This is a genomic window from Acinetobacter sp. LF10 (assembly GCF_048585715.1).
Lineage (GTDB): Bacteria > Pseudomonadota > Gammaproteobacteria > Pseudomonadales > Moraxellaceae > Acinetobacter.
Genome location: NZ_CP184160.1, coordinates 632,382 through 747,724 on the forward strand (window position 1 = coordinate 632,382; position 115,343 = coordinate 747,724).

Genomic DNA, 115,343 nt, shown 5'->3' on the forward strand with positions numbered 1-115,343 from the left:
GATGGATCATCGTTCACATGCTCAAATGGGCATGTCGCAAATGGATCACAATGGACATGGTCAGATGAATATGAGCAAGATGGATCACAGTGCTCATACGCAGATGACGATGGGGGAGATGGATCATAGCCAGCATCAAGCGGCTGCATCTTCTACAAAAGGAAGTATTGATCATGTACAGGGTTGGGCGAATGCAGCAACGCCAGTACACCAAAAAGCCTTAAATTATGCTGATTTGAAGTCACTGCAACCACAACCAGAAAGTTATCGCCGTCCAGCCGAGCGTGAATTGGTGATTCGTCTGGGTGGCACGATGGAGCGTTACATCTGGACGATTGATGGTAAAAAGTTTAGTGATCCTGATTTTAAGCCTTTAACAGTCCGCTATGGCGAGCGTATTCGACTGAAATTTGTCAATGAAAGTATGATGGCGCATCCAATGCATTTACATGGCATGTTTATGCAATTAGAAAATGGTCAGGCATTACAAGATATGCCCAATAAGCATACGGTGATCGTGCCACCGGGCAAAACCGTTACAGCGCTACTTACTGCGGATGAGCTAGGTAAATGGGCGATTCATTGTCACCTGTTGTACCACATGAGTGCGGGCATGATGAGTAAATTGATTGTCGCAAATGTCGATGACAGCAAGGTTTCACAAACTACGCCTGTTCAACCTACCCAAGGAGCGAGTCATGCACATCACTAAGCAAGCTTCTACGATGAAACGCTATACACAATTATTGGCAATGGGAGGCATGATTTCTTCTTTGAGTGTATTTGCATCTGCGCATGAGGGTCATGATCAAATGATGAAAATGGATCAGTCGGTACAACAGAATATATTGATGGAGACATCATCTCCTGTTGATCATTCAGGACATCAACCTGAATTAAAGCAAGTACCATCTGATATTCAACATGATGCACACGATCATCACCGTGAACACGGTGGACAAATTTATCAAGCCACAACGATTAAAAATGCGTGGGTCGTTGATGATGGTCGAGGCAGTGCCAGTACTGAGCTAAAAACATGGGTGGGAGGTGATAAAAATAAAATATTCATTCAAGTACATGTTGAAAAAGCAGAATCGGAAAAAACTCAAACCGAAACAAAGCTGTTATACAGCCGCAATGTTGCTGACTTTTGGGATGTACAAACCGGTGTTCGTTATCAATATCAGCCTGAACAAAAGTATGCTCAAAATCAATGGGACGCGGTATTAGGTTTACATGGTCTAGCGCCGTATTTCTTTGAAACCGAAGCCTATCTTTATGCAGGTCAAGATCAACGTTGGCAACTGAGTTTGGAGACAACACGCGATGTATTATTTACGCAAAAGTTGATTGCTCAACCTTATTTGAATGCAGATGTAATATTCAATGATGAGTCGAATTATGCAGCTAAATCTGGATTATCTAAACTTCAGATAGGCCTGCAAACGCGTTATGAAATCAGTAAAAAAATAATGCCATTTATTGATATTGCGTACACATATAATAAAGGTTTGAAACAAACCGAATTGCAATCGGCTACAGACAGTAAAAAAGGTTGGCTATATGGTTTGGGACTTACGTTAAAGTTCTGATCCTTTGTCTAAAAGGTCACTATCCTGAGATACTGTTGGTTTATACTAGCAGTATCTTTTTTGAGTCATTCATGGTGCATAAATGGCTTTAGAACAACAAGACAATTTAATAACTGATAATGCAAATGAATCTCTAAGTCGGAGAGAAAAAACACAAAATTTGATTACTCAATTTGACGTTGTTCCACGTGATGGCAGTATGAAAGTCAGTTTTTATTATATTCCACACATGAGTAGTTTGGTGGAAGTACAACGTATTCGAAAAGCATTATTGCCATTTGCTGAAATCTTAGTTGAACATAGTATTGATTTAGACACACGTCATCTAACTTTATATCATCATTGTGCAATTGATGACGTGACAATTGCTCTAATCCGCTTGAGCTTAGGAGCGGAGTTACAACAAACTTTGTCACATTATGAACCTTTAGAAATGAATACTTTGAATACAGATACTGCAACTTTACAGGAGCATAAAGTTGAGTCACAGGATAATTATTTAAGTGTTTTAGGTCATTTTTTAATTTCATGCTTAAATCATTTAAAGCAATGGATAAAATGCTTACAGAGAAAGAAGGATAATTAAGCATGCCAAGATGGATGTATGGCGTACTAGGATTGGCTATCGCATGGGTGGTTTGGACACAGGTATTAAAACCAGCGCCAAATATTAGTCAAATGACCACTCAACAAGGCGTACAGATTAATGCATTGGAGCGTTATGAAGGTGCATTTCGTGTGCTTTCTAGAGAAGACTACAATTTAGGGCGTGAAGCTGAATTTTCGCCAATGGATATTGCTGTTGGCTGGGGAGATATGGCAAATCCGCAGATCTATAAACAAATTGATGTATCACAAAGTAATCGTTGGTATCACTGGCGTATAGATCATCAACCGCCTATTTCTTTGAGAGAAATCGAAACGCATAGTGCCAATATGCACCTGGTTCCCGCCAATGCTTATGTCGCATCTCAAATGAAAAAAATTAAAAAAGATGATTTAGTCTATTTAAAGGGTTCTTTAATCGAAATACAGGCGAAAGATGGCTGGCATTGGAAAAGCTCTTTATCCCGTGAAGATACAGGAAACGGGGCATGTGAGCTAATGCAGGTCGATCAGATTTCATGGCAGTAGATCTTAACCTTAGATAAAGCGTTTAATTTTTAAAATACTATATTGGAATCCATACATAACCTTTCACATAATCTCGAAATTTTACAGTACACTGCTTTTCCTAAGAGGACGACCTCACTTCAAAAGCATCACGTTGGGACGACCCAACTCTTGTTAAGGTTGAGTGTAAAAAATGGCATGGGCAATTTTAATTTTGGCGGGTATTTTTGAAATTATTTGGGCATATTCCATGAAGATGTCTGAGGGTTTTACCAAGCTAACGCCAAGTATCGTGACCATCATTTTTATGATTTTAAGTGTCGTATTATTGTCAATTGCAATGCGATCGTTGCCTTTGGGTACAGCCTATACGGTTTGGACTGGGATAGGTGCGATAGGATCGTTTATTGTTGGCATCATGGTTTTAAATGAACCAATGACCGCAATGCGAATGATTGCTGCAATATTAATTGTATCGGGCCTAATGTTGATGAAATTGTCATCAAATTAATGGTTTAAGGAGAGCGTCATGCAACTGGTGTATATGTACATGGATTCTCCTGTGGGTGCATTAAAACTGGTTGCTCATGATCATGCATTGGTCGCCGTGATGTGGGACAATGAAGACCATAAACGAGTACGACTCGCCGAACTGATAGAGGATCGTCAACATCCGATGTTACTTCGAGTTAAAAAACAATTAGAAGAATATTTCGCAGGTCAGCGTCAGCAATTTGATTTACCTTTGGACTTTCAAGGCACAGATTTTCAACAACAAGTTTGGCAGGCTTTGTTGACCATTCCTTATGGTGAGAAGCGTAGTTATAAAGACATTGCAGTTCAGATTGGTAATGAAAAAGCGGTACGTGCTGTTGGGGCTGCCAATGGTAAGAATCCGATTTCGATTATTGCGCCGTGTCATCGGGTGATTGGTTCGAGTGGTGCTTTGGTTGGTTTTGCGGGTGGTTTGGATAAGAAGCAGATTTTACTGAGTTTAGAACAACAAATTTAGTTTTCAAAATGTAGATCGTTTGAGTGTTCACTTATCAAGAGTTAGCACAGCCATTTAGTTGAAGCATAACTTTATATGCATTGTGTATAGGCATTCTTTTACTTTTCAAAGATGAAAAGTAACAAAAATCTTTTGTTGGACAGAGGGCACATCCATGTAGCCCCTGTCCAACGGGCGGCATCCATGCCGCCTCACAATAGTGACTGCTGCATGAATATCTTATTAAAATCAGACAATGAAAGTACTTTTATTTTATAAATGATCCATGTCGTTAATACTCGATTTTAATCGCCTTTTGGAATAAGCTTAAGCCTTTCATAACAAGTTGAATGGAAGTTTAAAATGGCTGTTGGTGACGTAACAATGCCACTTATGCATGTGGTGCAGGGTGTAAAAATTGGCTCAACTGAAGCGTATGTACGTTATCCAAATCGACGAGATCTAGTCATTTTTGAATTTGCTGAAGGCTCAAACGTTGCTGGGGTGTTTACCCAAAGTGCCTTTGCTGCTGCGCCTGTTCAATTGAGTAAAAAGCATTTAGCAGAAAATACACCACGTTACTTGATTATCAACACAGGCAATGCCAATGCGGCAACAGGCACAGTCGGTTATAAAAATGCAGAAGCTACTTGTGCCAAGTTGGCTGAGTTAACTGGTGTTCATGCCAATCAGATTTTACCGTTTTCAACGGGTGTTATCGGTGAGCAATTACCAATTGAACGTTTAGTACAAGGTATTCAACCTGCACTCAATGATTTAAATGCTGATCGTTGGGCGGATGCTGCATCAGGCATTATGACCACAGATACTACGCCTAAAGGTGCTTCTGAGCAGTTTGAACTTGATGGCGTGATTTATACCATGACAGGTATCAGTAAAGGCGCAGGTATGATTCGCCCGAACATGGCGACCATGCTCAGCTTTGTTGCAACAGATGCGCCGATTTCAAAAGCATCTGTACAGCAGCTTTTGCAGACTACAGTTGAGCATTCATTTAACCGTATTACCATTGATGGTGATACCTCAACCAATGATTCTTGTATTTTTGTCGCAACTGGATTAGCAGGTGGTGTTGAGATTCAGAGTCAAGATGATGCACGTTATCAACAGGTACTTGATGTGTTGGCACGGATTATGAATCGTCTAGCGCAATTGATTGTGCGTGATGGTGAAGGTGCGACCAAGTTCATTACTGTACAGGTTGATGGTGGAGCAAACACGCAAGAGTGTTGTGATGTTGCTTATAGTGTTGCCGAGTCGCCGTTAATTAAAACTGCTTTATTCGCTTCAGATCCAAACTGGGGGCGCATTGTGATGGCGATTGGTAAGGCAGGTGTACCCAACCTCGATAGTAGTAAAGTACAAGTTTGGTTAGGTGATGTACAGATTTGCTTAGATGGTGGTGCAAACCCAGATTATACTGAAGAAGCAGGTGCAGCCGTCATGGCTGAAAAGGAAATTAGCATTCGTATTGACCTCGGTCGTGGTACAGCTAAAGACACGGTTTATACCTGTGACTTTTCTTATGACTATGTCAAAATTAATGCCGATTATCGTTCATAAATTTGCGTTATAATAAAGCCTCCACAGTGAGGCTTTTTTTATAAGCTGGTATGTGGATAGTGTGATATTAATTAAATGCTCACCAAGATACCCACGTTATAAGTTTGCAGCGATGCAAGCACGCAGGATAGAGAAGACGCTTTATGAATGATGCGAATTTAATTGCGAACGAAGCCAAAAATATTGTGCAGGCGCATTTAGATCGTTTGGGCGAGCCAAAGGACAATAGCCTTAGCCCAGAAGTGAAACAAGAAAAGTTTGCCCAAATTGCAGCTGAGTTGAAAAAGCGAAATGCAGTGCTTGTGGCTCACTATTACTGTGATCCTGAAGTGCAAGAGCTTGCCGAACTGACAGGGGGATGTGTTTCTGATTCGTTGGAAATGGCGCGCTTTGGTCGTGATCATCCTGCAACAACCCTTGTGGTGGCAGGAGTAAAGTTTATGGGCGAAACCTCTAAAATTTTATCACCTGAAAAAACAGTGTTGATGCCAACTTTAGAAGCAACCTGTTCACTTGATTTGGGTTGTCCTGTAGATGAGTTTTCAGCATTCTGTGATCAGCATCCTGATCATACCGTGGTGGTGTATGCGAATACCTCGGCGGCTGTAAAAGCACGTGCCGATTGGGTGGTGACTTCAAGTTGCGCAGTTGAGATCATTGAACATTTAGATAGTTTGGGCGAAAAAATTATTTGGGCACCTGATCAACATTTAGGTCGCTATATTCAAAAGAAAACGGGCGCTGAAATGTTGTTGTGGGATGGTGCATGTATCGTGCATGAAGAATTCCGTGCCCGTGGTATTGCGCAAATGAAAGCGCTTTATCCAGATGCAGCGGTTTTAGTTCATCCAGAGTCACCTGAATCTGTGGTGGATATTGCTGATGCGGTGGGAAGCACCTCGCAACTGATTAAAGCAGCTCAGACCTTGCCGCATAAACAAATGATTGTAGCAACGGATCGTGGTATTTTCTACAAAATGCAGCAAGCAGCGCCAGATAAAGAATTATTTGAAGCACCAACCGCAGGTGAGGGGGCAACTTGTCGTTCATGTGCACATTGCCCGTGGATGGCGATGAATGAACTGGATGGTATTTTGCATGTATTACAACATTCTGATCAAGAAATACACGTTGATCCAGCTCTTGCTGAACGCGCGAAATTACCCTTAGATCGAATGTTGAACTTTAGTGCCTCGTTAAAGCGTTAAAATGCTTGTTAAATATACATTTGATAAGGATTTATTCTTTTTTTGAAAAATAGGTGTTGACGTTCTAGGGCGTCGCGCCTAGAATGCACACCGTACCGCACGATGTGCGATACGCTAAAAGCTGAAAAGAAATCGGAGCATAGCACAGCCTGGTAGTGCACCTGGTTTGGGACCAGGGGGTCGTAGGTTCGAATCCTACTGCTCCGACCATTTAAAATATGTTGAAAAACATAGTTTTAAATATCGGCGAAGTATCGTGATAGTATTATCATCGTTATGCGCCTGTAGCTCAGTTGGATAGAGCATCCGCCTTCTAAGCGGATGGTCACAGGTTCGAATCCTGTCAGGCGCGCCATTTGGCAGCTTGGTATATAGAATCAAAGTTTTGATGGTGGATGTAGCTCAGTTGGTAGAGCCCTGGATTGTGATTCCAGTTGTCGCGGGTTCGAATCCCGTCATTCACCCCACTCTTTTATAGAGTAATCGGAGCATAGCACAGCCTGGTAGTGCACCTGGTTTGGGACCAGGGGGTCGTAGGTTCGAATCCTACTGCTCCGACCATCATCTTAAAGATGAGATAAAATACCGCTAAACAGCGGTTTTTTTACGTCTGGATTTTTATATCTTATTTTATTAAATAACTAAAAATTATTTATTCTTCTGAAATTATTTCTATCTCCAAGCTTTGATTATTTAATCAAAAGCATTTGAGTCACAATTGAACTATAGAATGCTTGATGCAGTATTTGTTTTTATAAGATAGTTTGAAGTAAGAGTTACTCAATCATTATGTTGAATATCTAAAAGTATGATTATAAGTTTCTCAATCAAATTAGTTCATGAAAATTAGAAACCTAAAAATGAGAGTTGATGAATGCAAAATATTCATTATGTTTTGATTAGTATATTAGGTGGGCTAGTTGTTCCACTACAACTGGCAGTGATTAATGCCTTTCGTCATAGTAGTGGTGCAAGCCAAATACAATCTACCTTCTTTCTTTATATCGGTGGTGCAATTGACTCGTTTGTTATTGCATTATGGATGGATGGAACGGTGAAACCACCATTTTATCAAAATACATCTTGGTGGATGTGGTTATCAGGTTTCTTGGGTTCACTTTATATTCTGTGTATGTTTGTCGCAGCACCACATATCGGTGCAACCAATACACTATTATGGATATTTTTAGGGCAAATGATTTTTGCTACCTTAATTGATCATAGTGGTTTATTAGGGATGCAAATAAAGAAAATAGATACTTTCAAATTATTTGGATTACTTTTTATTTTTATTGGTGGGTTGATTATGCTATTTGGCGAATATAGAGGTACGATCAAATAAAACATTACGGATTAGTTATTAACTCAGTTTTTATAATAATGTTTTATAAATATATTGTATATTTGATGCTGTTAATTTTTAATTTCTGAAAAATAAAATATTCATGGGGAAGTATGTTCTTTTATATTATTTTAATTCTTCTTATGCTTGCTGTAGTTACATATCTCAAATCACCGAATTTCAAGGGGAAAGTTGGTGAGTTTATGGTTTCTGAGCATGTTGCTAAGTATTTAAGTGCTGAATACGTATTACTCAATAATTGTACTCTACCTGATCAGAAAGACGGGACGACTCAAATTGATCATATTTTAATAAGCCCTTATGGTGTTTTCATCGTTGAAACTAAAAACTACACGGGATGGATTTTTGGAAATGCTCGCCAGAAGCAGTGGACACAAAAAATTTATAAGAAAAGTTATAAATTTCAAAACCCACTACATCAAAACTACAAGCATATTAAAGTATTGGAAATGGTTTTAAGTGATGTTGTTGATCCGCAGTATTTGCATTCTATTGTTGTATTTACAGCTCGAAGCGAATTTAAAACAGATATGCCTGAAAATGTCTTTCGTAGTAAAGCTTGGATTGAATACGTAAAACGTTTTGATCAACAGGTGATTAGTCCGATGAAGTTAAAAAGAATAAAATCTCGAATTGAAAAAGAAGTATTAGAGCCTTCTTGGAAGACAAATCGTTTACATGTTGAGCATTTAAAGCAAAAGCAAATAGAAAAGAAATCCACTGTATAAGTGACTGTAGAAATTGATGATTTAACTCAATCGTATTGCCAGATTTGGCTATTGTACTTTGCCCCATATCCAGTTACTTTTTATGAGGAATAATCAAGTCTGTTAGACAAGTAAACGAATATTTAGATGTGAATTTGAGCATAATCTTTTCGCATTTTGAAAGAATGAAAATAACAGGGATAGAAATGACACAAGCAGCTTTTGATTTTGTAATTATTGGTGGTGGCTCAGCAGGTTGTGTACTTGCAGGTCGGCTTTCAGAAAATCCAAATATATCAGTTTGTTTACTTGAGGCTGGTGGTGATGGCAATAGCTGGTTGGTGAATACACCATCAGCAGCAGTGATCAGTATTCCAACCAAGATTAATAACTGGGCTTTAGAAACCATTCCACAAAAAGGGCTGAATGGACGTAGAGGCTATCAACCTCGTGGAAAATGCTTAGGTGGCAGTTCTGCGATCAATGCAATGGTCTATATTCGTGGTCATCATAGTGATTATGATCATTGGGCTGCTTTAGGCAATACAGGATGGTCTTATCAGGATGTGTTGCCATACTTTATAAAATCAGAACATAACGAGCGCATTCGTAATGAATATCATGGCCAACATGGTCCACTCAATGTTAGTGAATTACGTTCGGACAATCCGTATCAGAAAACCTTTGTTGAAGCTGCGAAGCAGGTCAATTATCCACTTAATGATGACTTTAATGGCGCAGAACAAGAAGGGCTCGGTGTTTATCAGGTCACACAAAAAAATGGTGAACGTTGGAGCGCAGCACGTGGTTATCTGTTTCCTTATTTAGGTAAGCGACCAAATTTACATGTAGTTACCCAAGCTAAAGTTTCACGTATTGTGATTGAAAATGGTCATGCTGTTGGGGTGGAGTATAGCCATAAAGGACAGACAATTGTTGTTAGCGCCAATAAAGAAGTTTTACTGTCTGCGGGTGCTTTCCAATCACCACAAGTCTTGATGTTGTCGGGGATTGGCCCACGTCAAGAACTGGAAAAACATGATATCCCTGTAATTAAAGATTTGGCGGGTGTGGGTGAAAACCTGCACGATCATCCTGACTTTATTTTTGCTTATAAAACCAAGCAAATTGATGGAACTTTCGGGGTTTCGGTTGGGGGGAGTTTAGATTTAGTTAAGCAGATTGGTCGTTATCGTAAAGAACGCCGTGGTTTGATCACGACCAATTATGCTGAATGTGGTGGTTTTCTAAAAAGCCGTCCTGAGTTAGATAAGCCGAATTTACAATTGCACTTTGTGATTGCAGTAGTAGATAACCATGCTCGCACGATGCATGCAGGTCATGGTATTTCATGTCATGTGTGTTTATTGAATCCGCGTGCGCGTGGTTCAGTCAAACTCAGTGGTAAAAATGTGGATGATCCATTATTGATTGATTTTAAATTCTTAGAGGATGAACAAGATCTTCAGGATATGGTCGATGGCTATAAGGTCACACAGAAGTTAATGAATGCACCTGCTTTAAGTGAAAAAATTAAAGAAGATATGTTTACAGCGAATGTGCAGTCTGATGATGAAATTCGTGAGATTTTGCGCCAACGTGTTGACACGGTCTATCACCCTGTTGGTAGTTGTAAAATGGGTGTAGATGAGATGGCTGTGGTTGATCCAGAGCTGAAAGTATATGGTATTCAGGGTTTACGTGTGATTGATGCGTCGATTATGCCAACAGTGGTGAATGGTAATACCAATGCTCCAGCGATCATGATTGCTGAAAAAGCAGTGGATATGATCCGCGAAACTTGGAAGTGAGTATATGGAGCTAAGGTTTTGCCTTAGCTCTTTTTATTTTCAGTCGGATGACGTGGTGTTTCTAACATACGTGGAAAAGTGAAATGATAATTGTCGAGTGCATAACGAAACAGTTGGGCATGGCGTTTGCCGACAATCTTTTGCTGTCCTGTTTCCTCAACTGCTCCCGCTTCTTGCATACGACGTCTAAATGATTTCTTTTCTAATGTATGACCTAAAATAATTTCATAAATTGTTTGTAATTCGGTCAGGGTAAATAATTCAGGCATGAGACTAGCAGGTAAGGCTGTATAGCGGGTTTTGTTACAAAGACGATCAAATGCTAACTGTAGTAAGTCTTTATGATCGAAAGCTAAATCAAGTTTCAAGGCTTCATTTATAGAAAGCCACTCACTCTTTTCTGTTGTTATACTTTGTTGGATTTGAAATTTATTGAAATCAATTAGGGCAAAATATAGCGAAGTGATTGACCAACCACGTGCATCACGATGCTGATTGCCGATGGTCTCAACTTGTTCAAGATAAGGGGAGTGAATCCCTGTTTTTTCAAGCAGTTTACGGTGAGCTGTTGCCATTAAGTTGGGATCGGTTTTTAAATCAACAAAGCCGCCAGGCAGTGCCCATTTCCCTTTTTCGGGGAAGTTGGAGCGTTGAATCATTAAAACCTGTAATTGACCTTTTGCCACAGAAAAAATTGCCATATCGACCGTAAACAGGGGGGTGTCGTAATCTGTTTTTTTATAGTGGGCAAGGTATTCCTTTTCGGAGGTATAGATCATTTGGCGTTGTCTCATGGATGAGTGAATCAAGTATAAAGGTTTTTTATAGATTTGAATGAGCTGATGGTACATCCTGAGTGAAGTTCAATGTATCACTTCGAACTTCGTGCAAGATCGTTAATTGGGCGGCATCCTTGCCGCCTGTCATGATGTAGCGTAGTAAATTTAAAATTAGCAGTCTCGATATCTTTTTAGACCAATCTCTCCCGGATTTGATCAAGCGAGCATTCGCTTAACAATTGACCATTTTCAAATACCGTTTGCAGTGCGCCCATATTTTCCTGTTCAAAACTTTGTTGATCAAATAACTCAAAGCCATTCTCAGCTTGTTCTACTCGTAATAAACCCTTAGCCGATTTTTTAACGCCTGAATCCGTTACAGGGTCTTTAAACAGTTCACGACCTACGCCATTCACTTGTCCCCAAGTGGCTTTAACTGCAAAACCAAAAGTATCACGAGTCAAATAGTTATAAGTATAGCTGCCGATGCCAAAGACTAGATTATTAGAGGCAAAGCCTTTGGCCTCCAAACCTTTTAAAATATTTTGCGCACGTTCTAGGGTAATCGAGTCACCATAAATCAAGCCAACCCGTTCATTCAATACCTTATAGCCTTGAGCGGTTTCTGTGCCGCCGAAAATTTCCCATAAACATTGCACTGCACCTTTATAAGCAGGACTATTTAGCTCTGCATCAGGATCGCCACAGATAATTTTCACGGGATCACCTGAATCGGGACGGAACACTACTTTAGCAAGACCGAGGGCATTCGGTTGACGTTTTAAAATCTCCGCTTTTAATTCGACACTAAACTCGGTAATCACACGCCAGAAATCCCAAGTATCTGAAACGATACTGACGATACCTGTAGGATAAAGCTCACAGATCAAACGTCTAAAGGTCTCGATTTCACTTTCTTCACTACCCATACACATCACACTGTGTTCTGTTGCCGGTACTGAAACACCCACTACACCTGTTGCATTGTAATATTCTTCGGCATAGTCAATCGAAGCGACTGAATCTGTCCCAATAAAGCTGGTCAAGTGCCCCACGCCTGATTGGGCCGCATCATAGATGCCGCTCATGCCACGGCTACTGAAATCATGTCCTTGAACTGGGATGAAATCTAAAGGCGCGCCCGTTTTTTCTGCATATTGTGTTAATAAACGCTTATATTCATAAGCGATGGTTGCAGTGGTACAACTTTTCCAAAGCTCGGCACTGAGCACGGTTTCAATATAGTTGGTTAACCAAAAGAAGTTTGAATCAGTGTTGATAATGGTCAATACAGGCACTTTGATATTGACTCGGCTACCTTCTGGCAATGCTTTAATTTTTAAGGGTAAATAACCTAAATCATGTAAGGCTTCAATGTGTTCAACAGGCACAGCTCCGTCACCTAGAGAATTGTCCATACGACGTTTATAGGCTGCGACGACTTTGGCTTTGGGTTGATTAAAAAAGCCCTCGTTCCATGTTTCAATCAAAAAATGTTTAACGAAACCTTGCAGACCAAAGAACACAATCTTGTCATCAAAATCAGGCAGCATTTTGGCTAAACGTGATGAACGAGGCGTAAAGTTGGCATAGACGTATTCAGTTCCCACTGGATACTGACGACGGTGGTCTGCTTTATAGAAATCAATTGCATTGAGTGGGTTTATTTTAATACTCATTTTTATACTCCTCGTGCTTTTAATCTTAGTTTTGAAAATTAATGATATTGAGTTTGGTGGGTTCTACTTGAACCAAGCTGCTACTCGTAAACACTTGATCAATCAGTCCATCGAATACGGTTAAACCTTTGCTAAAAATGCCATGGGTGACATACAAAATAATGTTTTGGCAGTTTAGGCTGCGTAGTTGTTTGGCAATACCAATAAAGGTGGCACCGCCATCACAAATATCATCGGTGATCACGGCTGTTTTTCCTGTCAGATCAAGGCTATTCACTGTCGTTGTACTAATTTTTCCAGTGCTAGGATCACGTTGTTTTTCACAGTGAATCATCTCGATCGCATTATGACGTTGTAAGTTGATGCCATTCGCAATCGCTTGGGTACGTTGTGTTGCGCCTGCATCGGGGCAGACCAAAATCGTATTGTCGGCGGTTAAGATCTGCATCAATGCTTCACTTTGTTGAATAATCTGAATTGGTTCGATATTGATCACCTGTTGGAAGCGGGTATTTTGGCGTAATAGTTCAAGGGTCACTTGACTATGACAATCCCACACCACAATTTTTTGACGCTGTCCTGCAAATTTTTCTGTATTGCTATTCAATAATTTAGTCATTAAGTCTAGTGAAAAGGCTTGACCTTGTGTACAGATGCGGTCTTGACGTGCATAAGGAAAATAAGGGATTTCTATCGAAAGGCGCGAGCCTTGTTCAAGTATTACATTTTCCAATAACAGATAATCCATCACATCTGTACTGTTATTCAGTGAGGCTTTGACCTGAGTGTCGGCTGTTAATTGGTTTAATAATTCAGGTTGCAGTTGAATATGACGTTCACCACCTGAAAACTGCAAAAACTCGATGGGAACATTCGCTTGAGCTGTCATAAGTTGAATCGTCATTTTTTAACTTCTCATTTATAGTGGCTTAAAGCCAGTAAATATATATTGGCATAATGACACTATTAAATACAAGTGCTAAATTTGATCATTTTAATGAAAATAGGAAAGTAATTTAGAAAAATAGACTCATCTATTTGAACTTAAAAGAGAATGATTTTTAACCTTTTTCATTGGGTGATTTATAAAGCTGACCTTATTCTTCTTTGATATTGATCTTTAGGTCATAGATTCTGACAATACACTTTGTCAAAATTAAAAATGAAATGCGTTAGCCAAACTGTTTTAATCAATAAAAAGTCAGAAAAGCTAACAAATGCAATAAAACAATAAGGAAAGCATCCTATGAAATCTCTGATTTGTCATAACGCTGAGTTAAAGCTAGAAGACAGTCTTCAATTAGTGCCTGCAAAAGGGCAAGTCTTACTTCAAGTGGTACGTTGTGGAATTTGTGGCTCGGATTTACATATGCAGCATCACTGTGACCATATGCATGATTTGGCAGCACGTGTAGGTTTTAATGGAGTTGCAAAATCTTCTGATAAATTAGTCTTAGGTCATGAGTTTTGCGGCAAGGTCTTAGACTATGGCCCAAAAACACGTCGTAAACTGAAAGCGGATAGTTTGGTTTGTGCGATGCCATTGTTAAATGTTGACCCGCAAGGTTATGTTCCGACGGGACTGTCGCCAAGTGCTTCGGGAGGTTATGCAGAACAAGTCTTGGTGCAATCCAGTCTGATGTTTGAAGTGCCCAATGGTTTAGACGCAGACAGTGCAGCGTTGACTGAGCCAATGGCAGTTGCTTTACATGCAGTACGTCGTAGTCGCATCAAGAAAAATGAACCAGCAATCGTGATTGGTTGTGGTCCAGTCGGTTTGGGTGTGATTATTATGCTCAAAGCGGCAGGCGTCAAAACCGTGGTTGCTAGTGATTTTTCACCTAATCGTCGTCGCTTGGCTGAGCAGTGTGGTGCAGATATCTTGATTGATCCTAAACAGCAATCTCCATTTAGTAGTTGGAAAGAGCTTGGCTTATTGGGCAATGTATCTGAAGCAATTAATATGGGGATGGGCATTTTTGATAAGGTGCAGACATTCTCATTGCCGTGGGTGAATGCTATGCGTGTTGGGGATAAGCTTGGCCTATTGCCTAAACGTCCCGTGATTTTTGAATGCGTGGGTGTGGCTGGCATCATGCAGCAAATTTTGGAGGGTGCGCCATTGTTCTCACGTATTGTGGGTGTTGGTGTCTGTATGCAAAGCGATAAAATTGAGCCTGCATTGGCAATTAATAAAGAATTGGAAATCCAGTATGTACTGGGCTATACACCGCTTGAGTTCCGTGACACCTTACATATGATTGCGGAAGGCAAAGTGGATTGTTCACCACTCATCACTGGTGTGGTGGGCTTGGAAGGTGTAGGGAATGCCTTTGATGCCTTACGCGATCCAGAGCAACATGCCAAGATTCTGATTGATCCAAAACGAGCTGGTTCAGAGATTCAGCTATTGGGTTGATGATGTGAATTGATACATCTATTTCGTTGTTATTATGGAGATAGATGATTAGGTCATGGATAAAATTAGGCAAGCATTACGATTGCCTAATTTTATAATCACGTTTATATCTATGTATATTATGTCTTGTTGTTTTAGATACGAGACAGAATCATGGAAATGATGATGAGAAAAATAATAATTTTAGCTGCATTGTTTTTAGTCTTGTTATTGAGTGTATGTTTATTTAGTCCAAAGCTAACTTTATGGTTGTTGCAACATAGTTTATTTGGCATTCCTCAAGACGATCGTCCTAAGCAATATCTCGATAAAAATGTACAAGTCTTTAAAGATTTACGCTATCCATCACGATATCAGAAGAATCAGTTTGATTTTTATGCGCCAAATCATCCTTTACAGTATAAACCTTTGATTATTTGGTTTCATGGTGGTGGTTTTATTGGTGGGGATAAGTTTGAAGTTAAGGAATATGCAACTCGTTTAGCATACAAGGGTTATTATGTGATGGTACTGAATTATGATTTAGTTCCTTCTGCTAAATATCCAGAGCCTGTGATTCAAGTCTCGGAGGCAATCAGATATATCAATACAAGCTTTGCAAATACACATCGCTTGAATAGCTCTAATCTATTTATTGCAGGTGATTCGGCTGGGGCTCAGATTGCATTACAGTTTTTACTTGTACAGCATAACTCTCACTATGCTGCATTACTCAAAATACCTGCTGTTTTAGAACCACAACAGATTCGTGGATCACTGTTGTATTGTGGACCTTATGATTTAAAAGATATGGTGCAGCAAGCAAATTCATCGATTACACGATTTGTATTCAAGCGTGTAGGGTGGGCTTATTTACAGGATAAAAATTGGTTGGTTAATCCAAATGATATTGGGCTAACGGCTTCTGATCATTTGACTGTAAACTTACCCGCAATCTATTTGACCGATGGAAATACTGATCCTAGCCAAAATAATGGACAGCATGTCCCTCTAAAGATAACGTAACTTCAATCTTTGGAGATCCAAGAAATGGCTAAACGTTTTAGTCCGGAATTTAAACAGCAAGCAATTGATCATGCACTTTCAAACTCCCACGAGCCTATAGCTGCAATCGCCCATAAATTAGGTGTGGGTTATTCAACCTTAGATAAATGGATTCGTGAAGCCAATCCAGTAGGTTCAAGCAAACGTCAACTTTCTCCTGAACAACAGCGGATATTGGAATTAGAAAAAGAAGTCAAACAGCTCAAGGAAGCCAATGACATCTTAAAAAAAGCGCATGTGTACTTTCTGACAGATCATGCCAAGAAAAGTACACGGTAATTCAAGATATGGATGTGAATGAAGTCACTGTGTCTTCTGTCTGTAAATGCCTAGATGTCAGCACTTCAGGCTATTATGCCTGGCGAAAACGCCAGACCAATACAGCGCAGAAATACAATGATTTAAAAGTTGTATATTGGCAGCATCATGCGCGCTTGGGTGCACCGTCATTGGTACATGACATGCGTGATTTAGGTTATCGCATGAGCGAACGTACCGTTGGAAGGATGCTAAAAAAGCTTGGTTTACGTAGTAGGATTGCACGTAAATACAAGCATACGACTGATTCAAACCATCGTTTGTCTACAGCATCAAATTTGTTGGATCGCCAATTTACAGTTACTCAGCCTAATAAAGTTTGGACAACGGATATTACCTATATCCGAACTAAAGAAGGCTGGCTGTATTTATGTGTGATGCTAGATCTATTCAGCCGTCGTATTGTGGGTTGGCAAACCAGCCATCGAATAGACCGCCAATTGGTGTGTGATGCGTTTAATTATGCAATGGCTCGTCAGGGTTATCCAACGGGTGTCATGGTGCATTCGGATCAAGGTAGTCAGTACTGTAGTCGTGATTTTAGGGCGCTATTATTGACGAATAACTGTATTCAAAGCATGTCTAGACGAGGAAACTGTTGGGACAATGCAGTGACCGAAAGCTTCTTCCATACCCTGAAGGGGCATGTAGTACATGGCAGTGTATTTTCTACGAGAAAAGAGGCAAATGCTATCTTGTTTGAGTATATTGAAGTTTACTACAATCGAATCAGAAGGCATTCTGCAAATGGCTGGTTAAGTCCAGAAGCCTTTGAACAGAAATATTTCAAGAATTTAGAGGGATCGGTTGTCCACGATACTGTCTAGGATCAAATGATGCTTATGTTTTTTCAAGGTCTGAAAACCATCCATCCAATAAAAATTTAATAAATAAATTTGGAGATAAGTATCTTCAGGCAATTTATAAAGATAAAGTTCTAATGGGTTGGACTCAACCAATTACAGAGATAGAAAAGAAATTTGGTAATGAAAATAAATTATTACCATTTGGGATGCAATGTTTTAAGGAAACACCAGACAATAGAGTGGTTGCAGCAAGTAAAATTGGTTCTGTTTTTTCTTTTTCCTTCATTGATGACATCAAAGATAGAAAAGAAAAAGCCAAAATACTTCATAGTCAAGAAGGCCTAGCTTTTGATTGTGTAACAATAAAAGAAAATAGTAGTTTTGATTTTTTAGCTTATGGTGAGATGAATAATTTCTATAAGCATCAAAAAGGGAGTGATGTGCTGAGTCCCGTTGATACGGGTAATTTGCCTATAGGAATCATTGCTTATGTTGTTGGTAACGATCAACAAGGTTGGTATTTAGCACATATTGTGGGAACTGATCTGACCATTTATCGTAGTGAACGTTTGGAAAAGGGTGATTGGAAACCTGTTTTAACAAAAAAAATATTTAATGCTTGGTTAGGGTTAAATGGTTTTTGGATGTGGGAGGATGAACGTGGTTTTGATTATGCTGATATGTATGGAAATATTAATCGGTATGACTATGCAACCAAAGCATGGAGTCAAAATAAGGTACCCGATAATGCTAATATCACACAGTTGTTTGTTAACCCAGACCAATCATTTAGCTTGATTACTTCGAAAGGTGGTTTTGCAGGTATTTTTGCGAAGCAATTTAATTCAAAAGATCATGGTGCTACATGGCAAAAAATTGATAGCCCATTTAAGGTAAATATTTGGCCTGCACAATTTTCAAAGCAAGGGGATATTTACATTGCTTCTGGACCATTTAGTTGGGGAGAATTGGCCGTTAAAGAACATGGAACACAAGCATGGCAAAAACGTGAAATAATACCGCAGAGTTATGTCACGGTGCTTGATTCAGGTGCTCTTTTGAATACATATTTCTTATCAAGCTATGCTGTAGTCAAATTTTCTGAAGATAAAGGTAAGACATGGAAGGGAATTTATAGTACTTATAATAAGAAATTAAAAGAACTTGAAGAGCAGCAGAAAGCTTTAAACAAAAAGTAAGCTAATGATTTAATTTAAATTAGTAATAAAAAAACCGCCATAAAAGGCGGTTTTTTTATTACTTAGCTAATAAGTCTGTTTACCAGCTTAACGCTCCGCCCGTTTGGTAATCCGTAACGCGCGTTTCAAAAAAGTTCTTCTCTTTACGCAAGTCCATCATCTCAGACATCCACGCAAAAGGATTGGTTACTCCAGCAAATTGCTCAGGTAAACCAAGTTGAGATAAACGACGGTTACAGATGAACTTCAAATACTCTTCCATCATTGCCGCATTCATACCCAATACACCACGTGGCATTGTGTCACGTGCATATTCGATTTCAAGCATTGTGCCTTCAAGAATCATCTGAATCACTTCTTGTTGGAACTCAGCCGTCCATAAGTGTGGGTTTTCAATCTTGATTTGGTTGATCATGTCGATACCAAAGTTCAAGTGCATTGATTCATCACGCAAGATGTATTGGAATTGCTCAGCAACACCGTTCATCTTATTACGGCGACCCATACTCAAGATTTGAGTGAAGCCACAATAAAAGAATATCCCTTCAAGTACACAGTAGAATGCGATCAAGTTGCGAAGTAAGCGTTGGTCGTTTTCAGGTGTACCTGTATGGAAATTAGGATCAGTTAATGATTGTGTATATTTCAGACCCCATGACGCTTTACGCGCAACACTAGGAATCTCACGATACATATTGAAGACTTCGCCTTCATCCATACCTAAAGATTCAATACAGTACTGATACGCATGTGTATGAATCGCTTCTTCAAATGCTTGACGCAAAATATATTGGCGGCATTCAGGGTTTGTAATATGGCGGTAGATTGCTAATACCAAGTTGTTTGCAACCAACGAATCTGCAGTTGAGAAGAAACCTAAAGAACGCATTACAATTGTACGCTCATCTTCTGTTAAGCCATTTTCAGACTTCCAAAGCGCGATGTCATGGTTCATGTTGACTTCTTGCGGCATCCAGTGGTTTGCACACCCGTCAAGATACTTTTGCCAAGCCCACTCGTATTTAAATGGAACAAGCTGGTTTAAGTCTGCACGACAGTTGATCATAGCTTTATCATCAACTTGTACGCGCTGTGCACCCATTTCAAGCTCTTCTAAGCCTGGTGCAACATCAAGGTTTTCTAAGGCTTGAGATGCTCGAGCCAACGAATCGGTTGGATTTGTTGATCTGATGGTACTGGTTCCAGTGGGTTGTGCAACTGCCACGCGCGGCGATGGTTGCTCTGAATCAGATACCACTTGCGTATTAACCGTTTTTTGCGAGTCGAGGGGCGCAGACTTGTGTTCAGGTGTAGTCGGTTTTTGCGAATCATCTTCAAAATCGTCCCAACTTAAGATGGACATGGGATTCTCCTAGTTGTAAGGAATGAACCCCCTGAAACAGTAGAATGATTATAATCTTTCTACTGTTTCAAAATCATTTATTACTGCTAATAAATGATAAGGGGTCTTTTACTCCTTCAAAATATTTAACAAATTTTGGTCGATTGGAAATACCGCAAGACGATCTTTTTGGTCGACGCAATGCCTAAAATCTTTCATGATTTCATCTGGCGATTTAGGAGTTTTTAATAACCAAATCGACTTCTGTAATCTTTCATGCTCATATTGTTCAAGAGTTTGATAAATCTTAGAATAACTAGAGCGAGGTTTGTTATATAGGTCGTAGCTTAAACACATGAAATTCATGCAAATTTTCCTTCAAATTGAGATTGTGAGTGCAAATTTTTGGTTGCATTTTTAATGCTCCTAAAAACAAAGCGTTAGTTAATTGAGGAGAATTAACAGTTGACTCAAGACTCAAAGTGAACGAATATTCGCTTACTTTCTTTGCGGAAAGTCTTCAGGCAACCGTATTCTTGGTTTTCTGAGTTTAATGGAGGGGATACGCCAATATCCCCAACATTTTCTCAAATTTTTCTAAATATCAAATTATTACTTCGCTTTTAGCTTTCATAATCATCAATTTAGATTTGATCTTGTATTTCTACATAATCAAAAGAAGTAATTCATCTGCTAAAAGCTATAGAATAAAACTACTTATTTTGATTACGCTGCTGTTTCCGAATGGCTAAAAATGCATAGACCATTGGTACATAAAAGAAAATAAAGGCAAAGATTAAAACACCTAGTCCTAACATGTAGTTATGGCTAATATTCAACATAATCTTTGCCTCTTTCCTTTAAATCTTAAATAAACCCTACTTTATTTAAGAAGGGTTTCTCCAAGATCTAATTACTGACAAGCTTCACAATCTGGATTGTCGATTGAACAAGCCATTGGTACAGGAGCTGCTGTTGTGAAACCATCTTCTTCAACTTGAGCTTCAGGTTTTTTCTCTTCAACTGCTTGAGCCGCAACGATAGGTGCTTCAATTGTCGCTGGTTTTACTGCATTCAGTGCACCCGTGTTAATTGTTGATTTCTCAGCAGATGTTGCACCTAAAGCTCGGAGGTAATACGTGGTTTTAAGACCGCGTAACCATGCCATCTTATACGTGATGTCAAGTTTCTTACCATTCGCGCCAGCGATGTAAAGGTTCAATGACTGTGCTTGATCGATCCACTTTTGACGACGAGATGCAGCATCTACGATCCAACGTGTATCCACTTCAAACGCAGTTGCGAAGATTGCTTTTAATTCTTCAGGAATACGCGCAATCTTTTGTACTGAGCCTTCGAAGTGTTTCAGGTCATTCACCATCACAGTATCCCACAGACCACGTTCTTTTAATGCACGAACAAGGTAAGGGTTGATCACAGTAAATTCACCAGAAAGGTTAGATTTCACATATAAGTTTTGGAATGTTGGCTCAATGGACTGAGACACGCCACAAATATTTGAAATGGTTGCAGTTGGTGCAATTGCCATCACATTCGAGTTACGCATACCGTCTTTTTGAACTTTAGTACGTAAGCTATCCCAATCTAAACGTTGAGTACGATCAACTTCAAACATACGCTCTGGACGAGATTTCGCAACGATTTCTAAAGAATCGATTGGTAGGATACCTTGATCCCACAATGAACCTTTGAATGTTGAATAAGCACCACGTTCGATTGCTAAGTTACTCGATGTTTCGATTGCATAATAGCTGATCACTTCCATTGATTCATCAGCAAAATCGACTGCTGCATCTGAACCATAAGCGATGCCCATTTCATAAAGTGCATCTTGGAAGCCCATGATACCCATACCCACAGGGCGGTGCTTCATGTTCGAGTTTTTCGCTTGTGGTACAGCGTAGTAGTTAATGTCGATGACGTTATCAAGCATACGTACTGCAGTTTTAATGGTACGAGCAAGCTTTTCACGATCTAACACACCACCTTGAACGTGTTGTACAAGGTTAATCGAACCTAAGTTACAGACCGCGATTTCATCTTGGTTTGTATTTAAAGTGATTTCTGTACACAAGTTAGATGAGTGAACTACACCTACATGTTGTTGTGGTGAACGTAAGTTACATACGTCTTTGAATGTAATCCACGGGTGACCTGTTTCGAACAACATTGAAAGCATTTTGCGCCATAAGTCTTTCGCACGTACTTTCTTGTGGAGCATGTTTTCTTGTTTTGCTACAGCTTCGTAGTGTGCATAACGCTCAGCAAATTCAGCACCTGTTAAGTCATGCAAGTCTGGTGTTTCAGAAGGAGTGAACAGTGTCCATTCAGCATCTTCAAACACACGTTGCATAAATAAATCAGGAACCCAGTTTGCTGTGTTCATGTCATGTGTACGGCGACGGTCATCACCTGTGTTTTTACGTAGCTCTAGGAATTCTTCAACGTCCAAGTGCCAAGTTTCTAAGTAAGCACAGACTGCGCCTTTACGCTTACCACCTTGGTTCACCGCAACAGCCGTGTCGTTGGCAACTTTTAGGAAAGGTACAACACCTTGTGATTTACCGTTTGTGCCTTTGATATATGAGTTCAAAGCACGCACAGGTGTCCAGTCATTACCTAAACCACCCGCCCATTTTGAGAGCATAGCGTTGTCACGCATTGCACCATAAATGTCATATAGGTCATCACCAATTGTTGTTAAATAACAGCTTGATAATTGTGGACGTAATGTACCAGAGTTAAACAGGGTTGGCGTAGAAGCCATGTAGTCGAAGCTAGACAATAAGTTATAGAACTCAATTGCACGTTCTTCTTTATTTTCTTCATTGAGCGATAGACCCATCGATACGCGCATAAAGAATAATTGCGGTAATTCGAAACGTACGCCATTTGAATGAATGAAGTAACGGTCAAATAAAGTTTGTAGACCTAAATAAGTAAACTGGTTTGAACGTTCTGGTTGGATCGCTGCTGCCAATTTTGCAAGGTCAAAATCAAGAAGATCAGCAGAAAGAAGATCAAGCTCGATCCCTTTCTTCAAGAAAGTTTCTAAAGCATCATTTTCTAATGTGTCTGTAGATAGACCTAAGAACTCTAAACCTGTGCTCACTAGCTCATTACGTAATAAGCGTGCAGTCACATACGTGTAGTTTGGCTCTTGCTCGATACGCGTACGTGTTGCCATCATCATGGTGGTTGCGATGTCGCTTTCTTTTACGCCGTTGTATAAGTTTTTAACGGTTTCATCGACGATCGCTTGTACATCAATCCCTTCCAAACCTTCACTTGCTGTTTCGATTGTCGCTGTGAGTGCATCGAGGTCTAATGGTTGGAGCTGTCCATGAGCATCAGTGATTTGAAGGGTAGGATGATGGTTCGCGCCTGCTTGCTGACGAGCAGTGGCACGTTGTTCACGATAAATAACGTAGGCACGTGCAACTTTTTGCTCGCCTGTGCGCATAAGTGCTAATTCAACTTGGTCTTGAATTTCTTCGATATGAATCGTACCGCCAGAAGGTAAACGACGATTAAACGTATTGAGTACCATCTCTGTTAATTGAGTGATACGGTCATGGATGCGACTAGAGTCAGCACCTTGTTGACCTTCAACAGCTAAAAAGGCTTTCCCGATCGCAACAGAAATTTTCTCGGCATTAAAAGACGCGATTTCACCAGTGCGCTTAATTACCTGAATTTGACCAGGAGTAGAAGTGATGATGCTCATGTCAGCATAGCTCCATTATCATCTATTTTTATGTTCATAGACCGTTTGAATCGAGCAAAATGTATGCCACGATGTTTGAGGGATAAACACAATACTTAGTGGTTAAAGTTTATTTTCAACACAAGATACGGGATTTTTTACAGCAGATCAATCCTTGACATTTTGGTAATTTTTTTTTCATGTCTTAACTGCTGAATTCACAGGCACATAGCATAACAAAGCCATTAAAAAAGGCTTATAGATAACTCTGTGGATAAGTCAAAAAACAAACACTTAAATTATTTTGGGTGAAGAAAGAAACAAATTGTTTAACATTGGCACAAAATCTATACTAAAAATTCATCCTGTCGGAAAAAGCAGATGAAATTAAAAAATATATTAAAATTCATAATTTAAATAAAAATATAACAAAAATGCTTAGCCGTGTATCAGTTTGGTGAACGCCTACTTGTTTACAATGTAAACGTGTGTATATTGCAAAACATAAACCAATGTATCTGTCAGATTTTTATAGATAGATTCACTCTAATTGTAGGGGCATACAAATGAGCCAAGAAGAAAAGTTACCAAAAATTTTGATCGTTGAAGATGACGAACGTTTAGCTCGCTTAACACAAGAGTATTTGATTCGTAACGGTTTAGAAGTTGGGGTCGAAACAGATGGTAATCGTGCGATTCGCCGTATTATCAGTGAGCAACCAGATTTAGTTGTCTTGGATGTGATGTTACCGGGTGCAGATGGTTTAACCGTTTGTCGAGAAGTTCGTCCACATTATCATCATCCTATTTTGATGTTAACTGCACGTACTGAAGATATGGATCAAGTACTTGGTTTAGAAATGGGCGCAGATGACTATGTTGCTAAACCAGTTCAACCACGTGTTTTATTAGCTCGTATTCGTGCTTTATTACGTCGTACTGATAAAACAGTTGAAGACGAAGTTGCTCAACGTATCGAGTTTGATGATCTCGTGATTGATAACGGTGGCCGTTCAGTGACTTTAAACGGTGAGCTGGTTGATTTTACGAGCGCTGAATATGACTTATTGTGGTTGCTAGCTTCAAACGCAGGGCGCATCTTATCTCGTGAAGATATTTTTGAGCGTCTCCGTGGTATTGAATACGATGGTCAAGACCGTTCGATCGATGTGCGTATTTCACGTATTCGTCCAAAAATTGGTGATGATCCAGAAAATCCAAAACGTATCAAAACTGTGCGTAGCAAAGGTTATTTATTCGTTAAAGAAACTAACGGGATGTAATGTCTATCTTGCTTAAAATTAGCTTGGAATTATCTCCCTTATGCTAAGTCGAGTACTTAAAAACAGTATTTTCTTGCGAATTTATGCTGGATTAGTGGTTTTAGTTGTTGTTGTTGCCGCATTTTGTTATTTGCTGGTACAGGTCATCAACTATCAACGCGCGCAAGAATATCGTGAATATCTGACGGATGGTATTTCATATGTCATCAGTGAGGGGGTATCTCGACAGCCTCAAAAACAACAAAAGCTAGATTGGATTTCTGATGCCTCCGATTTACTAGAACTTCCAATCTACTATGTTGATGCAGCACGTGTAGAGCTTTCTCGTACTGAGAAAAAGCGGATTGCTGAGCAGAAATCAGTGGTTCGTTATGATGCCAATAACGGTGTGGGTTATATCATTATTGGCCTCAAAGATGATGCGAAACATTATCTTTATATCAAAGTGGATAAGCTCGGCGAGCGCCAAATGAAGGCATTGCCAATTTTTGTACTGGATTATTTGATTTTTTATCCGGGACAAGAGCGTGAATATTTAGAAAGAATTAAAAAGCATTTTTACTATCCGATTACGATTGCCAATATTAAAGATATTAATCTAGATTCAGAGCAAATCGGTCGTTTACGTCAAGACCAAAGTATTTTGTTATATAAGGATAGTGCAACTGTACGGGGTACAACCATTTCGATTGTTTCTCCAATGCCAAATCATCCTGCACAAGTCCTGATTTTAGGTCCAGTTCCAATGTTTAATTGGATGCCTTTTCAGCTTTCAGCAGGTATTACCTTATTTAGCTTATTCTTATTAAGTCTAGGTGTTTACGGTTTAATTTTACCGCTTGAGCGGAAAATTCGTCAGGTTCGTTTAGCTTTAAATAAAATGAAGTCTGGTGATTTGTCATTACGTGTTCCGATTGAAGGCACTGATGAAATGGCAAATTTGGCATCTAGTTATAACAATATGTCAGATCACATTCAGCGGTTGATTGAAGCACAACGTGAATTAATGCGCGCAGTATCGCATGAACTCAGAACCCCTGTGGCACGAATTCGTTTTGGCATGGAAATGTTAGCTGAAGAAGATGACTATAATTATCGAATTCAGCAAGTCGATATGATTGATAAAGATATTGAAGCACTCAATACTTTAATTGATGAAATTATGACTTACGCCAAACTAGAGCAGGGTACGCCATCTTTAGATATCGAAGATATTGTGTTGGTCGAAGTGCTTGATCAAGTTGCAATGGAAACTGAGGCATTAAAAACTCAGAAAGAAATTGAGTTAATTGCACCGCCATTGTCATTATCTGTAGATGCTGAACGTCGCTATTTGCATCGTGTGGTGCAAAACTTGGTTGGAAATGCGGTTCGTTATTGCGATCATAAAGTTCGAATTAGTGGTGGTGTTCGTGCTGATGGTAAGGCATATGTCTGTGTAGAGGACGATGGGCCGGGCATTCCAGAGCAAGAGCGCGCACGTATTTTTGAAGCCTTTGCTCGTTTGGATGATAGTCGTACACGCGCATCTGGTGGGTATGGGTTGGGTTTATCAATCGTGAGTCGTATCGCGTATTGGTTCGGTGGAGATATTATGGTAGACCAAAGCCCTAACTTAGGTGGCGCACGTTTTACCATGACATGGCCGGCGAAGCGCTATAAACAAAACATAAAAAAATAGTTTTAATTCATTTAAGTTTGTGTGAAGAACATAAGAAAGCCAAAGCATCAAGCTTTGGCTTTCTTATGAAGCATAAATATTGTTTATTCGTGAACAGATGAATCCGGTTCGATTAATGGATGACCAGATCTTAAGCCACTCAGTGCATCTATATTAAAATCCAGAAGTAATGAATTATTTTTTACGTCTATTTTATAACTTTTAATCAATGGTTGATCGCCATTTAATGTTTCAACTTTATAGCTATCAGCAATGTTTAGAATACTTTCAAGATTGGTTGTCGTTGCCGCAAAGTCTTCTCTAAAGACTTCATAGATATCTCTTAGGTCGAAAATTGCATTATCAGTATCAGGGTGTTTCCGAATATAACTTTCAATGTGCCGCATCAGCAGCTGTGAAAAAAAGAAATAATCTGAGTCATGTGTATATTCTAAATGCATATTTTTCTCCTTGTTTGCTACTTTTAGAATACCGATCTCTCAGCTGAATAGTGTATAAAGTTAATTAAAGCATGTAGCTGAATTGCAACATATTATGTCGAAATGACAACCTGATTTCGACCTTGGCGTTTGGCTTGATATAAGGCGTCATCAGCTTGCTTGAAATGATGTTCGATAGATTGTAGGTTTTCTGCCTCGCAGATATAAATTCCTAGACTCACTTGGATATAAAAGTCATTTTGTTGTTCTAATTTGATAGGTGTTTGGCTAATTCTTTTTCTGATGTTCTCAGCAGCTTGATAGGCTGTGTTTGCATCTATATCAGTCATGAAAATGGCAAATTCTTCACCACCTAAACGACCAAGTAAATCATGCGGTCTCAGCATGGTTTGAATGGTCTGGACGCAACTTTGTAACGCACGATCTCCAATTTGATGACCATAGTTATCATTCACTTGTTTAAAATGATCGATATCTAACATGAAAAAAGCGGTCGTTTGGGCGGAGTTTTTTGCTTGCTGTTGTAAAAGTTGAACTGACTGTAAAAATTGACGTCGAGTCAGGCTTGAGGTGAGTTCATCATGAGCAATAATATGTTGTAACTCTTGGATTAGCTTCGTTCTCACCATATTAATGCTGGAAACTGTGAGCGGTCCAATTGTCATCATGATTAAACCCAAACGTATAGAAATGGTGTTATTTAAATATCGCTCTGGATAGAGCAGTAAATAGTTTTGTGAGACGTGATAAATAATAAAAGCACAACTCACAGACGTAATAATTGTGACTGAAAAATGGCGATAGCGTAAAGCACACCAAATTAATGCGGCAATTGGATAAAGTACTGAACCGGGACCAGTGTCATAGTAAGCGATTACAATTGAAAAAATAACACTAAATAAAGGTAGGCTTTCCTGAACAGTGAGCGCTTTAAATTCTTTAATTTGTTGTTTGAACTCTCCAAGTACAGGTGCACTTAGCATAGCAGGGAGGATTAACAAAGCATTTTGAATTTCAGCGGTAAACCAATGTCCGAAATCAATCCAAAACGAACCAAGAGAGAATTTGGTATTAAAGTCGGGAAGGGAAAATGCAGCAAATAAAGAACTTGATACCGCACCCACACAGCAGAAGCTAAATAAGAATAAGTAGAAGTAACCTTGATGCATAGAGCGAATCAGTGAAGTTAACTTGATGTAAAGGAAAAGTGCGGTCAAGACATAGCACAAGTTGGCTGTAGTTAAACAGAGGTTGAGTAAAAATGGAGTATCTTGCAAAGTATCCGCAAGCAAGTAGCCTACGATTGCACCGATCAAACTAATCGGGTGCCGTGTTTGTGGAAAACGAATCAGTAAACCCAATAAAACAGAATTGGCTGGCCAAAACGAAGCAAGAAATGTTAAGTGTCGGGTGGCGATACCGATGAGACAACAAAAAAAGATCACAGCAGCGAAAACGAAAAATAATTGCAAAAGTGATTTAGGTTTTGATGCTGCCATTGATTGAGTCATCCTGACACTTTTCCTTGGAGGAATTAGGTCGGGCTATTATATAAATTTTGTTTAAATTTTCAGCACAAATTTGTATCAATGCAATGATTTAGTTCATGCTGCAATATTTTTGAGCATTGATGACAAGTTGCGGATATTTTTGGCGCAAGAATAAAGAAAAAAATGATCAATATTGGTTAGTCGATTTGATAATTCGATTTTTAAGGGTGAATTTGTAGCGATCTAGGTCGTATGAGGAAATTAATCAACAAAATCATCCTAAAGACTAAAGCGCTTCAACTAGCATGAGAAATTAGAAATCAGGTACAATTGGCGGGATTAATTTTGTGTTTGGTGTATTTGAAGGCCAATACATACATTCTTTGTTAAAAATAGGCCTGCCAGGAGTTATCCCCGCATGAGTGCCATTACTCCATACGATTGGGCGATTATCGCCTTCGTGATCGGCGTTACATTTCTTTGCGTTTTTATGCTTACAGTTCCCTTACTCCTCGGGGGTAAAGCATGGGGGCGTGCGAAGCAAGAGCAGTTTGAATCAGGTGTAGTTGGTGCGGGCGGTGCTCGTATCCGCTTGTCAGCCAAATTCTATTTAGTTGCAATTTTCTTCGTTGTCTTTGACTTGGAAGCTCTTTACCTCTACGCATGGTCGACATCAGTTCGTGAAGTAGGTTGGTTTGGATTTACCACGGTCGTTATTTTTGTTGTGGATCTTTTGATCGCTTTGGTTTATGCAATTTCTGTAGGCGCGCTGAATTGGGCACCTGTAGATCGTCGTAAATCTGCTGGTGTGACAACAAAAATTGGTTCACCGAATATGAATATTGCTGACATTACTCGATTCAATAATATTGAAGAGCTTGTTGTCGATCCTACTGGTCATATTCCAGCGCAGTCTTCTGGTCGTGTTAAGTCTAAAACACCGACTACATCATCATTTGAACAGGAGTAAGTCGGGATGAAATATACTTTAACCCGTGCGAATCCAGATGCCGATCAGTATCCATTACAAGATCGTCAAATCGTAACTGATCCTCTTGAGGAAGAAGTGAATAAAAGTGTGATGATGACACGTCTTGAAGATGTGTTGCATACCGCAGTGAACTGGGGTCGTAAAAACTCTTTATGGCCTTTTAACTTCGGTACATCATGCTGTTATGTTGAATATGCGACGACTTTAACTGGTGTACATGATCTGTCTCGTTTTGGTGCTGAGGTTATTCGTGCTTCACCACGTCAAGCAGATTTAATGATTGTTGCAGGAACCTGCTTTGTCAAAATGGCACCTGTAATTCAACGTTTGTATGAACAAATGCTTGAGCCTAAATGGGTCATCTCTATGGGTGCTTGTGCAAACTCTGGTGGTATGTACGACATCTATTCTGTAGTACAAGGTGTCGATAAAATTATTCCTGTTGATGTGTACATCCCAGGTTGCCCACCTCGTCCAGAAGCATTGATCCAAGCATTGATGTTACTTCAAGACCAAATTCAACTAGAGCGCCGTCCACTTTCAGCGGTGATTGGTGATGATCTTCAGCCTGTGTATAAGCCAAAGATGATGCCAGAACGCGATCGTAAAAATGCGGAACGTATTGCGGTGAAAAACTTACGCTCTATGGATGAAATTAAATAATTTGAACGATGAATTATGACATGTCTGAATAGATATGATCATCGGGAAAATTGCCAGAATTTGTATTAAATAGGAAGCCAAGCCAATGGCTGAAACTGACATTGCTATGCCAGAGTCAACGCAAGTTGATTCACGCCCAGCATTTGCAATCGTAGAAGAGCTCAAAACCAAATTTGGTGAGAATTTCTATGTGCAGGCGACTTTTGAAGAGTTTCCAACAGTCTGGGTTGAGCGCGCACGCGTGCAAGAAGTCCTTATGTTCCTCCGTAAAGTGGAACGTCCTTATGTAATGCTGTTTGACTTATCTGCGGTTGATGAGCGTTTACGTGTTCACCGTGATGGTTTACCAGCATCAGACTTTACTGTGTTTTATCACTTGTTATCGCTTGAGCGTAATAGTGATATTCGTATTAAAGTTGCATTAAATGAAAATGATTTAAGCATCCCAACCGCAACCAATATTTGGCCAAATGCCAACTGGTACGAGCGTGAAGCTTACGATATGTTTGGTATCGATTTTGCTGGGCATCCAATGCTCCGTCGTATCTTGTTACCAACCTATTGGGAAGGTCATCCATTACGTAAAGAATATTCTGCGCGTGCGACAGAATATACGCCGTATATGCAGAATCAAGCGAAACAGGATTTTGAACAAGAACACCTACGCTTTGTGCCTGAAGACTGGGGTCTAAAACGCGGCAATGCTGATGAAGACTTCATGTTCTTGAACTTAGGTCCTAACCATCCATCTGCACACGGTGCGTTCCGTGTGGTATTGCAGTTGGACGGTGAAGAGGTGAAAGACTGCGTACCTGATATTGGTTATCACCACCGTGGTGTGGAAAAGATGGCTGAACGTCAAACATGGCATTCATTCATTCCGTATACGGATCGTGTTGACTACTTAGGTGGTTGTGCGCAAAACATGCCTTATGTGATGGCGGTTGAACAGCTTGCTGGTATTAAAGTACCTGAGCGTGCGCAAGTGATTCGTGTGATGTTGAACGAATTATTCCGTATCAATAACCACTTATTATTCTGTGGTACAGCGATTCAGGATGCGGGTGGTATGACCCCTGTATTCTATATGTTCGCAGACCGTCAAAAAGTCTATGACATCGTTGAAGCGATCACGGGTTACCGTATGCATCCAGCATGGTTCCGTATCGGTGGTACGGCACATGACCTTCCAAACAACTGGCAAAAACTTGTTAAAGAATTGCTAGAGTGGATGCCAAAACGTTTGAACGAGTACTACACTGCGGCACTTAAAAACTCAGTATTTATTGGTCGTACCCGCAATGTTGCGCAATACGATGCTAAATCTGCGTTGGCTTGGGGTGTGACGGGTACTGGTTTACGTGCGACAGGTATTGATTTTGACGTTCGTAAATATCGTCCATACAGTGGTTATGAAAACTTCGACTTTGATATTCCAGTGGAATATGAAGGCGATGCATATGCACGTGTTTTGGTTCACTTCCGTGAAATTACTGAGTCGTTGAAAATTATTCAACAGTGCTTGGACAACATGCCATCTGGTCCTTATAAAGCGGATCATCCACTGGCTGTTCCACCACCAAAAGATAAGACATTACAAGATATTGAAACCTTGATTACGCACTTCTTGAGTGTATCTTGGGGTCCTGTCATGCCTGCAGGTGAGTCATCATTTATGACTGAAGTGGTGAAAGGTGCGAGTACTTATTACTTGACTTCAGATAAGTCAACGATGAGTTACCGTACTCGTATTCGTACACCGACCTTCACACATTTGCAGCAAATGCCTTCTGTGATTAATGGCAGTTTGGTTTCTGACTTGATCATTTATTTGGCGACCATTGACGTGGTTATGGCTGACGTGGATCGCTAGGGTTAAACGATTATGATGATTTTGACTGATAAAAAACCTCGTGTGAATGTTGAAGGGATTTTGACTGCTGAAGAAATCCATGACATTGAACACCATATTGATCACTATCCATATCCACGTGCGGCATCATTGGATGCATTAAAATGCGTACAACGTCGTAATGGCTGGGTAGATGATGCTCAAATGAATGCAATTGCGCAATTGTTGACAATCAGTGTGGCGGATTTAGAGGGTGTAGCAACATTCTATAACCGTATTTATCGCCAACCTGTAGGTCGTCATGTGATTTTGTTATGTGACTCAATTGCATGCTTCTTGATGGGTGCAGAAACTTTAGCAGAAGCATTTCAGCGAGAGTTAGGCATCCAGTATGGACAAACCACAGCAGATGGTCGTTTCACCTTGCTCCCAATTTGCTGTTTAGGCAACTGTGATAAAGGTCCAACGTTAATGATTGATGAAGATACTCACGGTTTAGTGGATGTGTCATCAGTTAAACAGTTATTGGAGAAGTATGTATGAATACTGAACCAAAACCAATTTATGGCGACGGTAATCCAGAAACTCATCCACTCACTTGGCGTTTGAGTAAGCAAGAACACGTTCGTGCTGCTGATGAATACGAAGCTTTAGAAGGTTATGCAGGCTTCAAAAAAGCGCTCAGCATGCCACCAAAAGATGTACTTGACGTGATTAAAGCTGCGACAGTTAAAGGTCGTGGTGGTGCAGGTTTCCCAGCAGGAATTAAATGGTCGTTGATGGCACCGAATGATGGTGGTCCACGCTATTTAATTTGTAATGCTGATGAAATGGAACCAGGTACCTTTAAAGACCGTTTGTTGATGGAAAAACTTCCACATCAATTGATCGAAGGTATGTTGATCGCAGGTTATACCCTTGAAGCAACGCATGGTTATATCTTCATTCGTGGTGAATACATCGAAGCAGCTCAATACTTAAATGAAGCATTAGAGCAAGTTCGTGCCAAAGGTTACTTGGGTGAAAACATCCTCGGTACTGGTTGGAACTTTGAGATGTATGTTCACACGGGCGCAGGACGTTATATCTGTGGTGAAGAAACTGCATTGATTAACTCGCTAGAAGGTCGTCGTGCCAATCCGCGTACAAAACCACCATTCCCACAAGTTGCAGGGGCATGGGGTCGTCCAACGATTGTCAACAACGTCGAAACCTACAATAACTTGCCAGCAATCATGTTGCGTGGGCCAGAGTGGTATATCAACCTTTCTGCACATAAGTCTAAAGATCCAGGTACTAAGATTTATGGTGCATCAGGTAAGGTGAAATTCCCAGGACTTTGGGAACTTCCTTTTGGTACAACAGCGCGTGAAGTGATTGAAGAACATGCGGGTGGTATGCGTGATGGTCTCACTTTAAAAGCATGGTTACCAGGTGGTGCTTCGACTGACTTTTTAGCAGCTGAGCACATTGACTTGCCAATGGACGCTGAAAGCATCATGAAAGCAGGTTCACGTTTAGGAACATGTTTGTTGATGGTGGTGGATGAAACCCAATGTATGGTCTCTGCAACGCGTAACTTAGAAGAGTTCTTTGCACGTGAATCATGTGGTTTCTGTACACCGTGCCGTGATGGTTTACCTTGGGCAGTCAAAGCGCTGAAAGCACTCGAAACAGGTACAGGTAAGAAAGAAGATATCGATCATTTACAAGAACTGACGCGTAAATTATGGATCGGTAAAACTTTCTGTGCTCATGCACCGGGTGCGATGGAGCCGCTTATGGGCGCATTAAAATATTTCCGCCATGAGTTTGAAGCAAAGGTTAAAACCCATGCTCCTGCTCTTGACGTAGAACAAGCTTAAGGAATTCGACTATGGCTACAATTCATGTCGATGGAAAATCGTATGAAGTCAATGGCTCTGAAAACTTGCTACAAGCATGTCTCAGCCTTGGTATCGACATCCCGTATTTTTGTTGGCACCCATCCTTAGGTTCTGTTGGTTCTTGTCGTCAATGTGCTGTTACGCAATATAATAATGCGGAAGATACACGTGGGCGCTTAGTCATGTCTTGTATGACACCAGCTGCCGACAATACCTTTATTTCTATTGAAGACAAAGAAGCAACAGATTTTCGTGCATCAATCGTCGAATTCTTAATGACCAACCACCCACATGACTGTCCAGTCTGTGAAGAAGGTGGTCACTGTCATTTACAAGATATGACGGTGATGACGCAACACGATCGTCGTCGCTATCGCTTCACGAAGCGTACCCATCATAACCAAGAGTTGGGTTCGTTTATTGCACATGAAATGAACCGCTGTATCGCGTGCTATCGTTGTGTGCGTTACTACAAAGATTATGCGGGTGGTACAGACTTTGGTGTCTATGCCAATGCATCACGTGTTTATTTCGGTCGTCCAGAATCAGGAACTTTAGAGTCTGAATTTTCTGGTAACTTGACTGAAGTCTGTCCGACTGGTGTATTTACTGATAAGACGCATTCAGCACGTTATAACCGTAAGTGGGACATGCAATATGCACCAAGCGTATGCCAAGGCTGTTCTTCAGGTTGTAACATCTCACCAGGTGAGCGTTATGGCGAAATCCGTCGTGTTGAAAACCGCTTCAATGGCTCAGTAAATCAATACTTCCTGTGTGATAAAGGTCGTTTTGGTACGGGTTATGTCAATCGTGAAGATCGTCCACGTCAACCACAGTTCCGTAATGGTGATGCTGTTACAACAGTGAGTGTGGATCAAGCACTTGATCAAGTAATTGCTCAACTAAAAGGCAAAAAAGTATTAGGTGTTGGTTCGCCACGCGCAAGCTTGGAATCAAACTATGCGCTACGTCAATTGGTTGGACAAGACAATTATTCAACTGGATTGTCTCAAAAAGAGCAAAATCTGGTTGAATTAGCTGCATCAATCATGCAAACACAGGGTATTTACAACCCGAACATGCGTGAAATTGAAAGCTACGATGCGGTATTGATCTTGGGTGAAGACTTAACCCAAACTGCGCCACGTATGGCTTTATCAGTTCGCCAAGCAGCGAAAAATAAAGCCAAAGAAATGGCAGCTAAAACGCGTACACCAGATTGGTTGGCAGAGCCTGTACAACGTATTGGTCAAGATGCTAAATCTCCAATCTATATTCTTGCTGCAACGCAAACACGTTTAGCGGATGTGGCAACGGGTGAAGTAGTTGCATCGCCAAATGATATCGCACGTTTAGGTTTCGCGGTTGCGGCTGCTGTTAAAGGCGAAGCGCTTTCTGGTTTAGCTGATGATGCAAAAGCATTTGCACAAACGATTGCAGACACCTTGAAAGCAGCGAAAAAGCCTTTGATCATTTCTGGTACGAGTTTACAAGATCCTGCGATTATCGAAGCGGCTGCACAGGTTGCACAAAACTTAGGTGAACATGCAGGTTTATCATTGACTGTTCCTGAAGTGAACTCAATGGGCTTGGCATTATTCGGTGGTTTAAGTTTAGAACAAGCTTTTGCACAAGACTATGATGCCGTAGTTGTGGTTGAAAATGACCTCACTCGTCGTTTGCCAGTTGCTCAAGTAAAAGCTGCGCTTGATAAAGCTCAAACTGTGATCGTATTGGATCACAGTGAAACGCCAACCTTGAAACTTGCGGATATCGTGCTTTCTGCGGCAAGTTTTGCTGAAGGTGACGGGACTGTCGTGAGCCAAGAAGGTCGTGCGCAGCGTTTCTATCAAGTCTATGACCCAAGCTACTACAAGCCTGAATATGCGATCAAAGAATCATGGCGTTGGTTACATGCTGTTGAGACAGGTCTTAAAGGTAAAGCAGTCGATTGGACATTGCTTGATGATGTAATTGATGACATCGTGAAAAATGTGCCTGTACTTGAAGCGATTCAAGATGTTGCGCCAGATGCAGGTTATCGTGTTCATGGTTTGAAAATTGCACGAGAGCCACGTCGTTACTCAGGTCGTACTGCAATGCGTGCGCCGTTATCGATTCACGAGCCAAAACAACCAACTGATCCAGATTCAGCATTAACTTTCTCGATGGAAGGTTATGTGGGTAATCAGACAGCATCGTCTTTAGTACCTTTCGCATGGGCTGCGGGTTGGAACTCGCCACAAGCGTGGAACAAGTACCAAGATGAAGTCGGTGGTCACTTAAAAGGTGGTGATTCGGGTGTGCGTTTATTCGATCGCTTAGCAAAACGTCCTGCACGTAGCTATGTTGCACCGACTGCCGTGGTTGTGAATCCTGAAAGCTTCCGTCTTGTGCCAATGCACCATATTTTTGGTTCTGGTGAATTCACGATTAAAACACCAGCAATGGAATCACGTATTCCTGAAGCGATGTTTGCCGTGGGTGAACAAGATGCGACGCGCTTAAATGTTCAAGATGGTCAACGTATTACCGTGAAAGCAGGCGAAACGAGCATCAGCTTACCTGTACAAGTCATCGAATATTTACCAACAGGCTATATTGGTTATCCAATTGGTCTAGCACCAACCGTTTCATTGGCAGAGCCTGTGTCTGTGGCAGTAGGAGTGTAATTCATGAATCAAGAAATTATACGTCAAACGCCACTTTGGGCTGAGAACTGGCCAATCGCTTATTCAGTGATTCAAGCGGTTGTGATCCTGTTGGTGGTGGTTTTGGTTGCTGCATTAATGTCATTTATTGAGCGTCGTCTCTTGGCATTATGGCAAGACCGTTATGGTCCAAACCGTGTTGGTCCGGGTGGTATGTTCCAGATCGTTGCCGACATGCTCAAGATCATGTTCAAAGAAGACTGGACACCAAAGTTTGCTGACAAGCTGACTTTTCGTTTAGCACCAGCAGTTGCGATGGCAACTGCGGTACTTTCGTTTATGGTCATCCCAGTAAGTCCTACACTGGGCGTTGCGGATATGAGTATCGGTCTATTGTTCTTTATGGCAATGGCGGGTATTGCAGTTTATGCAGTGCTATTTGGTGGTTGGGCGTCTAACAACAAATACTCGTTACTCGGTGGTCTTCGTTCTGCTGCTCAAACTATTTCTTATGAAGTGTTCTTGGGTATCTCATTGATGGGTGTGGTTACGATTGCAGGCTCATTCAATCTACGTGAAATCGTTGAAGCTCAACGTGATGTTTGGTTTGTTATTCCACAATTCATTGGTTTCATTATCTTTGTTATTGCTGGTGTTGCAGTGACGCATCGTCATCCATTTGACCAACCAGAAGCTGAGCAAGAATTGGCGGAAGGTTATCATGTTGAATATGGTGGGATGAAGTGGGGGATGTTCTTCGTTGCGGAATACGTCAACGTGGTTTTAATCTCTGCACTGATCGTAACGTTATTCTTCGGCGGATGGCTTGCACCATTTAACTTAGAAATTCCATTTGTTCCACCAGTTTTTTGGTTCGTGATTAAAACAGCATTCTTTGTAATGATGTTTGTATTGGCGCGTGGTTCTTTAATGCGTCCACGTTATGACCAAGTGATGAACTTTGGTTGGAAAGTTTGTTTGCCATTGGCGTTGGTCAACTTGTTAGTGACTGGTGCTGTGATTCTGATGAATCAGGCCTAGGACAGCAGGGAGTACAAAATGTATAAAATTCTAGCTGGATTTGGAACGATTGTCCGTTCGTTGTGGATGGTGTTTAGCCATGTAACACGTAAACGTGACACGATTTTATATCCAGAAGTACCAGCTGAACAAATTGTGCCTCCACGCTTTCGTGGTCGCATCATCTTGACGCGTGATCCAGATGGTGAAGAGCGTTGTGTGGCATGTAACCTTTGTGCGGTTGCATGTCCTGTTGGCTGTATTTCATTACAAAAAGCGGAAAAAGAAGATGGACGTTGGTATCCAGAATTTTTCCGTATTAACTTTTCACGCTGCATTTTCTGCGGTATGTGTGAAGAAGCTTGTCCTACAACTGCAATTCAGATGACTCCAGATTTTGAACTTGCTGAATATGTACGCCAAGACTTGGTTTATGAAAAAGAAAACTTATTGATTTCTGGCCCAGGCAAATATCCTGACTATAACTTCTACCGTGTTACTGGTATGGCAGTAAATGGTAAGGAAAAAGGTCAAGCACAAAAAGAAAGTGCACCAGTTGATGTACGGAGCTTATTACCATGATGTGGCCATTTTATTTGATGGCACTTGTGGCCATCGTATCGACAATTCGTGTTGTGACAAATACGAATCCCGTACATGCTCTTTTAAGCTTAATCGTTTCTTTACTTGCTGTTGCTGGTATTTTCATGATCGTGGGTGCGCCTTTTGCTGGTGCACTTGAGATTATTGTTTATGCTGGTGCGATCATGGTCTTGTTCGTCTTTGTGGTCATGATGTTGAACCTTGGACAAGATACGGTTGAACAAGAACGTAAATGGTTGAGTTCTGATGCATGGGCATATCCTGCATTAATGAGTTTCTTATTGGGCTTGGTTTTGGTTTGGATGTTGGGTGGAGAATACACCACGATTTCTGCACCATTAGGTACAGAAATTGTAGGTCCTAAAGCAGTCGGTCAAGCATTATTTACTCACTATCTATTATTGGTAGAAGTTGCCGCGATGTTATTGCTTGCAGCCTTAGTTGCTGCATATCACTTAGGCAAACGTGAACCAAGTGCAGAAGAGGATAAACAATAATGGGACACATCCCTTTAGAACATGGTTTGATTGTTGCAACCATCCTTTTTGCACTGGGTTTTTACGGTGTAATGGTGCGACGCAACCTATTATTTATGCTAATGAGCCTTGAAGTGATGATGAATGCTGCTGCATTGGCATTTGTTTTGGCAGGTAGTGTTTGGGCTCAACCAGATGGACAAGTGATGTTCATTTTGATCCTAACGCTTGCTGCGGCAGAGGCGTGTATTGGTCTTGCGATCGTCCTTCAGTTTTATCATCGCTTCCATCACTTGGATGTGGATGCTGCTAGTGAGATGCGCGGATGAGTACATTATATTTAACCGTTTTATTTCCGCTCATTGGTTTTATCCTGTTAGCGGCAGGGCGTAACAAACTGTCTGAAAATGTGGCTGCCATTATTGGTGTCGGTTCAGTTGGTTTATCTGCGTTATTTGCTTTAATCGCGGGCCTTGCATTTACCAGCAGTGGCCAAACCGTTTTTGTCCAACACTTATGGACGTGGTTCAGTGTTGGCGGTTTTGAGCCAGGCATCAGCTTGCACCTTGATGGTTTGTCATTATTGATGACAGGTATGATCACAGGTGTTGGTTTCCTGATTCACATCTTTGCATCATGGTATATGCGTGGCGAAGAAGATTACGCACGTTTCTTCTCTTATTTCAACTTATTCGTTGCCAGCATGTTGTTGTTGGTACTCGGCGATAACTTGGCGTTATTGTTCTTAGGTTGGGAAGGCGTAGGTCTGTGTTCATACCTATTGATTGGTTTCTACTACTCAAACCCTGCAAATGGTTGGGCAGCAATCAAAGCATTCACCGTAACACGTGTGGGTGATGTTTTCTTACTCATCGCATTGTTCTTGCTCTATCAACAGTTTGGTACGTTGAATACACAGTACATTGTTGAACATGCAGCGACTGTGATGACGCAAAGTTCATCATTGTCGATTTGGACAGCATTGATGTTGTTCTTAGGTGCGGCAGGTAAATCAGCGCAAATTCCATTACAAACTTGGTTAGCTGATGCGATGGCTGGTCCTACACCAGTATCTGCATTGATCCACGCTGCAACGATGGTTACAGCGGGTGTGTACTTATGCTGCCGTATGTTCTCTGTGATGGAAATGGCACCAGAAGTAATGCAGTTCATCTCGATTACAGGTGCAGTAACCTTACTTGTAGCTGGTTTTGCTGCATTGGTTCAAACCGATATCAAACGTATCTTGGCTTACTCAACCATGAGTCAGCTCGGTTATATGTTTATGGCAGTGGGTGCTGAGGCGTATCAAGCTGGTTTATTCCACATGCTTGCTCACGCATTCTTCAAAGCGTTATTGTTCCTTTCTTCAGGTGCAGTGATTCTTGCATGTCATCACGAACAAAACATTTTCAAAATGGGTGGATTACGTAAAAAGATTCCATTTGTATTCTGGTGTTTCGTAATCGGTGGTGGCGCATTAGCTGCACTTCCAATCGTAACAGTTGGCTTCTTCTCTAAAGATGCGATTTTAGGTGCAGTATATGCACAGTCTACGATTGCAAACCTTCCACTTTATAATACGTTGTATTGGGTAGGTGTTGCTGGTGCATTCTTAACGTCTATCTATACGTTCCGTCTAATCTGGGTGGTATTCTTTGGCGAAGAAAAAACCCATGCACATGCCATTCATGGCGTAACTTACTGGGCACCACTTGCAATTCTTGCGACCTTATCAACAGGTGTTGGTTATTTCTTACAAGCACCTGTTGCAAAATTATTGACTGCTGCAAGTATTCCAAGCTTTGTTGTTCCTGAAGCTTTAGAAGAAGCGGTTGCACATGCAGAACATTTAGCAAGTGGTGTTGCCCTTGTTGGTTTAGCTGTGGGTATCTTCTTGTTTGCTTTTGCATACGGTGCAGTAAAAGCTTTTGCTCAAACATCTTTGGGTTCAGGTCTAGCGCACATTTGCCGTACAGCATTTGGTTTCGATGCTTTGTATGACATCGTATTTGTAAAACCTTATTTATTGATTGCGAAAATTTTAGGTCGTGATCCAGTTGACGGTTTATGGTTAGTGCTCCCTGCAATTGTGAAGGGTGGTAATAGCTTTACAAGTTCGCGTCAAACAGGTTCATTGCGTGAATACGCATCAAGCATGTCACTCGGTGTAGTGGTGTTATTGATGATCTTGATCGTAGTTCAGGTTGTGGGGAAATAAAATGGAAAACAATTTAATTTTACCCGCACTGATTTTAGTTCCTTTCATTGCTGGTTTTATTTGTTGGTTGGTTGATAAATTTGACCAATACTTACCGCGTTGGATTGCCTTGATTGGTATGCTCATTACCTTTGGTTTGGGTATTGCACTATGGCAAACTGGTACATATAGCTACGAGTTGGGCGGTAAAGTCCCAACTTGGGCGGCTGAATTCCATCTCCCATGGATTCAGACTTTAGGGATTAGCATTCACTTGGCTGTGGATGGTTTATCTCTACTCATGGTTTTACTTACAGCGTTACTTGGTGTGCTTGCTGTTGGTTGTTCATGGGGTGAAATTCAAAAGAATGTTGGTTTCTTCCACTTAAACCTCCTTTGGAGTTTAGGTGGGGTTATCGGTGTATTCCTTGCAATTGACTTATTCTTGTTCTTCTTCTTTTGGGAGATGATGCTTGTACCAATCTATTTCTTGATTGCGTTATGGGGACACTCAGGATCAAATGGTCGTTCACGTGTTTATGCTGCAACTAAATTCTTCTTATATACACAAATTGCTGGTTTAATCATGTTAATCGGTATCTTAGGCTTAGTGGTCTATGGATATATGATGACAGGTATGATTGGTTTTGATTACAGCTACTTATTGGCTGTTGCAAACCACTTACCACCAGAAGTTGCATATGCACTTATGTTGTGTTTCTTTGTTGGTTTTGCAGTTAAATTACCTGTATTCCCATTACACGGTTGGTTACCTGATGCGCATGCACAAGCACCAACAGCGGGTTCTGTGGACTTAGCGGGTATTTTGATTAAGACAGCAGCGTACGGTCTACTTCGTTTCGTGATTCCATTCTTCCCAGCAGCGTCAGCTCAGTTTGCTGATATTGCAATTATTTTGGGTCTGATTGGTATTTTCTACGGTGCATTCTTAGCGTACCAACAAACAGACATGAAACGTCTGCTTGCGTATACGTCTATTTCACACATGGGTTTCATTTTACTTGCAATCTACGCAGGTAATATTCTAACTTTCCAAGGTTTGATGATCATGATGTTGGCACATGGCTTGTCATCTGCTGCATTGTTCATTATGTCTGGTCAAGTGTATGAACGTTTACATACCCGTGATTTACGTTTAATGGGTGGTCTTCGTGGTCAACTGCAATACTTGCCATTTTTCCTGATGTTCTTTGTTGCAGCGCTTGTCGGTGTACCTGGTCTAGGTAACTTTATTGGTGAATTCTTGATTCTTATGGGTTCATTTAAAGCTTATCCAGCCTTCACCATCATTGCTGCAGTAAGTTTAGTATTTGCAGGTCTTTACGGTCTGATTCTGATTCACAAAGCACTTTTTGGCGAACCAAATGCTGAACAAAAGCAACACTACACGAGTCCACTGAAAGATTTATCAGTACGTGAAGTTAGTATTTTGATGATCTGTGTGATTGGTTTACTTTGGTTAGGACTTTACCCACAGACATTCTTGGATATGTCACATTCAAGTATGCAGTGGTTAGTCAATAGTTATATGCCAGTACAAGAAGTTGTCGAAACTGTTCAACAGACTGCGACTCAACTTGAACAAGTGGAGATGCGATAAACCATGAACTTCACACTTTCTTTTTCTGAGCTTATGCCACTTGCCCCAGCGATGATTGTGGCATTGACTGCAGTTGTTGTGATGTTATTGATTGCGATTAAACGTAATCATAATCTGATTGCAACAACGACAGTTGTGGGTCTAAACCTTTCTGCAATTCTAATTGCATATACCATGTTTAGCGGGCATTTTGTCCCTGCAAACGTGATGGGCATGTTTATGGTTGATCCATTTACCATGCTCTACCAATTCCTGATTTTGATTGCTGCTTTGGCTTGTAGCACGCTTTCACATGCTTACATTGAAACGTATAAAGATAATCGTGAAGAACTTTATATCTTGTTACTTTGTTCTGTAGCAGGTGCAATGCTATTGGTTGCAAGTTCTCATTACGCTGCTTTCTTCATTAGCTTAGAGTTAATGTCAATTCCTGTGTATGGTATGTTGGCTTACACGCATCAACGTAGCCAATCTTTAGAAGCGGGAATTAAGTATCTTGTACTCTCAGCAACTGCATCTGCGATGTTGTTGATGGGTATGGCGTATATCTATGCGTATACAGGTTCATTGTCATTCTATGATTCTGTTCAAGCTTTGATGACTGCGATCAAGCAACCAATGGTGCTATTAGGTCTAGGTCTCATTATCTTTGCTGTTGCATTTAAGCTCTCACTTGCACCATTCCATAAATGGACGCCTGATGTGTATGCAGGTGCACCAGCACCTATGGCGACATTCTTGGCAACGGCTGCCAAAGTTGCAACGATTGGTTTATTTGTACGTTACTTATTAAGTTCTGGTGCAATCTTAGTTGAATCAATAGTGACTGTTTTGACAGTCATTGCTGTGTTATCAATTTTGGTCGGTAACTTACTTGCAGTACGTCAAGTTAACTTAAAACGCATCCTTGGTTATTCATCAATTGCACACTTTGGTTACTTGTTGATTGCTTTGATTAGTATGACTTATGCAAGTTTAGGCAGTGTAACGGTTTATGTGATTACTTATGTATTTACAACAATCGGTGCATTTGGTGCAGTTGCGTTAATGTCTAGTCCATATAACAACGTTGATGAAGCACAAAGTCTTGCAGACTACCGTGGTTTGTTCTGGCGTCGTCCGATTTTGACTGCAACATTAACAGTGATGATGTTGTCATTAGCAGGGATTCCATTAACTGCAGGTTTTATTGGTAAATTCCTTGTGGTAATGGCTGCTGTAACAACTCAACATTGGTTCTTGGCTGCAATGGTCGTTGTAGGAAGTGGTATAGGCTTGTATTACTACTTACGTGTGATGATCGTAATGTATATGACACCACCAGAAACACCTCGTATTGATGCTGATGCACATTGGGGAACTAAAGTTGGTGGTATCATGGTACTCGGTGCAGCATTGCTTGTATTATTACTCGGTATCTACCCAGATCCAATGATCAATTTGGCATTGAAGTCAGAAATTCTTTCTCCATTGCATTTCATGTTGTCTCAACAACAATAATGATTTGATTTGTACAAAAAAGCCTCCAAAATTTGGGGGCTTTTTTTAATGAAGAGTAAAAAAACACTCTATAATACTCAAAGATTAATATTAGTTAGGTACTTACTCGTGTCGATTCAAGAAATTCGCCATCCGCTTATTCGTCATAAACTTGGTTTATTACGCCGTTCAGACATTAGCACAAAGAACTTTCGTGAATTGGCACAAGAAGTCACGATGTTACTCACTTATGAAGCAACTAAGGATCTGCCTGTTGTCGATCATGAAATTGATGGTTGGGCTGGTAAAGTTTCGACTCAACGTATTGCGGGTAAGAAGATTACAATTGTACCGATTCTACGTGCTGGAATTGGTATGCTTGAAGGCGTACTGAGCTTGATCCCAAGTGCCAAAGTGAGTGTTTTGGGTTTAGAGCGTGATGAGGCGACTTTAGAGGTCCGTACTTACTATAAAAAATTAGTACCTGATGTTGCCAATCGCTTAGCGATGATTATTGATCCAATGCTGGCGACGGGTAATTCACTTATTGCGGCAATTGATGTGCTTAAAGCAAGTGGTTGTAAAGATATACGTGTTATGGTTTTGGTTGCTGCACCTGAAGGTGTTGCAAAAGTAGAAGCTGCGCACCCTGACGTACGTATCTATACGGCATCGATTGACCAAGGTTTGAATGAGGATGGCTATATCGTTCCAGGTCTTGGTGATGCGGGTGATAAGATTTTTGGTAGCGTTCAAAAAGATTAATTTTTGAAAATATGCTTAAAAAAGAGACTTAATCCAACCGTACGGTTTTCAGGGGAGGATTTAAAGTCTCTTTTTTTATATACTGAAATACAGTACTTGCAAAATTAGGTGAATGTCATGAAAAAAGAATTTTATCAGGGAAAAGTTAAACAATATAATCCAGACAAAGGGTTTGGTTTTATTGCAACTGCTGAAGGCGAGATCTTTTTTCATATTTCAGATTTTCCAGCAGCGGAAGGTGAGCCGAAACGCAATGAAAAAGTAAAATTTGTAGCCCTAGAAAATAATGGGAAATTTAAAGCAGTACAAATTGAACGAGTAGATCCGAATCCTGCAAAAACTAAAAAAAATAAAATATTGGCTCATAATGAATCGATTACATCAGAATTGTTGTCAAACTTTCGGCGTTAGGAGAATGCATGATGAATCGCTCATCAGCAAATAAAAATACTTGCTTTTACTTTATCGCAGTCCAACAGGGCAGCCTTATTTTTTTGTGATGATGTCAAATTTGATATATTACGTGTTGAATTTTTTGGGATAATCTGATGCTAAAAACTGGAACAATTAAAAAATATAATAAAGAATGGGGTTTCCGTTATGCAAAGTGATATTGATGTTGTAGTTACTCAAAGTAAGGCTTTGGAAGCATTGCTGGAGCAAAAATTTGGAGCTACTGGGCGTGGTTTGCATGAAAAATTAACTAGCATTGAATATCAGCTTGAAGTTGGGCTAGTGAAGAATATACGTTGGATAGCCACTATGCGTAATAAAGTGGTACATGAAAATTTCCAATTGACCAATCAAAATGACTTTTTAAGAAGTTGTCAGCGTGCTTTAGAGGGTTTGCAAAATACCCAGAATACTTTGAGAATTGTGGGAAATGTCCAAGAAATTAAGACTGTATCTGTAAATTCCTCATCACGAAATTCATATAATACAATTTCTGAACCAATTGTATCTCGTTCAAGACGAAAATCTAAACAAGAGCATGAATCAGGAGGTGTGTTTGGGACACTCATCACTGTCGTTATTGTTGGCGTAATTGGCTATTTGGTGTATGGTTTTATTCAAGGCTCTTTGCATCGTAATGAATTGGTAAATCAGCCTATCATCCAAAAAATGCTAAAAATCGCCAATACTCAAGCAGTAAATAGCAACCCCAATCATTTTCAATGTGATGGGCGAACTCACTGTTCTCAAATGCGTTCGTATGAAGAGGCTGTCTTCTTTTTAAGAAATTGTCCAGATACAGAAATGGATGGAAATAATGATGGTGAACCATGTGAGCGCCAATTTAGACATTAAAATAAAAGATCAGGCTTAAACCTGATCTTCACAAAAATGTAAAAAGGCTTTTAGTCCAGGACCTTGGTATTTTTGACGATGCACTAACATGTACAATGGGCGAGTTAATTGCCAATAAGGTGTATTAAGAATAACCAGTTGACCTTTCTCTTCCAGCGGTTCGATCGCGAGTCTTGAAACACAAGACATCCCCAAACCACCAGCAACAATTTTTAAAATTGCTTCGTTATGACCAAGAGTTAAACGGATATTGGCATCTGGTAGATCTTGTAAAATCGCATTGTCAAAAACTTCACGTGTGCCTGAGCCTTCTTCACGTAAAATCCATTCAACCTCATGGAAATCTGCTGGTGTAATTGGGCGATCTAACTTTGCCAGAGGATGATCAGGCGCACAGCAAACTGCAAGTTCATCATCTCGCCAATGAATACATTGCAATTGAGGCAAATGACAAGAACCTTCGATCAAGGCTAAATCGAGCTGAAATTGATTCACTGCTTCAATCATTTGGCGAGTATTGCCGACTTGTAATTGAAGATGGGCTTGAGGATGATGCTGTAAAAATTCAGCCATAAGATCAGGCATTAAATAATCACTGATCGTTAAGGTTGCACCTAAACGTAAATCAATGCTTTGCAGTTCACCTTTAGCGGCTTGTTCAAACGATTCGCAGCGACCTAAAATTTCTAAAGCTTGAGGCAATAAAAAACGCCCCAAATCATTCAGTTGTAAACGCTTGCCTAAACGGTCAAATAAAGGCGCACCTAAGCCATCTTCTAAATCAGCTAAAGCCATACTTGCTGCACTTTGTGTCAGTCTGACAGCATCACTCGCTTTGGTTACCGTTCCTTCTTGTGCAACCGCCACGAAAACAGCCAATTGGCGTAAGGTCATGCGCATGTTAAATAGCCTTAATGTTTTGAGTATCCATCAATTATTCGATCATGCTAACATGAGCCTACTGTTTCGTGCCACGTTCAAATCATGTCAATTGAAAAATTTAGCGTAGAAAAAGTTCTATCTGTTCATCGTTGGGCTCACAATCTTTTTAGTTTCACCATGACTCGACCTGCTCATTTTAAATTTACAGCAGGGCAGTTTGCGCGAATTGGTTTAATGGTTGATGGTGAGTTAGTTGTAAGAGCTTATTCTGTTGTTTCTTCGCCCTTTGATGAAACTTTAGAATTCTTTTCGATTGTTGTTCCCGATGGTGCATTTACGTCAAATTTGCAACATCTTAAAGTTGGTGATGAACTTTATTTAGATAAAATATCTTATGGTTATTTGACTTTGGCAAGGTATCAACAACCTTTACCGCAAGATCTTTGGCTATTGGGGACTGGTACTGGACTTGCACCATTTCTATGCATGTTACAAGACTTTGAAACTTGGAATAAATATAAACATATTCATCTGGTTTATAGCGTCCGCACAGAGTCTGAGTTGGCTTATATGGAACGTATTGAAGAAATCGCAGCATCATTTGGTGAAGGGCATTCTGGATTTAAATTCATTCCGATTATTACCCGTGATCCCAAAGCCGCATTACATGATCGACTCCCAATTTTAATTGGTAATGGTGAATTAGAAAAAGCATCAGGATTAGCTTTGAACCCTGCAAGTAGTCATGTGATGTTGTGTGGTAATCCTCAGATGGTTGAGGATACCAAAGAAGCACTCAAAAAACGTGGTTTAACCATGAATCGTCGTGGTGAAGGTAATATTGCAGTAGAGAATTATTGGTAGTCGTATGGTATGGATATGTCTTAATGTACAAACATATCCATAAATTCACGGATTTCTTGAATGGCAGTATCGACATCGGTATTTAGCCATGTTGGTTCAAAAATACCAATATAATGTTCTAAACGGTCTTGAGGAACAACAAGGCGAACAGGGCAATCTTCTTCGAGTAGGCGCCAAGGTAAAATAGGCACTTCATTGTCTAAAAAAGGTTGGACATTTCGAATATCGATAATCATTGCATTTACACAATCAGGTAAAGGCATGACGGAGAATTCTTCAGTACGACGACGGAAGTATTCTAAATCTCCCCACTTTAAGATATAGCTTGGCTTATTAAACTCAATAATTCCTATTAAATGTTCATCACGTGTGTGATGTAAAAAACATTGATGAGTAACATCCGTGTCTAAATCAAGAGAAACACTTTGTTGACTATAGGACATAAAGCAAAACATGTGAGAAACGAAGCCGACTAGTATAGCTTATTTTTAGCGTATTCTAAAACCGACTATATTTTAAACAAAAAAATAAATAAAAAAAGTAGAGTTTTGCAAACACAGCAACGATAGTCCGAAGCTTTTTCACACAATGCAACATTGAGTATTGCTAAGATAAAAGCCTAACAAATAAAAGGATGAGGGCTGCTATGATGCATGATTTTAGTAAGCCACAACCTCATGTGGCAAGTAAGGAAGAAATTGCACGTAAAAGGAAATTACCAGTCTATATGTTATTAATAGTTGGAATTTTTCTGATAGCGTTGCTTGTATTTATGATCGCCGATCATTCAGCAAATCCAACTGCTCAAGTGATGATGTCAAATCTGCAGTCTGTAATTCTGAATGCTTAAATGGCGTTGACCAAAACAATTTATCTAAAAGCTCATTAGTGTGAACTAATGAGCTTTTTTGCAAAATTATGAGTGCTTTTTGTTGTATTAGTGATGCTGTCGATTGATTGAAAAATCGACAAAAACTAAGGTGATAAACATTCATAGTTTGTGTGTTTCAACATAGAACAGTGATGGGTGATTTATATCAAGATTTAAAAATACAATATAAGGATAACTCGCATGAATGAATTTTTTAATGATCCCTCGCATCGAGGGGGATTTGATGCCATGTATTATTGGGATCAGTTTCATCCAATTTTTGCAGCAATCGTGATCTTACTAGTGGGTTGGATTATTGCCTTAGTCATTGCCGCAGGTGTAAAGCGACTATTGCAAAAGCTTGATACCAATCACAAGTTATCTTCGGCAACTGGTCATACACCCAATATTGAAAACTTGGTTTCCAAATTGGTGTTTTGGTTTATCATGATTCTCGCTGTGGTTGGCTCACTCAATGTTTTAAATATTAGTGGTGTAAGTGACCCGTTTAGCAATATGGTAGGACGAGTACTTGCTTATATACCAAACTTATTTGCTGCCGTTGCAGTAGGATTTATTGGTTGGATTGTGGCGCGTTTGGTACGTGCTGGATTGACCAATGTATTATCTAGAACAGAATTAGATGAGAAGCTAAGCAGTGAAGTTGGTGTTAACGCTTTAAGTAGTAATATCGCAGAAATTTTTTACTGGTTGGTTTTATTACTATTTTTACCAATTGTGCTGTCTATTTTAGGTTTAACAGGACTGCTGATTCCTGTACAAAACATGGTAAACGAAGCGATTGCTTATCTGCCTAATTTGTTTATTGCGGGTGTGATCATTTTTGTAGGTTATATTCTCGCCAAAATTGTGCGTGGTATTGTTGAGGGATTAAGTAATAGCTTGGGACTACAAACTCAAGCTGAAAAAGTAGGATTATTTAAAAACTCAAATGTATCGAAATTTTTAGGCTCATTTGTGTTTGCAATTATTGTCATCACAGCGTTGATCGTGGCATTTGAAGCTTTAGGAATCCAAGCGATTTCTCAACCGGCAACAGCGATGTTGAATGAAATAATGTATGCAATTCCACAAATTATTGCAGCTGGTTTAATTCTAATCGTTGCCTATATTGTGTCTCGTTTTGTTGGACGTTTAGTGGCTGAGTTGATTTCAGGTGCCGGTGTTGATGAAATTCCAATCAAGCTTGATTTGCAACGATTCCTTGGACAAACCCGTGTTTCTGATGTGATTGGCTACTTAATCATTTTCTTTACCATGCTGTTTGCTGTTTCAGAAGCTGCGAATCGACTTGGATTAGAGCAAGTCAGTGTACTGATTGCGATGTTTACTCAATTTGGTGCCAGTATTTTACTGGGTGCAGTCATTTTGGTGATTGGATTCTGGCTCGCCAATGTTGTGGCGAATGTGGTTCAACGTGGTGAGTACAATAGTTCACGTTGGTTAGCAAACCTAGTTCGTATTTTAATTATGGGCTTAGTGATTGCGATGGGTCTAAAAGCTATGGGTATTGCAGATTCAATTGTGAATTTGGCTTTTGGTTTGACGCTTGGTTCAGTTGCAGTTGCTTTTGCCTTGGCATTTGGTTTAGGTGGTCGTCAACCTGCAGAACGCTTATTGACAGATTTATTAGATAAGGCAAAGAATGAAGCTAAGCAACCAAATCCGTTACATAAAGAAATCACACCAAGCCCTTCGGTACCACCAATAACACCACCGACTCCACCTTATTCAGATGAATAGTAAAAAAAATCTTTGATTTTTTGAACCAATTCGACCACTCTAAGCAGGGTGGTGGTTTTGTTTGTATAAGCATTATTGAGTTTTTATCTATATCGTGATTAGGGCATATTTTAGAAAAACGAGACCTAAAACTGAGTTTTAGAGTACATATAACTGTAGTTTAATCGGATTAATCAAAAATTTGACCTGAAAAGCAATTCATTTATAGATAAAGTATCAATAGTCTCTAAATAAAAATTCTATAGAGGAGAGTGAAATGAAGAGGCCAAATCGCGTATTTGCACCGATTATAATTGCAGGTATTACTGTAGGTTTTTTGGCGAGTGCGTACAAATTTGTTGTTGCGAAATCAAATACAGCCAAAGAAAAACCAATTGAAAATACTCAAAAAGTATCTTCTACAGAAGCCGCTAATTCTTCAGATCATCATGCTTAGTGTTATTTAGCAATCGGCTTAATGTGTTAAGTGAACTAAACAAATTGAGCCGCGGCTTGAGCCGAAGACCATGCCCATTGGAAGTTATACCCTCCCAAATGACCTGTTACATCGAGTACTTCACCGATAAAATATAAGCCTTTCTGCTTTTTACTTTCCATGGTTTTTGAAGAAACTTCGCTGGTGTCTACGCCACCTAATGTGACTTCAGCAGTACGATATCCTTCAGTTCCAGATGGCTTAACAGAAAAGGCGTGCAATTGATCAGCAATTTGCTCTAGTTGTAAATCGCTAAAATTGCCAATCGCAGTTTCACTTTGTTCTGCCCAAATTAGTCGTTGTAGCTCAAGCACGATACTTTTCGCCGTGAATTCACTGAGCAAAGTTCTGAGCAGAACTTTGGGTTGCGACTTTTTCTTTTCCTTAAAGAATTGAACTAAATCTTGGCTCGGAAAAAAATCAATTTTAAAGCTTTCACCCACATGCCAATAATTTGAGAGCTGTAATGAACTTGGTCCACTTAAGCCTCGATGAGTAAATAACAAAGCTTCAGTAAATTGATGGCGATCATTCACCAGTGTTGCATCTAAAGCATTACCACTTAAGCGTGTTGTGACTTCTTTAAAATGGTCCGAAAAGGTGAAGGGGACTAGACCCGCACGGGTAGGAAAAACATGGTGTCCAAACTGTTGAGCAAGTTCATATCCAAAACCAGAGCCTCCTAGTGTTGGAATAGATAAGCCACCAGTCGCCACAACGAGAGATTCACAGTGATAAGTGCCTTGATTGGTTTCAATGATAAAACCTGAATCTGTTTGTGCTGTTATGCTTTGTACTTCGCAATGGGTCTGAATCTGAACCCGTTTCGCTTTATTGCACTCTGCAAGTAAAAGTTCGAGGATTTCTTTTGCACCTTTGATTGTAAATAGCTGACCGTGTTTACGTTCTTCATATTCAATACCATATTCGCAGACCAAACCAATAAAATCCCAGTTGGTGTAACGAGTGAGTGCTGAAATAACAAAGTGTGGATTTTCAGAAATATAATTTGAAGGTTCAACATCTAGGTTAGTGAAGTTACACTTGCCACCACCAGACATTAGAATTTTTTTACCTACTTTATTGGCTTTTTCTAATACGACAACGGAACGTCCACGTTTACCAGCCTCTGCAGCCAACATCAAGCCTGATGCACCTGCACCTAAAACAACAACATCAACTTGATGAACCATGAGGATTACTCGGTAGACGAAAAGCGAGCGATTATAAAAGATTTAAGCGAAGTTTAGTACGCACAATTCATAATGCCCAAATTATTTGTAATCGATATGAAGATCTCTGTGGTTTACATTATTGGATACAAAAAATGTACAGTTTTTTTAAAAATGATCTTTAGCGTAATAAAAAATGAGCATGTGCTGATGTAAAATAAAATTAAGATTTCAGTCTCTATTTGATATTAAATTTTGATATTTTTCAGATAATTTTGTTGTTTCTTGCGGCGGTCTGATGTTGTGGGGATGAATATGTAGAGGCATTCTTTTTGTTTTTTTAATAGCACTCTATAGCCAGTCAAAGCTACAAATTTATTTTGGGGTGCGTTATGGTGGGTATGAAGGTTTTACAAATATTTGATTTGTTGAAATTACAGTGTACTTATTCTACAAAAATCACGATCGCAATTTTATTGTGCATATTCAATATTTCTGTTGCAAATGCTGCTTATCAGCGTGGATACCTGAATTTAGGTTTTGAAACGCCGACCATTGCGACAGGAAGTAATGTTTGCCGTGTCTATATTAGTAGCACACGTGTACCTGGTTGGTTAACTACACACCCATATGGAAATGAGGGCTTCAGTGGCACATGTTCAATCTCAACCAATGGTTCAGGGCAACTGATGGAAATGTGGGCTGGCTCAAGAAATATTGATGGTACCAACACCATCAAAGCACGGGAAGGCAATCAATTTGTCGAGTTAAATGCAGATGCTGTTTCTACTATTTCTCAAAATATCTGTTTAGTGAATGGTGAGTCTGTATCTTGGAAATTTAGTCATAATGGGCGTAATACTGCTAACGATACGATGTTGTTGCGTGCTGGAGCTCAAACGATCACAACGGTATCGACAAATAAAACTGGGGATGGGCTAGTCACGAGTTGCATGTCAGGCACGTGTTCTGTATCCAGTGGTTCTGGATCAGGTGTAGGACCAACAACGGGTTCTACAATTACACGTTGGGCAGACTAAAGTGGAACATTTACCTATACAGGCGCAACAGGGCAAGTGCCAATGGGATTCCACTCGACTTCAGGAACAAGCACTAGCGGAAATTTTTTAGATGCGATACAAATTATTGTAAAACCTATTATTGAGTTTAGCTCAGCCAATTATGTTGTGCCTGAAAATGGCGGTATAGTGCAGCCGCTTAATGTTATTGTGGTCGGTGATGTACCGAGTGGGGGTATTTCATTAGTCTTTAATGTGAATGATGGCACAGCCCAATTAGGTGTCGATTATAAAATTAATGGTGGGGCTGCAAACACTTTTACCAAGACGATACCACAAGGCAATTACGGTGCGGGGACCCCTTATGTTCTTGAGGTTCCAGTCGAAATTATTAATGATTTGGTGAATGAGGTTGACGATACATTTAATGTAACCATCAATCAAAGTAACGATTTTCATATTATGTCATCAAATGATTGCGGAGCATCTGGTAACGGTGTCGCAAACTATGTAATTAAAGATGATGATCTGCCGACAGATATGGATTTGAAAGTAGAGAAGAAACAAAGAATAGGTACTTCTGGAAGCTTTGTAGCTGATTCATTGACGATGAATGTAGGAGATACCATTCAGTATCAATTGGTCATTAGTAATAAAGGTGAAAATGCAGTCAGTGATACGAGTCGGGCAAACTTCAGTGATGTAATACCAAGTAATTTCAATACACTTTCTATACTCAGCACAACGAAAGCAAATGGTGCGGTCACTTGTAGTGCAAGCTTTTCAGGCAATAATTTAAGTGGGCAGTTTAGTGGTCCCAAAGGTGCAACTTGTACGCTTATTATTCAAGCTAGAGCAAATAGCGCAGGGATCATCACCAATACTGCGACAGTGAGTGTACCATCTGCCAACACTGAAATTTTCCCATCTGATAATAGTAGTAGTGTGCAAATTGCTATTGCAAAAGCTTTAATTACACTCACAAAATCAACAATAGGTGGCTTAGGTACTTTCGGTTTTACACTAACTGGTACAAGCCAAACTTCAGGTTCGATTACAACATTGACTCAGGGTGAAGAATATCAGGTTGATGGTGATACGACGCTGACTGGTGTGCAACCTTTTGTCGTCACAGGAACAGGTAGCATAACGATTAATGAAAGTAGTCTACCTACTGGCGGGGGATGGAGTTTAACAGGTGCCAGTTGTCGTAACACAGCGGGCAACTCTGTCGGTAGCCGAGCAGGATCGGTTTATACTCTAACAGCAGCCGATATTAGCAATAATCCAAATTTAAACTGTAACTTTGTAAATACCAAACTTCCAACGGTAAAGATTCAGAAAATTTCTCAGGGAGGAACGGGAACATTCGATTTTGCGAATACTAATTTATCCAGTAATTCCAGTAATGTTGCGACAAGTTTACAAGGATCACCTAATATTGGAACGGGGACATCGCCTGTTTTAACGGTATTGAATAATGCAACAGATGTTGTTATTAGAGAGTCATCAATTGCGACGGGTTATGCACTAAAATCTGCGAGTTGTGTTGATTCAAATAGTTTGATCACAGGGAATATTGGTACATTTGGTAATTTCAGTACCGATAGAATCACGATTCCTTACACCTATTTAATTACTGGTGGTGCTGACATTACGTGTACTTTTATTAATAGTAAGCCTAGTTTGATTATTAAAAAAATTAGCCGTGGTGGATTGGGTAAGTTTGATTTTACTGGCAATAATGGTATCGCAAATCATTCAATTACGACTACAGCTCAAGATACTGAAACTGTGGGGGAAACACAGTATTTTACTACCCCAAATCCATCAACAGATGTTGTTATTAATGAAACAAATATTCCAACAGGTTTCCGTCTAACCAATGCAGTTTGCACAGGATTGCCAGCTAGTTCAGTTACTACGAATTATACCAATGCAACAGTTACATTAAATAAAAGTGGTATCGTTTCTGGCGCTGAAATCGTATGTACCTTAACCAATACGCTCACGACTTTAACATTGATAAAAAAATGGGATAACGCAGTCGCTGGTGATAGTGTAATCGTCAATAGTGTTGGTTTTGATACCAATGCGACCACAGCAGTTTCTGTTGCTGATCAGACAGGCGAAAATACCACGACGGGAACACCTGTGATTCTGATGCCAAATATGGTCGGAAAAACGGGCACAATTTTTGAGGCATTTAGCAAAGGTGATGTAGCAGATTATAATAGTACCTTGATTTGTACAGGCAATAACACAGCTTTAAATGGTAATAAATTAACGATTCACAGTGATGATGCAGCAATTGTTTGTACATTAACCAACAGCCGAAAAAAACTGGTTTTAATTACGGGGCGTGTGTTTAATGATAATGGGGGTAATATCAATAACAGTATTACAAATGCCTATAATGCACTTCAAGATGCCAATGAATCAGGTATTGCAGGCAGTAGCCTGAAGCTCGCAAATTGCTCTGGGGTAGAACTTAATGTTGTGACCATCAGTAATAGTAATGGCGATTATAGTTTTAAAGTAGAAGACAGTGTTTTAACGAATCCATTTTGTATTGTGCAAACAAATTTGCCTGAATATAGCTCGGTGAGTGGTTCGAGTCCAACGGGAAGTTATAACCGAAGTACGGATACGATTTCACACCCTAAAACAACCGCAACCAGTTATCCAAATAATAATTTTGGTGATGCAAATCTGAATATCGTACTGACTGAAGACGGGCAACACACCATAGCTTCTGGAGAGGTCACAGATTATCCACATCGTCTCAATTCACAAGCTCCAGTACAAATTACTCAGTTCAATCAGTTGTCTACCCAACAACCCAATAGTGGTAATGACCAAGTTTGGCAAGCTTTGGTTTATAAAGATACGAACTGTAATGGGAATGTGGATACTGGTGAAACCATATTTAATCCAACCGTAGCGAATCCATATACATTACAACCCAACGTAGATTTTTGTTTGGTTCAACGTGTTCATTCACCTACAAATGTCATGGCAGGCGCACAGCATGTTTCGACCTTAGAGGCAAGTTATAGTGTGATCTTGGCAAATCCAACACAGACAATTACGGGTCAATCAACTAAACGACAAGATGTCACATTGATTGGTAAAGCGGGTCTTAGCTTAACTAAAAAGGTACGCGCAGTTGCCAGTTGTCCTTCAACGTCGGCTGATCAAAACCAATTTGCTGTAACGAATCAAGCAAATAAGGTCGACTATTTAGAGTATGAAATCACCTATAAAAATAATAGTACCAAGATGCTGAATAATGTGAAAATTAAGGATAGTTTACCTATAGCCACCAGTTTCGGTAGTATGAGTTGCAATTCAACACCGAATGGTAATACGTGTAATATCAATCATGTCGGAGATGCATTAGAGTGGAATTTAACTGGCATATTAAATCCCGCAGCGACAGGAACTGTGAGGTTTTGTGTAAATCAATAACATCAATCTAGGTTGAATGATAAAAATGATTTTGGTGATTTATGTTTGAAAACGGCCTTGTAGCCCACCTGTATGAATCGCCAAAATCCGTGTATTTGCTGGAAAGTGGTTCTGTTGAATTAAATCAAACAGTCCCATCATCATCTTAGCGGTATATACCTGTTCCAATGGAATTGTATATTGCTGTTCAAATTGCTGCATAAATTGTAGTAGTTCATCGGTAGTTTTCGCATAACCCCCACAACAATAGGCATCGGTTAATGTCCAATTGGTTTTAGTGGTCCACTGTTGAATATTGTGTTGTAAAAAATCACCTTTCAACGCCGAAAAGCCTAAAACCTGCTGTTGTTCTGAACTGCTTTCAATCAGTCCTGCAATTGTTCCACCAGTTCCAACGGCACAGCAAATCACATCATAATTTTCTCTATCTTCAGATGTGAGAATTTCTTGAGTACCCTGAATTGCAAGTGTATTTGTTCCACCTTCTGGAATTATAAAGGCTTGAGGATATTGCCCTTGTAATTGCTGTAAATACTCCGATTCATGACGCAGACGATATTCAGCTCGACTGACAAAATGAAGCTGCATCCCGAAGTCCTGCGCCGTTTGTAGCGTTGGATTCAAATCTTGTGTGCTAAGTTCTTCTCCGCGAATGATGCCAATACTTTGAAAACCAACGAGCTGTGCTGCATAAGCTGTTGCTGCAATATGGTTGGAATAAGCCCCACCAAAGGTGAGAATTTGACGTAAACCTTGTTGTTGGGCTGCGGAAAAATTGTATTTGAGTTTGAAGAACTTATTGCCTGAAATCTGTGGATGAATCAGGTCAAGGCGTTTAATTGTCAGTTGAATTGAGCAAGGAAGTGCTAATGTTTGATAAGGTGTATCAAAGGCAATGTGATCAAACATTTGAGATCATTAAAAATAAATTGAATCCTATTGTAAGTGTATTCGATTGTGAAAGTCAGTATTGTTCTTCGAACCTCGTTTATCTTGGTCAGTATTGGAATGGCTAAATTACTTTATGCATGATTCGATTTAGTCCAATCTAATTCGCTTATGTTTTAACTACTTTCCGATAACATTTGCCGTAGATGAGTTTCAAAAGTTTAAGTGTCGATCACTTGGCTTATGCTTTGTGTGGTTTAGGTAAAATCTAGGCAATAAGGTACTTTGAGATCAGATTACAGTGTTAAATATAAGCCTAAATTGATTGTGAATAAAAAATAGCAGTAGGTGAAAGATGCAAGGCTTTGTAAAGCGTTTTGCGAGAGGGCTAAAACATCGCCCATACTTATCAGCAACCTTTGGTTTAGGTCTCGTGATTTATGCAGTTTTGCATTTTTTCACCCATTGGCAATGGGCAACTTGTTTGCAAATAGGCTGGAATATTGCCATTTGGTTATATTTATTTCTGACCTTAAAAATGATGTGGCACTTAGATGCAGTACATATTTTACAAAGAGCCAAACAACAAGATGCAGGCAAATGGGTCATTCTAAATGTTGTGTTGATTGCGATTGTGATTTGTTTTATTTCGATTGTGGTGCAATTAAGTCATGTCCCAAAAGACCAAACTTTTTTAAAAGGATTTCTAATTTTATTGACCATCGGGACTATTTTTTCAACATGGCTGTTGCTGCATACTTTATTTGCGATTCACTATGCGCATGATTATTATCTTGCCAAAAGTCAGCAAAAGAATCCGGGTTTAGATTTTCCAAAAACCGATCAACCTGATTATCTGGATTTTATTTATTTTAGTTATATTATCGGCACTTCTGCACAAACGGCAGATGTTTCCATTACCAGTTCTGAATTGAGGCATCTGAATATTTTTCATTGTGTCTTGGCTTTTATTTTTAATACCATGATTTTAGCCATCGCAATCAATGTCGCAGCCAGTTTGATTGGATTATAATTAATAACTTATTTTTATTAATTAAACTAAAATTCATTATTTTTATTTTTGATTAGTATCGTCTATTTTAAAAGCTAGATGACATCGCAAGGATAAAAACATGACCACTCAGCATCAAGTGAATCAACAGCAATATCAGGATAAATCGCAAGCTTATTTAAACAGTCAAGTGCATGCACAAGGCATCGAGTTTCAGAAGATGCAACAACTGATACAGTCTCATCAATTCCTAAAAGTCTTAGATTTGGGCTGTGGTGGAGGGCATGTAACTTATCAGGTGGCAGCATTGGTCGATGAAGTGATTGCTTATGATTTAACCCCGTCAATGGTCGAAGTCGTATCGACTCAAGCCAAACAACGAGGTTTTGAAAACGTGATTGCCCAACAGGGTGCAGCGGAAAAATTGCCTTTTGTAGATCAATATTTTGACTGTGTGATCACGCGTTATTCAGCGCATCATTGGCAGAGTGTTGCTCAGGCAATGCATGAAATTTATCGTGTATTAACTCAATGCGGCAAAGTTATTATTCTTGATATTTTAGGAAATTCAAATCCTGTGATTGATACTTTTTTTTAGACCATTGAAATGATTCGAGATCCGAGTCATGTCAGAAATTATAGTTTAGAAGAATGGATGCATTTCGCTGAATCTACAGGCTTTAAAGTTGAAACCGTTGCAAAGCAACGTTTGGATTTAGATTTCCAAAGTTGGACAGAACGGATGCAAACGCCTGAATATGCCATTACCACCATACGTAATTTACAGAACAAAGCATCAGAGCAGGTGCAACGATATTATCAAATCAAAGCCGATGGTTCATTTAGCAGTGATGTTGCTTATATCGTTTTATCAAAATAAGGTTAAAAACCATAGGGCAGCAATCTGCCCTATGATTTTTTAAAACTTAGTGAAAGACTGCTTCCAAAGCATTTAAGCCGACTTTAGGATCAAGTAAACCATTGTAAATCTCTGGAATTTCACGCTCGACACCTAAGAGTTGATAAATGGCAATCATGGCACAACGTACTGAATATTCCACAGTGAAAACCACATCATCTTCAAGCTCTACGAATTGACCTAAGAAAGCAAAGTTGACCGCATTTTCTGGAATCACCAATGGGCGATCACCTGCTTTACGACATGCAAATAGGGCAGAGGCATAAGGCATCATTACTGTGCTAATGTCAGTATGTGCCAACACATGATCCAAGATATCATCGAAACCAAGTTGATGAATTAACTCAATTAAAATCTCTTGACCCGTCGCTTCACTCATTGGTTTTTTAATGTAATCACCGATATGGTCAATCTCAAAACCATAGCCCCATAAGGTGAATTTACCTTCTGGTAAGTCAGTAAAATGCGGTTGTGCAGGAACGACCACAGACAAATGCCAACCAGATTCAAACCAAGTCATCAATGCACCTGTACCGGGTTCATTTCCTGTGTAATCAATAATCCGTTTTAGCAGCACATCATCATGCATAGTGAGCGTAAAAGATTTCCATTTATGCTCATCAATGTTGCCATAGAAGGTCATTGGGCGACCAAAATCAGGGGCTTTTTGAGCCAATGTTTCCCACAAACGCCAGCCATGATCTTGTCGGTCACGAATCAGCTCAGGAACATCGAATTTATCGCCATAGCGTGAATCAGCCGTAATCGAACCTAAAGTAAAGAGCGCAAGATCATGCTCACCCAGTTGAATTTGTTCAGTGCCTTCTGGAATGTTGACATAAAGTTGAGTCGCTTTACGTTCCTTCGTTTGGGCATCTTCGACAAAGTCTGCATCTGTGACATAACTACCAAAACGAACATCAACACCTTGTTCCACCAACCAACGTTGTAGGGGATGAATCATTGAATCATATTGATTGTATTTGGTTCGTTTTACGCCTGCTAAGGTATGGATGCGTGGTAATTCTTGAATGAAACGTAAAAAATAACGGCGTAATTCTGCTGCGCTATGCCATTTTTGAAAGGCAAACGTGGTTCGCCACATCCGCCAAAAATTGCTTTGGAAAAATGCATCATCAAAAAATTCATCAATACGGCGGCTACCGATACGATCTTCTTTTAATGCCAGTAGACGTAACATTTGAGCACGGTTGAGCGTTGATAATCCTAATTTTTTAGCTTCTGCAATAATATGATTTGAGTCGATCAAACGTGCTTGAGCATTGGTTTTGACTTGTTCATTGAACTCACGACATTCTTCACGGACAGAAATGTCTGGGTTTTCTAATGATGGAATGCTTGAAAATAAATCCCAAGTACACAGATAAGTCTCATCGGTCAGCATCCGCCCACCACGTGTGACCCATGCTTGATTTGGATTGAGTGGATTATGCCCACCATCCATAGAACCACCTGAAACATTCAGCTCTTCTAAAATATGGATATGTTCGGCTGGCACTTTAGCATCACGAATCGCAAAAGCAGCCGCGGCCATACCTGCAATGCCGCCGCCAACAATCCAAAGATGTGATTTAGAGCGATCTAATGTTTTCAGTCTTTTATTTTGCATCTAATGCGCCTCGTTTGTAGTTCTAAAGAAAATTAAAGCCATAATTTTATTATGGGATTTTATGTTTTAAAAATATATGAAAGTTCTGCTAAAAAACGATGATAAATTTTTATCATAAAAATACTTTAATAGAAAAAATGGATACACAACAAAATCTTAATATTCCTGTGTTATGTTTTAACTATTTGATATTGAAATTAAATTGAGTTTTTACTCTATTTTATTGTTTTAGAAAATTATTAGTTTGATCAAACAAGAGATTAATTTTTCCGTTGATGTCAAAAAATTGTATCTTCTGTCGTGGTTTTTTAAGTAAAATAATAGTTGAAAATTACTTTAATTCAGAGGCTCACTTGGAATCATTATTGATTTTAGGCTCTATTACTTTGGCATTAATGTTAGGTGCTATTAGTCCTGGCCCTACATTTATTTATGTTGCCAAAAACTCAATTGCGATTTCACGTAAACATGGCTTATTTACTGCGCTTGGTACAGGCACAGGGGCAGCATTATTTGGTTTGCTTGCAGTGATGGGGCTACAAGCAATTTTGTTGGCTGTGCCTTCTGCCTATATCGCTTTGAAAGTTTTTGGTGGTCTGTACTTGTTTTGGCTGGCGTTTAAAATCATTAAACATGCTAAAGAACCCATGGAAGCCATGAATGGTACTGTGAAGACCATGAGCTATGCACAGGCTTTTCGTTTAGGGCTGATTACCCAGCTTAGTAATCCGAAAATAGCGATTATCCTTGCCAGTATTTTTACTGCGTTATTACCGAAAGAAATCCCAACGTATTTTTATGTGGTATTGCCGATGCTATGCTTTTTTATTGATGCTGGTTGGTATTCTCTGGTTGCGGTGGCATTGTCTGCGGAAAAACCACGCCGTGTATATTTAAAGTTTAAGAAAGTATTTGATCGTGTTGCAGGTGGGGTAATGACCTTGCTTGGGTTGAAGTTGATCTTTGGGATGAAGTGATACCGTAAAAAAAGCGACTATGGAAGTCGCTTTTTTATTGCCTAGAATCAGCTCATTTGTCTTAATCTTTAAAATGCACTGGAACCCATTGATAGCTCTTTCCATCCGCAGAATAAATATGTCCAATGCCGGGGAAAGGTAAATGTGGTGCAGCAATGGTTTGTCCATTTTTAGCAAAATTAGCAAATTGCTTTAAACGAGTTTGAACTGCTTTTTTCGGATCAATATCATATTCAATCGCAGTTTTGGGTTTGTCAAATTGCACGGTATGAGAATGTACGATATCACCAATAAAGACTACAGATTCACCTTTGGTTTTTAGTGCATAACTAAAATGTCCCGGTGTATGTCCCGCCGTGTTAATGACTTTAAAGCCCTGAATGTCATCTCCGAGTTTATAGGTTTTAAAGCGTTGTTTGGTTTGGTATGGGGCAATGGCTTCCTTAATCTTTTCGACTGTCCCTAAGTAATTGGCTTGTTTCTCTTTTGGTAATTTTGCTGCTTGTTTGGGATCTAGCCAATAATTGGCTTCATCATTCGATACGTATACGGTTGCATTAGGAAAATTGACAACGCCATCTTTACTGATACCGCAAACATGGTCAGGGTGTAAATGCGTAAGTAAAATGGTATCGACCTGTTCAGGTTTGTAGCCCGAAGCAACCAGATTTTTTAGGATGGAGCCTAAATGTGGGCCAAAACAACTGGCTGCACCGCTATCGACTAGTACCAGTGATTTTCCTGTATTGACGAGGAACGCATTGATAGAGGTTTGTACGCCTTTATCTTGATCTGCATAGTATTTCTTCAAAATTTGTTGCACTTGTTGTTGAGAAATATCTTTAAATAAGTTTGGCGACATAAAGTTGGTGCCATCCAATAATGCAGTGATTTGTACATCACCCACTTGGTGTTGATAGTAGCCTGCAACCTGTTTTTGTTGTTCAATGACTGGCAGGGTTTTGCTTGTTTCTGCATGGATAAGGAATGGAAGGCTGCTTAAGAATGATGCTGAAAGGAGTAGGGCTGTTTTTTTCATAAGGTCATTAAAGTTATTAGAGAAACAACACTTTTAACATTAATTGCAACTTGACAGGGAGGATTTTCCAACAAAAAATCTGTCTGTGTAAGTGAGTTTTGTTCTGAGTTTCAAAAGAGTTTATGTTCGTGCTTCAATTTATTTGTCGATTGTTTTGGACTTTTTTCCATTCAATAACAGTGCAAATTAATATTGTAGGGAGGATGAGAACAAATTGCAGATAACCAAAGGTGATTAAAGGTGATGGGGTGAGTATAGCAAGAATTAAAATAAAGGGTGCAAGCATAAAGCCTAAAATGCAACTATAGATCATGCTGCGCATTAAGGATATTTGAGCAAGCTTTTTGGCAAAGAAATGCTGGAACAACAATTGAGTGATTATTGCAGGAATGATACCAAGTAAATAACCAAAGGGTGTAATTAAAAATAATCCTCCAATCATTGGAAATATGATTGAGGGCGTAATGAGACCTTTTAAAAAGCGTATTGGATCACCAAACATAATGGGGCTATGAATTGTGATTACAATGATTAATGTTCCAATAAATGGTCCCCAAATGACAAATGCTGAACTAAGCCATTTAGGTTTCTGTGGAAAGCTCGTGTTTGTAATAGGCATATTATAAGTTTTATCATGGTTTTATTTTTGCACACTAACACAAAAAAAGACTTCCAAAGAAGTCTTTTAAGTCACTAGACGCTGATTAAGACACTTTATCGCCAGCTTTAGCGCCAGATTCAGGTGAAATCACCCAAACACCTTCGCCATTACCTGCGGCAAGTACCATACCGTTAGAAATACCAAAACGCATTTTGCGAGGTGCAAGGTTTGCCACCATCACCACTAATTTGCCTTTTAAATCTTCTGGCTGATAAAACTCACGAATACCACTAAACACATTACGTGGCTCAGCTTCACCTACATTTAAAGTGAGTTGAAGTAATTTATCAGAACCTTCTACCGTTGCAGCTTCTAAAACTTCAGCTACACGAAGGTCAACCTTCATAAAGTCTTCAATACCAATAATTTCAGCTTCACCTACTTTAGGTTCAGGCTTTTTCTCGGCTTTCTTCTCTTTTTTCTTTTCTACTTTTGGCGCTTCTGCCGCAGCAGCTAAAGAATCTTTCGATGCATCCACCATCGCAGCAACCGCTTTAGGATCAACACGCTGCATCAGTGGTTGGAATTGAGCAATTTCGTGTGCAACGAGGATTTGCTGACGTGATGCAAAGTCAAAGCTTTCAAGTTGTAAGAAAGACTGAACTTGAGCCGCAAGGGTTGGCAATATAGGCGATAAGTAAACGGCAAGCTGACGGAATAAGTTAATACCAACCGAGCAAACATCATGAACTTGTTGTTCTTGACCTTCTTGCTTCGCAAGCGCCCACGGTTTTTTCTCATCAATATATTGGTTTGCTTTGTCTGCAAGCGCCATGATTTCACGAACTGCCGCAGAGAATTCACGTGCTTCATAAGCTTGCGCAATTGAATCGCCCGCATCAATAAAGCTTTGAACCAGTTCAGGCTCAGCACAAGTGTTGGAAAGTGTATTATTGAAATTGCTGTTAATGAATTTTGCACAACGGCTGGCAATATTCACGACTTTACCCACAAGGTCAGAATTCACTTTCTGAACGAAGTCATCTAGGTTCAAATCTGAATCTTCAACTTTGTCAGAAAGTTTAGACGCAAAGTAATAACGTAAATATTCAGGATTCAAGTGCTGTAAATAAGTTTCAGCTTTAATGAATGTGCCGCGAGACTTCGACATCTTCTGACCATTTACTGTCAAGAAACCATTCACGAATAAACCTGATGGGGTACGGTAGTTTGCACCTTCAAGCATTGCAGGCCAGAACAGCGCGTGGAAATAAACGATGTCTTTACCAATGAAGTGATAAACTTCTTTATCGCTATCTTTTTTCCAGAAGTCATCAAAGCTTAAATCAGGGCGTTTGGTTTTGATGTAGTTTTCAAAACTCGACATATAGCCAATCGGTGCATCGACCCAAACATAGAAATATTTGTTTGGCGCATCTGGAATTTCAAAACCAAAATAAGGCGCATCACGTGAAATATCCCAATCTGATAAACCTGCTTCAAACCATTCATCTAGCTTGTTGGCAATCGAAACAGGTAAACGACCTTGATCACGCGTCCATTTTTGTAAGTATTCTGAGAAATTCGGAAGTTTAAAGAAATAGTGATCTGATGATTTCTCAACAGGGGTCGCACCACTCAATGTTGAGCGTGGATTTTCTAACTCTGTTGCATTGTACGTTGTACCACAGACTTCACAGGCATCGCCGTATTGATCTTCTGATTTACATTTCGGGCATGTGCCTTTAATAAAACGGTCAGAGAGGAACATGCCTTTTTCAGGATCAAAAAGCTGATTGACAGGACGAATTGCAATATTGCCTGCTTCACGGTTCTTAATATAAATTTCTTCTGAACGCGCTTTGTTCTCATCACTATTGGTTGAATCATAGTGATCGAAATGCACGCCAAAACCATCAAAATCACGAATGTGCTCTTTCTGAACATTGGCAATTTGCGCTTCAGGGCTGATGCCATTGGCTTCAGCACGTAACATGATCGCTGTACCATGAGCATCATCCGCACATACGTAAGTCACGTCATGACCCATTGCACGCATCGCACGAACCCAAATATCTGCTTGGATATAACCGAGTAAGTGACCCATATGGATAGGACCATTGGCATAAGGAAGGGCATTGGTGACTAAAATTTTACGCACGGATATTGTTCTCTCATTCGTATTTACAAGGCAAATGATTTTACATGACTTAAGAGCGACTTGCACAAGGGAATCGGTGAAATCTTTATAGCCTGATGGGAAATCATTATTTTCAAACTTCATACAAGCTTCACTTTGGCTTCAACCAAAACACATTTCATTTGTTAAGAATAAGTACAATCTCAAAAATAGAGGAATAGAAATGAGGTCTTGGTCTTTGGTCTGTGCATCACTCTCAGCTAGTTTAGTTTCTGTTTTTAGTTTTGTGATTCCATTTTGCCTGTTTTTAAATTTTCGACAGAATCACCTGATTCATGTGGTCAGTGATGGCATGGAAGTGATGATGTATTTGACCCCAATACTCATCGTTTTGGCTTTTATCTTTTATCTGATTGTTTTTGCAGTATTGAAATTGCCCACTCAGATTTTTGACTTATACCAGTTTTTAAAAACAAGTTTTGTGATCTTAATTGCTTGGGCTTTACTTGTCTTAATGATTCTATTCGAAGATCAGGTCAATCAGATTGATTTTGCAACTTTAAAGATCGGTGTTTTGATATATTTCATCATGCTGCCGATTCTGGCGTTAGGATGTATGAGTGCGAATAGTTGTTATTTTGTGATGAATAAAGTATATCAAAAGAACAACAATATCCTATTTTGATTAAAAGTATGCATCCCTAAGGATTACATACTTTGCATCTGCTTAACGGTCACACTTTGCTTAGAGTTCTTTCTTAAAGAGATGATTTTTCCTTTAGATAAGAAATGAATGTGATAGCTCTTTAGGCCATCTGTTTTCGGATCAACCGTGATTTCAGCAAAGAGAGGCGTTTGCCAAAGTTCATCACTTCCTAAAGTTCCCAACCAAGCTTGAGCTTTGATCACAGCCGTAAATTCATTTTTGATTTCTAAATTACTAATACTTAGTTCGCTACACCAATGAACGGTCTTTGGAAATTCAACTTTTGAAAATTTCCAACAAATTGAAAGTGCCAAGCTTGATGCAATTCCAGCATAATCATTGCTCTCATTATGAATAACGAGAAGTAATTGTTCTGCTAAATCACCCTCAAAAGAATCAATCATATTTTGAATTCTTTTTTTACTCGACAGGATATAGTTCAAACGTTTTTGTTGGGCTTGAAGTTCATTTTGGATGTCTAAAAGTTCATTTTCATTCATATATAAAGCTTTATAAATAATATAGATTCTGATAATGCAAAAGTATATCTGATCTAATTGTTTATATTGTGAATAGTTTTTAATTGAAATTTGATGGTTGTAAAAATGATCGAAACACCCAGACTGATTTTACGTCAATGGTTAGAAACAGATTATTCAAGTTTTGCAGAGATGAGCGCTAATCCAGAGGTTATGCGGTATTTTCCAAAAATACTTAATCGATCAGAAAGTGATGCTTATATTGATAAATTAAAAGCAATCATTCAAAAACAAGGTTGGGGTTTTTGGGCAGTGGAATTAAAAGAAACCCAACAATTTATTGGTTTTGTGGGGTTACATGATCAACCCACACAATTTTCCTTTTCACCTTGCGTTGAAATTGGTTGGCGCTTAGATCACGCTTTTTGGGGGAGGGGTTATGCGCCAGAAGCGGCAAATGCTGCCTTAGCTTTTGCTTTTGATCAGTTGAAACTAGAAAAAGTTGTATCTTTTACCACACTAGATAATAAAAAATCTCAAAAGGTGATGGAGAAGATAAAAATGAGAAAGATCACTGAATTTCAACATCCTGCTTTAGATCTCAATCATCCATTAAGCTAGCATGTGCTGTATGAAATATCTAAACAGGAGTTTAAAGGGTAAAACTGCTGTTATTCTTTTATATGATTTTTATATCTAAAAATTCAAAAGGTTACCGAACAGAAATGATTTGAATCTTCCTGTATCCCATTTGTTTCAATTTGCATCAATTTCTCTAAATATCCGCAGAATCTTGTATAACTGTAACTGAAAGCAACAGTAATTTATGACGATATAACAAGAGGAACAAGACATGAGTAATGACAAAATTGATCAGTTAAAAGAGTTCGCATCAAAAGACTTGGAGCAAACTAAAACAGATTTACAGCAAGCCAAAGACAAAGTCAGCGAACTTGGAAATGACATCAAGCAAAAAGGTCAGGAAACTGTCGAAGACGTTAAAAACTTTGCAGCTAAAGATCTTGATCAAACGAAAGCTGATCTGCAACAAGCAAAAGATAAAGCGAATGAGTTGAAGCAAAAGGGTGAGCAAGCTTTAGATGATTTAAAAACAAATGCAACGGATCAGTATGATGAGGGTAAAGCTGCTTTATCTGCTAAAGCAGATGAGCTGAAAGAAAAATTGGCAGATACTCAGCATGCAGCCAAAGAGAAATTAGATCATTTAAAAGAAGAAGCAAGCCATAAGTTAGAAGATGCCAAAGCAAAAGCTGCTGAATTAAAAGATGAAGCAGCTGCTAAGCTTGAAGATCTAAAAGCTCAAGCGAGCCATAAACTGGATGATTTAAAGAAAGCTGCAACAGATACATTAAATAAATTCAAAGGTTAATCTTTTGATGACTATTTAAGATTCACGCTTATACTCAGAGAAGAAAACACGTTCATAAAAAATGAGCAATTATCTTCTCTGGGATGAGCGTCCAATCTTCAATACTGCTAAACTAGCCAAACTCAGTGATATATTGATCATCTGTTTCTGGAGTAAACAAAATGTCGTGGCTTTCTTCCTTAAAATCTGTTTTTTCACCAGCACAAGAAGTGAAGGAAGATGAAATTCAAACTGTTTTACAAAATTATGTGCTGCCACATTCTGAAAATGCATTAAAAGATCGTATCAGCCAAGTGAATGTACAAGGTCGAATTTTACAACTCACGATTAATACTTTTCCTCAAGAAAAAGATCACTTACAACAGATTCACGATGAACTCGCTGAAGCTCTGGAAAAATGCGGTATCCAAGAGTTAAATTTACATATTATTCAACAAAAACATGCAGCGCATGGTGAAGCAGGTCATAGCTGCTCATCGAAGCCAAAAGCAGAAAATAGCAATTTACCACCTGTAATGGATGCTTCTCCTAAAGCGGAAGTCGATCCCAATAATCCACCGATTCAAAAAGCTGCACCACAACAACGCGATGTGACTGCACATCCACGTATTCAAAATGTAATATTGGTATCATCAGGTAAAGGTGGCGTTGGTAAATCAACCACCACAGTGAACCTTGCACTTGCTTTACAACAACTTGGTTTAAAGGTTGGTGTTTTAGACGCGGATATTTATGGACCTAGTATTCCAACCATGTTGGGGAATGCGGGACGTACTCCACAAATTGAAAATGAAAATTTTGTGCCTTTAGATGCGTATGGCATGGCTGTGCTTTCAATCGGACATTTGATTGGTGCGCACAATACCCCTGTGGCTTGGCGTGGTCCTAAAGCGACTGGTGCATTGATGCAACTTTTTAATCAAACACTTTGGCCAGATTTAGATGTGTTAGTGATTGATATGCCACCTGGTACAGGTGATATTCAATTGACTTTGGCACAACGCATTCCAGTAACAGGCGCGGTGATTGTCACGACCCCTCAAAATGTTGCACTTATGGATGCGGTAAAAGGAATCGAACTCTTTAACAGAGTAAATATTCCTGTACTTGGTGTTATTGAAAATATGTCGACACATATTTGCTCTAATTGTGGGCATGAAGAACAGATCTTTGGGATAGGTGGAGGAGATCAATTGTCTGAGCAATATGATATTCCTTTATTAGGACGTTTACCTTTAGACGCAAAAATTCGTGAACATGCAGATAATGGTAAACCAAGTGTGATTGCTCAGGATGCAGCGGCAGAGAGCTACCTCAATATCGCACAAGCTGTATTAAAACAAATGGATAAATTGCCAAAACGTCAGCGTGATGAAAATCGTATTTTCTAAATTTGAAAAGCCTCTAATTTAGAGGCTTTTTTTAATTTCATTATTTGATTGCAGTGCTTGTTTTCTTTTTTTCCAAGCATTCACTACGCTCCAACGCCAAAGTAAATGTGTAATTAAATAAAAACTGATCGCAAATAAAATCGCTTCAATCACAAGTCCTGACACTAAAATCTTTGCAAGGCTGAAATCAATATGGCCATGACCAAAATTCTTAAGCCAATTCAAAATTTGATGTAAAACACCCAATAACATGTCCGTATTGATCATATGTACATGATAAATTTTAGTTCCAAACCAAAAACCTAAATAGAGAATTGGAACGACAGTGAGCGGATTGGTTAACCAAGCCATACATAGGCCAATAGGCAAGTTTACTTCAAACCATAACACAGTCAAAATAATGAATAGGCTATGAAAAGGGACAGGTAATATTCCCCAAAATGTTCCAATAAACATGGCTTTCGCGATAGAACGACGGTTCACATACCAAAGCAAAGGATTTAAGGTGCGTTCACCAAAAATTCTCATAAATTTTAGACGAGCCACTTTCTCTGATGAAGGCAGCCACTTATTAAAAAATTTCTTAGGCATAAGCGAAGAAGCACATTGAAAGAAAAAGTGAACGAATGTATATAAAATAACATTATTTACTTATTGAAAACTTAAAATAGAACCAAAGTTTATCTTGTTAAAAAATAAGAATACTTAGAATACGTTATATGTGTTGTATTTTAGCGTATGTTTTTACTCATGTGACTCTTGAGTAGAGTGTACTTGTAATTAATAAAATATAGATAAAACATTTATTTAAATAGGCTCTCGTCATAAGTGCTTACAGTTAAAATTTTGCTATCAACTGGTAACTATATTAATCTAAATTTATCTTGTAGTGAGGTCATTCGATGATTTCATGGTTTTTTATTGGTTTAGTGATAACTATTTTGCTCACTCCTGGTCCAACCAATACTTTACTTGCTTCCTCTGGTATTCAGGTGGGATTGCGTAAATCTCTATTGCTGATTCCTGCAGAAGCAATTGGTTATATTCTTGCGATCAGTGCATGGGGAATGTTGATTGGTAAAGTCTCAGCGACATTACCTTTATTACCAACATTTTTAAAACTATTAAGTGCAGGGTATATTATTTTCCTAGCGATTAAATTATGGCGTACAGCAAATCAAGAAGTGATCTTAAATCAACCTACAATAAGACCTAGAGAATTGTTGTTTGCAACACTATTAAATCCTAAAGCTTTATTATTTGCTTCAGCAATTTTCCCAACAACAGCATGGCAAGCGCAAGAAATCTATGTTGCGCATATGAGTAGCTTTGTTGCACTCATTCTTCCAATTGCACTATTTTGGATTTCGGTTGGCGCTGTGTTGGCAACCAATAAAGTAAAATGGTTGTCTCAATCTAACTTACAGCGCACAGCATCAGTTGTACTGATCAGTTTTGCCATTCCTATTAGCTATTCAGCTCTAATCAATCTCTAATTCTAATTTTCTGCTGCCTTGAACCACCTAGGTAGCAGGGTTCTGTTGTTTTCATTAATGTCGTTTTACGTTAAAGTACTCGCCAATCATTAACTTAGATTTTGGATAAAAGTCATGGCAATAAAATCTGATCGTTGGATTCGTGAAATGAGCGAAAAACACGGCATGATTGAACCTTATGCAGAGAATCAAGTCCGTTTCGATGAAAACGGAGAAAAGTTGATTTCTTATGGGGTGTCTAGCTATGGCTATGACGTCCGTTGCGCACGTGAATTTAAAGTTTTTACCAATGTTCACTCTGCAATTGTTGATCCGAAAAATTTTGATGATAGAAGTTTTATCGATATCGAATCAGATGTCTGTATTATTCCACCGAACTCATTTGCTCTAGCGCGTACGATTGAATATTTCCGTATCCCACGAAATGTCCTAACAGTATGTTTAGGTAAATCGACTTATGCCCGTTGCGGTATTATCGTGAATGTAACGCCACTAGAGCCTGAGTGGGAAGGTCATGTTACGCTTGAGTTTTCAAATACAACGAATCTCCCAGCACGTATTTATGCGGGTGAAGGTGTTGCACAAATGTTGTTCTTTGAAAGTGATGAAGTTTGTGAAACATCTTATAAAGACCGTGGTGGTAAATACCAAGGTCAAACAGGTGTAACTTTACCGAAAACATGATTTGTAAATTACATTTTGCAACAATCATAATTTTTTTGGTTGTTGCAATAGAAACCTTATATTTAAAGAATAAAAAATATAATATTCATACACATATTTAAAAGAAATTATTTAAAAACAATAATTCATTCATCGGAAAATAGAAGGTTTACCTAATATATTTTGCATTTGTGTAAATTATCGGCATAATGAAGAATGAATATATATGGGTAAAGTTACCTGTGTCTGAGTGATGTTTGGATACAATTTCTCTTTTAGGGAATCACTCAAAAGGAAGTTAGAAAAATAACGATGGTGCGGAGCATCGCGTAATGGGAAGGTCAAGATGACTACACTTCATACGGTATCATTTCAAAAAACTGTTTTGGCGACTTTGATTGGTTTATGTCTAAATCAGTCAGTTTTTGCATTGCAAGAATTATCAGACGATGGTTTAAGTGAAACCACTGGTGAAGGTATCGCTTTACTACCCCAAGATACTTATATGATTTTCCGTGGCGCAGGTCCTAACGAGGCTACTCCATTGGCTGGAGCGGATGGGATTGCTGGTAATACGGATGATCGATTAAATGATACTGGTTATATTCGTTACATTCCTGTTGGCCCTTTAACATCGGAAGCTAGTGCAGCTGGTGCTGGTAAAGCGGATTTATTTTTATATGGTTTAGCGGTATCTAAATCTGATAATAATACCAATACCCGTATAGCAAGTACTGCTGCTAATGCAAGTATTAAGAGCTGGGGAACAGCAAGTAATCCTTGGTTATTAAAGGCAAGTACTGCTTACAATGTACCTGATTTTTATGTCAATGGTACAAATGGTGGTACATCTAAAAGTTCAGTTACTTACCTTTCTATGGAAGCTCCACTTTATAATCAAAGTCTTGCTGGACTTACATCAGATACAGGGCTAGATGCTTATAAACTTAAATTGGGTTTATGGGCTGATGCTTTCGTGAGAGATCCAAGTAAAATAGAAGGTGACGCAAATCAATTTTGCTTAAATGGTTGTACTCGTAATACAAGTGCTGTAAACACGGCGCAAATACCACGTGAAAATCGATTACGATTGCAGGCGATTTGGAATAATTTCAGTGTAAATGGAAGTAATTTACAATTGTTCCAAACTTTAGGGGGAGTTGGTCTTTCTGGTGATACTGGTATCAATAATGGTATGAGTAAATTTTATAATAATACTCTTGGAGCTTCAGGTATTTTGCGTTTTAACAGTGGGGATGCTGCAAATGTTAAAGCAACTTACAATGCTGGTGTATCAACAAGAACTTATAATACAGACAGGAATGCTACAGCAGCATCAACAGGATGGTCAAACACAGAGGTTTGGAATACCTATGCTAATACCAGTATTTTAGGTGGGGATAATGGCTCTGCTGGCGGATGTAATGCTGGTGGTGTCCAATTTGGTTCTGTTGCTTGTCAATTCCGTTATAGAGATCGTGCTGTAAAAGATACCGTTTCTGGAGCATCTTGGACTGCACCAGATCCAAATGGAAGTAATGTTTTACGATTGAGTACAAAAGAAACTTCAAATACTAGTTTAGTCTCGACACCTGCTTTGGGTGGAGGAAATGCACCTACATTTGCAGCAGATGATGGAATATTTATTTATAACCCTAACATTAATTTAGTATTAGGCTCACTCTATCAACCAGTTGTTTTAGGTTCCGATGGTAAAAACTTTAGTTTAGAAATAGCTCGGATTCCAAATAAACAGGAAATTTACACAAAAATTTATACTCGGTATGCTGGTGATACAGGTGATGCTGGGGTGACGTATTATGGTTCTACCTGTAACGTTTACCAATGTGGTAGCTCAACTGTTGCTGGGTATCAGGGTGGATCTGCTTTAAATGATTATTCATCTACAGCTTTAGCAGGTAAAAAGCTTGCGACGCATAGTAGTATTAGTTTTGGTACTGTGAAAAGTAATGATGGTGGGCAAACTCTAGTTGCTGATAGTAGTGTTGAAGCATTAGGGATATTTTTTGGCACACCACAAAATAGAACGAATATTTCAGGAACTCAAATTTTTAGGGAAGCTCAATATCAACAACGGCAGCAACGTGTTGATACCAGTTATATTGTGACAGATCGTTATCGACTCACGGTTTCTAATGGTGCTGGTGGGTTATTTGGTGGTGGGGGTACTGCGACTAGACAAGATCCATATGGTCGACCTTCTATTTCCTGTAATTATACTGGAGGTCTTTTCGGACAAGGTTGTTCGAATTCAGTTGATCGTTGGTACAATACTTCTGGTAATCATGTTGATTGGGTTTATTTAACTAATGTTGATGCAAGTGGTAACAAGATCTTTGGCAATGACGATGGTACTTATGCTCGTTATTGTACGAATACCACAACAGATTGTTTAACTTGGTACAATGGAGCAGCATTAGGTGCTAGTGGTACAGGGAATGGTTATCCTGCAGCTGTTACCAATGTAAATCAAATCATTGGCGGTAGCATGGCGAATCCTGGAAGTGGTCAGCGTGGTGCGGATGATTGTTGGCCTGGCGAGTCAGGTGGTGCGTGTAATGGTAGTTCTGGTAGTACCACAACAGGTGGATTGTATGGACTATCACGTTTAAGCGCAGTGAATAACGGTGGTAGTTCTAATACACCTACCCCAACGCATGTGAATAATACAAATTGGACGTATGGAACACGTGCAAATGCACCTTGGTTTAGAGTTGCAGGTGGACAAGAAGCTGTTGCATATGGCTCAGGTTTAGGATCTTCAACTGCTATCTCTTCTGATATTGTGCCAACTGCGATAACAGGTGGTGTGAATCCATCAGCATTAAATAACTTTGGTTCAGCTGTGATTGATGGGCTGTTAATTCAGCATATGAAAATAACAACGAAGGGATTATAAGACGGGAGTCATCATGTTTAATTTTAATATTTTGGGCTTTAGTATTGCTACTGTTTTATTTAGTCAAGGACTATATGCATCTTCAATGGTTGACTTAACTGATGATGAATTATCAAAAGTACAAGGACAGGCTTTAATGAGTCTCTCTTATATCTCTCCTGTTGATACAAAAAATTTAGAATCAACTCGCACAGGAAGTACTAAAGATATTGGTTTCTATAAATTAGGTATGGAAGCAGAAATTGAATTAAACGCAAATATTAAAAAACTACAGTTAGGCTGTGGTGGTGTAAATGGTATTGGTGACTGTGATATTGATATTGATAATTTAAGTTTAAGTGGTTTAAAGGTTGATAGTAATGGTAAACCTCTTGCAATGACTAATGAGGAAAGAGCTGCTTCTTCGGCAAAAATAACCAATCCATTTATTGAATTTGCAGTTAAAAATCCTGAGTCTGCTTCTATGCGTCAAGTTATAGGATTCCGTTTAAGTGCAGAAAAAGCGCTAGGATTATTATCAGCTGGAACGGAAAATACTGGAGTTGCAAATGGTATTAATACTATTTCTGGCTATATGAAAGTACAGTCTGACAGTTCAGGTATCATAAAAGGGTATGCAACGACAGCAGCAGCGAGAGATAATCTTTATGGTACCTATTTAAATCCAAATGATTTAGTGATTACAGGTGCCCTAACAGCATTAGGTTTAAATGGAGCCGATTTTAAGACTTCTGGTGGTGGTTTTAATATTCCTACGATTGAAAGGAACTATTTTGAAATTCCAGCAATTTTAGTTAATGAAACTAGAGCAAAGTCTAAAATTTTATCAGCTGCTGTAAAGGTCCCTAATATCTATGTTGGTGGACCTGGTGATGCAAACTACCCTGTGAATGGGTCCGTGCAATATAACTCAAGTGGTCCACATGATCCAGCATACCCAGAGCCTTCAGCTATTTATACACAAGGCGGTCGTGTTGAAGCAACAGTAACAAGATGCTATGGAATTTCTTGCCTTGTCGCGCAAGAAGGAGATGTATTCAAGAATATTTATATGAATGGGCAGATTTCAAATATTACTGCAAATTTAAATCTAAATCAGTCTTTAGGTTTAATTCATAATTTACCGATTAACTCGCCATTTTCTTTATCTTTACAGCAACAAGCATTGCAGTGGCCAGGAGCGAAATCGGATGATGTTGCACAAAAAGGTTGGTGGATGTCATTTAATGATCCAGTGAATATTGGATATGTAGTTCCGCAAGATCCTATTGATATTTCTCCACTTTTTCCTCAGATTGCAAGTGCTGTTTCCTACTATTTACGCCGTGGTGGTGGTAATGAAGCAAATACAAATGATCTTGGGGGCTTGTTAGGAAGTGGGGATTTAACAGTGAATATCGGAAATATCGATTTAAGAAATAGTGCGTTAAACTTAAATATTAGTAACCTTAAATTAACAAATCAAAATTTTGCACCTAACTGTTGGGGTGGTTTGAAGTTTTGTTAATAGCTATTTTCGGGAAGAAAGTGGTGGTTTAGTAATCAATAGCTGGTTTTGATGCTATAAGTAAAGGATATTATAATGAAGAAAATGATGATTTTGCTCCTATTCAGCACAAGTATAGTACATGCTGAATTAAAAACTTTGGATAGCCAAGCTTTGAGAGAGGTTGAGGGGCAAGCTGGAGCAGATTTGTCATTGAAATTTTCATTAAATCATACCAGTACTTATCAATTTGATGATGGTGTTGGTGGTGTTTGCGATAAGACAGCGAATAATAATACTGGTTTAGGTTATTGTCATTTAGGACTTTCGGTAAATAAACGATTTGTTAGTAGTCGTGTGCAAGGAGCTAACACTTTGTGGGATGTACCAGAAAGTGATCCAACTTTAGCAAATCCAGCAAGAAAATTATGGCTAGTGTTCAAGGGAATCCAAGGAACTGTTGATATTCAAAAACTAGGTTTAGATGGTGTTGATTTAGTATATCAGAATGATGGTGGAGTTGATCAGATTAAACCTTCTATGCAACTTAGCCTTGATGCTAGTATGCCTATTTTAATTAGAAATTTTGGTTTTAATGCACTTGCGATTGAACAAGATGATTTTACAAGTTATATCGATTCAAATGGTAAAGTGGTTGAAGGTTCTGCTAGTACCCCACCAACTAGTGGGTATGGATATTTAAAAGCAACGACTTATAACGCAACGAATGCTGCAACATCGTTATATGATCAGGGTAAGGAAACTGGGTTTGTTGGTATGAGAATGAATGGTAATCTTGCTATACAAGGTAAGATCATGATGTTTGGTTGTGATAGCAGTCATCCACGTTGCTAGAGCTAGAGATTATCAAGGATTGAAGTGATGAAAAAAAATAACCAAAATCACAATACAGCATGGTTTGCATTAAATACTTTAGCAACAAGTATGCTACTCATAAATTCTGCGCATGCATTACAAAGCTTAGATGATAGTGCATTGCGTAATGTTAATGGTCAAGATGGAGTTCATATTTCAACCTCTTATGATGAAATCAATGTTGATAAGCTTTATTGGCAAGATAATGCTGGAATAGGAACTTCGAGTAGAACAAATAGTAATTTACAAGCGACAGCTGAAAATTTTAAGATTCAGTCAACCAATGCTAATGTTTCAAACTTACCTATTTCAAATCGGACTCCAGGGACAGATTATAAAATAAATATAGGCAGTGGTAGCGGTAGTGATGCTGGTAGAACTGGACTAGATTTAGCCATTTCGGCAAATCCTTCTTTAATTACAATTGATCAATTTAAAGTATGTGACACTGAGTCTACTCAGCGTTGCAGCGCCCCAATTGGGAATATGGCAATTCAAACAAGTTCAGTTATTGATCTTAATTTTAAGACTCGTGATGGACTTTTTAGTAAAGATAAGCAAGCAACTTTAGATTTAGGATTGAAAAATGCGAATATCTATTTAGGACAAAAAGATGTTAGTAATGAGCTTAATCAACTCATACTTAAGAACTTTAATTTTAACTTTTTAGGTAAAGGCGTTATGTTTGTAGATGCCATTGGTGGCTTTAGATTACAAACTAATTCCGACGGTGTTGGTAAAGCAACAATTGCATATAATTCTAATGGCACAATAAATTTAGCATCGAGTACTCAACCAGATGCAACACATGGATATGTTGATTTTAGAAGAACTACAGATTCTGCATCTAGTAATTTAAGAAATACTGGCAGTTATGGTAATGGTGTAGTCGGTGCTGGTGGTGATACAACAAACTCAGGTTTAAATTTAGAATTTTTACTGAATAAAGATGTAAGCAAAACTTCACCTTATGTTCTTGATGGGACTAATAGTCCAAGTAATGCCAAGGGATTAATACGTGTTGGCGCAAGTGGTCGAATGGTAAATGGTTATTTACAGTTGAGAGGCTTGAATACAACAAATAAGAATAATCCAGATTATACTGGAGTAAATTATGGTAAATCTGATCAAAGTAATATTGTTGGTAAAACTAACAACTTAAGCACTGATTTATCATTAGCAGCAAATAATCCTATTACTACAACAACTGGAAATAATATTATGGGGAGTACAGGTATTGCTTTCCGTATGGCTGCTGAATTTACTAAAGATAATGATCCAATGTTGGGGAGTGATGGTAAGGCAACTACGCTAGAAATTGGTAATGCAGGTCTAAATACTTATGGTTTTGAATTTGGAAATTTAACTGGATTAGTAGCGACTGATCGTGGTTCATTTGATAGTGGTAATGTATATGTGAATCTAGCTGATACTCGAACAGTTTTATTACCTGCAAATAAACTTTTTCAAACCAGTCGATTTGGTAATGGTAATTTTTTAACTAGTAATAATGATTATATTCAATATATCTATACAGACACTCCAAATGGTATCGCTGCAAATCAAAATCCTTATAGTTTACTAGTAGCGGTTCGAGGTGCTGAATTCCAAGCAATATCTCGTCTAGGTCGTTTTACAAATAGTGCTCGAACAAATGATGCAACTGGTGCAGCAGTTCCAAATATTGCAGAGCATAATGGTACTAATCAATGGGGACTAGCATTACCTTTTTATAATTTAAATGCCAACATGGCGATTTTTGGTACCAATGTTGATGCATCTACTGCTTATGCTTATACGTCTGATTATAAAGGCTATAATAAATCGTCTACAAATAAAGTTGTTGTTGGCACAGGTTTAACGCCGCGTCTAGGTTTTTCACTGGCCATGAGTACTGAGGGTGTAAGTTCTGATGGAAGTAAAACAACATCAATTTTAGTAATTGATGGTAAAAAAATAGGTGCTAATAATCAACCTGTTGATTATTATATGGGGTTGCGTAATATTGATTTATTACTCAAAGGCACTGGTAATATTGGTGTAGAAAAGGGTAGTTTAAACGTTAGTTTAAAAGATTTACTTATTGTGGCTGCAGCGCAAGTTGCTGCTGGATATCTACCAGGGACAACTTACCAAACTTGTGTATTGTCTACATCAAATGCAGGATGTAATAGCTCTGTTCCAGCTAATAATAAAGTAGCATTAAATAATTTTGCTACATCAAATGATGTGCTATTTGGTATTAAGTTACGCGCTGGTGGTAGCATGGATTTTTCACTTATACCAAATAGTGAGTATAAGTCTGATGGAACTGGGAGTAGTTTAAATATTGTTGGTGATTTTACTTTAGACCCAAAACAAGGTAATACAATTCAAATTAGTGATCCTCTTGATGGCTCTACACTCGGTTTAGATAATTTAACGGGTAAAATGGCATTTAATAATGCAATTGTAATTGCCCCAAAAGCCAATCAAAATGGTGCTGAAGGGATGGTTAGCTTCAACTCATCATTTACATTTAACCCAGATCGAACAACCGATGGCGTATTTCGTGCAAGAGATATAAATCTGTATCCACCGAATACTGGTGCAGGTGCTCGTTTAGGTGAATTGGCAATCACTGGCGGTAGATTAACTAGCCAATTTGGTATTATGCCACGTAATTAAAGTGCATCATCTATTTGGTCTGAAATAGATTGAATAGATGATAAGCTATGTTAATCTATCGGATGTATTTTAAACATTTGTCTACGGATTAGGGCAATGAAAAAAAGTAAAAAGCTAGGATGTCTATCGTTACTGCTATTAAGTCCATGTACTATGGCGATGCAACCTATCGATGACCAAAGTCTTGCTACAATGACAGGGCAAGATGGTCTGACTATTCAAGCGCAGGCAAATGTTGAATTCAAACAACTTTCTATGATAGATAATGATGGTTTGTCATACGGTAGTGGTTCTTCATTGTATACATCGCCTGATTATACTAAAAGGGCTGGTTTAGTGATTGGAGGGCAAACGTCTTCTAGCCCTGTTCGAGTTGTAGGGCTAAATGGTTCTAGTGAAACTATTCTTGGATTCAACGCTGTAATTGATTCAGATGCTGGAACAGTCGCCAATAAAGGTGCTTTCACAAATATTGCTTTATCTTTTAATAATAATATTACAGGAATTCGTATTTCTCCTTTTTCTGTATATGCTGCTAGTGAAGGTACTCTCTCTGATATCATTAGTAATTCATACAGTAAAAGTACTATCTATGATAGTTCTACATTAAAACCTAAAGCAGGTTTAGTGAAAGAAATAGTAAGAGTTGGTGGTGCAAGTGGGATAGATATCGTTTTTGCCGCTAATAAACCAACAGTAAATATTCAATTAGGTGCAGCACCACAAGGACATATGATTATGTTTGGAGGTGCAATAAATTCAATTTGTGGCTCAGGTAGTGGTTGTAATATAGTTGCTGTTTCTGACTATGATGGAAGCAATAATCCATATGGTATCGGTTTTGATTTTCAATTTACAGGTCATAATAATTCACCTTTTGGGCTGACTGGTTTTTATGCTGGTATTGAGGGTAAAAATGGCACAGATTTGGGTGGGTTAGTTTTTGGGAATTCGGGAGTTTCAGACAAATTTAACTTGAGTTTAAATAACGTAATTTTAGGGCAGTCTGGAAGTCCGTCTACGACATATCCATCAAGTACTTTTAATGGATTGCCAAATGCTTCAATTGGAAGTATAGGTGCTGTAGGTGCATCAGTTACTAACTTAAAGATGAAAGTTAGTGGGATGTAATAAGTTAGTCATTTTATTAAAGCGACCTCAGTCGCTTTTTTTATCAATATACTCTTATTAAAAAAGGTCAGCTCTGCTTCAAGTAATTAATAATCTCATCTAGTTGTTTCTCTTTCTTTACTTTTGTCCAAAGCTCTTGAGCTTCAGGATAGGCTTTGGTCATCATACCTAACCATTGCTTATAACGACCAATCATCCCGACTTCGGTCTTGTACTGGCCACTTAAAAAACGTTGCTGGAGTTGCACTAAATCTGACCAAGAAAGGATAGCTTGATCACTATTCTCTCGAATACATAAGGTTAAATCTGGTGTTGTAACCGCACCACGTCCAATCATCAGGTCTTGGCAATGAGACTGTTCTAAACAGGCTTTGGCATCTGTATTATTCCAGATTTCACCGTTGGCAATGACATTGATTTTTAGTGCCTCAGTAATTGGCTGAATTTTTTCCCAGTAAGCGGGTGGGGTATAGCCATCTGCTTTAGTACGCGCATGTACGGTAAGCCAATTTGCACCAGCATCTTCTATCGCATGTGCATTATCTAAAGTGTGGTTTTCATCTAAATAGCCCAGACGCATTTTTGCTGAAACAGGGATATGTGCAGGTACTGCATCACGAACAGCTTTGACCAGTTGATGTACTGTTTCTGGTTCATCCAATAAGACAGAACCACCACGATGACGATTAACAGTTTTAGCGGGACAACCAAAGTTAAGATCAATTGCAGGTGCGCCGAGTTCCACAACTTTCGCGGCATTGGCTGCCAACATCTCTGGATTATTCCCAAGAAACTGTACATGCACAGGTGTGCCTGCTGCGGTTTTACCTGAGTTTTTGAGTTCGGGACAAAAACTATAATAAATATGATCTGGAAGAATACTATCGGTAATACGAATAAACTCGGTTACGCACCAATCAAAACTGCCGACATGAGTGAGCACATCACGCATGATTGGATCAGTTAGACCTTCCATTGGAGCGAGCACAAGTTTCACGATTAGTATTACCTAATTAAAAGAATACAGCGTTATACGCATTTTCAGATAGGCTGTCTAGTTTATTATGAAACTAGAAATTAACGTCCCAAAATCATTTCTAAAACAAACTTACTACCGATAAAACCAATTGCAAGTAAGATAAAACCTGTAATGGTAAAGCGAATTGCTTTACGTCCGCGCCAGCCAAATTTGTAATGCCCAATTAAAAGCGCACCATATAAAAACCATGAAATAATACTAAAAGCGGTTTTATGAGCAAGATGTTGAGCAAAGAAGTTATCAATTGTAAAAAAGCCAAAGAGAAGTGCAGCAGTGAGTAACCCAAAACCTGTGATAATTAAATCAAAGAGTACCGATTCCATCACTTGGAATGGTGGAAGTAAGTTAACCCAAATTCGTCTTTTTTGTTTCTTCTTAAGTTCTCTATCTTGAAACCAAAGTAATACTGAATGAATGGTTGCCATCAGTAAAACAGCATAAGCTGATAAAGAGAGGATGATATGAAGATCTAAACCTAAGCTATGTTGTTCAATGACTTGGTTTGGTTGACTAAAAGCATATCCTAAAATTAAACCAATTGCGGCAACAGGAGTGCCAATTAAATTTAATGGCAAGATTGGTCGAATTAAACTTAAAATTAAACTGAGTGCTAGCATCAGCCCCGAAGTGAATGAAATCAGGTTAAATACATCATAATTCACGCCAATTGGTGTCATCATATCTTGATAGAGCACAGTACTATGCAGTAATAGCCCTAGACCAATCATAATCGAATAACACCAAAGATTTGGAGTACGTTTTGACATCAAACGTATAAACAAATACCAAAAAGAACTGGTATAAGCTACAAGTGCCAAAATTGTGTAAACCAAGGGGAGACTGATCATGTCAAACCTTTTTCAGGGGGTTGAATAATATTCACTATATAAGATGTAAATTCGCTTCGAACTACAGTATCCTATAGCATCTTACGCATAAATTTTCTATTTTAAGAAAGATTTTTTTGCAACTAGCCATTTTAAGCGGATTTCGCAATGTTTGATACCTTAACAGAACGACTCACACAGAGTTTAAGAAATGTTACTGGCTCAGGGCAGCTGACCGAAGACAATATTAAAGATACCTTACGTGAAGTACGTATGGCACTTCTTGAAGCCGATGTGGCATTACCTGTAACTCGTGAATTTATCGCGAAGGTTAAGGAAGAAGCTCTCGGTCAAGAAGTCATGACTCAGCTTTCTCCAGGTCAGGCATTTGTAAAAATTGTCTATGATGAACTCACCAAAATGATGGGTGAGGCAAATGAGACTCTAGATTTAAGTGCAAAGCCACCTGTCGTGGTTTTACTTGCAGGTTTGCAAGGTGCGGGTAAAACAACAACTGCCGCAAAATTAGCGCGTTTTCTGAAAGAGCGCCAAAAGAAAAAAGTAATGACAGTTTCTGCTGACGTTTATCGTCCAGCCGCAATCAAGCAGTTAGAAACAGTATCCAATGAAGTTGGCGTGGGTTTCATTCCATCAGAAGCATCTGAAAAGCCAATTGATATTGTTAATCGTGCGATTGAACAAGCTAAAATCCAGTTTGCTGATGTTTTAATTGTCGATACCGCAGGACGTCTGCATGTCGATGAAGACATGATGGATGAGATTAAAGAATTACATGCTGCAGTTAAGCCAACAGAGACTCTGTTTGTTGTCGATGCAATGACGGGTCAGGATGCTGCTAATACAGCAAAAGCGTTTAACGATGCTCTGGCTTTGACTGGTGTTATTCTCACTAAAACTGATGGTGATGCACGTGGTGGTGCTGCGCTTTCTGTTCGTGCGATTACAGGTAAACCGATCAAGTTCTTGGGTATCGGTGAAAAACTAGATGCACTTGAGCCATTCCATCCAGATCGTGTTGCACAACGTATCTTGGGTATGGGTGACGTACTTTCTTTAGTCGAAGAAGTTGAACGCAAAATCGACAAAGAAAAAGCCGAAAAAATGGCGAAGAAATTGCAGAAAGGCGGAACCTTCAACTTTGAAGATATGCTGATGCAATTTGAGCAAATGAGCAAGATGGGCGGGATGATGGGCTTCTTGGATAAGTTGCCTGGCATGAGTAACTCTGGTATTCAAGATGCGATTGCACAAGCAAATCCTGAAAAGCAAGTGAAAAAAATGGAAGCGATTATTCAATCGATGACCATTAAAGAACGCCGTAACCCAGATTTGATGAATCCAAGCCGTAAAAAACGTATTGCTGCGGGTTGTGGTATGGACGTTGCTGAAGTGAATAAATTAATTAAGCAACAAGCCCAAATGGCGAAAATGATGAAGAAATTTGCGAATCCGTCAGGAATGAGCAAAATGTTGAAGTCATTAGGTAATATGCAAAAACAATTTGGTGGCGGTAACATGGGGCCTTTATTTGGTAGTAATGAACCAAAGAAATAACCTAAAGCTATCTAGAAAAGGCGCAAATTGCGCCTTTTTTGTTAAATCTTACTTGTGAATCTAAGTATCAATTTAATACAGAAAATCAATATGAAAATAAACGAATAAGGGGTAAAATAATTTTAAGTATTTGTTTTATATTTATAAATTTTTGTATATGTTACATAATTCGAACGGTAAGGTATTTATACTACATTGTGAAAATGCAAATCCAGAACAGTATTGGTATTTATGGTTAGAACAACAATTAAAATCTGAAGGAATTGCCGCTGAACGTATATTTCTTGCCGACTCGAATCACCCAGAAGCTGAAAATTTGGCAAACTTGTTTAGAAACACAACTACAAGATTTAAATGAACAGAGTATTGTTGTTGCTCATGGATTGTCTGGTATTGCCGTGGTTCACTTTCTAGCAAAGCGTCTGTAACAAACTCAGTTGAAAGCATGCTTATTTATTGCTGCTTCTAATGAACCTATAGCTAAATTTCCTGAATATGATGAATTTATTCAGCATTCAAATTTTACGAGCGCCGTAATCCGAGCCAATGTTAAAAGACACCTCGTTTTCTTTTCTACGAATGATCCTATTGTCCCAGTGCCTTTGACCTTTAAATTTTCAAATTTACTGAATGCCCAACTGATTGAAGCTGTTCAGGCAGGGCATTTTCGTACTGAAGATGGATATACGATGTTTCCTCAGTTGTTCTAGATACTTCAAACATTGGTTAATGCTGACTTAAGTTGAACGTAATTTTTTAGTCCTTTAAGTAAGAGATCAGATTCAATCAACGGCCGATGATGTTGCAGAAATTTGGCGAATATATCAGCATCTCCACCTGTTAAAATCAGGTGTTTAGGTGATTGTTGCATGATTTGATCAATGGTACTAATTAGACCTAGCAAGATACCGTGATGTACAGCATCAACGGTGTTGTGTCCTGGTTTCAAATTATCGAATGCAGAGTCAGGAATTTTAATACCTTTGGTATTTTGAATGAGTGAATCTCGTTGCAAATATAAATTTGGCAGAATATAACCGCCTAAATGTTGTAACCCTTCTACTAAATCGATGGTCAGCGCTGTACCACAGCCAATCACACAAAAGTTTTGATGAGGTTTTGAAATTGCTAAGACTTGTAACCAACGATCAATCCCGAGTTGACTTGGAACATCATAACCACAACGAAGCCCTGCATAATTAGCATGTACCTGAGCGAAGATAATTGGAATTTCCAAAATATCGAGGATCATTTGAATACGTTGATTATTTTCTGTGTCTAAAACAGATGAAATCCCAACCTGACTTAAATTTTGATGCCTAAAATGTTGAATTAAACCTAACAGTAAATCGGCAGGTGACTGTAAATGTAATTCTGCAGCATGCTCAAGCACTTGATCATTTTCGGTAATCCAATATTTTAAACGGGTATTACCGATATCCAACCATAGACTTTTCATAAAATGATCATTCCTTAAATTGGTGCGAGGCGTAAACGGCCTTGATAGAAGGGTTGAACATGATCGGTTTTAATGAGTACAGCACCATCATTGGAGATGCCTTGAAAGTATCCCTGAATTTTACCTTGGGCATGTTCAAATTCAACGTGTTGATTGAGCCATATTGCATGATGGTTAAAGCGTTCAGCTAAATTATAACTGCCATGTTCAAACCACTGAGAAGCCTGTTGAATCGCAGTGTAGAGCTCAGCAATCAGCGTTAAACGATCAGTATGAGCTAAACCGAGCATCGCCAGAGAGGTAATTGGCTGATCCGCATTCTCTACAGGGGGCGTGTTTAAGTTAATGCCTACCCCAACAATCGCATGATGTGCTGAAAGTGGCTCAACCAAAATTCCACCCCATTTACCTTGTGGACTATATAAATCATTGGGCCATTTGACTTGTAGGCTTAAACCTTGCAAGCTCGGCATTTGCAGAATATTTAAAGCAACTTCCAGTGCAAGGCGACCATCTAAGGCAGTCTTAGTGTGAATCAGTGTACTTAAATAAATATTTCCTTCAGGAGATGCCCATTGTCGTTGATGTTGACCTCGACCTTGTGTTTGCTGTGCACTGCAAACTAATCCTGAGCTAATGCCTTTTTGCGCAATTTCACGCATATCATCATTGGTCGATGTTGTCGTGGTTTTGAGCAAGACGATTTCAGGAAATTGATTTTTTGCATTAAGTAATTGCTGAAGCTGGCGAGTTGCTAAATCTTCCATTGTTTTACAAATAGAGTGGTCATGTGTTTATGGAGTTAATCATATATTTGCTGATAGGTGCAATTGCTGGATTTACTGCAGGTTTGTTTGGTGTTGGTGGTGGCTTAATTATTGTACCAATTTTATATATTGTCTTTACTCAAATGCATTATGACCCGAATGTGATCATGCATATAGCAGTGGGGACATCTTTAGCTACCATTATCGTAACATCAATTAGTTCTGTGACTGCTCACCATGAAAAAGGTGCTGTCTTGTGGAATGTATTTCGTAATTTAGCACCAGGTTTAGTTTTAGGGTCTTTTTTAGGTGCAGGTGTGGCTGATTTACTCTCTGGGCAGCATTTACAGTTAATTATTGGTATATTTGCAGTGTGGATGTCGTACAAAATGTTTAGCGGAGCGCATGCTGTTATTGATCCAAATCGCCACTTACCATCTGCACCATTACAGTTTATTGCTGGTGGTGGAATTGGAGTGGCATCTGCGATTTTTGGGATTGGCGGTGGTAGTTTGACCGTACCATTTTTAAATCGTCATGGTGTGGTGATGCAGAAAGCAGTGGCTACTTCAGCGGCGTGTGGATTGCCGATTGCGATTGCTGGTGCAATCGGATTTATGTGGTTTGGTACAAAAGAGCAAATCAATGTGCCAAATACGATTGGTTATGTTCATATTTATGCTTTTCTTGGTATTAGCGCAATGAGCTTTATTACAGCTAAACTGGGAGCAAAGGTAGCACATCGCTTATCAGCTGCGATGTTAAAAAAGTGTTTTGCAGGCTTATTAGTTGTTGTAGGCTGCTACTTTATTTATAAAGGTTTAATTTAAGTTATCAGCCCATAATGTACTTCAATTGTTGCGATTAAGGTTTCGACCAATAGCAAAACATCATCTTTTTGACGTGCATCGATGAAAAACAGAGGGTAATTAACGCCTTGTGTTGCAAGCCAATCTCGGTATATCGAAAGCGTTCTTTCTGGTTTTCGGTCAATATGAGTAATTGCAATCACAATATTATTGCCAAATGGTTTGAACGCTTCTACATATTGAGCTAGATCGAGTAGTGGATTTTCAGCAGCATGGTCAATCATGACAATCGTACCAATTGCACCTTTGCAGATGACTGCCCAAATAAACTCAAAACGTTCTTGTCCAGGCGTCCCGTATAATCCGACTTTGACGCCATCATCTAAAGTAATCTCACCATAATCGATACCGACAGTGGTGAGCATTTTTTCATGTGATTCAATATCAGTATTTAAAGCCTCGGTGCTGAGTACATCAATTTCCGAGAGGACATTTATCGCCGTGGATTTACCTGACCCCATTGTTCCACCAAAGACAATTTTATATTGTTGTAAAATCATAGAATTATCCTAGGTTAGAAGCCGAAACGATTACGTAATCGACCAAACAGTTTTTTCATAAAATTTTGTTCAGTCATATTTTGACTATTTTGTGGATGAAAATTGGCTTGATTATCTTTGATAATTTTGCCGTAATTTGCACCTAAACTTGCTGCGACAAATTGCTTGACGCGCTGTTCCGGTAATTTTAATTGGTTGGCTACAACTGAAATTTCAGCACCTTTAGCAAAACAAGCAGCCATACGTAAAATATCTTGCCGCTCAATTTTATTTATCGGTTGTGGCCAAATCTCTAAATAGAAACTTGATGCAGAGGGGGGGCAAAGTTCATTAAAATCTTTTGATGCCCAAATTAAATTCCATAACCATTGTTTTAAATCTTGTTGTGGAGTCTCAGTAATCCAAAGTTGGTCATTTTGTGTGGCGTAGGTGTAATTCAAGCTTGGATCTGTATGTAATGTTTGTAGCATCGGATTTTGCCAAATCCATTCGTTACGAGCGTCTGCAATTGCAACTAAACCATTGTTATCAAATAACTGAATTTTCCCATTTTTAGGATTGAGGATTTCTTGTAGAACTTCCCTGATCTGTTTGCGATGAATTGTAGTATTGGTTGCTTGAGGTGGGGATGCTTTTTCTATCGCAGCATTTTTAGATAAGCGCTCATTTAGCCATTGATGTAATGAGTGAACATGATTCAATGGTAGATATAGAATGTCATCTTCGATTGAACTATTTTTATTTGCATCATTGGCAATTTGTAGAACATTAATATGGTTATTTTTGATTAAGCTTTTGATATTCGGTGAATCAAAAAAAACATGATTGATCATCAAAATATCGAGCTGCGGTTCAGAAATATTGCTCCAATTGACTTGGATATGACTAGGAATAGCAGTTTGTATATGTTCTTTTAATTCATTCAATGTTCTGAGACTGAGCCCAAAAATTGCGATATTAACAGCTTGATGAACACTGATAATGCTACTCATAATTACTGATCAATTCAGTAAAATTAATGAAAATGTGTTTGTATCTGTAATAATATTATTTTATGTGATTTATATCAATAAATTTTGGTAAATAAACTAATTTTCAGATATTCGGTTAGCACGATTTCGTAAGCTTAACTCATTGATCTTAAAGATAAGTGATTTAAATTTTTAATCAAATATTTTCTAAAAGTATTGTTTTTATCTTTCGATTGACTTAAAAAGCAATAAAATTGTTAGACAATGATATAGAATTTATGCAGTGAGATCAGTTAAAACAAAAAAGCGCAAATAGCATTGGAATATGCGTATAACAACGATAGCGAGGGGATCATGAATCTCGAAGAGGCTGATAGTCTTTCTGAACAGATTGCAAAATATATTAGTGAGCAAATTATTAGTGGCGAGCTGGTTGAGGGAGAGCGTATTCAAGAGCTACGTATTGCGAAAGAATTAGATGTGAGTCGAGGTTCTGTTCGTGAAGCTTTGCTACTACTAGAACGTACTTATTTAATTGAAATTTTCCCACGGCGTGGTGCAATTGTTTCTGAAATGTCAGCTCAACAGGTTAAAGCTTTGTTTGATACCAATGTCATGCTACTTGGGCATATTGTGCAACGAATTAGTGAGACTTGGAGAGTTAACGAGGCTGAACAGCTACAGACCTTATTAGATCAACTGGTTGAATTTGTACGTGCCGGGGATATTGAAAAATTCTACGATTCGATTTTTAAATATTTAGCAGATCAGCATGATATGGTGGCGAATCCCTATTTAATGCAATTTTATAAAGAACTGTTGCCTTCGTTACGTCGTAGCTACTTTTTAACCTTAAATACTTCACGTCGTGAATTACAGGAATCTTTTACCCTGTTTAAGTTAGTGATTGATGCTATTTTGATCCGAAAATCACAACAAGCGGCTTTATTTATGGAAGATTTTTGTCGACACTTACGTAACCTTGTGTTGGAATCTCTGACACGTATGAAACAGATTGAATTGGCTTGGGCTAGACGCTCACGCCGCTAGTTAGGGCAGTATGCGTTTAAGCAGTTTAAAACTTTCAGGCTTTAAATCTTTTGCCGATAGTACTATATTACATTTCAAAGCAAACCGTACTGCGGTGGTTGGACCGAACGGTTGCGGTAAATCAAATGTCATCGATGCTATTCGTTGGGTGATGGGTGAATCCAATGCACGTCAGTTGCGCGGCGGTAGTATGCAGGATGTCATTTTTACTGGAACGGCTAAACGGAAGCCTGTCGGGGTTGCCAGTGTCGAACTTCGTTTTGATAATACCTACGGTAAATTAGGTGGGTCTTATAATGCCTATAGCGAACTGGCAGTCCGTCGCCAAGTCACGCGTGAAGGTAAGTCTGAATATTTCTTAAATGGCACGCGTTGTCGCCGTCGTGATATTACCGATATTTTCTTGGGTACAGGTCTAGGACCGCGTTCTTATGCGGTGATTGAACAGGGTATGATTAACCGTTTAGTCGATGCCAAGCCTGAAGAAATGCGCGTGTTTATTGAGGAAGCCGCAGGGGTATCTCGTTATCAAGCACGTCGTCGTGAAACCTTACAGCACTTAGAACATACTGAACAGAATTTGGCACGTTTAGACGATATTGCGGCTGAACTAAAATCACAACTCAGAACATTAAAACGTCAGTCTGAAGCCGCGATTCAATACAAGACTTTAGAAGGGCAGATTCGAACTTTAAAAATTGAGATTCTTTCGTTTCAAGCCAATCAAAGTCAAAAGTTACAACAAGAATATACGGTTGAAATGACGGCGCTGGGTGAAAACTTTAAGTTGGTTCGTTCTGAGTCACAGACCATTGAACACGATCTTGAAGCCACCAGTGCTTTATTCCAACGCTTAATTCAGCAATCTTCACCTTTGCAGCATGAATGGCAACAGGCCGAGAAAAAGTTGTCTGAATTAAAAATGACTTTGGAACAAAAACAGAGTTTATTCCAGCAAAACAGCAGTAGTTTGGTTCAACTTGAACAGCAAAAATTACAAACCAAAGAGCGTTTACAATTATCAGAGTTACAGGTCGAAACTTTAACAACTCAATTTGATGAGCAAAACGAAACCTTACTTGCCTTAGAGCAGCAAACGCAAACTGCTGAGCAGAATTTTAGCGATGTTCAAGTCCAACATAAGCAAGCACAGCAGCAATTTGAACAACTGAAAACTCAAGTCGATCAGCAACAACAAAAAAAGTTGCAGATGGCTGCACAAATTGAGCAATTGGGTAAGAATGTTTTGCGGATTGAGCAGCAAAAGCAGACTTTGCAAACGCAAAGCACTCAGATTCGTTCTCAGGTTCAGGATGATGAACAGGCGCAGTTAGAACAATTACAGCAGCAACTGCAACAGGAAATAATTGCGTTAGAAACCGCGATTGAGCAATTACAGCAGGGTGTTCAGACACAGCAAGATCAACAACAGTTGCAGAAGGCTGATGTACAGAACTTGAAAACTGAGATTCAGGTTTTATTGGCTGAACAAAAGAATTTAAATCAATTGGTGGCGAAGCAGAGCCCGAAGCATGATCAAAATGCAGCTCGATTGATGCAAAGCCTACGTTTAACTGCTCAAGCTAAAGCGCATGCAAACATTATTGAGAAGTTCTTGGCCAAGTGGTTGCAAGCGCGTTTACTGGATGGTGAACAGTCATTTCAGGAAGGTGTGGCTCGACAGTTAAAAACAGAATCTCCCCTAACCCTTCTTTTAAAAAGAGGGGAACTCCCTCCTTTTATAAAGGAGGGCTGGGGTGGATTTAATGATTATTTAAGTGATTGGATCGAAGCCCCGCAATCTTCACTCTGGTCAAATGTTGCCGTTGCAGAAGATTTAACCACAGCTTTGCGATATCAATTGGATCTCCAGCAAGCACAATCCATTTTAACGCTGGATGGTTATCATGTCGGTGCCGATTGGGTGATTGGTCTGCATTATGATGAAGACAGCCAAACTGCGCAGGGGATGCTTAGCCATCAAGTCCGTTTAGAAGAAATTGAACAGCAGCTTGCGGAGAAGCAAGCACAATTGCTTGAGTTGGAACATCAATTTTCACAACAGCAGCAAGGGCTGCAACAGCAACAGCACAACTTACAGCAACAGCAGCAAAGTCTGAAACAAAAACAGAAAGAGCAGCAACAGCTTGATGTACAAATTGCCAAACTACAAAGTACGGCACAGGCATTTGTATTACAGCAGATGCAATTAGCAGATCAACTTAAACAGCTCGATGTGCAACTTGAAGAAGATGCCATGCAGCGTGATGATTTGGAAATTGATTTACATGCACTTGCACTCAAATTAGAAGCAGTATTACCGAATTATAAGACTTTACAGTTTCAGGTCGAAAATCTGAATGAACAGTTGGATGAGCAACAACAGCAGTTGACGCAACAGCAGCAGCAACGTGAAGCTTTGCGCCGCCAGACCTCGCAAGCCAATCAGCAAATTGAGTTGCTCGAAAAAGATATTTCATTTCTGAAAACCCAATATCGACAAATCATTGAACAGATTGAGCAAGCGAAAAAGTTTGTTGATCCGATTCAGCTTGAATTACCGAACTTAGAGTCGCAATTCCAAGAGCAATTTCAGCAAACAGAAAAGCTGCAAAAAAATTGGAATGAGTGGCAACTTGAACTGAATCAAGTCCAAGAGAAACAGCAGCAATTGACAGAACAACGTCATCAAGCACAGCAAAAAGATGAGCAGGTGCGTGAGCAGTTAGAGCAAAAGCGTTTGGCTTGGCAAGCTGCTAAATCAGATCGTGAGCATTATGTGGAACAGCTCAAAGAACTCAATGCGGATGCTTTATCTGATCTCTCGATTGAAATAAAAGATCATCAACAGAAATTAGAAAAAGCATTGCAACAATTTGATAAAATTGGTGCGGTAAACTTGGCAGCTTCACAAGAATATGCAGACGTGTCACAGCGTTTTGATGAGCTGAGTCATCAGATGCAAGATCTACAAAATACGGTTGATCAGCTCAAAGATGCGATGAAAAGTATTGATCAAGAAACACGTAAATTATTTATGACCACCTTTGATCAGGTCAATCAAGAGCTGCAAGTGCTGTTTCCAAAGGTATTTGGTGGCGGTGAAGCGACCTTAAGTCTTGAGGATGATTGGCAGTCTGGGGTGAAATTGATGGCACGTCCACCTGGCAAACGTAATAGTTCTTTGGCACTACTTTCAGGTGGTGAAAAGACTTTAACTGCTTTGGCATTGGTATTTGCGATCTTTAGGTTGAATCCTGCACCTTTCTGTGTATTAGATGAAGTTGATGCACCACTTGATGATGCCAACGTACAGCGGTATTGTAATTTGGTAAAAGAGCTTTCTGAACAAGTGCAATTCATTTACATTACACATAATAAATTGGCGATGACAATGGCAACTGATTTACTGGGAGTGACCATGCCAGAGCCGGGCACATCAAAATTAGTGACTGTCGATTTAGAACAGGCAAAAGAATACGGGTTAGTTTCGGAGTCCTAGTATGGAAATGAATACAATAATAGGCATTGTTATCGCCGTTGTGATTATGCTCGTTGGTTTAGCAATGGTTTTGAGAAAACCAAAAACAGTTGAGCCATCATTAGACGCTGATTTACATATTAATTCTGACAGCAATCAGCCTGTGATTCCGCGTAATGTACGAGAGCAGCTTCTACAAAAAGACACTGTAATCTCAACAACTGAACGGGTTGAACCAAGTTTTAAAGCAGACACTATTCAAGTGGATATTCAAGCAGCACCTGTACAAACTGTTGTAGAAGAGAAAGCTGAAGAAACGGTAAAAGTTGCGGCTGCGCCTGTCATTCATACTGAAATCAATACAAGCATTGAACGATCAGAAGATCAACCACGAGTAGTGGCGGTATCTGATGATGAAGACTTGTTAGATAAAGCTGATGAAACGAAAGTTGAGCCAGAACTGAGTTTAAATCCAAATATTGCAACTGTTGAAATTGAAGAATTTGATGGTGAGAGTAATATCTTGGATGTGCATTTACATGAACAGCAACGTTATGATGATGAAAGTGCATTAGCAACAGCTGAGCAGATTATTGCGCTGAATGTTTTTCCAAATCCACGCCGTGCGTTGTCGGGCGATAAAGCATTAAAAGTATTGCTGAAATATGGTCTCCGCTTTGGTGAAATGTCGTGTTTCCACCGTTATGAAAATACAGAAGAGCCAAGCACATTGATGTTCTCTGTATTGCGAATGACGGACAATGGTCCTGCTGGCTTTGATTTAGAAAGTTTATCTGGTGAGCAAGTACAAGGTTTAGCATTCTTCCTTGCACTGCCAAATAGCAAAGCTGTGACTGGCTATGACATGATGACTAGTATTGCAGGCTTAATTGCGCGTGAAGTCGATGGCAAAGTCTATGATGAAAATAATTTAGAATTTACGCCACAATTGAAAGAACATTGGCGTCATCATGTGATTGATTACCGTCCAAATCAAGCAACCGTCTAATGAATCTTTTATAATAAATTCAGTAAAAAATTATAGGGCGGTTTTTCCGCCCTTTTATATGGTGAAATTTAAATGGAACACAACTCAGTTATTGAGCAAATGCGTCAGTTAATTCAACTGATTGCAAAACATAACCATGCTTACTATGTGATGGATGAGCCATCCATTTCTGATAGTGAATATGACCATTTATTTCATCAGCTTAAAGCATTAGAACAACAATATCCTGATTTGATTCAAACAGATACGCCGACCAATAAAGTTGGTGGTCAAGCCCTATCAAAGTTTGAAAGCGTGACCCACGCTGTGCCAATGCTGTCATTGGGGAATGTCTTTAATCAAGATGATCTATTTGCTTTTGCACGCCGTATTGATGAACGTTTACCGAACCAAAAAGTTCAATATGAAGTTGAACTCAAGCTTGACGGTTTGGCGATTTCACTTTGGTATGAAAATGGTGTACTGGTTCGTGGTGTCACTCGTGGTGATGGTGAGACAGGTGAAGACATTACCCAAAATGTCAAAACCATTCGTAACTTGCCCAAAGTGTTATCGAGTCAGTATCAAGCGATTCCAGCGTTTTTGGAAGTTCGTGGCGAAGTGTTGATGCCAAAGCAAGGCTTTGAAAAACTCAATGCCGATCAAGAAGCCAAAGGTGAGAAGACTTTTGCTAATCCACGTAATGCCGCGGCAGGAAGTTTAAGACAGCTTGACCCAAATATTGCTGCGTCACGTCCATTGGCATTCTATGCTTACGGTATTGCTCAGTGTGAGCCTAGTCATGGTCTCGCAACGATGCATGATAGTTTACATTGGTTAACCAAATTTGGTTTTGAAATCGCTGAGCGTCAATTCTTGTGTGCTTCGATTGAAGAAGTACAACAACGTTATGAACAAATTCAACAAGAACGTCCAGATTTAAAAGTTGAAATTGATGGCATGGTGGTGAAGGTCGATGATCTGAAACAACAACAACAATTGGGTTTTTTGAGCCGTGAACCGCGTTGGGCAACCGCTTATAAATTCCCTGCACAAGCTGCCTTGACCAAAGTTGAAAATATTGATTGGCAAGTCGGACGTACCGGAACACTTACCCCAGTTGCACGTTTAGCACCCGTCTTTGTGGGAGGTGTAACTGTTTCCAATGTGACTCTACATAATATTGGTGAAATTCATCGTTTAGACGTACGCGTTGGCGATACGGTCAGTGTGTACCGTACGGGTGATGTGATTCCGAAAGTTGAAAAAGTTTGGGCTGAATTTAGACCTACTGATGCGGAGATGGTACATCTTCCGACGAATTGCCCTGTATGTGAATCGCCTGTTGTTATGCCAGAAGGTGAAGCACTAGCACGTTGTTCGGGTGGCTTATATTGTGCGGCACAACGTATTGAGGCGATTCGTCACTTTGTATCCCGTAAAGCCTTGGATATTGAAGGTTTGGGAGATCGTTGGGTAGAGTCGTTATTACATCTCGATTTACTCAAAGATGTTGCCGATATTTATCATTTGCATGAACATCGTGACACCTTATTGACTATCGAGAAAATGGGTGAAAAATCCGTTCAAAACCTGATTGATGCCATCGAAGCGAGTAAGAAAACGACTTTGGCACGTTTTATTTATGGCTTAGGTATTCGTGGTGTAGGTGAAACCACGGCACGTATGTTAGCCAATACCTTCCAAACTTTGGATGCTTTGAAAGCTGCCGATGTTGAAGCACTTAAGAAAACGCCTGATGTCGGTGATATTACAGCGGAGTGGATTGCAGATTTTTTCCAAGCACCGCATAACATTGAAGTACTCGATCGTTTATTGGCAGCGGGGATTCATTGGGATGCACCAACTGCTCCGACACGTCAACCATTGAATGGTGAGAGTTGGGTGGTGACAGGCACACTGGAAACCATGGGACGTGATGAGGCGACACAAAAGTTACAAGCTTTAGGTGCGCGAGTCAGTGGTAGTGTGTCCAGTAAAACCAAATGTGTCGTTGCGGGTGAAAAAGCAGGAAGCAAATTGGATAAAGCACAAAAATTAGAAATTCGAGTGATGAATGAACAAGAGTTTTTAGACTTTTTGGCGCAATACGGAGGTGTTGAATGAGTATTAAAGCATTGAAAGCCCATCTGGCCACAAAACCTGAAAAAGAATTGCTTCAAGAAATTGTTAAACTATATCAACAGTTTTCAGTAGTCAGAGATTTTTATGATTCACAGATAAGTGCAGAGGGGGCAAATGACGTACTTTCTAAATATAAAAAAATAATTCAAGATGAATTTTTGCCCAAATATGGATTTGGTGATGCAAGGTTATCTGTCGCACGAAAAGCGGTTATGGACTTTAAAAAGCTCAATGGATTAAATATACATCTAGTTGATCTTGCAATCTATTATGTTGAAACTGGAGTAAAATTTACCAACATGTATGGCGATATTAATGAGCCATTTTATAATAGCATGGAGTCAATGTTTGCTCAGGCAATGAAATGGATGAAGCAGCTCAATGTAGAAAGTCAATTTCAACAAAGAGCAACAAAAATTTGTCACGATACAGATGGCATTGGCTGGGGGTTTCATGATGGACTATGTGAAACTTATAGTGATTATTTTGATGATTAATACTTAAAAGTATAAGAAACAAGCCTATTCAAACCGATGTAGTTGAATAGGCTTTTTATTGTTAAATATATTTTTTCACAATGCCATCATCGAGTAGTTGCTGGAAATGTTCGCAAACACTGCCACGGATATCTCGATAGTGAATACCTAACTCATTCACACTACGCTGTGAATTAAAGTAGATTGGATAACCCATATTCAGTTTGACAAATTGGCGTGAATGACCAAATACGGGTGCAACTAAAGAGAATGCTGTTTTAGGTACAGTGAAATGTGGGAATGGGTATCTATAACCGAATTTTTGCGTTAAGGCTTTGCCCATTTCGAGCAAACTTAATGTTCCGCCACAAATGATATAGCGACCTTGCGCTTTAGGATTGAGTGCCGCAGCAACATGTGCATCAGCAACATCACGTACATCGACAATACCATTCCACATTGGCGGTACACCAAATAATGTTGTGCCATTCCCGAACTGTTGTAAAACTTCGATACTGCCAGATTGACTTGCATCAGTGAGTGATGGTCCCATCACCAGTGCAGGGTTGATACAGACAAGACTCCAACGATTTTGTTGCTCGGCCATTTCCCAAGCTTTGCGTTCAGCAGCAACTTTTGAATATGGATAAGGTTGATGGGTTTCACTACTGGTGTTATTCCAATGGTTCTCATCAAATTCATTATTTGCTGTGTTTTGAATTTCAACTGCATCACCATAAGTTGACGCAATACTTGAGGTTAAAACCACACGTTTCACTGATTCTGTACGATTTACACTATCTAAGACATTCTCTGTACCTTTGACTGCAGGTTCAATAATGTCTTTAACCGCATCTTTATAGTTAGTGACAACAAAAGGTGATGCTGTATGAATGACGACTTCACAACCTTGCATGGATTCATCAAAAGAATGTGCTTCGAGTAAATCTGCTTTGAAAAATTGAATTTTTCCAGATGACTTTTCTGCAATATCATATAAATGCTGAATTTTATTTTTCTTTGATGGGTCTCGAACTGTTGCATGAACGTTATAGCCTTGATTGAGCAGTCGTTCGATAATCCAGCCAGCAATATAACCTGTTGCGCCAGTGACTAATATTGGTTTACTTTTGTCCATTGTTATTTCCGCATAATGTTTTTGTGATTGATGTTATTTAACGAATTTTGCTCAAACAAACAACGGCTGAACAGTCATTTTTTTATAATTTATGCTTAAAAGCCGAACTGAATAAGAAGCATTGCGAATCGTTACAAAAATTCAAACAACAGATTTTTCCTAAAATTATGCTTTAGATGGTTTTTGAATCTTATGCAAAGGCTTATTTTACTTGGATAAATTAAGCTAATTAGAACTGTAAATGCGTATGTTTCTCATTTTAATTTGATAAAAATCATAAACTTACACATAATATTTTTGCAATTGCTGTCTAATTTCACCATAATAGACTTATTCGATAGGGAGTAAGTATTATGCGTGGCAATCCAGAAGTCATCGACTATTTAAATATGCTCATTGGCGGTGAATTGGCTGCTCGTGATCAATATTTAATTCATTCAAGAATGTATGAAGATTGGGGCTTAAGTAAAATTTACGAGCGTATTGATCATGAAATGCAAGAAGAAGCTTCACATGCTGATTCAATCATTCGCCGTGTTTTATTTTTGGGTGCTCAACCTAATATGAATCGTGAAGACATCAATGTGGGTACGGATGTTGTAAGTTGTTTAAAAGCTGATTTAGCACTTGAATATCATGTTCGTGAGAAACTTGCGACAGGTATTAAATTGTGTGAAGAAAAAGGCGATTATATTAGCCGTGATATGTTGCGTCAGCAGCTTTCTGACACAGAAGAAGATCATACCTATTGGTTAGAAAAACAATTGCGTTTAATTGAATTAATTGGTTTGCAAAATTATATTCAATCGCAAATTTAAGTTTTTGTGAATTAGAAAAACTCAGCAGATGCTGAGTTTTTTTGTTTAAGCACTATTTTTTAATTTGAGCTTCTTTTAAATCTTTTAATACTTGATCAGCATGTGTTTGCGTATTCACACTCGTGTAGTGATACATAATTGCACCTTGAGGATTAATCAAGAAACTCTCACGTTTAGCAATTTTTGTAATCCCGAGGTTTCTAACAATGCCAAATTTTCCAGCAAGTTCGCCTTTTTCATCTGCCAAAATGGGGAAAGGTAAACCAAGCTTTTGTGAAAACTTTTGGTGTGATGCAACATCATCCAAACTAACGCCCAGCACGACTGCATTTGATTTTAAGAATTGAGGATAAAGTGATTTAAATTGATTGGCTTCTTGAGTGCATCCTGCAGTGTCATCTTTAGGATAGAAATAAAGTACAATCCATTTGCCTTTATATTGGTTCAAAGTGTGCCATTTCCCACTTTGATCTTGAAGTTTGAAATCTGGTGCAGACTGTCCAATCCATTCTTTTTGAGCGGTATTTTGTTTAGAGAAAATAGAGGTTTGAGCAAAGCTTGAACTCGCTGATCCGAGCAATATAAGTGTGCTACAAACGATAATAACTTTGGATTTTATCGTATTCATCATGTTGATCTCAAAGTGTGATAGATCATATTTTAGCAAATCAGATCGACCTCGCTAGGAAAAATAACTAATTTATGCGATGTTTTATACAAAATGATTATGCAACCGACAGGTATCTAATTGTCTAAAAAAATCTTACTCATCACTGGCTGGGGGGGTGGTGCTGAATTATTAAAACCTTTACATGATGCTTTAGAACAAAAGGGATATTTCGTTCAGCGGATTAATATTTTTAATGCTCTCGATAATGAAATTTTGCAGCAGCAGGTCGAACTTGCTGTGAACTTCGATGTAATTGTGGGATGGTCACTGGGTGGTCAACTGGCAACTATATTAGTTAATCAAATCCAGCAGCAATATACTGAACAGAAGATTTTAATCACTTTAGCTTCAAATCCATGTTTTGTCGCTCAACTTGATTGGTCTACAGCAATGTCTGTTGAAACCTTTCTTCAGTTCAAACAGTCATTTGAGCAGGATGCCATTACCACGCTAAAACGGTTTAGCTTATTGGTGTGTCAAGGTGCAAGTTCGGCAAAGAAAGACTTCTTAGCTATGCAAAAATTGATTCGTCCACAACCGATTGCGTTATTGAAGCAAGGTTTAGAATTGTTAAAGCAGTTAAATTTGATTGATATATGTAAAAAATATCAAGGTAGACAGTTGCATGTCTTTGCAGAGCATGATGCTTTAGTTCCTTACCAAATTGCACAGAATATTCAAGATTTAGCTGCAAAGAATTTATCTACTGTTTCGATTGAAGGCTCTTCACATGGCTTTCCATGCTTTATGGTTGAGCAGACTGTGCAAATAATTGAAGATTGTCTTAAAAAGACCGCTTAATCTGGCTTGAAATGAAAGTTCTCGCAATATATTTTAGATTTTGACAAGTTTAAGATTAAGAGCGATTGAAACTTATTGAATGTTTTTATCATTGTTGAAATTTACTTTGAGTATTCGCTATCGTGGAGGCGACATGGATGTCGCCGTTAGGCTGTGGCATCAAGGACGTGCCATTAGCCTAACAAAAGATTTTTGCTTACTTTTCATTTTTGAAAAGTAAGTCCAGCTGAAGGCTTATCCTGAAATTGGATGAGTACTCGGAATAACACCATGCAGTACATTGTTAAATATTGGATTTATAGAGGTATAGGATGACTGACCTATTTGATTTAGAACATATATGGCATCCCTATACTTCGATGTTAAATCCATTGCCAACCTTTAAAGTCAAACGTGCTTATGGCGCAACCATCGAACTAGAAGATGGTCGAACTTTGGTTGATGGCATGTCGTCATGGTGGTGTGCGATTCATGGTTATAACCATCCTGAACTGAACCAAGCAGTTACAGATCAATTGCAAAACATGGCGCATATTATGTTTGGAGGTCTGACCCATGACCCTGCAATTGAATTAGGCAAATTACTATTAAAAATTACGCCGCCGAGTTTAGATAAAATTTTCTATGCAGATTCAGGTTCAGTTGCTGTAGAAGTGGCCTTAAAAATGGCAGTTCAATATTGGGCGGCATTGAATCAACCTGAGAAAACTAATTTGATTACCACGCGTTCTGGCTATCATGGCGATACATGGAATGCGATGTCGGTATGTGATCCAGTCACAGGAATGCATCAAATTTTTGGTACAAGTTTACCGAATCGAATTTTTGTACCCGCGCCACAAAGTCGCTTTGATGCAGAATGGGACCCACAAGATATTCAGCAACTCAAACAGCAGATTGAGCAGCATCATGACACTATTGCTGCACTGATTATAGAGCCGATTGTACAGGGTGCAGGCGGAATGCGTTTTTATCATCCTGAATATTTACGTCAGGCCAAGGCGTTATGTGAGCAGTACAATTTGTTGTTGATCTTTGATGAGATTGCCACGGGTTTTGGACGTACAGGCAAAATGTTTGCATGGGAACATGCCCAAGTAGAGCCAGATATCATGTGTATTGGTAAGGGCTTAACAGGCGGTTATATGACACTGTCTGCGACTTTAACGACTAAGCAAGTGGCTGAAACCATTAGTCGTGGTGAAGCAGGTGTGTTTATGCATGGCCCGACTTTTATGGCAAATCCATTGGCTTGTGCAGTTGCGTTAAGAAGTACTCAACTGTTGGTGGAACAGGATTGGCAAGCCAATATTCAACGAATTGAAAAGATTCTGGCTGAACAGTTAACCGATTTAGCCCAACTTGACCACGTTGCGGATGTACGGGTTTTAGGTGCGATTGGCGTGGTTGAATTAAGATCTAATGTCGACATGAAAACCTTACAGCAACAGTTTGTTGAACGGGGTATTTGGGTACGACCATTTGGAAAATTGGTCTATGTGATGCCGCCGTACGTGATCACGGATGATGAACTCCATTATTTATTGGCACAGATGAGTGAAGTGGTAAAAAATATGCAAGGAGTAAATGCCAATGTCCTTGCTTGATCATTATGCCGAGCAGCTTGACCAGCTCAAACAACAAGGGAATTTCCGTCAATTTACTTCAAATCAACAGCAGGGAAAATGGATTACCATTCAAGATCGAACAATGTTGAATTTGGCATCCAATGATTATTTGGGCTTAGCCGCTGATTTAAGTTTAAGAGAAGAATTTCTCGATACGCTGAAAGTTGAACGAGCGCTCTTTAGTTCATCTTCGTCACGCTTGCTCACGGGTAATTTTGCAGAATATGAACAATTTGAAAATATCCTAAGCATAGCCTTTGGTCGTGCTGCCTTACTGTTCAATAGTGGCTATCACATGAATATCGGTATTTTGCCTGCATTATGTGATAGCAAAACCGTGATTTTGGCGGATAAACTAGTTCATGCCAGTATGATTGATGGTATTCGTCTATCGAATGCTCAATATGTGCGTTATCGTCATAATGATTTGCAGCATTTGGAACAGTTATTGCAAAAGTATCATCAAGATGAGCAAATTGAACGTGTCATTGTGGTGACTGAAAGTATTTTTAGTATGGATGGTGACGAGACGGATTTAGCTGCATTGGCGCAGTTAAAACAACGTTATGTCAAAACCATGTTGTATGTCGATGAAGCACATGCGATTGGGGTTAGGGGGGAGCAAGGTCTAGGCTGTGCTGAGCAATATGGTGTATTGGATCAGATCGATTTTCTTGTTGGGACTTTTGGTAAAGCGATTGCCTCAATTGGCGGTTATATTATTTGTGATTCAATCATCCGTGACTATCTGATCAATAAAATGCGTCCACTTATTTTTAGTACAGCTTTGCCTCCAATCTCGATGGCATGGTCAGATTTTATTTTTAATAAAGTATTGAGCATGCAGCAACAGCGTCAGCACTTGGCCGAGATCAGTCGTTATTTACAGCAAGCGGTAATTGCAAAAGGTTTTTCAAGCCCATCGAGCAGTCATATCATTCCAATTATATTGGGTGAAAGCCAAGCGGCCATTGAAAAAGCACGCTATGTACAACAACAAGGTTTTTATGCTATGCCAGTACGCCCACCAACAGTGCCACAAAATAGTTCACGCTTGCGTATTTCTTTAACTTCTTTGCTGCGAAAAAACGAATTGGAACAATTGGTGGAGTGTTTGTGAGCATCAATAAAGCACTGGTTGCCCAACGTTTTGCCAAAGCAGGGCAAAGCTATGTCGAGCATGCTGTGGTACAGAAACAGATTAGTGTACAGTTATTTGAATATCTTAAACAATATTGTCCACAGTCTTTGCCATCCGTACTTGAAATCGGTTGCGGTTCAGGCAATTTAACGCATTTATTTCATACTCATTTTCAGTTTGATCAATTATTTTTAAATGATCTTTATGAGGATGTAGATCAGCATTTTTCAAATTTTAAATCCCCTCACTTGCGAAGTGATACTTCTCACCCTTTTATTAAGGGGAGACCTAAGGTTGATTGGTTGATCGGTGATATTGAGCAGCTTAAATTACCATCTGGATTAGATGCGGTGATTTCGAGTTCCGCTTTGCAATGGATGACTGATCTACCTGCATTATTACAACGAATTTATGATGCTTTAAAACCGAAAGGCTATTTGGGTTTCTCTACATTTGGTGAAAACAATTTAATTGAAATCAAGCAACTGACAGGACAAGGTTTAAATTATTATTCCAGTGAAGTATTGAAACAGAAACTTGAAGAGAGTGGCTTTGAGATTGTGTTTATACAAGAAGAGCAAAAACATCTATATTTTGATGATCCTAAATTAGTTCTGCATCATCTAAAAGCGACAGGTGTAACAGCAACATCGAAATCGCATCGCTGGACGAAACAATCCTTGCAGCAATTTTATTCAGATTATCAACAGTTTTATGATGAGCAGGGTTTTCGCCTGACTTATCATCCGATTTATGTGATCGCGCGGAGAGCAGCATGAGTGCAGCAATTTATTTTGTCAGTGGTATTGATACTGAAATTGGTAAAACTTATGCCACAGGTTATCTCGCCAAACTTTGGACCGAACAGGGACAGCGTGTCATTACTCAGAAGTTGGTACAAACTGGCAATGTAGATATCTCGGAAGATATTGAAAAACACCGTGAAATTATGGGAATGGGTTGGTTTCAGGAAGATCATGAAAAGCTGACCATGCCTGAGATTTTTACTTATCCTGCCTCACCGCATTTAGCCACACGTTTGGATGGACGTGATCTGGATTTTGCCAAGATCGAAGCAGCGACCAAAGAATTGGCGCAGCGATTTGAGGTGGTGCTATTGGAGGGTGCTGGTGGATTGATGGTGCCTTTAACCACAGAATTGTTGACCATTGATTATATCGCTCAGCATCAATTTCCTGTGATTTTGGTGACTTCAGGACGTTTGGGCAGTATTAATCATACTTTATTGAGTTTAGAGGCATTAAAGCAGCGTGGTTTGAGTTTGCATGCTTTGGTATATAACTTAAAAGATGAATCGAAAGATCCACTTATTTCTAAAGATACAGCGGATTATTTAAAGGCTTATTTGGCAAAGCATTTTCCTGATGCTCAATGGATTGATTTGGAAAAGTTTAATTAACTTAAATTTTGCTTAGAATAAATACTAACTTATTGAAATAATTGTCTAGCTTCTTTAACGGAGTCATACTCCGTTAAAGCCAAATTTAGGTTAAACCTGCAGTTCGCCCTACTTTGGTTTCGCCCAAAGTAGGCAAAGGCATTGTCATCCACAAAACCTGTTCTCTTTTGGGTTTTGTTTTTATTATTTCGCAGAAACAATATATTGCAAAATTCACTCAGGTTGTGGATGACGTTTCCGAGTATCATATTTCATGTGAGAATTTCTGTTAAATAAAAGCAAGGTCAAGAATGAACAAGAATAAGAAATTAGTTTTATCCATTTTATGTGGGTTCTTCATAACAGTTTCAGTATCTCACGCTGCTGTACCTCCAGATAAAACCATTATCAGTTGGATCACTAATTTACAAGATTCAAATGCCAATCCTCCTCAAGCCATTCAGATTGATTCGACCGAAGCCGTAAAACTGATCTCAGGAGAAGAAGCCTATTTATCGGGTGTGAGTTTTGAAAATGCAGGACGTAATTTTTGGGCTGGTTATGTATTAACTCGTCCAAAATTAAAACAATCTCGAATTTTAAAGGAGTTTGGTGGCCAATCGAATAGCTTTAAAGTGCATTCAACCGTTTATAAAGGCAAACCGATTCAACTGATCGAAATTGAAAGTGCAGGTTCAGGACAAGGGACAGTCGAGTCGAGTAAAAGCTTGGTTTATTTCAATCAATGGACGAGTAAACTGATTACAGAGGTCGAAGAATCTTCTTATGGTGGGCGCTATGATGAAAAGTTAGGAGAAGAAGATTGTCGCACAGGGCGGGAAAATTCAGGCTATTTAAATGTGATGCCTTATTCACCTTATGTGATTCGAACGACAGTAACCGGAGATGCATGTAATAACAAACCACAAGGCTATAAGGTGAGCAGTAAGCTTATTCCTGTTGTCATCAATGAAATAAAATAAAAAAAGCTAACAAGCGAACTTGTTAGCGCAGGAGTAAAATTGTAGTTATCTGATTAATTTTTTGTTTTTATTATTTAGTTATTACTGACGATACCGATTTTGGTTACATTGCTCTGTTGAGCGAGTGCCATCACCATCGCGATATTCTTATATTCAGCTTGAGCATCAGGTTTAAACTTGATCTGATCCTGATCAGCTTTTTGCGCAACAGATTCAAACAAAACCTTCAACGCTTGGCGATCAGCAACAGCTTGATCATTCCAAAAAATATGCCCTTGCGCATCAACCCGTAAATTGATGGTTTCAGGTGGCTTCTGATCTGTTGGCGGTGGTGGTGTGCCATTTGGCAAATTAATGTTAATGGCGTTGTTTGGAATTGGGATGGTGATAATGAACATAATCAGCAGCACCAACATGACATCAATCAGCGGTGTCATGTTGACGTCAAGCATCACATCTTCTTCATTTTTCGAACCCACATTCATACCCATGTGTGATTCTCCTATTATGGTGTAGAAGCAGGGGGAGTCGTAACAAAAGCGATTTTGCCAATCCCTGCTTGCTGTGTTGTGCTGATCACCTGATCTATCGCTTCATAATGTGTCTGTTGATCGCCACGAATATGAACCTCAGGCTGCGGATGTTTTTGCGCTTCAGCTTGTAAACGGGCAAGTAACGTTTCTTTATTTGCAACGTGTTGTTCATTCCAGAAAATATCCCCCGTTTTATTGACGGAAAGCTGGATATTTTGTGGTGTGGTGGCATAAGGTGTATTTTTTTCTTCAGGTAGTTTTACTGGAACAGTGTGTGTGACCACTGGAACTGTGATTAAAAAGATAATCAGCAGCACCAGCATGATGTCGACGAGTGGAGTCGTGTTAATCGTCCCGATGACATCATCATCACTTTGATCTGAATTAATCATCATGCCCATAATGGTGTTCCTTATTTAGAATCACGGTTTGGGTGATTACTGTTTAAGTCACCGCTGAGTAATACGGCATGTAAGTCAGAGCCAAATGAACGGACATTATCCATGACTGCTTTATTACGACGAGTTAACCAGTTATAACCAAGTACGGCAGGAACAGCCACAGCAAGTCCAATTGCAGTCATGATTAATGCTTCACCCACAGGACCTGCGACTTTATCAATTGATGCTTGGCCTGAAATACCAATCGCGGTGAGCGCGTGATAAATCCCCCAAACTGTTCCAAATAAGCCGACAAATGGTGCGGTTGAACCCACAGTGGCAAGGAAGGCTAGACCATTGCTTAAGTGACTTTGCACTTTTTCGATTGCACGTTGGATTGAGATCGTCACCCATGTGTTGAAATCAATACGCTCTAATAATGTGCCATCATGATGTTTGGTTGAACGAATGCCTTTTTCAGCAATATAACGGTAGCTGCTATTGCTATTTAAACTTTCTGCAGCGCTATTTAAAGACTCCGCTTCCCAGAAATGGCGTTCAGCTTCTGTGCCATGGCGTTTAATTTTACTTTGTTGGAACACTTTCGACAGAATGATGTACCACGTTCCAATCGACATTAGTACCAAGATAAATAATGTTGATTTTGCGACCAAGTCACCTTCGCGCCAAAGGGCTTCTAAGCCATAAGGGTTATGTACTTTCTCAACAGTTGCAGGTAAGGGGGGCGGTGTTGGTACGGCTTGTGCTGCGGCATCAGTCGCTACCGTCGTTACGGCTGTGGTTTGCGTGGTTTCATCCGCCCACACGCTTGCAACTGGAAGTAAAGTCGTACCTGCGATGAGGCCAATTGCTGCGATTCGAGAAATACGTTTTGCTGTGTTTGTCATCTTTAAATTCTCCAAAAATTTGTTTATTCAATATATTTAATTAGGAAATCGTGAATGGATATTCGATCTCGTACCATTCTTGTTGTGGTACACCGTCTTTCATTGCTGCTTTAAAAGTACACAGGCTATACGCTTTAATAGCCGCCTTATCTAAGCTTTTACTGCCGCTTGATTTCTTGACTTTTGAGTCAATCACTTTGCCTGAACCATCAACCAACACACGAATACGCACTGTACCTTCTTCTTCATTCATCAAGGCTTCACGAGGGTATTCTGGTTTCTGACATCCCGCTTCTCCTTCGGAAACCCCACGTGAAATACCAGCAGGTTTTGCAGGTGCTGGGGTAGCAGTATTTGCAACTGGTGCGGCAACAGGGCTAGGACTTGGAGAAGCTGCTGTGACAGGTGCGGGCGTTGTCACTGAAGTTTTAGTCGGTTGTGTAGGTGCTGGTTTTTGCACAGGTGTAACTTTCTCGACCTGTTTAGGTGGATCAGGCATCTTGGCCACTTTTTCGACCATTTTCGGTGGCTCGGGTGGCTTTTCTTTGGGTTTTGGTTCCTCTGGTTTTGGAGGTGGTTTGATGTCCTGAATAATCTGTAGTTCTACAGGTTTGTCGACGGGCTTGCTAAATTCTGTCGCTAAACTTGTCATCAGAATATAGGCGATAATGAGATGTAGAAATAACACCAGACCAATACCAACAAGGCGTTTGGCAGATTGATTTTCACTCTCAGAAAAAGGGATGCCCATAAATACTCCTGAAATTGTAATCATGGATTCATCGTCGTTTGGAGGAAGGGATCAATTAAAAATTGATACTAACCGCTTTAATTTTTGATGAATCAGAGGATTACGGTGAACCACTACAACAGAAGGAACATCATGTCGTAGTGGCGAAACACATTAAAATTTATAAGTACCGCGGGCGAAGTAAGTTCGACCTGTTACATCACCAAAACGTGGGTCATAGCCATACTGGAAATTCTCCAAGGTGTTAGATGCTGCTGGTTCTTCATCAAAGATATTTTTAATACCGAGTGTTAAATCCAGATTTTTGAAACCACGGTATGTGCCCGAAACGTTATAAAGGGTATAGTCACTGACACGATGATTCTTATAACCGTCATCAAGATTTTCTGAGTTTTGATCTTTATAGCCGCGTGTGAATTGCTGTTGGAAGTTGAGTGACCAGTCTTCATAGCTCCAGTTAAGATTTGCGACATGCTTCCAACGAATGGTTGGTCCATCATCCTTGTAAACACCTAAACTGCTGATCCACTCACCATTTTTTTCATTTTGATATTCGTATTTGGTGACATAGGTTCCATCAATTCCAAAGCCAAAACGACCAGTTGATGTGACAGGAGTTAAATAGTTCAGGCTGACATCAAAACCTTGGGTTTTTAAATTGCCCATGTTCTGCATAGTTGTAATGATATAGTCGATTGAACCATCTGCTTTACGAACAAATTTGTCTTTATATTTATCTGGGCTTTCAAAAATGGTCGATGCTTCAAGTGCCGAGATTTGATTTTTAACTTCGAGATTGTAGTAATCTAGAGAGAACACAAGGTTTTTGATTGGTTCAAGTACAAAACCTGCTGTGATCGACGTCGATTTTTCAGGCTCTAACTCTTTGTTACCACCTTGCATACGATCAAACTGCTGATCACAGTCACGAGCCTGACTACCATCAGGGGTAGCTTTGCCCCCTGGACATAAAATTGGGTCACTGTTACTTGGTGATAAAGTTCGACTATTGGTTTTATTGATTTCATATAAGGTTGGTGCGCGGAAGCCTGTACTATATGAAGTACGGAACATTAGTTGTTTAAGTGGTTCCCAACGTAAAGCAATTTTTGGATTAAAGGTATCACCGACATCACTATAATTGTCGTAGCGCGCTGCAATTTGTGCTTCTAACGTTTTATGTAATGGGATTTGTAGTTCGGTAAATACAGATGAAATATCGCGCTTGCCTTCCTGATGTGGATTGTTTGGATCAGTCCCAAGACTTGGTAAACGAGCAGCGAGATCTGAGTTTACAGTAGAATCCCACTTGTCATGGCGGAAACTGCCACCAAATGCGAAACCTACATCACCAGCAGGTAAGGTATAAATTGGTCGGCTTGCAGTAAAATCGACTGTACTCGATTCTAATTTTGCTTTGTTATAATCTCCTGAAAGTGAGAGTTTGTTCCAAAGATTTGGATCATCTCCAGCCGCCTGTGGCCCAAATGGATTAAGTTGGCCAGCATCTAAAGCGGATTGCACAGCAGCTTTATCTAAATATCCACTGCTTGCTGTCTCGGTGACGGCACTGCGTGCATAGCTGACACCTGTATTGATATCCCAACCATATGCTTCACCTTCAAGACCTGCAAAAACTCGATGAGATTCATTCTCGGTATCACTGATGCGATTGCCGGCTTGTGAGCGGAGTGAGAGTAGAAGTGGTTCACCACTGAGACCAGCAACAGTGGGTACGAAACCATTCCCAGGATAATATTTACTATTCTTGCTAAGGCTCACTTTATTATTGCCGTTATAGACATCGGGAGCGACTGAGGTTGAAACCTTATTATTGGCATAAACATATTCACCAATGGCATTGAAGTTATCATTTAGCTTCAGTGTTAAACGGCCCATTGCCGAAATATCTTCTGTTTTCGGTACGATTCCAATCAGGTTTTGGGTGTTTAATAGGCAAATTTTATCAAGCGCTTCAGTACCTGCATAACCTCCACAGCCCGTTGCTGCATAAGGATTTCCACTGGCTCCATTTTTAGAATCAACGAAATTGGCAGGGAAAGAGGCTGAACTTCGTGCATCAAGACCAAGTTCGGGAATCAGGCTGCCTTTTGCACTAACCTTTCTATCTTTAGCCATGATGTCATTGCCATGGCGATAATCAACCACACCAAATACATTAAAACCATTATCTTCAAGGTCACCATAACCACCAAAAATACTGAAGTCTTGGGTATCACCACCTTTGTGTTCAGGTTGAGTAAGACCACCACTGATATTTAGTCCAGTGAATTGTTTTTTGGTGATGAAGTTAATAACCCCACCAATTGCATCCGTACCATAAATTGCAGAAGCACCATCACGGACGATTTCGATACGTTCTAGCATAGCAAGGGGAATGATATTTAAATTAGTCACACCACTATCAAATGCACTTGCAGCCAAACGGCGACCATTGAGTAAAATCAAAGTCTTATTTTCACCAACGCCTCGTAAATTGGCTGTTGCTCCTGCTGTGCCAGAACGCCCGACGTTTTGTGAAGTAACAAAACCAGCTTGGTTGGCAGTAATTTTGGTCAGTGCTTCTTCTGTCGTAGTCACCCCTTGTTTCAGAATCTCGTCTACTTTGACAATGGTAATGGGAGACGCGCTCTGGGCTGCAACGCCTTTGATGGATGAACCTGTAACAGCAACTTTTACGACTTTGGCTGCTTTTTCCTCGGAAGGCGATTCGGCCTCAGCAGCATGAGCTATGGTTAAACACAGCATACTTAAACTGAGCGTACTGAGTTTAAGTATGGTTTTGCTCGCTTTTGGCAGAGCAGTTGGTTGAGCGAAGTTGGCTTTTTTCATTGATTATTTAACCCCTAAATGGATTGCCACTCTAAAAATTCAATAAATCCGTTTTAGCAAGAGCTGTGCCAAACCCTATTTTTAGATTTCGCTTAATGTAGAATAAAATGTGTAAAAGTGTTTTAGTTTTTATATATAAGCTTTTCATATTTTTACTAAATATTAAAAATATTGAAGTAATTCTAAATGTGGATTGGTTAACATAAAGTTCCAAATGAAGTATGGTTTTATAATGCATTAAAATGAATCATAAAATTTTATTTTTGCTTTTTTGTGGTGCAAATCATATTTTATTGTTATAAAACAAATGTTTTATTATTTTTATTTCATTGAAATGGAAAATAATATATAAAAATATGATTTGGCATAAAGTTACTTTTATTTAAGATGCGTGAAAACTAGATCTGCTAATAATACGTTTTGATTAAAAATTAAACATAATTTTTTTATTTGAAAAGTGGCATGAAATTAGCAAGGTAATTTTCGATCTTTAAGGGGTTTTTCTTTTAACTTAATTTTTCCAACTGGTAAAAATCATTAAATAAATGATTTTTTAATAAAAAGTTGGAATGAGACACGCTGAAAGGGAAATGGTTGTAGTGTTGAATGCTATGCAAAAGTCTAGTATTTATTAAAAAACGATGATGTGAGCACTGATTTGAAGTCAACTTTTTTTACGGTCACTGTATTATCAACCGTTATTGCATTTATGCCGATGGGGTATGCAAAAACACCTGCTCAGGCAGATAAAGTACTCCGTGTTGCTTTTGAAGCCCCAGATGATGGTTTTGATATGGTTAAAACTTTTAATTTTTACAGCGGAAATGTCGCCGATGTAATTTTTGAAAGATTGCTTCAATACGATTATCTCGCTAACCCAGTAAAATTGGTTCCATCTACAGCAGAAAGCCTACCTGTGATTGAAAAAAATGGTCAGGTTTATATATTTAAAATAAAGCCAGGGATTTATTTTACCGATGATCCTGCATTTAAAGGTAAACGCAGAGAGCTGGTTGCAGAGGATTATGTCTATTCCATTAAGCGGATATTAGATCCTAAAAATCATGCCTCAGCATTTTCTTTTATTGATAATAAAATTGTTGGTGCAAATGCACTGGTGGACCAAGCCAAAAAAACGGGCACATTTAACTATGATGCCAAGATTGAAGGTGTAAAAGCATTAGATAAATATACAATTCAATTTAAGCTGACCCAACCTGATTATAATTTTCCTTATATTCTTGCCTATAGCACATTTGGAGCGACGGCTAGAGAAGTGGTTGAATATTATAAAGATCAGTTAGGCATGCATCCTGTGGGAACAGGGCCTTATATGCTGAGCAAATATGTACCCCGCAGCAAGATCGAATTAGTTGCAAATCCTGATTATCGCGGTTTTGTCTGGAATTTTAAATCGACAGGCACGGCGTGGGATAACCTGCTAGTTAAAGAAATGAGTGGCAAGAAAATGCCGCAAATTGGCAAAGTCAATATCAGCATTATCGAAGAAGAACAATCACGTTGGCTCGCTTTTCAGTCCAAACAACTGGATTTTGATAAGGTCACTTCAAGTGCAATTCCTAAAGTGCTTGATCAAAATAATCAGTTAAAAGCAGAAATGCAAAAGCAGGGTATACGTTTGTATGCCAATAAAGAGGCAGAGATCACCTATTCAATGTTGAATATGCGTGATCCTGTTGTTGGTGGGAATAGCCTAGATAAAATTGCGTTAAGACGTGCCATCGCCATGTCTTTTAATGTCAATGAATATATTCGTATCTTAAGAAAAGGCCAGGCGGTTAAGGCTGAAATGCTGGTACCTGCAGGCATTAATGGTCATAACCCGAATTATCGCAGTAGCATTGGTTACAATCCTGTTTTAGCCAATAAATTACTGGATCATTTCGGCTATAAAAAAGGCCCAGATGGCTATCGTAATCTGCCCAATGGCAAGCCTTTAACCTTAAAAATAAATACCGAGAGTGGTACAGCTTCCGTGATGTATTCTGAATTGTGGAAGAAAAATCTAGATGCAATCGGGATTCGGGCAGACTTTAAAGTCAGTAATTTTGCCGATAACTTAAAAGCCGCAACCCAGTGTCAATACATGATGTGGAGTGGAGCATGGCATGCGGATTATCCAGAGGGTGAAAATTTCACCCAGTTGCTTTATGGTCCGAATGTTGGTCGTGGTAATCAATCCTGTTATCAGACAGCTGCTTATGACAATTTATATAAACAGGCGATGCAGCAAGCCCCTGAAAAACGTATGCCATTCTATGAAAAAATGAGTCGCCAAATTGAAGCAGATGGAACGTGGATTTTACAAGATACACGGATTCGGAATTGGTTGATTCAACCTGAGGTGCAGGGATTTAAAGCTCATCCAATTATGAATACCAACTGGCAATACTTAGATATTGTTTCACCAAATCAAAAATAAGTGATGTGTTTATGATGAAGCAAAATTTTAAACTTTCGATGCAACGGACTAGTCTGGCGCTGTTATTGGGGACAACATTAAGTCTAGGGGTAACGATTACAGAAGCGAAAAGCCCTGCCGATCCAAAAAAAGTGTTACGTTATGCTTTTCCCGTGGCTGAGACTGGATTTGATCCTGTCGCAGTACAAGATTTATATTCAGCACATATTTTGTATTCAGTGTTTGAAACGTTATATACCTATGACTATCTAGCTTCACCCGCAAAACTCGTTCCAAATACGGCGGTGGCTTTGCCAGAAGTAAGTACCGATGGTTTGACCTATACCATTCGAATAAAAAAAGGGATTTATTTCAGCCCTGATCCTGTATTTAAAGGCAAAGCGAGAGAATTAATCGCAGCAGACTATGCCTATTCTTTTAAACGATTGCTCGATCCAAATCTACATTCACCCAACAGTTGGTTGTTTGAGGGACGTATCTCAGGAATAGATAGTGCTATCCAGCAAGCAACGAAAAATGGAAAATTTAATTACGATCAGCCGATTGCAGGGCTACAAACACCTGATCGTTATACCTTGGTGATTCGATTAAAAGAACCAAACTATAATTTCCCAATGTTGCTTGCACATCAGCCAACAGGTGCAGTCGCTCGCGAAGTGGTTGAACATTATCGTGATCAAGCAGGCTATGTGATGGGACATCCTGTGGGAACAGGGCCTTATGTTCTCGCACAATGGACACCAGGCTCGCGTATTATTTTGAAAGCTAATCCTGATTATCGCGGTTACACATGGAATTTTAAAGCGACCAATCCTGAAGATCAGAAAATCGTACAGCAAATGCAAGGCAAAAAAATGCCGCAGATTGGTGTGGTCGATATTCAGGTGATTGAAGAATCACAGTCAGGATGGTTATCGTTCCAAAAAGATGGGCTAGATATATTTACTTTAGATGGTGAATTACCTGCACAAGCTTTAAAAGACGGTCAATTAAAGCCAGAGTTAGCAAAAAAAGGAATTCAACTTTCACGTATTGCTGACCCTTCAATTGATTACTTGTATTGGAATATACAAAACCCTGTGGTCGGTGGCGTGAGTAAAGAGAAAATTGCTTTGCGCCGTGCAATGGCGATGGCAATCTCTAAAGAGAAATTTATCAGCATTTTAGCGAAAGGGAACGCCAAAAAATTAGAATCGCCGATTCCTTATGGTGTCGCGGGGCATGATCCCAATTATAAAAGCAGCATTCCGTATTCCGTCAAAGCAGCAAATTTATTACTTGATCGTTATAACTACAAAGTGGGCAAAGATGGTTGGCGGATGTTGCCGAATGGCAAGCCACTGGTGATTGAATTTATGCCATCCAGTAGCAGTGCGCGAAGTATGCAGATGGCTGAACTTCTAAAGAAGGAATTAGCCAATATTAAAGTCAATATGGTTTCTAAACCTGTGCCTTTTGCAGAAGGTTTAAAGGCTGAAAAACAATGTAAAACCATGTTTAAAGCTTCTGCTTGGATTGCAGACTATCCTGATGCAGACAACTTTGTGCAGTTGTTTTATGGCAACAATATTCATGCCACCAACCATACTTGTTTTAAATTGCCAGAATATGATCGTTTATATGAACAGTCTTTGAAACTTGCTGATGGTTCTGAACGGAATTTGTTATATCGCAAAATGTCACGGTTGTTAGAGTTTTATGCGCCTGTACAATTCATGTCGACC

Annotated in this window: 97 protein-coding genes, 4 tRNA genes and 4 pseudogenes (2 of these 105 cut by a window edge); 73 read left to right on the forward strand and 32 right to left on the reverse strand. The window is 39.2% G+C overall.

The window, feature by feature from the left end:
• The 15 genes from ACN19N_RS03030 to ACN19N_RS03100 form a co-directional block, all read left to right on the forward strand.
• Nucleotides 1-712: the 3' end of a copper resistance system multicopper oxidase gene (locus ACN19N_RS03030; RefSeq protein ID WP_420001940.1), read on the forward strand. It extends 1,178 nt beyond the left edge of the window; 712 of the gene's 1,890 nt are visible here — the last part of the coding sequence; the start codon falls outside the window, past its left edge; it ends in the stop codon at nt 710-712.
• Nucleotides 699-1,595, forward strand: coding sequence for a copper resistance protein B (locus ACN19N_RS03035; RefSeq protein WP_420001941.1), 897 nt, complete (start codon nt 699-701; stop codon nt 1,593-1,595). The genes ACN19N_RS03030 and ACN19N_RS03035 overlap by 14 nt, the downstream gene beginning before the upstream one ends.
• 82 nt (nt 1,596-1,677) lie before the next feature.
• Complete coding sequence (locus tag ACN19N_RS03040) at nt 1,678-2,181, forward strand: cobalt transporter (RefSeq protein ID WP_420001942.1); 504 nt, start codon at nt 1,678-1,680, stop codon at nt 2,179-2,181.
• Between the two features lie 2 nt (nt 2,182-2,183).
• Nucleotides 2,184-2,729 carry a hypothetical protein gene (locus tag ACN19N_RS03045; protein WP_269229660.1) on the forward strand — a complete coding sequence of 182 codons (546 nt, stop codon included), beginning with the start codon at nt 2,184-2,186 and terminating at the stop codon, nt 2,727-2,729.
• A gap of 172 nt (nt 2,730-2,901) precedes the next feature.
• On the forward strand, nt 2,902-3,219 hold the full coding sequence (locus tag ACN19N_RS03050) for a DMT family transporter (protein ID WP_004663797.1): 318 nt from the start codon (nt 2,902-2,904) through the stop codon (nt 3,217-3,219).
• A gap of 18 nt (nt 3,220-3,237) precedes the next feature.
• Complete coding sequence (locus ACN19N_RS03055) at nt 3,238-3,720, forward strand: methylated-DNA--[protein]-cysteine S-methyltransferase (protein ID WP_420001943.1); 483 nt, start codon at nt 3,238-3,240, stop codon at nt 3,718-3,720.
• A 342-nt stretch (nt 3,721-4,062) separates the two neighbouring features.
• A complete protein-coding gene (argJ, locus tag ACN19N_RS03060; protein ID WP_269229662.1) occupies nt 4,063-5,283 on the forward strand; it encodes a bifunctional glutamate N-acetyltransferase/amino-acid acetyltransferase ArgJ in 1,221 nt (406 codons plus the stop codon).
• Between the two features lie 143 nt (nt 5,284-5,426).
• Nucleotides 5,427-6,491, forward strand: a complete 1,065-nt coding sequence (nadA, locus tag ACN19N_RS03065) for a quinolinate synthase NadA (protein WP_269239095.1) — start codon at nt 5,427-5,429, stop codon at nt 6,489-6,491.
• Between the two features lie 133 nt (nt 6,492-6,624).
• Nucleotides 6,625-6,701: transfer RNA gene (locus tag ACN19N_RS03070), tRNA-Pro, on the forward strand.
• A 68-nt stretch (nt 6,702-6,769) separates the two neighbouring features.
• Nucleotides 6,770-6,846, forward strand: a tRNA-Arg gene (locus ACN19N_RS03075).
• 36 nt (nt 6,847-6,882) lie between these two features.
• Nucleotides 6,883-6,958, forward strand: a tRNA-His gene (locus tag ACN19N_RS03080).
• Nucleotides 6,959-6,975: 17 nt separating this feature from the next.
• Nucleotides 6,976-7,052: transfer RNA gene (locus ACN19N_RS03085), tRNA-Pro, on the forward strand.
• A 313-nt stretch (nt 7,053-7,365) separates the two neighbouring features.
• A complete protein-coding gene (locus ACN19N_RS03090; protein ID WP_269239096.1) occupies nt 7,366-7,833 on the forward strand; it encodes a DMT family transporter in 468 nt (155 codons plus the stop codon).
• Between the two features lie 113 nt (nt 7,834-7,946).
• Complete coding sequence (locus tag ACN19N_RS03095; RefSeq protein ID WP_269229664.1) at nt 7,947-8,582, forward strand: nuclease-related domain-containing protein; 636 nt, start codon at nt 7,947-7,949, stop codon at nt 8,580-8,582.
• Between the two features lie 185 nt (nt 8,583-8,767).
• A complete protein-coding gene (locus ACN19N_RS03100) occupies nt 8,768-10,372 on the forward strand; it encodes a GMC family oxidoreductase (protein ID WP_269229665.1) in 1,605 nt (534 codons plus the stop codon).
• Nucleotides 10,373-10,395: 23 nt separating this feature from the next.
• Here ACN19N_RS03100 and ACN19N_RS03105 read toward each other — a convergent pair whose 3' ends face one another.
• The 3 genes from ACN19N_RS03105 to ACN19N_RS03115 all read right to left on the reverse strand — a co-directional run bounded on the left by ACN19N_RS03105 (nt 10,396) and on the right by ACN19N_RS03115 (nt 13,734).
• Entirely contained in the window at nt 10,396-11,151 is a 756-nt protein-coding gene (locus ACN19N_RS03105; protein ID WP_420002351.1) for an NUDIX hydrolase, read from the reverse strand.
• A gap of 191 nt (nt 11,152-11,342) precedes the next feature.
• Nucleotides 11,343-12,830, reverse strand: a complete 1,488-nt coding sequence (locus tag ACN19N_RS03110) for a nicotinate phosphoribosyltransferase (protein WP_420001944.1) — start codon at nt 12,828-12,830, stop codon at nt 11,343-11,345.
• A 25-nt stretch (nt 12,831-12,855) separates the two neighbouring features.
• On the reverse strand, nt 12,856-13,734 hold the full coding sequence (locus ACN19N_RS03115) for a phosphoribosyltransferase family protein (RefSeq protein WP_420001945.1): 879 nt from the start codon (nt 13,732-13,734) through the stop codon (nt 12,856-12,858).
• A 342-nt stretch (nt 13,735-14,076) separates the two neighbouring features.
• Here ACN19N_RS03115 and ACN19N_RS03120 point away from each other — a divergent pair, with 342 nt between their 5' ends.
• From ACN19N_RS03120 to ACN19N_RS03135, 4 genes and pseudogenes are all read left to right on the forward strand, one after another.
• The gene (locus ACN19N_RS03120; protein ID WP_420001946.1) at nt 14,077-15,249 is read left to right on the forward strand and encodes a zinc-binding dehydrogenase; all 1,173 of its coding nucleotides are present in this window, start codon (nt 14,077-14,079) and stop codon (nt 15,247-15,249) included.
• Nucleotides 15,250-15,414: 165 nt separating this feature from the next.
• Entirely contained in the window at nt 15,415-16,254 is an 840-nt protein-coding gene (locus ACN19N_RS03125) for an alpha/beta hydrolase (protein ID WP_420001947.1), read from the forward strand.
• A gap of 24 nt (nt 16,255-16,278) precedes the next feature.
• Nucleotides 16,279-17,438, forward strand: a protein-coding gene (locus ACN19N_RS03130; protein ID WP_420001054.1) for an IS3 family transposase whose coding sequence is annotated in 2 segments (ribosomal slippage) — nt 16,279-16,513 and nt 16,513-17,438 — 1,161 coding nt in all. Because the reading frame shifts where the segments join, the coding sequence is not laid out codon by codon here.
• A 2-nt stretch (nt 17,439-17,440) separates the two neighbouring features.
• Nucleotides 17,441-18,616, forward strand: a pseudogene (locus ACN19N_RS03135) (exo-alpha-sialidase); the annotation flags it as partial.
• Between the two features lie 79 nt (nt 18,617-18,695).
• On the opposite strand, the gene ACN19N_RS03140 reads toward ACN19N_RS03135, so the two are convergent.
• From ACN19N_RS03140 to ACN19N_RS03155, 4 genes are all read right to left on the reverse strand, one after another.
• The gene (locus tag ACN19N_RS03140; protein WP_269229672.1) at nt 18,696-19,979 is read right to left on the reverse strand and encodes a ribonucleotide-diphosphate reductase subunit beta; all 1,284 of its coding nucleotides are present in this window, start codon (nt 19,977-19,979) and stop codon (nt 18,696-18,698) included.
• A gap of 108 nt (nt 19,980-20,087) precedes the next feature.
• The gene (locus ACN19N_RS03145) at nt 20,088-20,324 is read right to left on the reverse strand and encodes a CRISPR-associated protein Cas2 (RefSeq protein ID WP_178882861.1); all 237 of its coding nucleotides are present in this window, start codon (nt 20,322-20,324) and stop codon (nt 20,088-20,090) included.
• Nucleotides 20,325-20,671: 347 nt separating this feature from the next.
• Nucleotides 20,672-20,800, reverse strand: coding sequence for a preprotein translocase subunit YajC (locus ACN19N_RS03150; protein WP_420001948.1), 129 nt, complete (start codon nt 20,798-20,800; stop codon nt 20,672-20,674).
• Between the two features lie 71 nt (nt 20,801-20,871).
• Nucleotides 20,872-23,706: a ribonucleoside-diphosphate reductase subunit alpha gene (locus tag ACN19N_RS03155; RefSeq protein ID WP_420001949.1), complete on the reverse strand. Its 2,835-nt coding sequence runs from the start codon at nt 23,704-23,706 to the stop codon at nt 20,872-20,874.
• Nucleotides 23,707-24,251: 545 nt separating this feature from the next.
• Here ACN19N_RS03155 and bfmR point away from each other — a divergent pair.
• Nucleotides 24,252-24,968 (forward strand): response regulator transcription factor BfmR, encoded by a 717-nt coding sequence (gene bfmR, locus ACN19N_RS03160; protein WP_269239106.1) that lies wholly within the window; start codon nt 24,252-24,254, stop codon nt 24,966-24,968.
• Nucleotides 24,969-25,008: 40 nt separating this feature from the next.
• Nucleotides 25,009-26,649: a sensor histidine kinase BfmS gene (gene bfmS, locus ACN19N_RS03165; protein ID WP_293743975.1), complete on the forward strand. Its 1,641-nt coding sequence runs from the start codon at nt 25,009-25,011 to the stop codon at nt 26,647-26,649.
• 83 nt (nt 26,650-26,732) lie between these two features.
• Here the strand turns inward: bfmS and ACN19N_RS03170 are convergent, their stop codons facing one another.
• Complete coding sequence (locus tag ACN19N_RS03170) at nt 26,733-27,089, reverse strand: hypothetical protein (RefSeq protein WP_293743973.1); 357 nt, start codon at nt 27,087-27,089, stop codon at nt 26,733-26,735.
• Nucleotides 27,090-27,181: 92 nt separating this feature from the next.
• On the reverse strand, nt 27,182-28,600 hold the full coding sequence (locus ACN19N_RS03175; RefSeq protein WP_420001950.1) for a diguanylate cyclase: 1,419 nt from the start codon (nt 28,598-28,600) through the stop codon (nt 27,182-27,184).
• 397 nt (nt 28,601-28,997) lie between these two features.
• On the opposite strand from ACN19N_RS03175, the gene ndhC reads away from it, so the two are divergent.
• From ndhC to ACN19N_RS03255, 16 genes are all read left to right on the forward strand, one after another.
• A complete protein-coding gene (gene ndhC, locus ACN19N_RS03180; protein ID WP_004663758.1) occupies nt 28,998-29,549 on the forward strand; it encodes an NADH-quinone oxidoreductase subunit A in 552 nt (183 codons plus the stop codon).
• Nucleotides 29,550-29,555: 6 nt separating this feature from the next.
• Complete coding sequence (locus ACN19N_RS03185; protein WP_004638049.1) at nt 29,556-30,233, forward strand: NuoB/complex I 20 kDa subunit family protein; 678 nt, start codon at nt 29,556-29,558, stop codon at nt 30,231-30,233.
• 85 nt (nt 30,234-30,318) lie between these two features.
• Nucleotides 30,319-32,106 carry an NADH-quinone oxidoreductase subunit C/D gene (nuoC, locus tag ACN19N_RS03190; RefSeq protein ID WP_046740048.1) on the forward strand — a complete coding sequence of 596 codons (1,788 nt, stop codon included), beginning with the start codon at nt 30,319-30,321 and terminating at the stop codon, nt 32,104-32,106.
• Between the two features lie 12 nt (nt 32,107-32,118).
• Nucleotides 32,119-32,628, forward strand: a complete 510-nt coding sequence (gene nuoE / locus ACN19N_RS03195; RefSeq protein WP_004675093.1) for an NADH-quinone oxidoreductase subunit NuoE — start codon at nt 32,119-32,121, stop codon at nt 32,626-32,628.
• On the forward strand, nt 32,625-33,950 hold the full coding sequence (gene nuoF, locus ACN19N_RS03200) for an NADH-quinone oxidoreductase subunit NuoF (RefSeq protein WP_269229675.1): 1,326 nt from the start codon (nt 32,625-32,627) through the stop codon (nt 33,948-33,950). Before nuoE ends, nuoF begins: the two co-directional genes overlap by 4 nt.
• An 11-nt stretch (nt 33,951-33,961) precedes the next feature.
• Nucleotides 33,962-36,646: an NADH-quinone oxidoreductase subunit NuoG gene (gene nuoG / locus ACN19N_RS03205; protein ID WP_269229676.1), complete on the forward strand. Its 2,685-nt coding sequence runs from the start codon at nt 33,962-33,964 to the stop codon at nt 36,644-36,646.
• A 3-nt stretch (nt 36,647-36,649) separates the two neighbouring features.
• A complete protein-coding gene (nuoH, locus tag ACN19N_RS03210; RefSeq protein WP_420001951.1) occupies nt 36,650-37,666 on the forward strand; it encodes an NADH-quinone oxidoreductase subunit NuoH in 1,017 nt (338 codons plus the stop codon).
• 18 nt (nt 37,667-37,684) lie between these two features.
• Nucleotides 37,685-38,227 carry an NADH-quinone oxidoreductase subunit NuoI gene (gene nuoI / locus ACN19N_RS03215; protein ID WP_269229677.1) on the forward strand — a complete coding sequence of 181 codons (543 nt, stop codon included), beginning with the start codon at nt 37,685-37,687 and terminating at the stop codon, nt 38,225-38,227.
• The gene (gene nuoJ / locus ACN19N_RS03220) at nt 38,227-38,745 is read left to right on the forward strand and encodes an NADH-quinone oxidoreductase subunit J (RefSeq protein WP_269239661.1); all 519 of its coding nucleotides are present in this window, start codon (nt 38,227-38,229) and stop codon (nt 38,743-38,745) included. Before nuoI ends, nuoJ begins: the two co-directional genes overlap by 1 nt.
• The gene (nuoK, locus tag ACN19N_RS03225; RefSeq protein ID WP_004638057.1) at nt 38,745-39,053 is read left to right on the forward strand and encodes an NADH-quinone oxidoreductase subunit NuoK; all 309 of its coding nucleotides are present in this window, start codon (nt 38,745-38,747) and stop codon (nt 39,051-39,053) included. The genes nuoJ and nuoK overlap by 1 nt, the downstream gene beginning before the upstream one ends.
• Nucleotides 39,050-40,945, forward strand: a complete 1,896-nt coding sequence (gene nuoL / locus ACN19N_RS03230; RefSeq protein WP_420001952.1) for an NADH-quinone oxidoreductase subunit L — start codon at nt 39,050-39,052, stop codon at nt 40,943-40,945. Before nuoK ends, nuoL begins: the two co-directional genes overlap by 4 nt.
• 1 nt (nt 40,946) lies before the next feature.
• On the forward strand, nt 40,947-42,545 hold the full coding sequence (gene nuoM / locus ACN19N_RS03235) for an NADH-quinone oxidoreductase subunit M (RefSeq protein WP_420001953.1): 1,599 nt from the start codon (nt 40,947-40,949) through the stop codon (nt 42,543-42,545).
• A gap of 3 nt (nt 42,546-42,548) precedes the next feature.
• The gene (nuoN, locus tag ACN19N_RS03240; protein ID WP_004663743.1) at nt 42,549-44,045 is read left to right on the forward strand and encodes an NADH-quinone oxidoreductase subunit NuoN; all 1,497 of its coding nucleotides are present in this window, start codon (nt 42,549-42,551) and stop codon (nt 44,043-44,045) included.
• Between the two features lie 108 nt (nt 44,046-44,153).
• Nucleotides 44,154-44,789 carry a uracil phosphoribosyltransferase gene (gene upp, locus ACN19N_RS03245; RefSeq protein ID WP_004663741.1) on the forward strand — a complete coding sequence of 212 codons (636 nt, stop codon included), beginning with the start codon at nt 44,154-44,156 and terminating at the stop codon, nt 44,787-44,789.
• 117 nt (nt 44,790-44,906) lie between these two features.
• Nucleotides 44,907-45,200, forward strand: a complete 294-nt coding sequence (locus ACN19N_RS03250; RefSeq protein WP_269239111.1) for a cold shock domain-containing protein — start codon at nt 44,907-44,909, stop codon at nt 45,198-45,200.
• Between the two features lie 189 nt (nt 45,201-45,389).
• A complete protein-coding gene (locus tag ACN19N_RS03255; RefSeq protein ID WP_420001954.1) occupies nt 45,390-46,097 on the forward strand; it encodes an excalibur calcium-binding domain-containing protein in 708 nt (235 codons plus the stop codon).
• 15 nt (nt 46,098-46,112) lie between these two features.
• On the opposite strand, the gene gigC is transcribed toward ACN19N_RS03255, so the two are convergent.
• Nucleotides 46,113-46,997: a LysR family transcriptional regulator GigC gene (gene gigC, locus ACN19N_RS03260; protein WP_004663735.1), complete on the reverse strand. Its 885-nt coding sequence runs from the start codon at nt 46,995-46,997 to the stop codon at nt 46,113-46,115.
• A gap of 84 nt (nt 46,998-47,081) precedes the next feature.
• Between gigC and ACN19N_RS03265 the strand changes: the two genes are divergently transcribed.
• Complete coding sequence (locus tag ACN19N_RS03265) at nt 47,082-47,843, forward strand: ferredoxin--NADP reductase (RefSeq protein WP_420001955.1); 762 nt, start codon at nt 47,082-47,084, stop codon at nt 47,841-47,843.
• A 20-nt stretch (nt 47,844-47,863) separates the two neighbouring features.
• Here the strand turns inward: ACN19N_RS03265 and ACN19N_RS03270 are convergent, their stop codons facing one another.
• Nucleotides 47,864-48,286: a hypothetical protein gene (locus ACN19N_RS03270; protein WP_016652946.1), complete on the reverse strand. Its 423-nt coding sequence runs from the start codon at nt 48,284-48,286 to the stop codon at nt 47,864-47,866.
• A 206-nt stretch (nt 48,287-48,492) separates the two neighbouring features.
• Here ACN19N_RS03270 and ACN19N_RS03275 point away from each other — a divergent pair, with 206 nt between their 5' ends.
• From ACN19N_RS03275 to ACN19N_RS03285, 3 genes are all read left to right on the forward strand, one after another.
• Nucleotides 48,493-48,693, forward strand: coding sequence for a hypothetical protein (locus ACN19N_RS03275; protein ID WP_269230404.1), 201 nt, complete (start codon nt 48,493-48,495; stop codon nt 48,691-48,693).
• A gap of 222 nt (nt 48,694-48,915) precedes the next feature.
• Nucleotides 48,916-50,478 carry a mechanosensitive ion channel gene (locus tag ACN19N_RS03280; RefSeq protein WP_420001956.1) on the forward strand — a complete coding sequence of 521 codons (1,563 nt, stop codon included), beginning with the start codon at nt 48,916-48,918 and terminating at the stop codon, nt 50,476-50,478.
• A 256-nt stretch (nt 50,479-50,734) separates the two neighbouring features.
• Entirely contained in the window at nt 50,735-50,914 is a 180-nt protein-coding gene (locus tag ACN19N_RS03285; protein WP_004663725.1) for a hypothetical protein, read from the forward strand.
• Between the two features lie 35 nt (nt 50,915-50,949).
• Here the strand turns inward: ACN19N_RS03285 and ACN19N_RS03290 are convergent, their stop codons facing one another.
• The gene (locus ACN19N_RS03290; protein ID WP_420001957.1) at nt 50,950-52,146 is read right to left on the reverse strand and encodes an NAD(P)/FAD-dependent oxidoreductase; all 1,197 of its coding nucleotides are present in this window, start codon (nt 52,144-52,146) and stop codon (nt 50,950-50,952) included.
• Nucleotides 52,147-52,517: 371 nt separating this feature from the next.
• On the opposite strand from ACN19N_RS03290, the pseudogene ACN19N_RS03295 reads away from it, so the two are divergent.
• Nucleotides 52,518-56,615 (forward strand): annotated as a pseudogene (locus tag ACN19N_RS03295) (hypothetical protein).
• A 39-nt stretch (nt 56,616-56,654) separates the two neighbouring features.
• On the opposite strand, the gene ACN19N_RS03300 reads toward ACN19N_RS03295, so the two are convergent.
• Nucleotides 56,655-57,524, reverse strand: coding sequence for a 1-aminocyclopropane-1-carboxylate deaminase/D-cysteine desulfhydrase (locus ACN19N_RS03300; RefSeq protein ID WP_420001958.1), 870 nt, complete (start codon nt 57,522-57,524; stop codon nt 56,655-56,657).
• 334 nt (nt 57,525-57,858) lie between these two features.
• Here ACN19N_RS03300 and ACN19N_RS03305 point away from each other — a divergent pair, with 334 nt between their 5' ends.
• Nucleotides 57,859-58,536, forward strand: coding sequence for a DUF1345 domain-containing protein (locus tag ACN19N_RS03305; RefSeq protein WP_293745530.1), 678 nt, complete (start codon nt 57,859-57,861; stop codon nt 58,534-58,536).
• A 100-nt stretch (nt 58,537-58,636) separates the two neighbouring features.
• A pseudogene (locus ACN19N_RS03310) lies at nt 58,637-59,395 on the forward strand (class I SAM-dependent methyltransferase).
• 46 nt (nt 59,396-59,441) lie between these two features.
• On the opposite strand, the gene ACN19N_RS03315 reads toward ACN19N_RS03310, so the two are convergent.
• Nucleotides 59,442-61,064 carry an oleate hydratase gene (locus tag ACN19N_RS03315; RefSeq protein WP_420001959.1) on the reverse strand — a complete coding sequence of 541 codons (1,623 nt, stop codon included), beginning with the start codon at nt 61,062-61,064 and terminating at the stop codon, nt 59,442-59,444.
• Between the two features lie 353 nt (nt 61,065-61,417).
• Here ACN19N_RS03315 and ACN19N_RS03320 point away from each other — a divergent pair, with 353 nt between their 5' ends.
• Nucleotides 61,418-62,041, forward strand: a complete 624-nt coding sequence (locus ACN19N_RS03320; protein ID WP_420001960.1) for a LysE family translocator — start codon at nt 61,418-61,420, stop codon at nt 62,039-62,041.
• Between the two features lie 61 nt (nt 62,042-62,102).
• Here ACN19N_RS03320 and ACN19N_RS03325 read toward each other — a convergent pair whose 3' ends face one another.
• The 3 genes from ACN19N_RS03325 to metG form a co-directional block, all read right to left on the reverse strand.
• Nucleotides 62,103-63,080: an MBL fold metallo-hydrolase gene (locus tag ACN19N_RS03325; RefSeq protein WP_420001961.1), complete on the reverse strand. Its 978-nt coding sequence runs from the start codon at nt 63,078-63,080 to the stop codon at nt 62,103-62,105.
• A 133-nt stretch (nt 63,081-63,213) separates the two neighbouring features.
• The gene (locus tag ACN19N_RS03330; RefSeq protein ID WP_331276178.1) at nt 63,214-63,699 is read right to left on the reverse strand and encodes a hypothetical protein; all 486 of its coding nucleotides are present in this window, start codon (nt 63,697-63,699) and stop codon (nt 63,214-63,216) included.
• An 85-nt stretch (nt 63,700-63,784) separates the two neighbouring features.
• Nucleotides 63,785-65,842 (reverse strand): methionine--tRNA ligase, encoded by a 2,058-nt coding sequence (metG, locus tag ACN19N_RS03335; protein WP_420001962.1) that lies wholly within the window; start codon nt 65,840-65,842, stop codon nt 63,785-63,787.
• 202 nt (nt 65,843-66,044) lie between these two features.
• Here metG and ACN19N_RS03340 point away from each other — a divergent pair, with 202 nt between their 5' ends.
• On the forward strand, nt 66,045-66,506 hold the full coding sequence (locus tag ACN19N_RS03340) for a hypothetical protein (protein ID WP_420001963.1): 462 nt from the start codon (nt 66,045-66,047) through the stop codon (nt 66,504-66,506).
• Nucleotides 66,507-66,529: 23 nt separating this feature from the next.
• Here the strand turns inward: ACN19N_RS03340 and ACN19N_RS03345 are convergent, their stop codons facing one another.
• Nucleotides 66,530-67,027 carry a hypothetical protein gene (locus ACN19N_RS03345; protein ID WP_420001964.1) on the reverse strand — a complete coding sequence of 166 codons (498 nt, stop codon included), beginning with the start codon at nt 67,025-67,027 and terminating at the stop codon, nt 66,530-66,532.
• A gap of 105 nt (nt 67,028-67,132) precedes the next feature.
• Between ACN19N_RS03345 and ACN19N_RS03350 the strand changes: the two genes are divergently transcribed.
• From ACN19N_RS03350 to apbC, 3 genes are all read left to right on the forward strand, one after another.
• Nucleotides 67,133-67,627 (forward strand): GNAT family N-acetyltransferase, encoded by a 495-nt coding sequence (locus tag ACN19N_RS03350; RefSeq protein WP_420001965.1) that lies wholly within the window; start codon nt 67,133-67,135, stop codon nt 67,625-67,627.
• 232 nt (nt 67,628-67,859) lie between these two features.
• Entirely contained in the window at nt 67,860-68,396 is a 537-nt protein-coding gene (locus ACN19N_RS03355) for a hypothetical protein (protein WP_269229698.1), read from the forward strand.
• A gap of 161 nt (nt 68,397-68,557) precedes the next feature.
• Nucleotides 68,558-69,787 carry an iron-sulfur cluster carrier protein ApbC gene (gene apbC / locus ACN19N_RS03360; RefSeq protein ID WP_269229699.1) on the forward strand — a complete coding sequence of 410 codons (1,230 nt, stop codon included), beginning with the start codon at nt 68,558-68,560 and terminating at the stop codon, nt 69,785-69,787.
• Between the two features lie 18 nt (nt 69,788-69,805).
• Here apbC and ACN19N_RS03365 read toward each other — a convergent pair whose 3' ends face one another.
• Nucleotides 69,806-70,378, reverse strand: a complete 573-nt coding sequence (locus ACN19N_RS03365; RefSeq protein ID WP_269239127.1) for a DUF2062 domain-containing protein — start codon at nt 70,376-70,378, stop codon at nt 69,806-69,808.
• Between the two features lie 311 nt (nt 70,379-70,689).
• Here ACN19N_RS03365 and ACN19N_RS03370 point away from each other — a divergent pair, with 311 nt between their 5' ends.
• The 7 genes from ACN19N_RS03370 to ACN19N_RS03400 all read left to right on the forward strand — a co-directional run bounded on the left by ACN19N_RS03370 (nt 70,690) and on the right by ACN19N_RS03400 (nt 81,026).
• Nucleotides 70,690-71,283 carry a LysE family translocator gene (locus tag ACN19N_RS03370; protein ID WP_269229701.1) on the forward strand — a complete coding sequence of 198 codons (594 nt, stop codon included), beginning with the start codon at nt 70,690-70,692 and terminating at the stop codon, nt 71,281-71,283.
• Nucleotides 71,284-71,397: 114 nt separating this feature from the next.
• Nucleotides 71,398-71,967 (forward strand): dCTP deaminase, encoded by a 570-nt coding sequence (gene dcd / locus ACN19N_RS03375; protein WP_004663684.1) that lies wholly within the window; start codon nt 71,398-71,400, stop codon nt 71,965-71,967.
• Between the two features lie 325 nt (nt 71,968-72,292).
• Nucleotides 72,293-74,866 carry a hypothetical protein gene (locus ACN19N_RS03380; protein WP_420001966.1) on the forward strand — a complete coding sequence of 858 codons (2,574 nt, stop codon included), beginning with the start codon at nt 72,293-72,295 and terminating at the stop codon, nt 74,864-74,866.
• 13 nt (nt 74,867-74,879) lie between these two features.
• A complete protein-coding gene (locus ACN19N_RS03385; protein WP_420001967.1) occupies nt 74,880-76,373 on the forward strand; it encodes a hypothetical protein in 1,494 nt (497 codons plus the stop codon).
• A 75-nt stretch (nt 76,374-76,448) separates the two neighbouring features.
• Nucleotides 76,449-77,207, forward strand: coding sequence for a hypothetical protein (locus tag ACN19N_RS03390; protein ID WP_087547007.1), 759 nt, complete (start codon nt 76,449-76,451; stop codon nt 77,205-77,207).
• Nucleotides 77,208-77,234: 27 nt separating this feature from the next.
• Nucleotides 77,235-79,895, forward strand: coding sequence for a DUF6160 family protein (locus ACN19N_RS03395; protein ID WP_420001968.1), 2,661 nt, complete (start codon nt 77,235-77,237; stop codon nt 79,893-79,895).
• 96 nt (nt 79,896-79,991) lie between these two features.
• Entirely contained in the window at nt 79,992-81,026 is a 1,035-nt protein-coding gene (locus ACN19N_RS03400; protein WP_420001969.1) for a DUF6160 family protein, read from the forward strand.
• Between the two features lie 67 nt (nt 81,027-81,093).
• Here ACN19N_RS03400 and ACN19N_RS03405 read toward each other — a convergent pair whose 3' ends face one another.
• Both ACN19N_RS03405 and ACN19N_RS03410 read right to left on the reverse strand, forming a co-directional pair.
• On the reverse strand, nt 81,094-82,023 hold the full coding sequence (locus tag ACN19N_RS03405; protein ID WP_420001970.1) for a tRNA dihydrouridine synthase: 930 nt from the start codon (nt 82,021-82,023) through the stop codon (nt 81,094-81,096).
• Nucleotides 82,024-82,103: 80 nt separating this feature from the next.
• Nucleotides 82,104-82,913 carry a cytochrome C assembly family protein gene (locus ACN19N_RS03410; RefSeq protein ID WP_269239132.1) on the reverse strand — a complete coding sequence of 270 codons (810 nt, stop codon included), beginning with the start codon at nt 82,911-82,913 and terminating at the stop codon, nt 82,104-82,106.
• 147 nt (nt 82,914-83,060) lie between these two features.
• Between ACN19N_RS03410 and ffh the strand changes: the two genes are divergently transcribed.
• Entirely contained in the window at nt 83,061-84,467 is a 1,407-nt protein-coding gene (gene ffh / locus ACN19N_RS03415) for a signal recognition particle protein (protein ID WP_004663664.1), read from the forward strand.
• 157 nt (nt 84,468-84,624) lie between these two features.
• Nucleotides 84,625-85,177, forward strand: a pseudogene (locus ACN19N_RS03420) (RBBP9/YdeN family alpha/beta hydrolase).
• A gap of 5 nt (nt 85,178-85,182) precedes the next feature.
• On the opposite strand, the gene ACN19N_RS03425 reads toward ACN19N_RS03420, so the two are convergent.
• A complete protein-coding gene (locus ACN19N_RS03425; protein WP_269229709.1) occupies nt 85,183-85,926 on the reverse strand; it encodes a pantothenate kinase in 744 nt (247 codons plus the stop codon).
• 14 nt (nt 85,927-85,940) lie between these two features.
• A complete protein-coding gene (locus ACN19N_RS03430) occupies nt 85,941-86,693 on the reverse strand; it encodes a biotin--[acetyl-CoA-carboxylase] ligase (RefSeq protein ID WP_420001971.1) in 753 nt (250 codons plus the stop codon).
• A 29-nt stretch (nt 86,694-86,722) separates the two neighbouring features.
• Here ACN19N_RS03430 and ACN19N_RS03435 point away from each other — a divergent pair, with 29 nt between their 5' ends.
• Complete coding sequence (locus ACN19N_RS03435) at nt 86,723-87,523, forward strand: sulfite exporter TauE/SafE family protein (protein ID WP_269239135.1); 801 nt, start codon at nt 86,723-86,725, stop codon at nt 87,521-87,523.
• On the opposite strand, the gene ACN19N_RS03440 is transcribed toward ACN19N_RS03435, so the two are convergent.
• Together ACN19N_RS03440 and ACN19N_RS03445 are read right to left on the reverse strand one after the other, a co-directional pair.
• A complete protein-coding gene (locus tag ACN19N_RS03440; RefSeq protein ID WP_269239136.1) occupies nt 87,520-88,062 on the reverse strand; it encodes a GTP-binding protein in 543 nt (180 codons plus the stop codon). The two genes, ACN19N_RS03435 and ACN19N_RS03440, sit on opposite strands and share 4 nt — an antisense overlap.
• A 14-nt stretch (nt 88,063-88,076) precedes the next feature.
• A complete protein-coding gene (locus ACN19N_RS03445; RefSeq protein ID WP_420002352.1) occupies nt 88,077-89,042 on the reverse strand; it encodes a hypothetical protein in 966 nt (321 codons plus the stop codon).
• Nucleotides 89,043-89,387: 345 nt separating this feature from the next.
• Between ACN19N_RS03445 and ACN19N_RS03450 the strand changes: the two genes are divergently transcribed.
• The 5 genes from ACN19N_RS03450 to ACN19N_RS03470 all read left to right on the forward strand — a co-directional run bounded on the left by ACN19N_RS03450 (nt 89,388) and on the right by ACN19N_RS03470 (nt 97,194).
• Complete coding sequence (locus tag ACN19N_RS03450; RefSeq protein ID WP_269239138.1) at nt 89,388-90,083, forward strand: GntR family transcriptional regulator; 696 nt, start codon at nt 89,388-89,390, stop codon at nt 90,081-90,083.
• Nucleotides 90,084-90,093: 10 nt separating this feature from the next.
• Nucleotides 90,094-93,585 (forward strand): chromosome segregation protein SMC, encoded by a 3,492-nt coding sequence (gene smc / locus ACN19N_RS03455; protein ID WP_420001972.1) that lies wholly within the window; start codon nt 90,094-90,096, stop codon nt 93,583-93,585.
• Between the two features lies 1 nt (nt 93,586).
• Nucleotides 93,587-94,573, forward strand: a complete 987-nt coding sequence (locus tag ACN19N_RS03460) for a cell division protein ZipA C-terminal FtsZ-binding domain-containing protein (protein WP_420001973.1) — start codon at nt 93,587-93,589, stop codon at nt 94,571-94,573.
• A gap of 72 nt (nt 94,574-94,645) precedes the next feature.
• On the forward strand, nt 94,646-96,679 hold the full coding sequence (ligA, locus tag ACN19N_RS03465; protein WP_420001974.1) for an NAD-dependent DNA ligase LigA: 2,034 nt from the start codon (nt 94,646-94,648) through the stop codon (nt 96,677-96,679).
• Entirely contained in the window at nt 96,676-97,194 is a 519-nt protein-coding gene (locus ACN19N_RS03470; RefSeq protein WP_420001975.1) for a DUF6155 family protein, read from the forward strand. The genes ligA and ACN19N_RS03470 overlap by 4 nt, the downstream gene beginning before the upstream one ends.
• A 61-nt stretch (nt 97,195-97,255) precedes the next feature.
• On the opposite strand, the gene ACN19N_RS03475 is transcribed toward ACN19N_RS03470, so the two are convergent.
• On the reverse strand, nt 97,256-98,311 hold the full coding sequence (locus ACN19N_RS03475) for an SDR family oxidoreductase (RefSeq protein ID WP_269229720.1): 1,056 nt from the start codon (nt 98,309-98,311) through the stop codon (nt 97,256-97,258).
• 353 nt (nt 98,312-98,664) lie between these two features.
• Here ACN19N_RS03475 and ftn point away from each other — a divergent pair, with 353 nt between their 5' ends.
• Nucleotides 98,665-99,129, forward strand: a complete 465-nt coding sequence (ftn, locus tag ACN19N_RS03480; RefSeq protein ID WP_005056633.1) for a heteropolymeric bacterioferritin subunit Ftn — start codon at nt 98,665-98,667, stop codon at nt 99,127-99,129.
• A 52-nt stretch (nt 99,130-99,181) separates the two neighbouring features.
• On the opposite strand, the gene ACN19N_RS03485 is transcribed toward ftn, so the two are convergent.
• The gene (locus ACN19N_RS03485) at nt 99,182-99,760 is read right to left on the reverse strand and encodes a peroxiredoxin (RefSeq protein ID WP_420001976.1); all 579 of its coding nucleotides are present in this window, start codon (nt 99,758-99,760) and stop codon (nt 99,182-99,184) included.
• 117 nt (nt 99,761-99,877) lie between these two features.
• Between ACN19N_RS03485 and ACN19N_RS03490 the strand changes: the two genes are divergently transcribed.
• The 6 genes from ACN19N_RS03490 (at nt 99,878) to ACN19N_RS03515 (ending at nt 105,751) form a co-directional block, all read left to right on the forward strand.
• Entirely contained in the window at nt 99,878-100,600 is a 723-nt protein-coding gene (locus ACN19N_RS03490) for a hydrolase (protein ID WP_420001977.1), read from the forward strand.
• Between the two features lie 311 nt (nt 100,601-100,911).
• A complete protein-coding gene (bioA, locus tag ACN19N_RS03495; protein WP_269239146.1) occupies nt 100,912-102,207 on the forward strand; it encodes an adenosylmethionine--8-amino-7-oxononanoate transaminase in 1,296 nt (431 codons plus the stop codon).
• A complete protein-coding gene (locus ACN19N_RS03500) occupies nt 102,194-103,348 on the forward strand; it encodes an 8-amino-7-oxononanoate synthase (RefSeq protein ID WP_420001978.1) in 1,155 nt (384 codons plus the stop codon). The genes bioA and ACN19N_RS03500 overlap by 14 nt, the downstream gene beginning before the upstream one ends.
• Nucleotides 103,339-104,148 (forward strand): malonyl-ACP O-methyltransferase BioC, encoded by an 810-nt coding sequence (gene bioC / locus ACN19N_RS03505; protein WP_420001979.1) that lies wholly within the window; start codon nt 103,339-103,341, stop codon nt 104,146-104,148. Before ACN19N_RS03500 ends, bioC begins: the two co-directional genes overlap by 10 nt.
• A complete protein-coding gene (bioD, locus tag ACN19N_RS03510; RefSeq protein ID WP_420001980.1) occupies nt 104,145-104,789 on the forward strand; it encodes a dethiobiotin synthase in 645 nt (214 codons plus the stop codon). The genes bioC and bioD overlap by 4 nt, the downstream gene beginning before the upstream one ends.
• Nucleotides 104,790-105,079: 290 nt before the next feature.
• On the forward strand, nt 105,080-105,751 hold the full coding sequence (locus tag ACN19N_RS03515) for a hypothetical protein (protein ID WP_269239149.1): 672 nt from the start codon (nt 105,080-105,082) through the stop codon (nt 105,749-105,751).
• 74 nt (nt 105,752-105,825) lie between these two features.
• On the opposite strand, the gene ACN19N_RS03520 is transcribed toward ACN19N_RS03515, so the two are convergent.
• From ACN19N_RS03520 to ACN19N_RS03540, 5 genes are all read right to left on the reverse strand, one after another.
• A complete protein-coding gene (locus ACN19N_RS03520) occupies nt 105,826-106,242 on the reverse strand; it encodes an ExbD/TolR family protein (RefSeq protein WP_420001981.1) in 417 nt (138 codons plus the stop codon).
• A 14-nt stretch (nt 106,243-106,256) separates the two neighbouring features.
• The gene (locus ACN19N_RS03525) at nt 106,257-106,685 is read right to left on the reverse strand and encodes an ExbD/TolR family protein (RefSeq protein WP_269239150.1); all 429 of its coding nucleotides are present in this window, start codon (nt 106,683-106,685) and stop codon (nt 106,257-106,259) included.
• 11 nt (nt 106,686-106,696) lie between these two features.
• Nucleotides 106,697-107,572 (reverse strand): MotA/TolQ/ExbB proton channel family protein, encoded by an 876-nt coding sequence (locus ACN19N_RS03530; protein WP_420001982.1) that lies wholly within the window; start codon nt 107,570-107,572, stop codon nt 106,697-106,699.
• Between the two features lie 40 nt (nt 107,573-107,612).
• On the reverse strand, nt 107,613-108,323 hold the full coding sequence (locus tag ACN19N_RS03535) for a TonB family protein (protein ID WP_420001983.1): 711 nt from the start codon (nt 108,321-108,323) through the stop codon (nt 107,613-107,615).
• Between the two features lie 153 nt (nt 108,324-108,476).
• The gene (locus tag ACN19N_RS03540; protein ID WP_420001984.1) at nt 108,477-111,176 is read right to left on the reverse strand and encodes a TonB-dependent receptor; all 2,700 of its coding nucleotides are present in this window, start codon (nt 111,174-111,176) and stop codon (nt 108,477-108,479) included.
• A 658-nt stretch (nt 111,177-111,834) separates the two neighbouring features.
• On the opposite strand from ACN19N_RS03540, the gene ACN19N_RS03545 reads away from it, so the two are divergent.
• Together ACN19N_RS03545 and ACN19N_RS03550 are read left to right on the forward strand one after the other, a co-directional pair.
• Nucleotides 111,835-113,619: an ABC transporter substrate-binding protein gene (locus ACN19N_RS03545; protein WP_293735151.1), complete on the forward strand. Its 1,785-nt coding sequence runs from the start codon at nt 111,835-111,837 to the stop codon at nt 113,617-113,619.
• 14 nt (nt 113,620-113,633) lie between these two features.
• Nucleotides 113,634-115,343, forward strand: the 5' portion of a protein-coding gene (locus tag ACN19N_RS03550) for an ABC transporter substrate-binding protein (RefSeq protein ID WP_420002353.1). Its footprint extends 105 nt past the window's final position; 1,710 of the gene's 1,815 nt are visible here — the first part of the coding sequence; its start codon is at nt 113,634-113,636; its stop codon lies beyond the right edge, outside the window.

Excerpts from the sequence above, each read along its gene's own strand:
- ACN19N_RS03035 (WP_420001941.1), top strand. The coding sequence starts at position 699 with ATGCACATCACTAAGCAAGCTTCTACGATGAAACGCTATACACAATTA.
- ACN19N_RS03040 (WP_420001942.1), top strand. The coding sequence starts at position 1,678 with ATGGCTTTAGAACAACAAGACAATTTAATAACTGATAATGCAAATGAA.
- ACN19N_RS03045 (WP_269229660.1), top strand. The coding sequence starts at position 2,184 with ATGCCAAGATGGATGTATGGCGTACTAGGATTGGCTATCGCATGGGTG.
- ACN19N_RS03050 (WP_004663797.1), top strand. The coding sequence starts at position 2,902 with ATGGCATGGGCAATTTTAATTTTGGCGGGTATTTTTGAAATTATTTGG.
- ACN19N_RS03055 (WP_420001943.1), top strand. The coding sequence starts at position 3,238 with ATGCAACTGGTGTATATGTACATGGATTCTCCTGTGGGTGCATTAAAA.
- argJ (WP_269229662.1), top strand. The coding sequence starts at position 4,063 with ATGGCTGTTGGTGACGTAACAATGCCACTTATGCATGTGGTGCAGGGT.
- nadA (WP_269239095.1), top strand. The coding sequence starts at position 5,427 with ATGAATGATGCGAATTTAATTGCGAACGAAGCCAAAAATATTGTGCAG.
- ACN19N_RS03090 (WP_269239096.1), top strand. The coding sequence starts at position 7,366 with ATGCAAAATATTCATTATGTTTTGATTAGTATATTAGGTGGGCTAGTT.
- ACN19N_RS03095 (WP_269229664.1), top strand. The coding sequence starts at position 7,947 with ATGTTCTTTTATATTATTTTAATTCTTCTTATGCTTGCTGTAGTTACA.
- ACN19N_RS03100 (WP_269229665.1), top strand. The coding sequence starts at position 8,768 with ATGACACAAGCAGCTTTTGATTTTGTAATTATTGGTGGTGGCTCAGCA.
- ACN19N_RS03105 (WP_420002351.1), bottom strand. The coding sequence starts at position 11,151 with ATGATCTATACCTCCGAAAAGGAATACCTTGCCCACTATAAAAAAACA.
- ACN19N_RS03110 (WP_420001944.1), bottom strand. The coding sequence starts at position 12,830 with ATGAGTATTAAAATAAACCCACTCAATGCAATTGATTTCTATAAAGCA.
- ACN19N_RS03115 (WP_420001945.1), bottom strand. The coding sequence starts at position 13,734 with ATGACGATTCAACTTATGACAGCTCAAGCGAATGTTCCCATCGAGTTT.
- ACN19N_RS03120 (WP_420001946.1), top strand. The coding sequence starts at position 14,077 with ATGAAATCTCTGATTTGTCATAACGCTGAGTTAAAGCTAGAAGACAGT.
- ACN19N_RS03125 (WP_420001947.1), top strand. The coding sequence starts at position 15,415 with ATGAGAAAAATAATAATTTTAGCTGCATTGTTTTTAGTCTTGTTATTG.
- ACN19N_RS03140 (WP_269229672.1), bottom strand. The coding sequence starts at position 19,979 with ATGTCCATCTTAAGTTGGGACGATTTTGAAGATGATTCGCAAAAACCG.
- ACN19N_RS03145 (WP_178882861.1), bottom strand. The coding sequence starts at position 20,324 with ATGAATTTCATGTGTTTAAGCTACGACCTATATAACAAACCTCGCTCT.
- ACN19N_RS03150 (WP_420001948.1), bottom strand. The coding sequence starts at position 20,800 with ATGTTGAATATTAGCCATAACTACATGTTAGGACTAGGTGTTTTAATC.
- ACN19N_RS03155 (WP_420001949.1), bottom strand. The coding sequence starts at position 23,706 with ATGAGCATCATCACTTCTACTCCTGGTCAAATTCAGGTAATTAAGCGC.
- bfmR (WP_269239106.1), top strand. The coding sequence starts at position 24,252 with ATGAGCCAAGAAGAAAAGTTACCAAAAATTTTGATCGTTGAAGATGAC.
- bfmS (WP_293743975.1), top strand. The coding sequence starts at position 25,009 with ATGCTAAGTCGAGTACTTAAAAACAGTATTTTCTTGCGAATTTATGCT.
- ACN19N_RS03170 (WP_293743973.1), bottom strand. The coding sequence starts at position 27,089 with ATGCATTTAGAATATACACATGACTCAGATTATTTCTTTTTTTCACAG.
- ACN19N_RS03175 (WP_420001950.1), bottom strand. The coding sequence starts at position 28,600 with ATGACTCAATCAATGGCAGCATCAAAACCTAAATCACTTTTGCAATTA.
- ndhC (WP_004663758.1), top strand. The coding sequence starts at position 28,998 with ATGAGTGCCATTACTCCATACGATTGGGCGATTATCGCCTTCGTGATC.
- ACN19N_RS03185 (WP_004638049.1), top strand. The coding sequence starts at position 29,556 with ATGAAATATACTTTAACCCGTGCGAATCCAGATGCCGATCAGTATCCA.
- nuoC (WP_046740048.1), top strand. The coding sequence starts at position 30,319 with ATGGCTGAAACTGACATTGCTATGCCAGAGTCAACGCAAGTTGATTCA.
- nuoE (WP_004675093.1), top strand. The coding sequence starts at position 32,119 with ATGATGATTTTGACTGATAAAAAACCTCGTGTGAATGTTGAAGGGATT.
- nuoF (WP_269229675.1), top strand. The coding sequence starts at position 32,625 with ATGAATACTGAACCAAAACCAATTTATGGCGACGGTAATCCAGAAACT.
- nuoG (WP_269229676.1), top strand. The coding sequence starts at position 33,962 with ATGGCTACAATTCATGTCGATGGAAAATCGTATGAAGTCAATGGCTCT.
- nuoH (WP_420001951.1), top strand. The coding sequence starts at position 36,650 with ATGAATCAAGAAATTATACGTCAAACGCCACTTTGGGCTGAGAACTGG.
- nuoI (WP_269229677.1), top strand. The coding sequence starts at position 37,685 with ATGTATAAAATTCTAGCTGGATTTGGAACGATTGTCCGTTCGTTGTGG.
- nuoJ (WP_269239661.1), top strand. The coding sequence starts at position 38,227 with ATGTGGCCATTTTATTTGATGGCACTTGTGGCCATCGTATCGACAATT.
- nuoK (WP_004638057.1), top strand. The coding sequence starts at position 38,745 with ATGGGACACATCCCTTTAGAACATGGTTTGATTGTTGCAACCATCCTT.
- nuoL (WP_420001952.1), top strand. The coding sequence starts at position 39,050 with ATGAGTACATTATATTTAACCGTTTTATTTCCGCTCATTGGTTTTATC.
- nuoM (WP_420001953.1), top strand. The coding sequence starts at position 40,947 with ATGGAAAACAATTTAATTTTACCCGCACTGATTTTAGTTCCTTTCATT.
- nuoN (WP_004663743.1), top strand. The coding sequence starts at position 42,549 with ATGAACTTCACACTTTCTTTTTCTGAGCTTATGCCACTTGCCCCAGCG.
- ACN19N_RS03250 (WP_269239111.1), top strand. The coding sequence starts at position 44,907 with ATGAAAAAAGAATTTTATCAGGGAAAAGTTAAACAATATAATCCAGAC.
- ACN19N_RS03255 (WP_420001954.1), top strand. The coding sequence starts at position 45,390 with ATGCAAAGTGATATTGATGTTGTAGTTACTCAAAGTAAGGCTTTGGAA.
- gigC (WP_004663735.1), bottom strand. The coding sequence starts at position 46,997 with ATGCGCATGACCTTACGCCAATTGGCTGTTTTCGTGGCGGTTGCACAA.
- ACN19N_RS03265 (WP_420001955.1), top strand. The coding sequence starts at position 47,082 with ATGTCAATTGAAAAATTTAGCGTAGAAAAAGTTCTATCTGTTCATCGT.
- ACN19N_RS03270 (WP_016652946.1), bottom strand. The coding sequence starts at position 48,286 with ATGTCCTATAGTCAACAAAGTGTTTCTCTTGATTTAGACACGGATGTT.
- ACN19N_RS03275 (WP_269230404.1), top strand. The coding sequence starts at position 48,493 with ATGCATGATTTTAGTAAGCCACAACCTCATGTGGCAAGTAAGGAAGAA.
- ACN19N_RS03280 (WP_420001956.1), top strand. The coding sequence starts at position 48,916 with ATGAATGAATTTTTTAATGATCCCTCGCATCGAGGGGGATTTGATGCC.
- ACN19N_RS03285 (WP_004663725.1), top strand. The coding sequence starts at position 50,735 with ATGAAGAGGCCAAATCGCGTATTTGCACCGATTATAATTGCAGGTATT.
- ACN19N_RS03290 (WP_420001957.1), bottom strand. The coding sequence starts at position 52,146 with ATGGTTCATCAAGTTGATGTTGTTGTTTTAGGTGCAGGTGCATCAGGC.
- ACN19N_RS03300 (WP_420001958.1), bottom strand. The coding sequence starts at position 57,524 with ATGTTTGATCACATTGCCTTTGATACACCTTATCAAACATTAGCACTT.
- ACN19N_RS03305 (WP_293745530.1), top strand. The coding sequence starts at position 57,859 with ATGCAAGGCTTTGTAAAGCGTTTTGCGAGAGGGCTAAAACATCGCCCA.
- ACN19N_RS03315 (WP_420001959.1), bottom strand. The coding sequence starts at position 61,064 with ATGCAAAATAAAAGACTGAAAACATTAGATCGCTCTAAATCACATCTT.
- ACN19N_RS03325 (WP_420001961.1), bottom strand. The coding sequence starts at position 63,080 with ATGAAAAAAACAGCCCTACTCCTTTCAGCATCATTCTTAAGCAGCCTT.
- ACN19N_RS03330 (WP_331276178.1), bottom strand. The coding sequence starts at position 63,699 with ATGCCTATTACAAACACGAGCTTTCCACAGAAACCTAAATGGCTTAGT.
- ACN19N_RS03340 (WP_420001963.1), top strand. The coding sequence starts at position 66,045 with ATGAGGTCTTGGTCTTTGGTCTGTGCATCACTCTCAGCTAGTTTAGTT.
- ACN19N_RS03345 (WP_420001964.1), bottom strand. The coding sequence starts at position 67,027 with ATGAATGAAAATGAACTTTTAGACATCCAAAATGAACTTCAAGCCCAA.
- ACN19N_RS03350 (WP_420001965.1), top strand. The coding sequence starts at position 67,133 with ATGATCGAAACACCCAGACTGATTTTACGTCAATGGTTAGAAACAGAT.
- ACN19N_RS03355 (WP_269229698.1), top strand. The coding sequence starts at position 67,860 with ATGAGTAATGACAAAATTGATCAGTTAAAAGAGTTCGCATCAAAAGAC.
- apbC (WP_269229699.1), top strand. The coding sequence starts at position 68,558 with ATGTCGTGGCTTTCTTCCTTAAAATCTGTTTTTTCACCAGCACAAGAA.
- ACN19N_RS03365 (WP_269239127.1), bottom strand. The coding sequence starts at position 70,378 with ATGCCTAAGAAATTTTTTAATAAGTGGCTGCCTTCATCAGAGAAAGTG.
- ACN19N_RS03370 (WP_269229701.1), top strand. The coding sequence starts at position 70,690 with ATGATTTCATGGTTTTTTATTGGTTTAGTGATAACTATTTTGCTCACT.
- dcd (WP_004663684.1), top strand. The coding sequence starts at position 71,398 with ATGGCAATAAAATCTGATCGTTGGATTCGTGAAATGAGCGAAAAACAC.
- ACN19N_RS03380 (WP_420001966.1), top strand. The coding sequence starts at position 72,293 with ATGACTACACTTCATACGGTATCATTTCAAAAAACTGTTTTGGCGACT.
- ACN19N_RS03385 (WP_420001967.1), top strand. The coding sequence starts at position 74,880 with ATGTTTAATTTTAATATTTTGGGCTTTAGTATTGCTACTGTTTTATTT.
- ACN19N_RS03390 (WP_087547007.1), top strand. The coding sequence starts at position 76,449 with ATGAAGAAAATGATGATTTTGCTCCTATTCAGCACAAGTATAGTACAT.
- ACN19N_RS03395 (WP_420001968.1), top strand. The coding sequence starts at position 77,235 with ATGAAAAAAAATAACCAAAATCACAATACAGCATGGTTTGCATTAAAT.
- ACN19N_RS03400 (WP_420001969.1), top strand. The coding sequence starts at position 79,992 with ATGAAAAAAAGTAAAAAGCTAGGATGTCTATCGTTACTGCTATTAAGT.
- ACN19N_RS03410 (WP_269239132.1), bottom strand. The coding sequence starts at position 82,913 with ATGATCAGTCTCCCCTTGGTTTACACAATTTTGGCACTTGTAGCTTAT.
- ffh (WP_004663664.1), top strand. The coding sequence starts at position 83,061 with ATGTTTGATACCTTAACAGAACGACTCACACAGAGTTTAAGAAATGTT.
- ACN19N_RS03425 (WP_269229709.1), bottom strand. The coding sequence starts at position 85,926 with ATGAAAAGTCTATGGTTGGATATCGGTAATACCCGTTTAAAATATTGG.
- ACN19N_RS03430 (WP_420001971.1), bottom strand. The coding sequence starts at position 86,693 with ATGGAAGATTTAGCAACTCGCCAGCTTCAGCAATTACTTAATGCAAAA.
- ACN19N_RS03435 (WP_269239135.1), top strand. The coding sequence starts at position 86,723 with ATGGAGTTAATCATATATTTGCTGATAGGTGCAATTGCTGGATTTACT.
- ACN19N_RS03440 (WP_269239136.1), bottom strand. The coding sequence starts at position 88,062 with ATGATTTTACAACAATATAAAATTGTCTTTGGTGGAACAATGGGGTCA.
- ACN19N_RS03450 (WP_269239138.1), top strand. The coding sequence starts at position 89,388 with ATGAATCTCGAAGAGGCTGATAGTCTTTCTGAACAGATTGCAAAATAT.
- smc (WP_420001972.1), top strand. The coding sequence starts at position 90,094 with ATGCGTTTAAGCAGTTTAAAACTTTCAGGCTTTAAATCTTTTGCCGAT.
- ACN19N_RS03460 (WP_420001973.1), top strand. The coding sequence starts at position 93,587 with ATGGAAATGAATACAATAATAGGCATTGTTATCGCCGTTGTGATTATG.
- ligA (WP_420001974.1), top strand. The coding sequence starts at position 94,646 with ATGGAACACAACTCAGTTATTGAGCAAATGCGTCAGTTAATTCAACTG.
- ACN19N_RS03470 (WP_420001975.1), top strand. The coding sequence starts at position 96,676 with ATGAGTATTAAAGCATTGAAAGCCCATCTGGCCACAAAACCTGAAAAA.
- ACN19N_RS03475 (WP_269229720.1), bottom strand. The coding sequence starts at position 98,311 with ATGGACAAAAGTAAACCAATATTAGTCACTGGCGCAACAGGTTATATT.
- ftn (WP_005056633.1), top strand. The coding sequence starts at position 98,665 with ATGCGTGGCAATCCAGAAGTCATCGACTATTTAAATATGCTCATTGGC.
- ACN19N_RS03485 (WP_420001976.1), bottom strand. The coding sequence starts at position 99,760 with ATGATGAATACGATAAAATCCAAAGTTATTATCGTTTGTAGCACACTT.
- bioA (WP_269239146.1), top strand. The coding sequence starts at position 100,912 with ATGACTGACCTATTTGATTTAGAACATATATGGCATCCCTATACTTCG.
- ACN19N_RS03500 (WP_420001978.1), top strand. The coding sequence starts at position 102,194 with ATGTCCTTGCTTGATCATTATGCCGAGCAGCTTGACCAGCTCAAACAA.
- bioD (WP_420001980.1), top strand. The coding sequence starts at position 104,145 with ATGAGTGCAGCAATTTATTTTGTCAGTGGTATTGATACTGAAATTGGT.
- ACN19N_RS03515 (WP_269239149.1), top strand. The coding sequence starts at position 105,080 with ATGAACAAGAATAAGAAATTAGTTTTATCCATTTTATGTGGGTTCTTC.
- ACN19N_RS03520 (WP_420001981.1), bottom strand. The coding sequence starts at position 106,242 with ATGGGTATGAATGTGGGTTCGAAAAATGAAGAAGATGTGATGCTTGAC.
- ACN19N_RS03525 (WP_269239150.1), bottom strand. The coding sequence starts at position 106,685 with ATGGGCATGATGATTAATTCAGATCAAAGTGATGATGATGTCATCGGG.
- ACN19N_RS03530 (WP_420001982.1), bottom strand. The coding sequence starts at position 107,572 with ATGACAAACACAGCAAAACGTATTTCTCGAATCGCAGCAATTGGCCTC.
- ACN19N_RS03535 (WP_420001983.1), bottom strand. The coding sequence starts at position 108,323 with ATGGGCATCCCTTTTTCTGAGAGTGAAAATCAATCTGCCAAACGCCTT.
- ACN19N_RS03540 (WP_420001984.1), bottom strand. The coding sequence starts at position 111,176 with ATGAAAAAAGCCAACTTCGCTCAACCAACTGCTCTGCCAAAAGCGAGC.